At 62.1% G+C, this 111,418-nt stretch carries 117 protein-coding genes (2 of these 117 running past the window's edge); 64 read left to right on the top strand and 53 right to left on the bottom strand.

Going from position 1 to position 111,418, the window contains the following annotated elements; all coding sequences use genetic code 11:
- From gshB to AB4O22_RS28735, 7 genes are all read left to right on the top strand, one after another.
- Positions 1-500, top strand: the 3' portion of a protein-coding gene (gshB, locus tag AB4O22_RS28765; protein WP_223472137.1) for a glutathione synthase. It extends 454 nt beyond the left edge of the window; 500 of the gene's 954 nt are visible here — the last part of the coding sequence; its start codon lies beyond the left edge, outside the window; it ends in the stop codon at positions 498-500.
- A gap of 76 nt (positions 501-576) precedes the next feature.
- Positions 577-1,473: an energy transducer TonB gene (locus AB4O22_RS28760; protein WP_003206470.1), complete on the top strand. Its 897-nt coding sequence runs from the start codon at positions 577-579 to the stop codon at positions 1,471-1,473.
- A 208-nt stretch (positions 1,474-1,681) separates the two neighbouring features.
- Positions 1,682-2,251, top strand: a complete 570-nt coding sequence (locus tag AB4O22_RS28755) for a YqgE/AlgH family protein (RefSeq protein ID WP_123350591.1) — start codon at positions 1,682-1,684, stop codon at positions 2,249-2,251.
- Entirely contained in the window at positions 2,251-2,688 is a 438-nt protein-coding gene (gene ruvX, locus AB4O22_RS28750) for a Holliday junction resolvase RuvX (RefSeq protein WP_460097697.1), read from the top strand. The genes AB4O22_RS28755 and ruvX overlap by 1 nt, the downstream gene beginning before the upstream one ends.
- An 84-nt stretch (positions 2,689-2,772) precedes the next feature.
- Positions 2,773-3,279, top strand: coding sequence for a bifunctional pyr operon transcriptional regulator/uracil phosphoribosyltransferase PyrR (pyrR, locus tag AB4O22_RS28745; protein ID WP_003206474.1), 507 nt, complete (start codon positions 2,773-2,775; stop codon positions 3,277-3,279).
- A 24-nt stretch (positions 3,280-3,303) separates the two neighbouring features.
- Complete coding sequence (locus AB4O22_RS28740; protein WP_003177495.1) at positions 3,304-4,308, top strand: aspartate carbamoyltransferase catalytic subunit; 1,005 nt, start codon at positions 3,304-3,306, stop codon at positions 4,306-4,308.
- The gene (locus AB4O22_RS28735; RefSeq protein ID WP_460097695.1) at positions 4,305-5,576 is read left to right on the top strand and encodes a dihydroorotase; all 1,272 of its coding nucleotides are present in this window, start codon (positions 4,305-4,307) and stop codon (positions 5,574-5,576) included. The genes AB4O22_RS28740 and AB4O22_RS28735 overlap by 4 nt, the downstream gene beginning before the upstream one ends.
- Before the next feature lie 123 nt (positions 5,577-5,699).
- Here AB4O22_RS28735 and AB4O22_RS28730 read toward each other — a convergent pair whose 3' ends face one another.
- Positions 5,700-6,128, bottom strand: a complete 429-nt coding sequence (locus AB4O22_RS28730) for an NINE protein (protein ID WP_003206477.1) — start codon at positions 6,126-6,128, stop codon at positions 5,700-5,702.
- Positions 6,129-6,377: 249 nt separating this feature from the next.
- On the opposite strand from AB4O22_RS28730, the gene AB4O22_RS28725 reads away from it, so the two are divergent.
- The gene (locus AB4O22_RS28725; RefSeq protein WP_223472135.1) at positions 6,378-6,989 is read left to right on the top strand and encodes a C40 family peptidase; all 612 of its coding nucleotides are present in this window, start codon (positions 6,378-6,380) and stop codon (positions 6,987-6,989) included.
- A gap of 128 nt (positions 6,990-7,117) precedes the next feature.
- Here the strand turns inward: AB4O22_RS28725 and AB4O22_RS28720 are convergent, their stop codons facing one another.
- Positions 7,118-8,152 (bottom strand): type IV pilus twitching motility protein PilT, encoded by a 1,035-nt coding sequence (locus tag AB4O22_RS28720; RefSeq protein WP_003206482.1) that lies wholly within the window; start codon positions 8,150-8,152, stop codon positions 7,118-7,120.
- Positions 8,153-8,205: 53 nt separating this feature from the next.
- Between AB4O22_RS28720 and AB4O22_RS28715 the strand changes: the two genes are divergently transcribed.
- From AB4O22_RS28715 to AB4O22_RS28670, 10 genes are all read left to right on the top strand, one after another.
- Positions 8,206-8,892 carry a YggS family pyridoxal phosphate-dependent enzyme gene (locus tag AB4O22_RS28715; protein ID WP_003206483.1) on the top strand — a complete coding sequence of 229 codons (687 nt, stop codon included), beginning with the start codon at positions 8,206-8,208 and terminating at the stop codon, positions 8,890-8,892.
- A 35-nt stretch (positions 8,893-8,927) separates the two neighbouring features.
- A complete protein-coding gene (proC, locus tag AB4O22_RS28710) occupies positions 8,928-9,746 on the top strand; it encodes a pyrroline-5-carboxylate reductase (protein ID WP_013694466.1) in 819 nt (272 codons plus the stop codon).
- 10 nt (positions 9,747-9,756) lie between these two features.
- The gene (locus AB4O22_RS28705; RefSeq protein ID WP_223472134.1) at positions 9,757-10,347 is read left to right on the top strand and encodes a YggT family protein; all 591 of its coding nucleotides are present in this window, start codon (positions 9,757-9,759) and stop codon (positions 10,345-10,347) included.
- A gap of 5 nt (positions 10,348-10,352) precedes the next feature.
- The gene (locus AB4O22_RS28700) at positions 10,353-10,646 is read left to right on the top strand and encodes a DUF167 domain-containing protein (protein WP_223472133.1); all 294 of its coding nucleotides are present in this window, start codon (positions 10,353-10,355) and stop codon (positions 10,644-10,646) included.
- A 190-nt stretch (positions 10,647-10,836) separates the two neighbouring features.
- Positions 10,837-11,976, top strand: a complete 1,140-nt coding sequence (gene metX, locus AB4O22_RS28695; protein WP_003206490.1) for a homoserine O-succinyltransferase MetX — start codon at positions 10,837-10,839, stop codon at positions 11,974-11,976.
- Positions 11,977-11,983: 7 nt separating this feature from the next.
- Positions 11,984-12,604, top strand: coding sequence for a methionine biosynthesis protein MetW (metW, locus tag AB4O22_RS28690; protein WP_003206492.1), 621 nt, complete (start codon positions 11,984-11,986; stop codon positions 12,602-12,604).
- Positions 12,605-12,631: 27 nt separating this feature from the next.
- Positions 12,632-13,066: a DUF4426 domain-containing protein gene (locus tag AB4O22_RS28685; protein WP_053163545.1), complete on the top strand. Its 435-nt coding sequence runs from the start codon at positions 12,632-12,634 to the stop codon at positions 13,064-13,066.
- Positions 13,063-13,659: an RdgB/HAM1 family non-canonical purine NTP pyrophosphatase gene (gene rdgB / locus AB4O22_RS28680; protein WP_013694468.1), complete on the top strand. Its 597-nt coding sequence runs from the start codon at positions 13,063-13,065 to the stop codon at positions 13,657-13,659. Before AB4O22_RS28685 ends, rdgB begins: the two co-directional genes overlap by 4 nt.
- A complete protein-coding gene (gene hemW / locus AB4O22_RS28675; protein ID WP_460097693.1) occupies positions 13,656-14,855 on the top strand; it encodes a radical SAM family heme chaperone HemW in 1,200 nt (399 codons plus the stop codon). Before rdgB ends, hemW begins: the two co-directional genes overlap by 4 nt.
- A gap of 18 nt (positions 14,856-14,873) precedes the next feature.
- Positions 14,874-15,197 carry a DUF3392 domain-containing protein gene (locus AB4O22_RS28670; protein WP_003177482.1) on the top strand — a complete coding sequence of 108 codons (324 nt, stop codon included), beginning with the start codon at positions 14,874-14,876 and terminating at the stop codon, positions 15,195-15,197.
- 141 nt (positions 15,198-15,338) lie between these two features.
- Here the strand turns inward: AB4O22_RS28670 and trmB are convergent, their stop codons facing one another.
- The 4 genes from trmB to AB4O22_RS28650 all read right to left on the bottom strand — a co-directional run bounded on the left by trmB (position 15,339) and on the right by AB4O22_RS28650 (position 17,585).
- On the bottom strand, positions 15,339-16,064 hold the full coding sequence (gene trmB, locus AB4O22_RS28665) for a tRNA (guanosine(46)-N7)-methyltransferase TrmB (protein ID WP_223472132.1): 726 nt from the start codon (positions 16,062-16,064) through the stop codon (positions 15,339-15,341).
- A gap of 9 nt (positions 16,065-16,073) precedes the next feature.
- Entirely contained in the window at positions 16,074-16,868 is a 795-nt protein-coding gene (locus AB4O22_RS28660) for a thiazole synthase (RefSeq protein WP_003177480.1), read from the bottom strand.
- 54 nt (positions 16,869-16,922) lie between these two features.
- Positions 16,923-17,123, bottom strand: a complete 201-nt coding sequence (gene thiS, locus AB4O22_RS28655) for a sulfur carrier protein ThiS (RefSeq protein ID WP_018609493.1) — start codon at positions 17,121-17,123, stop codon at positions 16,923-16,925.
- A 90-nt stretch (positions 17,124-17,213) separates the two neighbouring features.
- On the bottom strand, positions 17,214-17,585 hold the full coding sequence (locus tag AB4O22_RS28650) for a DUF423 domain-containing protein (protein WP_460097691.1): 372 nt from the start codon (positions 17,583-17,585) through the stop codon (positions 17,214-17,216).
- A gap of 73 nt (positions 17,586-17,658) precedes the next feature.
- Between AB4O22_RS28650 and mtgA the strand changes: the two genes are divergently transcribed.
- Positions 17,659-18,381, top strand: a complete 723-nt coding sequence (gene mtgA, locus AB4O22_RS28645; protein WP_028237457.1) for a monofunctional biosynthetic peptidoglycan transglycosylase — start codon at positions 17,659-17,661, stop codon at positions 18,379-18,381.
- 182 nt (positions 18,382-18,563) lie between these two features.
- Here mtgA and rpoH read toward each other — a convergent pair whose 3' ends face one another.
- From rpoH to ftsY, 4 genes are all read right to left on the bottom strand, one after another.
- Positions 18,564-19,418 carry an RNA polymerase sigma factor RpoH gene (gene rpoH / locus AB4O22_RS28640; protein WP_003177476.1) on the bottom strand — a complete coding sequence of 285 codons (855 nt, stop codon included), beginning with the start codon at positions 19,416-19,418 and terminating at the stop codon, positions 18,564-18,566.
- Between the two features lie 115 nt (positions 19,419-19,533).
- Positions 19,534-20,556, bottom strand: coding sequence for a permease-like cell division protein FtsX (gene ftsX, locus AB4O22_RS28635; protein WP_003206508.1), 1,023 nt, complete (start codon positions 20,554-20,556; stop codon positions 19,534-19,536).
- Positions 20,553-21,224, bottom strand: a complete 672-nt coding sequence (gene ftsE / locus AB4O22_RS28630) for a cell division ATP-binding protein FtsE (RefSeq protein ID WP_003177474.1) — start codon at positions 21,222-21,224, stop codon at positions 20,553-20,555. The genes ftsX and ftsE overlap by 4 nt, the downstream gene beginning before the upstream one ends.
- Positions 21,221-22,654 (bottom strand): signal recognition particle-docking protein FtsY, encoded by a 1,434-nt coding sequence (gene ftsY / locus AB4O22_RS28625; RefSeq protein WP_460097690.1) that lies wholly within the window; start codon positions 22,652-22,654, stop codon positions 21,221-21,223. Before ftsY ends, ftsE begins: the two co-directional genes overlap by 4 nt.
- A gap of 344 nt (positions 22,655-22,998) precedes the next feature.
- On the opposite strand from ftsY, the gene AB4O22_RS28620 reads away from it, so the two are divergent.
- From AB4O22_RS28620 to AB4O22_RS28605, 4 genes are read left to right on the top strand one after another with little or no spacing between them, the layout of a single operon-like run.
- Positions 22,999-24,354, top strand: a complete 1,356-nt coding sequence (locus tag AB4O22_RS28620; RefSeq protein WP_460097689.1) for a M16 family metallopeptidase — start codon at positions 22,999-23,001, stop codon at positions 24,352-24,354.
- Positions 24,347-25,837 (top strand): M16 family metallopeptidase, encoded by a 1,491-nt coding sequence (locus AB4O22_RS28615; RefSeq protein WP_460097688.1) that lies wholly within the window; start codon positions 24,347-24,349, stop codon positions 25,835-25,837. The genes AB4O22_RS28620 and AB4O22_RS28615 overlap by 8 nt, the downstream gene beginning before the upstream one ends.
- Positions 25,837-26,448 (top strand): 16S rRNA (guanine(966)-N(2))-methyltransferase RsmD, encoded by a 612-nt coding sequence (rsmD, locus tag AB4O22_RS28610; RefSeq protein ID WP_460097687.1) that lies wholly within the window; start codon positions 25,837-25,839, stop codon positions 26,446-26,448. The genes AB4O22_RS28615 and rsmD overlap by 1 nt, the downstream gene beginning before the upstream one ends.
- Before the next feature lie 31 nt (positions 26,449-26,479).
- Positions 26,480-27,478 carry a hydrolase gene (locus AB4O22_RS28605; protein ID WP_460097686.1) on the top strand — a complete coding sequence of 333 codons (999 nt, stop codon included), beginning with the start codon at positions 26,480-26,482 and terminating at the stop codon, positions 27,476-27,478.
- Positions 27,479-27,615: 137 nt separating this feature from the next.
- On the opposite strand, the gene AB4O22_RS28600 is transcribed toward AB4O22_RS28605, so the two are convergent.
- Positions 27,616-28,470: a sulfurtransferase gene (locus AB4O22_RS28600; RefSeq protein ID WP_460097685.1), complete on the bottom strand. Its 855-nt coding sequence runs from the start codon at positions 28,468-28,470 to the stop codon at positions 27,616-27,618.
- Positions 28,471-28,503: 33 nt separating this feature from the next.
- Positions 28,504-29,175 carry a TetR/AcrR family transcriptional regulator gene (locus AB4O22_RS28595; RefSeq protein ID WP_003206524.1) on the bottom strand — a complete coding sequence of 224 codons (672 nt, stop codon included), beginning with the start codon at positions 29,173-29,175 and terminating at the stop codon, positions 28,504-28,506.
- Between the two features lie 148 nt (positions 29,176-29,323).
- Between AB4O22_RS28595 and AB4O22_RS28590 the strand changes: the two genes are divergently transcribed.
- From AB4O22_RS28590 to AB4O22_RS28570, 5 genes are all read left to right on the top strand, one after another.
- Positions 29,324-30,754 (top strand): coniferyl aldehyde dehydrogenase, encoded by a 1,431-nt coding sequence (locus AB4O22_RS28590; RefSeq protein ID WP_460097683.1) that lies wholly within the window; start codon positions 29,324-29,326, stop codon positions 30,752-30,754.
- A 27-nt stretch (positions 30,755-30,781) separates the two neighbouring features.
- Positions 30,782-31,327 (top strand): twin-arginine translocation pathway signal protein, encoded by a 546-nt coding sequence (locus AB4O22_RS28585; protein ID WP_460097681.1) that lies wholly within the window; start codon positions 30,782-30,784, stop codon positions 31,325-31,327.
- Between the two features lie 143 nt (positions 31,328-31,470).
- Positions 31,471-33,066, top strand: coding sequence for a GMC family oxidoreductase (locus AB4O22_RS28580; protein ID WP_460097679.1), 1,596 nt, complete (start codon positions 31,471-31,473; stop codon positions 33,064-33,066).
- A 115-nt stretch (positions 33,067-33,181) separates the two neighbouring features.
- Entirely contained in the window at positions 33,182-33,661 is a 480-nt protein-coding gene (gene coaD / locus AB4O22_RS28575; protein ID WP_003177462.1) for a pantetheine-phosphate adenylyltransferase, read from the top strand.
- Between the two features lie 137 nt (positions 33,662-33,798).
- Positions 33,799-34,050 carry a YfhL family 4Fe-4S dicluster ferredoxin gene (locus tag AB4O22_RS28570; RefSeq protein ID WP_003206534.1) on the top strand — a complete coding sequence of 84 codons (252 nt, stop codon included), beginning with the start codon at positions 33,799-33,801 and terminating at the stop codon, positions 34,048-34,050.
- A 150-nt stretch (positions 34,051-34,200) separates the two neighbouring features.
- Here AB4O22_RS28570 and AB4O22_RS28565 read toward each other — a convergent pair whose 3' ends face one another.
- The 3 genes from AB4O22_RS28565 to AB4O22_RS28555 form a co-directional block, all read right to left on the bottom strand.
- On the bottom strand, positions 34,201-34,521 hold the full coding sequence (locus AB4O22_RS28565) for a multidrug transporter (RefSeq protein ID WP_460097677.1): 321 nt from the start codon (positions 34,519-34,521) through the stop codon (positions 34,201-34,203).
- 130 nt (positions 34,522-34,651) lie between these two features.
- Positions 34,652-35,464: a bifunctional DNA-formamidopyrimidine glycosylase/DNA-(apurinic or apyrimidinic site) lyase gene (gene mutM / locus AB4O22_RS28560; protein WP_003206537.1), complete on the bottom strand. Its 813-nt coding sequence runs from the start codon at positions 35,462-35,464 to the stop codon at positions 34,652-34,654.
- 30 nt (positions 35,465-35,494) lie between these two features.
- Entirely contained in the window at positions 35,495-36,310 is an 816-nt protein-coding gene (locus AB4O22_RS28555; protein ID WP_460097767.1) for an HDOD domain-containing protein, read from the bottom strand.
- A 232-nt stretch (positions 36,311-36,542) separates the two neighbouring features.
- On the opposite strand from AB4O22_RS28555, the gene AB4O22_RS28550 reads away from it, so the two are divergent.
- The 4 genes from AB4O22_RS28550 to ilvD all read left to right on the top strand — a co-directional run bounded on the left by AB4O22_RS28550 (position 36,543) and on the right by ilvD (position 41,920).
- On the top strand, positions 36,543-37,082 hold the full coding sequence (locus AB4O22_RS28550) for a type 1 glutamine amidotransferase domain-containing protein (RefSeq protein ID WP_460097676.1): 540 nt from the start codon (positions 36,543-36,545) through the stop codon (positions 37,080-37,082).
- 110 nt (positions 37,083-37,192) lie between these two features.
- Positions 37,193-38,389 carry a class I SAM-dependent rRNA methyltransferase gene (locus AB4O22_RS28545; RefSeq protein ID WP_003206543.1) on the top strand — a complete coding sequence of 399 codons (1,197 nt, stop codon included), beginning with the start codon at positions 37,193-37,195 and terminating at the stop codon, positions 38,387-38,389.
- Positions 38,390-38,604: 215 nt separating this feature from the next.
- Positions 38,605-39,810, top strand: coding sequence for an MFS transporter (locus AB4O22_RS28540; RefSeq protein ID WP_460097674.1), 1,206 nt, complete (start codon positions 38,605-38,607; stop codon positions 39,808-39,810).
- Between the two features lie 268 nt (positions 39,811-40,078).
- Positions 40,079-41,920 (top strand): dihydroxy-acid dehydratase, encoded by a 1,842-nt coding sequence (gene ilvD, locus AB4O22_RS28535; RefSeq protein ID WP_460097672.1) that lies wholly within the window; start codon positions 40,079-40,081, stop codon positions 41,918-41,920.
- A 185-nt stretch (positions 41,921-42,105) separates the two neighbouring features.
- Here the strand turns inward: ilvD and AB4O22_RS28530 are convergent, their stop codons facing one another.
- Complete coding sequence (locus AB4O22_RS28530; protein WP_223472125.1) at positions 42,106-43,161, bottom strand: HAD family hydrolase; 1,056 nt, start codon at positions 43,159-43,161, stop codon at positions 42,106-42,108.
- A gap of 243 nt (positions 43,162-43,404) precedes the next feature.
- On the opposite strand from AB4O22_RS28530, the gene AB4O22_RS28525 reads away from it, so the two are divergent.
- The gene (locus AB4O22_RS28525) at positions 43,405-44,796 is read left to right on the top strand and encodes an L-cystine transporter (protein WP_003206553.1); all 1,392 of its coding nucleotides are present in this window, start codon (positions 43,405-43,407) and stop codon (positions 44,794-44,796) included.
- A gap of 58 nt (positions 44,797-44,854) precedes the next feature.
- On the opposite strand, the gene AB4O22_RS28520 is transcribed toward AB4O22_RS28525, so the two are convergent.
- Positions 44,855-45,367 (bottom strand): dihydrofolate reductase, encoded by a 513-nt coding sequence (locus AB4O22_RS28520; protein ID WP_460097670.1) that lies wholly within the window; start codon positions 45,365-45,367, stop codon positions 44,855-44,857.
- 86 nt (positions 45,368-45,453) lie between these two features.
- Between AB4O22_RS28520 and AB4O22_RS28515 the strand changes: the two genes are divergently transcribed.
- Positions 45,454-46,821: a DUF2868 domain-containing protein gene (locus AB4O22_RS28515; RefSeq protein ID WP_460097669.1), complete on the top strand. Its 1,368-nt coding sequence runs from the start codon at positions 45,454-45,456 to the stop codon at positions 46,819-46,821.
- On the top strand, positions 46,814-48,187 hold the full coding sequence (locus tag AB4O22_RS28510) for a GTPase/DUF3482 domain-containing protein (RefSeq protein WP_460097668.1): 1,374 nt from the start codon (positions 46,814-46,816) through the stop codon (positions 48,185-48,187). Before AB4O22_RS28515 ends, AB4O22_RS28510 begins: the two co-directional genes overlap by 8 nt.
- A gap of 142 nt (positions 48,188-48,329) precedes the next feature.
- On the opposite strand, the gene AB4O22_RS28505 is transcribed toward AB4O22_RS28510, so the two are convergent.
- Together AB4O22_RS28505 and AB4O22_RS28500 are read right to left on the bottom strand one after the other, a co-directional pair.
- The gene (locus tag AB4O22_RS28505) at positions 48,330-48,821 is read right to left on the bottom strand and encodes a 2-thiouracil desulfurase family protein (RefSeq protein ID WP_223472121.1); all 492 of its coding nucleotides are present in this window, start codon (positions 48,819-48,821) and stop codon (positions 48,330-48,332) included.
- Between the two features lies 1 nt (position 48,822).
- Entirely contained in the window at positions 48,823-49,455 is a 633-nt protein-coding gene (locus tag AB4O22_RS28500) for a 2OG-Fe(II) oxygenase (protein WP_460097667.1), read from the bottom strand.
- A 140-nt stretch (positions 49,456-49,595) separates the two neighbouring features.
- Here AB4O22_RS28500 and AB4O22_RS28495 point away from each other — a divergent pair, with 140 nt between their 5' ends.
- Positions 49,596-50,339, top strand: coding sequence for a hypothetical protein (locus tag AB4O22_RS28495; RefSeq protein WP_223472119.1), 744 nt, complete (start codon positions 49,596-49,598; stop codon positions 50,337-50,339).
- Between the two features lie 96 nt (positions 50,340-50,435).
- On the opposite strand, the gene bipL is transcribed toward AB4O22_RS28495, so the two are convergent.
- Positions 50,436-51,383: a phospholipase BipL gene (gene bipL, locus AB4O22_RS28490; protein WP_460097665.1), complete on the bottom strand. Its 948-nt coding sequence runs from the start codon at positions 51,381-51,383 to the stop codon at positions 50,436-50,438.
- Between the two features lie 108 nt (positions 51,384-51,491).
- On the opposite strand from bipL, the gene AB4O22_RS28485 reads away from it, so the two are divergent.
- From AB4O22_RS28485 to AB4O22_RS28420, 14 genes are all read left to right on the top strand, one after another.
- Positions 51,492-52,067 carry a DUF6436 domain-containing protein gene (locus tag AB4O22_RS28485; protein WP_223472117.1) on the top strand — a complete coding sequence of 192 codons (576 nt, stop codon included), beginning with the start codon at positions 51,492-51,494 and terminating at the stop codon, positions 52,065-52,067.
- Positions 52,068-52,471: 404 nt separating this feature from the next.
- On the top strand, positions 52,472-53,395 hold the full coding sequence (locus AB4O22_RS28480; RefSeq protein WP_223472116.1) for a sigma 54-interacting transcriptional regulator: 924 nt from the start codon (positions 52,472-52,474) through the stop codon (positions 53,393-53,395).
- A gap of 93 nt (positions 53,396-53,488) precedes the next feature.
- Positions 53,489-53,698 (top strand): type III secretion system major pilin HrpA, encoded by a 210-nt coding sequence (locus AB4O22_RS28475; RefSeq protein ID WP_003206573.1) that lies wholly within the window; start codon positions 53,489-53,491, stop codon positions 53,696-53,698.
- Positions 53,699-53,758: 60 nt separating this feature from the next.
- Positions 53,759-54,688: a type III secretion protein gene (locus AB4O22_RS28470; RefSeq protein WP_223472115.1), complete on the top strand. Its 930-nt coding sequence runs from the start codon at positions 53,759-53,761 to the stop codon at positions 54,686-54,688.
- 59 nt (positions 54,689-54,747) lie between these two features.
- On the top strand, positions 54,748-55,122 hold the full coding sequence (gene sctI / locus AB4O22_RS28465; protein WP_003206577.1) for a type III secretion system inner rod subunit SctI: 375 nt from the start codon (positions 54,748-54,750) through the stop codon (positions 55,120-55,122).
- A 14-nt stretch (positions 55,123-55,136) separates the two neighbouring features.
- Positions 55,137-56,024, top strand: a complete 888-nt coding sequence (gene sctJ, locus AB4O22_RS28460) for a type III secretion system inner membrane ring lipoprotein SctJ (protein WP_013694482.1) — start codon at positions 55,137-55,139, stop codon at positions 56,022-56,024.
- Positions 56,021-56,611: a hypothetical protein gene (locus AB4O22_RS28455; RefSeq protein WP_460097663.1), complete on the top strand. Its 591-nt coding sequence runs from the start codon at positions 56,021-56,023 to the stop codon at positions 56,609-56,611. Before sctJ ends, AB4O22_RS28455 begins: the two co-directional genes overlap by 4 nt.
- Complete coding sequence (sctL, locus tag AB4O22_RS28450) at positions 56,589-57,182, top strand: type III secretion system stator protein SctL (protein ID WP_003206583.1); 594 nt, start codon at positions 56,589-56,591, stop codon at positions 57,180-57,182. The genes AB4O22_RS28455 and sctL overlap by 23 nt, the downstream gene beginning before the upstream one ends.
- Before the next feature lie 565 nt (positions 57,183-57,747).
- On the top strand, positions 57,748-57,972 hold the full coding sequence (locus tag AB4O22_RS28445) for a type III secretion protein (protein ID WP_003206585.1): 225 nt from the start codon (positions 57,748-57,750) through the stop codon (positions 57,970-57,972).
- Positions 57,959-58,396, top strand: a complete 438-nt coding sequence (locus AB4O22_RS28440; RefSeq protein ID WP_223472113.1) for a type III secretion system chaperone — start codon at positions 57,959-57,961, stop codon at positions 58,394-58,396. The genes AB4O22_RS28445 and AB4O22_RS28440 overlap by 14 nt, the downstream gene beginning before the upstream one ends.
- Positions 58,389-60,539, top strand: coding sequence for a type III secretion system outer membrane ring subunit SctC (sctC, locus tag AB4O22_RS28435; RefSeq protein ID WP_223472112.1), 2,151 nt, complete (start codon positions 58,389-58,391; stop codon positions 60,537-60,539). Before AB4O22_RS28440 ends, sctC begins: the two co-directional genes overlap by 8 nt.
- Positions 60,536-60,745, top strand: a complete 210-nt coding sequence (hrpT, locus tag AB4O22_RS28430; protein ID WP_003206591.1) for an HrpT family type III secretion system protein — start codon at positions 60,536-60,538, stop codon at positions 60,743-60,745. The genes sctC and hrpT overlap by 4 nt, the downstream gene beginning before the upstream one ends.
- A gap of 6 nt (positions 60,746-60,751) precedes the next feature.
- Complete coding sequence (locus AB4O22_RS28425) at positions 60,752-61,129, top strand: hypothetical protein (protein ID WP_003206593.1); 378 nt, start codon at positions 60,752-60,754, stop codon at positions 61,127-61,129.
- Positions 61,130-61,174: 45 nt separating this feature from the next.
- Positions 61,175-61,624 carry a type III secretion system chaperone gene (locus tag AB4O22_RS28420; protein WP_367860757.1) on the top strand — a complete coding sequence of 150 codons (450 nt, stop codon included), beginning with the start codon at positions 61,175-61,177 and terminating at the stop codon, positions 61,622-61,624.
- 155 nt (positions 61,625-61,779) lie between these two features.
- Here AB4O22_RS28420 and AB4O22_RS28415 read toward each other — a convergent pair whose 3' ends face one another.
- The 12 genes from AB4O22_RS28415 to AB4O22_RS28360 all read right to left on the bottom strand — a co-directional run bounded on the left by AB4O22_RS28415 (position 61,780) and on the right by AB4O22_RS28360 (position 72,916).
- Positions 61,780-62,283 (bottom strand): type III effector, encoded by a 504-nt coding sequence (locus AB4O22_RS28415; protein ID WP_223472110.1) that lies wholly within the window; start codon positions 62,281-62,283, stop codon positions 61,780-61,782.
- 117 nt (positions 62,284-62,400) lie between these two features.
- Positions 62,401-63,501, bottom strand: coding sequence for a type III secretion system export apparatus subunit SctU (gene sctU / locus AB4O22_RS28410; RefSeq protein ID WP_027912905.1), 1,101 nt, complete (start codon positions 63,499-63,501; stop codon positions 62,401-62,403).
- Positions 63,502-63,516: 15 nt separating this feature from the next.
- A complete protein-coding gene (gene sctT / locus AB4O22_RS28405) occupies positions 63,517-64,314 on the bottom strand; it encodes a type III secretion system export apparatus subunit SctT (protein ID WP_460097661.1) in 798 nt (265 codons plus the stop codon).
- Positions 64,314-64,568 carry a type III secretion system export apparatus subunit SctS gene (sctS, locus tag AB4O22_RS28400; RefSeq protein ID WP_003206603.1) on the bottom strand — a complete coding sequence of 85 codons (255 nt, stop codon included), beginning with the start codon at positions 64,566-64,568 and terminating at the stop codon, positions 64,314-64,316. Before sctS ends, sctT begins: the two co-directional genes overlap by 1 nt.
- Positions 64,569-64,577: 9 nt before the next feature.
- Positions 64,578-65,231: a type III secretion system export apparatus subunit SctR gene (sctR, locus tag AB4O22_RS28395; protein WP_014340722.1), complete on the bottom strand. Its 654-nt coding sequence runs from the start codon at positions 65,229-65,231 to the stop codon at positions 64,578-64,580.
- The gene (gene sctQ / locus AB4O22_RS28390; protein WP_460097659.1) at positions 65,228-66,331 is read right to left on the bottom strand and encodes a type III secretion system cytoplasmic ring protein SctQ; all 1,104 of its coding nucleotides are present in this window, start codon (positions 66,329-66,331) and stop codon (positions 65,228-65,230) included. Before sctQ ends, sctR begins: the two co-directional genes overlap by 4 nt.
- Complete coding sequence (locus AB4O22_RS28385) at positions 66,328-66,897, bottom strand: type III secretion protein (protein ID WP_460097657.1); 570 nt, start codon at positions 66,895-66,897, stop codon at positions 66,328-66,330. The genes sctQ and AB4O22_RS28385 overlap by 4 nt, the downstream gene beginning before the upstream one ends.
- A complete protein-coding gene (locus AB4O22_RS28380) occupies positions 66,890-67,309 on the bottom strand; it encodes a hypothetical protein (RefSeq protein WP_460097655.1) in 420 nt (139 codons plus the stop codon). The genes AB4O22_RS28385 and AB4O22_RS28380 overlap by 8 nt, the downstream gene beginning before the upstream one ends.
- The gene (locus tag AB4O22_RS28375; protein ID WP_460097766.1) at positions 67,296-68,654 is read right to left on the bottom strand and encodes a FliI/YscN family ATPase; all 1,359 of its coding nucleotides are present in this window, start codon (positions 68,652-68,654) and stop codon (positions 67,296-67,298) included. Before AB4O22_RS28375 ends, AB4O22_RS28380 begins: the two co-directional genes overlap by 14 nt.
- On the bottom strand, positions 68,654-69,547 hold the full coding sequence (locus AB4O22_RS28370; protein ID WP_460097654.1) for an FHA domain-containing protein: 894 nt from the start codon (positions 69,545-69,547) through the stop codon (positions 68,654-68,656). Before AB4O22_RS28370 ends, AB4O22_RS28375 begins: the two co-directional genes overlap by 1 nt.
- 157 nt (positions 69,548-69,704) lie before the next feature.
- On the bottom strand, positions 69,705-71,792 hold the full coding sequence (gene sctV / locus AB4O22_RS28365; RefSeq protein ID WP_460097653.1) for a type III secretion system export apparatus subunit SctV: 2,088 nt from the start codon (positions 71,790-71,792) through the stop codon (positions 69,705-69,707).
- A complete protein-coding gene (locus AB4O22_RS28360; RefSeq protein ID WP_223472107.1) occupies positions 71,789-72,916 on the bottom strand; it encodes a TyeA family type III secretion system gatekeeper subunit in 1,128 nt (375 codons plus the stop codon). Before AB4O22_RS28360 ends, sctV begins: the two co-directional genes overlap by 4 nt.
- A 319-nt stretch (positions 72,917-73,235) precedes the next feature.
- On the opposite strand from AB4O22_RS28360, the gene AB4O22_RS28355 reads away from it, so the two are divergent.
- Together AB4O22_RS28355 and AB4O22_RS28350 are read left to right on the top strand one after the other, a co-directional pair.
- Positions 73,236-73,787: an RNA polymerase sigma factor gene (locus tag AB4O22_RS28355; protein WP_223472106.1), complete on the top strand. Its 552-nt coding sequence runs from the start codon at positions 73,236-73,238 to the stop codon at positions 73,785-73,787.
- Positions 73,784-74,380: a GNAT family N-acetyltransferase gene (locus AB4O22_RS28350; RefSeq protein ID WP_223472105.1), complete on the top strand. Its 597-nt coding sequence runs from the start codon at positions 73,784-73,786 to the stop codon at positions 74,378-74,380. The genes AB4O22_RS28355 and AB4O22_RS28350 overlap by 4 nt, the downstream gene beginning before the upstream one ends.
- Before the next feature lie 184 nt (positions 74,381-74,564).
- On the opposite strand, the gene AB4O22_RS28345 is transcribed toward AB4O22_RS28350, so the two are convergent.
- Positions 74,565-75,779, bottom strand: coding sequence for a cytochrome P450 family protein (locus AB4O22_RS28345; protein ID WP_223472104.1), 1,215 nt, complete (start codon positions 75,777-75,779; stop codon positions 74,565-74,567).
- Between the two features lie 227 nt (positions 75,780-76,006).
- Between AB4O22_RS28345 and AB4O22_RS28340 the strand changes: the two genes are divergently transcribed.
- Positions 76,007-77,164: a serine hydrolase domain-containing protein gene (locus tag AB4O22_RS28340; protein WP_223472103.1), complete on the top strand. Its 1,158-nt coding sequence runs from the start codon at positions 76,007-76,009 to the stop codon at positions 77,162-77,164.
- A 136-nt stretch (positions 77,165-77,300) separates the two neighbouring features.
- Here AB4O22_RS28340 and AB4O22_RS28335 read toward each other — a convergent pair whose 3' ends face one another.
- Entirely contained in the window at positions 77,301-78,428 is a 1,128-nt protein-coding gene (locus tag AB4O22_RS28335; protein WP_460097651.1) for a transglycosylase SLT domain-containing protein, read from the bottom strand.
- A 187-nt stretch (positions 78,429-78,615) separates the two neighbouring features.
- Between AB4O22_RS28335 and AB4O22_RS28330 the strand changes: the two genes are divergently transcribed.
- From AB4O22_RS28330 to AB4O22_RS28310, 5 genes are all read left to right on the top strand, one after another.
- A complete protein-coding gene (locus tag AB4O22_RS28330) occupies positions 78,616-79,104 on the top strand; it encodes a CesT family type III secretion system chaperone (RefSeq protein WP_223472101.1) in 489 nt (162 codons plus the stop codon).
- An 11-nt stretch (positions 79,105-79,115) separates the two neighbouring features.
- Entirely contained in the window at positions 79,116-81,236 is a 2,121-nt protein-coding gene (locus AB4O22_RS28325) for a type III effector (protein ID WP_460097649.1), read from the top strand.
- A gap of 355 nt (positions 81,237-81,591) precedes the next feature.
- The gene (locus AB4O22_RS28320) at positions 81,592-83,997 is read left to right on the top strand and encodes a penicillin acylase family protein (protein ID WP_460097648.1); all 2,406 of its coding nucleotides are present in this window, start codon (positions 81,592-81,594) and stop codon (positions 83,995-83,997) included.
- Between the two features lie 101 nt (positions 83,998-84,098).
- Positions 84,099-84,440, top strand: coding sequence for a carboxymuconolactone decarboxylase family protein (locus tag AB4O22_RS28315; protein WP_003206631.1), 342 nt, complete (start codon positions 84,099-84,101; stop codon positions 84,438-84,440).
- Positions 84,441-84,691: 251 nt separating this feature from the next.
- Positions 84,692-85,624: an IS110 family transposase gene (locus tag AB4O22_RS28310; RefSeq protein ID WP_460096585.1), complete on the top strand. Its 933-nt coding sequence runs from the start codon at positions 84,692-84,694 to the stop codon at positions 85,622-85,624.
- Between the two features lie 248 nt (positions 85,625-85,872).
- Here AB4O22_RS28310 and AB4O22_RS28305 read toward each other — a convergent pair whose 3' ends face one another.
- The 8 genes from AB4O22_RS28305 to AB4O22_RS28270 form a co-directional block, all read right to left on the bottom strand.
- A complete protein-coding gene (locus AB4O22_RS28305; RefSeq protein WP_214510032.1) occupies positions 85,873-86,760 on the bottom strand; it encodes an ABC transporter permease subunit in 888 nt (295 codons plus the stop codon).
- Positions 86,757-87,677, bottom strand: a complete 921-nt coding sequence (locus tag AB4O22_RS28300) for an ABC transporter permease subunit (protein WP_223472098.1) — start codon at positions 87,675-87,677, stop codon at positions 86,757-86,759. Before AB4O22_RS28300 ends, AB4O22_RS28305 begins: the two co-directional genes overlap by 4 nt.
- Entirely contained in the window at positions 87,674-88,816 is a 1,143-nt protein-coding gene (locus AB4O22_RS28295; protein WP_003177402.1) for an ABC transporter ATP-binding protein, read from the bottom strand. Before AB4O22_RS28295 ends, AB4O22_RS28300 begins: the two co-directional genes overlap by 4 nt.
- 61 nt (positions 88,817-88,877) lie before the next feature.
- Positions 88,878-89,975: a polyamine ABC transporter substrate-binding protein gene (locus AB4O22_RS28290; protein ID WP_223472097.1), complete on the bottom strand. Its 1,098-nt coding sequence runs from the start codon at positions 89,973-89,975 to the stop codon at positions 88,878-88,880.
- Positions 89,976-90,159: 184 nt separating this feature from the next.
- Positions 90,160-91,257: a polyamine ABC transporter substrate-binding protein gene (locus AB4O22_RS28285; protein ID WP_013694498.1), complete on the bottom strand. Its 1,098-nt coding sequence runs from the start codon at positions 91,255-91,257 to the stop codon at positions 90,160-90,162.
- Positions 91,258-91,439: 182 nt separating this feature from the next.
- Positions 91,440-92,804: an aspartate aminotransferase family protein gene (locus AB4O22_RS28280; protein ID WP_013694499.1), complete on the bottom strand. Its 1,365-nt coding sequence runs from the start codon at positions 92,802-92,804 to the stop codon at positions 91,440-91,442.
- A 58-nt stretch (positions 92,805-92,862) separates the two neighbouring features.
- The gene (locus AB4O22_RS28275; protein ID WP_003206640.1) at positions 92,863-94,221 is read right to left on the bottom strand and encodes a glutamine synthetase family protein; all 1,359 of its coding nucleotides are present in this window, start codon (positions 94,219-94,221) and stop codon (positions 92,863-92,865) included.
- Positions 94,222-94,261: 40 nt separating this feature from the next.
- Positions 94,262-95,038 carry a gamma-glutamyl-gamma-aminobutyrate hydrolase family protein gene (locus AB4O22_RS28270; RefSeq protein WP_223472096.1) on the bottom strand — a complete coding sequence of 259 codons (777 nt, stop codon included), beginning with the start codon at positions 95,036-95,038 and terminating at the stop codon, positions 94,262-94,264.
- A 278-nt stretch (positions 95,039-95,316) separates the two neighbouring features.
- Between AB4O22_RS28270 and AB4O22_RS28265 the strand changes: the two genes are divergently transcribed.
- Together AB4O22_RS28265 and AB4O22_RS28260 are read left to right on the top strand one after the other, a co-directional pair.
- A complete protein-coding gene (locus AB4O22_RS28265) occupies positions 95,317-96,693 on the top strand; it encodes a glutamine synthetase family protein (protein WP_003177396.1) in 1,377 nt (458 codons plus the stop codon).
- Positions 96,694-96,985: 292 nt separating this feature from the next.
- Entirely contained in the window at positions 96,986-97,618 is a 633-nt protein-coding gene (locus AB4O22_RS28260) for a TetR/AcrR family transcriptional regulator (protein WP_003206643.1), read from the top strand.
- A gap of 175 nt (positions 97,619-97,793) precedes the next feature.
- Here AB4O22_RS28260 and AB4O22_RS28255 read toward each other — a convergent pair whose 3' ends face one another.
- From AB4O22_RS28255 to AB4O22_RS28225, 7 genes are all read right to left on the bottom strand, one after another.
- Positions 97,794-98,009, bottom strand: coding sequence for a TOBE domain-containing protein (locus AB4O22_RS28255; protein WP_003177394.1), 216 nt, complete (start codon positions 98,007-98,009; stop codon positions 97,794-97,796).
- Positions 98,010-98,034: 25 nt separating this feature from the next.
- On the bottom strand, positions 98,035-98,841 hold the full coding sequence (ssuB, locus tag AB4O22_RS28250) for an aliphatic sulfonates ABC transporter ATP-binding protein (protein ID WP_460097645.1): 807 nt from the start codon (positions 98,839-98,841) through the stop codon (positions 98,035-98,037).
- Positions 98,838-99,620, bottom strand: coding sequence for an aliphatic sulfonate ABC transporter permease SsuC (ssuC, locus tag AB4O22_RS28245; protein ID WP_223472094.1), 783 nt, complete (start codon positions 99,618-99,620; stop codon positions 98,838-98,840). Before ssuC ends, ssuB begins: the two co-directional genes overlap by 4 nt.
- Positions 99,621-99,627: 7 nt before the next feature.
- Positions 99,628-100,776 carry an FMNH2-dependent alkanesulfonate monooxygenase gene (gene ssuD / locus AB4O22_RS28240; protein WP_223472093.1) on the bottom strand — a complete coding sequence of 383 codons (1,149 nt, stop codon included), beginning with the start codon at positions 100,774-100,776 and terminating at the stop codon, positions 99,628-99,630.
- A 24-nt stretch (positions 100,777-100,800) separates the two neighbouring features.
- Positions 100,801-101,766 carry a sulfonate ABC transporter substrate-binding protein gene (locus AB4O22_RS28235; RefSeq protein WP_057449497.1) on the bottom strand — a complete coding sequence of 322 codons (966 nt, stop codon included), beginning with the start codon at positions 101,764-101,766 and terminating at the stop codon, positions 100,801-100,803.
- 91 nt (positions 101,767-101,857) lie between these two features.
- A complete protein-coding gene (ssuE, locus tag AB4O22_RS28230; RefSeq protein WP_460097643.1) occupies positions 101,858-102,451 on the bottom strand; it encodes an NADPH-dependent FMN reductase in 594 nt (197 codons plus the stop codon).
- Positions 102,452-102,760: 309 nt separating this feature from the next.
- Positions 102,761-103,399 (bottom strand): peroxiredoxin, encoded by a 639-nt coding sequence (locus AB4O22_RS28225; protein ID WP_003206652.1) that lies wholly within the window; start codon positions 103,397-103,399, stop codon positions 102,761-102,763.
- 336 nt (positions 103,400-103,735) lie between these two features.
- Between AB4O22_RS28225 and mntA the strand changes: the two genes are divergently transcribed.
- Together mntA and hepT are read left to right on the top strand one after the other, a co-directional pair.
- Entirely contained in the window at positions 103,736-104,131 is a 396-nt protein-coding gene (gene mntA / locus AB4O22_RS28220) for a type VII toxin-antitoxin system MntA family adenylyltransferase antitoxin (protein ID WP_460097642.1), read from the top strand.
- On the top strand, positions 104,121-104,549 hold the full coding sequence (hepT, locus tag AB4O22_RS28215) for a type VII toxin-antitoxin system HepT family RNase toxin (protein WP_460097641.1): 429 nt from the start codon (positions 104,121-104,123) through the stop codon (positions 104,547-104,549). The genes mntA and hepT overlap by 11 nt, the downstream gene beginning before the upstream one ends.
- A gap of 102 nt (positions 104,550-104,651) precedes the next feature.
- Here hepT and AB4O22_RS28210 read toward each other — a convergent pair whose 3' ends face one another.
- The 3 genes from AB4O22_RS28210 to argE form a co-directional block, all read right to left on the bottom strand.
- Positions 104,652-105,974 (bottom strand): OprD family porin, encoded by a 1,323-nt coding sequence (locus AB4O22_RS28210; protein ID WP_460097639.1) that lies wholly within the window; start codon positions 105,972-105,974, stop codon positions 104,652-104,654.
- 473 nt (positions 105,975-106,447) lie between these two features.
- On the bottom strand, positions 106,448-107,746 hold the full coding sequence (gene argA, locus AB4O22_RS28205) for an amino-acid N-acetyltransferase (protein ID WP_028237445.1): 1,299 nt from the start codon (positions 107,744-107,746) through the stop codon (positions 106,448-106,450).
- A gap of 137 nt (positions 107,747-107,883) precedes the next feature.
- Entirely contained in the window at positions 107,884-109,041 is a 1,158-nt protein-coding gene (gene argE / locus AB4O22_RS28200; RefSeq protein ID WP_053163588.1) for an acetylornithine deacetylase, read from the bottom strand.
- A gap of 146 nt (positions 109,042-109,187) precedes the next feature.
- Between argE and AB4O22_RS28195 the strand changes: the two genes are divergently transcribed.
- The gene (locus AB4O22_RS28195; RefSeq protein ID WP_013694509.1) at positions 109,188-110,555 is read left to right on the top strand and encodes a CYTH domain-containing protein; all 1,368 of its coding nucleotides are present in this window, start codon (positions 109,188-109,190) and stop codon (positions 110,553-110,555) included.
- A 130-nt stretch (positions 110,556-110,685) separates the two neighbouring features.
- On the opposite strand, the gene AB4O22_RS28190 is transcribed toward AB4O22_RS28195, so the two are convergent.
- A complete protein-coding gene (locus AB4O22_RS28190) occupies positions 110,686-111,156 on the bottom strand; it encodes an Lrp/AsnC family transcriptional regulator (protein WP_223472088.1) in 471 nt (156 codons plus the stop codon).
- 126 nt (positions 111,157-111,282) lie between these two features.
- Here AB4O22_RS28190 and AB4O22_RS28185 point away from each other — a divergent pair, with 126 nt between their 5' ends.
- On the top strand, positions 111,283-111,418 hold the start of the coding sequence (locus AB4O22_RS28185; protein ID WP_460097637.1) for a hypothetical protein. Its footprint extends 203 nt past the window's final position; the window shows 136 of its 339 coding nt (coding positions 1-136); its start codon is at positions 111,283-111,285; its stop codon lies beyond the right edge, outside the window.

The following is a 111,418-nucleotide window of genomic DNA, read 5'->3' as shown; positions in this document are numbered from 1 at the left end:
CCGACCATCACGGCGACGTGATCCTCAAGCCTCTGGACGGCATGGGCGGCTCCTCGATCTTCCGGCACACCGCTGGCCACCCGAACCTCTCGGTGATCCTGGAAACCCTGACCTTGCACGGCAAGCAGCAGATCATGATCCAGGGTTACCTGCCGGCCATCGTCGATGGCGACAAACGCATCCTGATGATCGACGGCGAACCGGTGGACTATTGCCTGGCGCGCATCCCGGCAGCCGGCGAAACCCGCGGCAACCTGGCGGCTGGCGGGCGCGGCGAGGCGCGGCCGTTGACCGACAAGGATCGCTGGATCGCCGCCCAGGTCGGCCCGACCCTGCGCGAAAAAGGCCTGCTGTTCGTGGGCCTGGACGTAATCGGCGAGCACCTGACGGAGATCAACGTCACCAGCCCGACCTGCATCCGCGAAATCGACAATGCCTTTGGCACCGACATCGGTGGCATGCTGATGGATGCCATCGATCAGAAGCTCAAGGCTCGTTGATCCAGATCTGCTGAAGGAAACCCACATTGCGTTATCATGCCCGGCCTGAAAAAAACGCGATGTTGGTTTCCTTGTCATGACACTCCCGTCCGATCTGCCCCAAGAGCTCGCCCATCGTAGCGTGCGCCCGGCTGATCGCCTCGGTTTTACCCTGTTCCTGGCGGCGTTGATCCACCTGGCCCTGCTGCTGGGCGTCGGTTTTGCCACGGTCGAGCCCAAGCAGATCAGCCAGACCCTGGAAATCACCCTGGCCACCTTCAAGAGCGAGACCAAGCCCAAGAAGGCCGACTTCCTCGCCCAGGAAAACCAGCAAGGCAGCGGCACCCTGGAAAAAAAGGCGATCCCCAAGACCACCGAGATCGCGCCGTTCCAGGACAATACGGTGCAGAAAGTCACCCCGCCGCCAGCGGCCAAGCCCGAAGTGCAGGAGACGGCGCCCAAGGCAGCCGTGACCACCGTGGCGCCGAAGCCGAAAAAGGCCCCGGTCAAGGAAGAGGTCAAGCCTGATCCCAAACCCAAGGCCCCCGAACCCACCTTCGACAGCTCACAGTTGTCCAGCGACATCGCCAGCCTGGAAGCCGAACTGGCCCAGGAACAACAGCTCTACGCCAAGCGCCCGCGCATCCACCGCCTGAGCGCCGCCTCGACCATGCGCGACAAGGGCGCCTGGTACAAGGACGAGTGGCGCAAGAAGGTCGAGCGCATCGGCAACCTCAACTACCCCGACGAAGCCCGGCGCAAACAGATCTACGGCAACCTGCGGCTAATGGTCTCGATCAACCGTGACGGCTCGCTGTATGAAGTGCTGGTGCTCGAGTCTTCCGGCCAGCCGCTGCTGGACCAGGCGGCCCAACGGATCGTACGCCTGGCCGCACCGTTCGCGCCGTTTACCGGGGACTTGTCGGACATCGACCGGCTGGAAATCATCCGCACCTGGAAGTTCGCCCGCGGCGACAAGCTCTCCAGTAACTGAACCGCCGCCGAGCCCTGCAGGCTCACCCCAGATCGAATGTGGGAGCAAGGCTTGCCCGCGATGAAAACACCGCAGTCTCTTGAGGACCGCAGCGCCTGGATCGCGAGCAAGCTTTGCTCCCACACAGCTCGCTCCCACAGGGGATTGGTGACAGTCTCAGGCATTTCCCGGCTTGTCAGTTCGCCCCCGCCCCGCCACACTAGCGCCTATGAAAAACGTCAGCCCCACCTACCTCAAGCATCACTTCCTGATTGCCATGCCGCACATGGCCGATCCGAATTTTGCCCACACCTTGACCTACATCGTCGAGCACACGGCCAATGGGGCCATGGGGCTGGTAATCAATCGCCCGCAGGAGTTGAACCTGGCGGACATCCTGGAGCAGTTGCGCCCCGAAGTGGAACCGCCACTCTTGTGCCAGCATGTGCCGATTTTCATCGGCGGCCCGGTGCAGACCGACCGCGGTTTCGTGCTCCATCCGTCGGGCCCCAAATACCAGGCCACCGTGGATCTGGACGGGGTGTCGCTGTCCACCTCCCAGGACGTGCTGTTCGCCATCGCCGACGGCGTCGGCCCTGAGAAAAGCCTGATCGCCCTCGGCTATGCCGGTTGGGAACCCGGGCAACTGGAAGCCGAACTGGCCGACAACGCCTGGCTGACCTGCCCGTTCGACGCCGACATCCTGTTCAACACCAGCAGCGAATTGCGCCTGGAAGCGGCGGCCAGCCGGTTGGGGATCAACCTCAGCCTGCTCACCAGCCAGGCAGGACACGCCTGATGGCCCTGCGCTTGCTGCTGGGCTTCGATTACGGCACCAAACAGATCGGCGTAGCGGTCGGCCAGGTCATTACCGGCCAGGCCCGCGAGTTGTGCACCTTGAAGGCGCAGAATGGCGTTCCGGACTGGAACCAGGTCGAAGCGCTGATCAAGGAGTGGAAACCCGATGCCGTGGTGGTCGGCCTGCCGCTGAACATGGACGGCACGCCCAGTGACATGTGCCTGCGCGCCGAGAAATTCGCCCGCCGGCTCAATGGCCGCTACAACCTGCCCTTCTATACCCATGACGAGCGCCTGACCACCTTCGAGGCCAAGGGCGAGCGCCTGGTACGCGGCGGGCAGAAAGGCAGTTACCGCGACAACCCGGTGGACGCCATCGCCGCCGCCCTGTTGCTGCAAGGCTGGCTCGACGCCAACGCCTCCCTGTTCGAAACCTGATTTTTTGAAAGCGCCGCCAAGGCGCTTTCTCTTAGCGATAGACCGCGCCATTCACCACCGGCCCGGGAACCTGAAGGAGCCAGCATGAGCCTGCCCAATCCTGCCGAACTGATCAGCCAGATGGCGATTCGTCTCAAGGCACACCTGGAACACCGCGGCATCAGCGACCCGCGCTACATCGGTATTCGCACCGGTGGCGTCTGGGTCGCCCAGGCCTTGCTCGAAGCGCTGGGCAGCCAATCGCCATTGGGCACCCTGGACGTGTCCTTCTACCGCGACGACTTCAGCCAGAACGGCCTGCACCCACAAGTGCGCCCCTCAGCCCTGCCGTTCGAGATCGAAGGCCAGCATCTGGTGCTGATCGACGACGTGCTGATGAGTGGCCGGACCATCCGCGCCGCCATGAACGAACTGTTCGACTACGGCCGCCCGGCCAGCGTGACACTGGTGTGCCTGCTGGACCTGGACGCCGCCGAGCTGCCGATCCGGCCGAATGTGGTCGGTGCGACGCTGACGCTGGCCGCCCACGAGCGGGTCAAGCTCTCCGGCCCGTCGCCGCTGCAACTCGAACTGCAAGACCTTGCCCTTTAACTGCCCTTGTAAGAGTCCATCGCGATGACGCCTCTCGAAACCAAGCGCCCGCTGCAGCTCAACGATCAGGGCCAGCTGCGGCACTTCCTGTCCCTCGACGGCCTGCGCCGCGAGCTGCTGACGGAAATCCTCGACACTGCCGACTCGTTTCTCGAAGTCGGTGCCCGGGCGGTGAAGAAAGTCCCGTTGCTGCGCGGCAAGACCGTGTGCAACGTGTTCTTCGAAAACTCCACCCGCACCCGCACCACCTTCGAACTGGCAGCCCAGCGGCTGTCGGCGGACGTGATTACCCTCAACGTGTCCACGTCCTCGGCGAGCAAGGGTGAAACCCTGCTCGACACCCTGCGCAACCTCGAAGCCATGGCCGCCGATATGTTCGTCGTGCGCCACGGCGACTCCGGCGCGGCGCACTTCATTGCCGAACACGTCTGCCCGCAAGTGGCAATCATCAACGGCGGCGACGGCCGTCACGCCCACCCGACCCAGGGCATGCTGGACATGCTGACCATCCGTCGGCACAAGGGCAGCTTCGAAAACCTGTCGGTGGCCATCGTCGGTGACATCCTGCACTCGCGGGTGGCCCGTTCGAACATGTTGGCTCTCAAGACCCTCGGCTGCCCGGACATCCGCGTCATCGCGCCGAAGACCCTGCTGCCCATCGGCGTCGAGCAATACGGCGTGAAGGTCTACACCGACATGACCGAAGGCCTCAAGGATGTGGACGTGGTGATCATGCTGCGCCTGCAACGCGAGCGCATGACCGGCGGCCTGCTGCCCAGCGAAGGCGAGTTCTACCGCCTGTTCGGCCTGACCACCGCACGCCTGGCCGGGGCCAAGCCGGACGCTATCGTCATGCACCCGGGCCCGATCAACCGCGGCGTGGAGATCGAGTCGGCGGTGGCCGACGGGCCGCACTCGGTGATTCTCAACCAGGTGACTTACGGCATCGCCATCCGCATGGCCGTGCTGTCCATGGCCATGAGCGGGCAAACGGCCCAGCGCCAATTCGACCAGGAGAACGCCCAGTGAAGCTCAGCATTCTCGGCGCACGCGTGATCGATCCAGCCAGTGGCCTGGATCAAGTGACTGATATCCATATCGATGCCTGCAAGATCGTCGCCCTTGGCGCGGCACCGACCGGTTTCGTCGCGGTCGAGACCCTCGACGCCCAAGGCCTGGTGGCCGCTCCCGGCCTGGTGGACCTGAACGTCGCCCTGCGCGAACCGGGCTACAGCCGCAAAGGCAGTATCGTCAGCGAAACCCGGGCCGCCGCTGCCGGTGGCGTGACCAGCCTGTGCTGCCCGCCGCAGACCAAACCGGTGCTGGACACCTCGGCCGTGGCCGAACTGATCCTCGACCGTGCCCGCGAGGCCGGCAACACCAAGGTCTTCCCGATTGGCGCACTGAGCAAGGGCCTGGACGGCGAGCAACTGGCCGAACTCATCGCCCTGCGTGACGCCGGTTGCGTGGCGTTCGGCAACGGCCTGAACAGTTTCCGCAACACCCGTACCCTGTGCCGCGCCCTGGAATACGCGGCGACCTTTGGCCTGACGGTGATCTTCAACTCCCAGGACCACGACCTGGCCGAAGGTGGCCTGGCCCACGAAGGCCCGACCGCCAGCTTCCTCGGCCTGCCGGGCATCCCGGAAACCGCCGAGACCGTGGCCCTGGCCCGGGACCTGCTGTTGGTGGAACAAAGCGGCGTGCGCGCCCACTTCAGCCAGTTGACCAGTGCTCGCGGCGCGGCACTGATCGCCCAGGCCCAGGCCCGCGGCTTGCCGGTGACCGCCGATGTGGCGCTGTACCAGTTGATCCTGACCGACGAAGCGCTGATCGATTTCAACAGCGTCTACCACGTCCAGCCGCCACTGCGCACCCGCGCCGACCGCGATGGCCTGCGTGAGGCGGTGAAGTCCGGGGTGATTTCGGCCATCTCCAGCCATCACCAACCCCATGAACGCGATGCCAAGCTGGCACCGTTCGGCGCCACCGAGCCGGGAATCAGCAGCGTCGAACTGCTGCTGCCGCTGGCCTTGACGCTGGTGGAAGACGGTCTGCTGGACCTGCCGACCCTGCTGGCGCGCCTGAGCGCCGGCCCGGCCCAGGCGCTGCAACTGCCGGCGGGGAAACTCGCGGTTGGCGCCGCGGCGGACCTGGTGCTGTTCGACCCCGCCGCCACCACCGTGGCCGGTGAAGCCTGGCGTTCCAAGGGTGACAACTGCCCGTTCCTCGGCCATAGCCTGCCGGGGGTGGTGCGTTACACCCTGATGGATGGGCGGATCACCCACCAGGCCTGACAAACTGCGTCGCTCTCATCGCGAGCAAGTTCGCTCCCACAGGGATCTTTGGTGAACACATGCCTCGTGAACACCTCGATCCAGTGTGGGAGCGAACTTGCTCGCGATGCAGGCGACCCTGTCTTACTGAAAAGCCCCACGCTTCTGCGCATTACGAATCGACACCTGATCATTCAGCGTCCAGAAGTCATACAGAACCCCCAGGAAAAACACCCCGCCGGTCAGCAGGTAGAGAATCCCGCTGAGCCATTTGCCCTGGTACATGCGGTGTACGCCCAGCACCCCGAGAAACGTCAACAGAATCCACGCCACGCTGTATTCGATAGGCCCCGGGGTGAAACGCAGGTCCGCTTCGCGATCCATGGCCGGAATCAGGAACAAGTCGATCAGCCAGCCAATGCCCAGCAGGCCGAAGGTGAAGAACCAGATCGTGCCCGTGACCGGCTTGCCGTAATAGAAACGATGGGCACCGGTGAAACCGAAAATCCACAGCAGATACCCAATGACCTTGCTGTGAGTATCGCGGATTGCATCCTGCTGATAGCTGTTCATGAATGGCCTCTTTTGCCTCGATAGATAAATTTTTTCGGAGTTTTTGTGACTTTTTCGTGTCCAGCCGACAAGCGGTCCTCGGCGACTCGAGCCGGCGAAAGCCCCGTGGTATAGGGGTTCTGTCAGACAATCAGGTCAATTTGTCGCATTTTGCTGGGTTTTGCGCTGCGTTTCGAATCGACAAACGGCCTCGGAAACGCAAAAAAAGCTGTTATAAAGTTGCGCGCTAACCTTTAAGAGCCTTGCCTAATGCGTCCATTTTTCAAGACATGGCTAACCATTTGCCTATTATTGCCACTGGCCGCCCACGCCACCAATCGTGAGCAACGTCTTCCCAACGTCAACGGCTATACCCCGAAATCCCATGTTTCTGCTTCCTTGAGCAAGAACAAGCCAGGCGCCCAGCGCGTGAGCACAGCCAACAGCAAGCTGGTCCCGCCGATGGCGACCAAAGCGAGCAGCAATGTGTTGAGCCGCGCCGTGAATGTACTCGGCACACCTTATCGTTGGGGCGGCAGTAGCCCAAGTAAAGGTTTCGATTGCAGCGGACTGGTGAAATACGCCTTCAATGACGCCACCTTCGACCTTCCGCGCACCTCCAACGCCATGGCCGCCGGTCATGGCGAGAAAGTCGAGCGCAAGGACCTCAAGCCCGGCGACCTGATCTTCTTCAAGCTCAAGAGCCGCCGGGTCAACCACGTGGCCATCTACCTGGGCAACGACCGCTTCATCCACGCCCCGCGGCGTGGCAAGTCGGTGAGCATCGACACCTTGAACAAGCCGTACTGGGACACTCACTACGTGGTGGCCAAGCGCGTGCTGCCGAAAGAGCCGGGTGCGATGCGCGTGGTTCAGCGCTGATTCCGGCACTTTTGCTGTAGCTGATGACCTCATCGCTAGCAAGCTCGCTCCCACACTGGATTTCCATTCGCTGAAAGTCCTGTGGGAGCGAGCTTGCTCGCGATGAGGCCTGCAAAAGCAGCACCCCTCTAGAAGTTATCCGGCGTACGCGCCCGCTCCCGCGCATGTTCGCGGCTGATCAGCCCCTTGTTCACCAAGTCCTTCAGGCACATGTCCAGCGTCTGCATCCCCAGCGAACCGCCGGTCTGGATGGCCGAGTACATCTGCGCCACCTTGTCTTCGCGGATCAGGTTCCGGATGGCCGAGGTACCCAGCATGATTTCATGCGCCGCGATCCGGCCGCCGCCGATTTTCTTGACCAGCGTCTGGGAAATCACCGCCTGCAACGATTCCGACAACATCGAGCGAACCATGGACTTCTCGTCACCAGGGAACACGTCCACCACCCGGTCGATGGTCTTGGCCGCCGACGTGGTGTGCAGGGTGCCGAACACCAGGTGCCCGGTTTCCGCGGCGGTCAGCGCCAGGCGAATGGTTTCAAGGTCGCGCATCTCCCCCACCAGGATCACGTCCGGGTCCTCCCGCAGGGCCGAACGCAGGGCCGTGGAGAAACCCTGGGTGTCGCGGTGCACCTCACGCTGGTTGATCAGGCATTTGCGCGGTTCGTGAACGAATTCGATAGGGTCTTCGATGGTGAGGATGTGATGGTGCTTGTGGCTGTTCAAGTAATCGATCATGGCCGCCAGGGTGGTGGATTTGCCTGACCCGGTCGGCCCGGTCACCAACACCAGCCCACGAGGCGCCTCGGTCACTTTGCGAAACACCTCGCCCATCCCCAGGTCTTCCATGGTCAGGACTTTCGACGGAATGGTCCGAAACACCGCCCCCGCACCGCGATTCTGGTTGAAAGCGTTGACCCGGAACCGCGCGACGCCCGGTACCTCGAAAGAAAAGTCAGTCTCCAGAAACTTTTCGTAATCTACTCGTTGCCGGTCGTTCATGATGTCGTAGATCAGTTCATGGACCTGCTTGTGGTCCAGTGCCGGCAGGTTGATGCGCCTGACATCGCCATCGACGCGGATCATCGGAGGCAGCCCGGCGGACAGGTGCAGGTCCGACGCGCCCTGCTTGGCGCTGAACGCCAGTAACTCAGTGATATCCATAGCGCTCCTCAATTCCAGTAGAATGCCGCGAACCTCACCGCTGGCGCTTCTTTATGTCCACGATAGCAGACAACATCGCTCAGGTTAGTTCGCGCATCCGCGCTGCGGAGCAGGCCGCCCAGCGTGCCGAACACAGTGTCAAACTGCTGGCCGTGAGCAAGACCAAACCCGTCCAGGCCCTGCGCGAAGCCTATGCTGCCGGCCTGCGGGACTTCGGCGAGAACTACCTGCAAGAAGCCTTGGGCAAACAGCTCGAACTGACCGACCTGCCCTTGATCTGGCACTTCATCGGCCCCATTCAATCGAACAAGACGCGCGCTATCGCCGAACATTTCGACTGGGTGCATTCCGTGGATCGCTTGAAAATTGCACAGCGCCTGTCCGAGCAGCGCCCGGCCGACTTGCCACCGCTGAATATCTGCATTCAGGTCAACGTCAGCGGTGAAGCCAGCAAATCCGGCTGCACCCCGGCGGACCTGCCCGCCCTGGCCAACGCCATCAGCGCCCTGCCCCGCCTGAAACTGCGCGGGTTGATGGCGATTCCCGAACCCACCGAAGACCGCGCCGCCCAGGACGCCGCCTTCGCCGCCGTTGAACGCCTGCAAGCCAGCCTGGCGCTACCGCTGGACACCCTTTCCATGGGCATGAGCCACGACCTTGAGTCGGCCATTGCCCAGGGCGCCACCTGGGTGCGCATCGGTACTGCCCTGTTTGGTGCCCGCGACTACGGTCAATCCTGAAACATGGCCGACTCATCTCTTTATAAGGACCTGTCATGAGCAACACGCGTATTGCCTTCATCGGCGCCGGCAACATGGCCGCCAGCCTGATCGGCGGCCTGCGGGCCAAGGGCCTGGACGCTTCCCTGATCCGCGCCAGCGATCCGGGCGAAGAGACCCGTACCCGGGTGAGCGCCGAACACGGTATCGAAACCTTCGCCGACAACGCCCAGGCCATCGACGGCGCGGACGTCATCGTGCTGGCGGTCAAGCCGCAGGCGATGAAAACCGTCTGCGCGGCCCTGCGCCCAAGTCTCAAGCCTCATCAACTGGTGGTGTCGATTGCCGCCGGCATCACGTGCGCCAGCATGAACAACTGGCTCGGCGAGCAGCCGATCGTACGCTGCATGCCCAACACCCCGGCACTGCTGCGCCAGGGCGTCAGCGGCCTGTTCGCCACTTCCCAAGTGTCCGCTGCACAACGCCAGCAGGCCGAAGAACTGCTGTCGGCTGTCGGCCTGGCACTGTGGCTGGACACCGAACAGCAACTGGACGCCGTCACCGCCGTCTCCGGCTCGGGCCCGGCGTACTTCTTCCTGCTGATCGAAGCCATGACCGCCGCCGGCGAGAAACTCGGCCTGCCCCGGGAAACCGCCGCCAGGCTGACCTTGCAGACCGCCCTCGGTGCCGCACACATGGCGGTGTCCAGCGACGTCGATGCCGCCGAGCTGCGCCGCCGCGTGACCTCGCCGGCCGGCACCACCGAAGCGGCCATCAAATCGTTCCAGGCCGGGGGCTTCGAAGCCCTGGTGGAAAAAGCACTCGGCGCCGCCGCGCACCGCTCGGCCGAAATGGCCGAACAACTGGGCCAATAAGGAGCCATTCATGATTGGATTGAACACTGCAGCGGTCTACGTGCTGCAAACCCTCGGCAGCATGTACCTGCTGATCGTGCTGCTGCGCTTCGTGCTGCAACTGGTGCGCGCCAACTTCTACAACCCACTGTGCCAGTTCATCGTCAAGGCCACCCAGCCACTGCTCAAGCCGCTGCGTCGGATCATCCCGAGCCTGTTCGGCCTGGACATGTCGTCGCTGGTCCTGGCGATCCTCGTGCAACTGGCGCTGATGGCCCTGACCCTGCTGCTGACCTACGGCACCACCGGCAACCCGCTGCAACTGCTGATCTGGTCGCTCATTGGCGTGACCGCGCTGTTCCTGAAGATTTTCTTCTTCGCCATGATCATCAGCGTGATCCTGTCGTGGGTCGCACCGAGCAGCCATAACCCGGGCGCCGAACTGGTGAACCAGATCTGCGAGCCGGCCCTGGCGCCGTTCCGCCGCATCCTGCCGAACCTCGGCGGTCTGGATATCTCGCCGATCCTGGCGTTCATGGTGCTCAAGCTGATCGACATGCTAGTGATCAACAACCTGGCGGCGATAACCATGATGCCGGAAATCCTGCGCCTGCTGATCTGACTCACGTGAGCTACTTTCGCTGGGATGGCGACGACCTGATCCTGGAGTGTCACCTGCAACCGGCAGCCCGCAGCGATGATTTCGCCGGGCTGCACGGTGACCGCCTGAAGATCCGCCTCACTGCCCCACCGGTCGAGGGCAAGGCCAACGCGTACCTGATGGCGTTCCTGGCCAAGGCGTTTGGCGTGTCCAAGAGCCAGGTCAGCCTGGTCAGCGGCGAATTGAACCGGCAGAAACGGGTGCGCATCCATTTGCCGAAGAAACTGCCGGAGTTGCCGGGTCTCGTCCCCCGCCAATGAGCGTTCCCACGCTCCACGTGGAAATGCATCCTGTGACGCTCTGCGTCACACCCTGAGCGGAACGCGGAGCGTCCCTGGCAGCATTCCCACGCAAAGCGTGGGAATGATCGGTGCGGTCTATGATTTCCTTGGTTGCCGCCTGCCACAGCGGTCTTTAGACTTACGCCTCATTTCAACGCGAGCAGGGTCGATGCCAGCTGCCTTTCCCCCCGATTCCGTTGGTCTGGTGACGCCGCAAATGGCGCATTTCAGCGAGCCCCTGGCCCTGGCCTGCGGCCGTTCGTTGCCAGCCTATGACCTGATCTACGAAACCTACGGCACCCTCAATGCCACGGCGAGCAATGCCGTGCTGATTTGCCATGCCTTGTCGGGGCACCACCACGCCGCCGGCTACCACAGCATCGACGACCGCAAGCCCGGTTGGTGGGACAGCTGCATCGGCCCGGGCAAGCCCATCGATACCAGCAAGTTCTTCGTGGTCAGTCTGAACAACCTGGGCGGCTGCAACGGTTCCACCGGCCCCAGCAGCCTCAACCCGGACACCGGCAAACCTTTCGGCGCCGATTTTCCGGTGCTGACCGTGGAAGACTGGGTCCACAGCCAGGCGCGCCTGGCCGACCGCCTCGGGATCGGCCAGTGGGCAGCCGTGATCGGTGGCAGCCTGGGAGGCATGCAGGCCCTGCAATGGACCATCACCTACCCGGACCGCGTGCGCCACTGCCTGGCAATCGCCTCGGCGCCCAAGCTGTCGGCACAGAACATCGCCTTCAACGAAGTGGCGCGCCAGGCGATCCTCACCGACCCGGAGTTCCATGGCGGCTCGTTCCAGGAACACGGCGTGATCCCCAAGCGCGGGCTGATGCTGGCGCGGATGGTCGGGCACATCACCTACCTGTCCGACGACTCCATGGGCGAGAAATTCGGCCGTGGCCTCAAGAGCGAAAAGCTCAACTACGACTTCCACAGCGTCGAGTTCCAGGTCGAAAGCTACCTGCGTTATCAGGGTGAAGAGTTCTCCGGGCGTTTCGACGCCAACACGTACCTGTTGATGACCAAGGCACTGGACTACTTCGATCCGGCGGCGAACTTCGACGATAACCTGGCGAAAACCTTCGCCAACGCCACCGCCAAGTTCTGCGTGATGTCGTTCACCACCGACTGGCGCTTCTCCCCGGCGCGTTCGCGGGAGCTGGTGGACGCGCTGATGGCCGCGCGCAAGGACGTCTGCTACCTGGAAATCGACGCACCCCAGGGTCACGACGCCTTTTTGATCCCGATCCCGCGCTACCTGCAGGCGTTCGGCAACTACATGAACCGTATAACGCTGTGAGGACGCCATGAGAGCCGATCTGGAAATCATCCAGGAATGGATCCCCGCCGGCAGCCGCGTGCTCGACCTGGGCTGCGGCAACGGCGAACTGCTGACCTGGCTGCGGGACAACAAGCAAGTCAGCGGCTACGGCCTGGAAAACGACCCGGACAACATTGCCGAGTGCGTCGCCAAAGGCATCAACGTCATTGAGCAGGACCTGGACAAGGGCCTGGGCAACTTCGCCAGCAACAGCTTCGACATCGTGGTCATGACCCAGGCGTTGCAAGCGGTGCACTACCCGGACAAGATCCTCGACGAAATGCTGCGGGTCGGACGCCAGTGCATCATCACCTTCCCCAACTTCGGCCACTGGCGTTGCCGCTGGTACCTGGCGAGCAAGGGCCGCATGCCGGTTTCGGAGTTCCTGCCCTACACCTGGTACAACACGCCGAACATCCACTTCTGCACCTTCGAGGATTTCGAGGCGCTGTGCCGCGAGCGTGAAGCCAAGGTCATCGATCGCCTGGCCGTGGACCAACAGCACCGCCACGGGTGGGCCAGCAAGCTATGGCCTAATCTGTTAGGTGAGATAGGCATCTATCGGGTCAGCAGCCCAGGCCTTACCGATTACCAGGTCGCGGTGTAAGCCCCCCGGCCTTACCAGGAGCACGACATGAACCGTCTAGCGTTGTTTCTCATCACCGCTTGCCTGAGCGTTGGCGCCATGGCCGCCGACGTTATCAAGGGCGAGCGCAAGGAAGTGTTCGGTGATATCACCGTGCACTACAACACCTTCAACTCCACCTTCCTGACACCGGACATCGCCAAGGCCGCCGAGCTGATTCGCAGCAAGCAGCAAGGCGTGATCAACATCTCGGTGCTCAAGGATGGCAAGCCCTTGATGGCCCAGGTCAGCGGCACGGTGAAAGACCTCACCAGCCAGAGCGTCCCGCTGCAATTCAAGCAGGTGAGCGAGCCAGGCGCGATCTACTACATCGCCCAGTATCCGGTGGATCAACAGGAAGTCCGGACCTTCGAAATCAAGGTGCAAACCGGCGACAAGATCAACACCATCAACTTCAACCAGGAACTGTTCCCGGGCCAATGATCAACTTCACCCAACTCGTACTGGCCAGCCACAACGCCGGCAAACTCAAGGAACTGCAAGCCATGCTCGGCGGGTCGGTGCAGTTGCGCTCGATTGGCGAGTTCAGCCAGGTGGAACCGGAAGAGACCGGCCTGTCGTTCGTCGAGAACGCCATCCTCAAGGCCCGCAATGCCGCACGCATCTCGGGCCTGCCAGCGCTGGCCGACGATTCCGGGCTGGCCGTGGACTTCCTGGGCGGCGCGCCAGGCATTTACTCGGCCCGCTACGCCGATGGCAAAGGTGACGCGGCGAACAACGCCAAGCTGCTCGACGCCCTCAAGGACGTGCCCGAAGCCGAGCGCGGCGCTCAGTTCGTGTGTGTGCTGGCCCTGGTCCGCCATGCCGATGACCCATTGCCGATCCTCTGCGAAGGCCTGTGGCACGGGCGCATTCTCACCGAAGCCAGCGGCGAGCACGGTTTTGGCTATGACCCGTTGTTCTGGGTGCCGGAGCGCAATTGCTCCAGCGCCGAGCTGGGGCCGGTGGAAAAGAATCAACTGAGCCACCGCGCCCGCGCCATGGCCCTGCTGCGTCAACGCCTGGGCCTGCAATGATCGACGACACTCCCGCACCGCTGATCCATGGCGGTGTACAAACACCTCGGGCGCCACTGCCAGTGCTGCCGCCCCTGGCGTTGTACGTCCACATCCCGTGGTGCGTGCGCAAATGCCCGTATTGCGACTTCAACTCCCACACCGCCAGCCCGCAGTTGCCGGAAGAGGAATATGTCGACGCCTTGCTGGCCGACCTCGACCAGGATCTGCACGCGGTTCATGGTCGCCCGTTGAGCTCGATCTTTTTCGGTGGCGGCACCCCGAGCCTGTTCAGCGCCCAAGCCTTGGGGCGATTGCTCAAGGGTGTGGAAGCGCGGATACCGTTCGCCCAGGACATTGAAATCACCCTGGAAGCCAACCCCGGCACCTTCGAGCAGGAAAAATTCGTCGCTTACCGGGCCTTGGGCATCAATCGCCTGTCCATCGGTATCCAGAGTTTCCAGCAGGTCAAGCTCGAGGCCCTGGGCCGGATCCACAACGGCGACGAGGCGGTGCGCGCCGCCGACATGGCTCGCCAGGCCGGTTTCGATAATTTCAACCTGGACCTGATGCATGGGCTGCCCGACCAGTCCCTGGAAGACGCCTTGAGCGACCTGCGCCAGGCCATCGCCTTGAAGCCGACGCATTTGTCCTGGTACCAGCTGACGCTGGAGCCGAACACGGTGTTCTGGAACCAGCCGCCGACATTGCCCGAAGACGACACGCTGTGGGACATCCAGGAAGCCGGGCAAGCCTTGCTGGCCGAACACGGCTACGCCCAATACGAAGTCTCGGCCTACGCCCAACCCGGCCGGGCGGCGCGGCATAACCTCAACTACTGGAGCTTCGGCGACTTCATCGGCATTGGTGCCGGCGCCCACGGCAAGCTCAGCCATCCGGACGGGCGCATCGTGCGCACCTGGAAGACCCGCCTGCCCAAGGACTACCTCAACCCGGCCAAGAGCTTCCAGGCCGGCGAGAAAACCCTGGCCAACGAAGAGCTGCCGTTCGAGTTCCTGATGAACGCCCTGCGCCTGACCGCGGGCGTGGAAGCGCGGCTGTACCCGGAGCGCACCGGGCTGCCCCTGCAAAGCCTGGCCGAAGGCCGGCGCGAGGCCGAACAAAGCGGGTTGTTGCAGGTCGAACCGACACGTCTGGCGGCTACCGAGCGCGGACAGCTGTTTCTCAACGACTTGCTGCAGACATTTCTGAGCTGATCAAAACAAGGAAATCGAATGGATCTGGTACTCGACCTGCTGGCCACCGTGTCCCGCTGGAGCCGCAGCAACCTGTCGGAGATCTCCCTGGCATTGGTAGGTTGCCTGTTGGTGCTGTTTGGTGCCGACATCAAGGGCTGGGTCGAACAACGCCTGGGCAGCATCGCTGGCGCCTTGCGCGTCCCGCTGATCGCCCTGCTGTGCATGATCGGCAGCGGCGCGGCACTGATCTACGCCACGCCGTGGGTCGTTCGGGGCTTGAGCCAGTTCAACAACTACAGCCTGGCGCCGGTGTTGTTGGTGGTGCTGGTGTTGATAGGCGTAGTCGCGGATCGGCGCTGACCCGGTCACCTGAAACAACTGTGGGAGCGAGCTTGCTCGCGATGAGGCCATAACATCCAACATCAAGGTTGACTGTTATGCCGCTATCGCGAGCAAGCTCGCTCCCACAGGGGATCCCATTTCAGCAGGATCTTCGGGTGCTTACGCCACCTTCTCGAACTTCAAATCCCAAACCCCGTGCCCAAGGCGTTCGCCTCGGCGCTCGAACTTGGTGATCGGCCGTTCAGCCGGGCGTGGCACGCACTTGCCGTCTTCGGCCAGGTTGCGATAGCCCGGGGCGACGCTCATCACTTCCAGCATGTATTCGGCGTAGGGTTCCCAGTCGGTAGCCATGTGCAACACACCGCCGACCTTCAACTTGCTGCGCACCAGTTCAGCGAACGACGCCTGGACGATACGGCGCTTGTGGTGGCGGCTTTTGTGCCAAGGGTCCGGGAAGAACAGCATCAGCCGGTCGAGGCTGTTATCGGCCACGCAGCGACTGAGCACTTCGATGGCGTCGCAATCGTAGACCCGCAGGTTGGTCAGCCCTTGGGTCAGCACGCCATTGAGCAGTGCACCGACGCCCGGACGATGGACTTCCACCCCGATGAAATCCTGCTCCGGCGAGGCGGCGGCCATTTCCAGCAACGAATGACCCATGCCGAAGCCGATTTCCAGCGAGCGCGGGGCCGAGCGGCCGAAGACCTGGTCAAAATCCACCGGTGCATCGGCCAGCGGCAGGACAAACAGCGGCGCGCCCTGCTCCAGGCCGCGCTGCTGGCCTTCAGTCATGCGCCCGGCGCGCATCACGAAACTCTTGATGCGGCGGTGCTGGCGCTCTTCGCCTTCTTCCGGCAGGACCGGCGTGTCGTTCGATTCAGTCATCAATGGCTCTTACTTGATCAGACCATCCAGCGGCGAGGAGGCGCTGGCGTAAAGTTTTTTTGGCATGCGGCCGGCCAGGTACGCCAGGCGACCAGCGACGATGGCGTGCTTCATGGCTTCGGCCATGAGGATCGGCTGCTGGGCGTGGGCGATGGCCGAGTTCATCAGCACCGCTTCGCAACCCAGTTCCATGGCGATGGTGGCGTCGGAAGCGGTACCGACACCGGCATCCACCAACACCGGGATCTTGGCTTCTTCCAGGATGATCTGCAGGTTGTACGGGTTGCAGATCCCCAGGCCTGTGCCGATCAGGCCGGCCAGCGGCATGACCGCGATGCAGCCGATTTCCGCCAATTGACGGGCGATGATCGGGTCATCGCTGGTGTAGACCATCACGTCGAAGCCTTCCTTGACCAGGGTTTCAGCGGCCTTGAGGGTTTCGATCACGTTGGGGAACAAGGTTTTCTGGTCCGCCAGCACTTCCAGCTTCACCAGGTTGTGGCCGTCGAGCAGCTCACGGGCCAGGCGGCAGGTGCGCACGGCCTCGATAGCGTCGAAGCAACCGGCGGTGTTCGGCAGGATGGTGTAGCGGTCCGGCGGCAGGATATCCAGCAGGTTCGGTTCGCCCGGGTTCTGGCCGATGTTGGTCCGGCGCACAGCGACGGTCACGATTTCGGCGCCCGAGGCCTCGATGGCCAGGCGGGTTTCTTCCATGTCGCGATATTTGCCGGTGCCTACCAGCAAACGCGACTGGTAGGTACGACCGGCCAGGACGAAGGGCTTGTCGCTACGAACGATGCTCATGGGAAATCCTCTGTTGGGGTGAGGTTCTTGCGAAATGCTGCGAAACCGAGGCGACTAGCCGCCGCCAATGGCATGGACCACTTCGACGCTGTCGCCATCGTTCAACGTGGTTTCGGCGTGCTGGCTGCGCGGGACGATATCCAGATTGAGTTCCACCGCGACGCGGCGTCCGGTGAGTTCCAGACGGGTCAGCAGGGCCGCGACGGTTTCACCGTCGGGCAGATCAAGGGGTTCGCCGTTCAACTGAATGCGCATGCCGGATGCCGCCATCATTTTTAGGGGCTGGCATTCTAGCCCGATCAGTCTGGGCGACCCAAGCCATTCGTCATGAAATGGACCGCCCGGTCAGCCCAGCCGCCAGGCGGCAAGCCCCAGGCACACCCAGCCGATCAGGAACGCCACACCGCCCAACGGCGTGATGATGCCCAGCTTGCTGATGCCCGTGAGGGTCAGCAGATACAGGCTGCCGGAGAACAACAGGATGCCAACCACAAATGAAACCCCGGCCCAGGTGACGATGCGGCCGGGAATGTGCGTGGCCAGCAGCGCAACGCCCAGCAACGCCAGGGTGTGTACCAGTTGGTAGGTGACGCCGGTGTGGAAAATCGTCAGGTATTCGGCGCTCAGGCGGCTTTTCAGGGCATGGGCGGCAAATGCCCCCAGCGCCACGCCTGTGAAGCCGAAAAAAGCGGCCAGCATCAGAAAGCTACGCAGCATGAGAACTCCAGTCAGACTCGATGGACAGGGTCTGTATAATGGCCCGCTCGACGGGTTCGGCCAAGCCATCTCTATGCTGCGTTTATTATTTCGACGATTCCTTAAAGCCCTGCTCTGGTTCGCCGTTGGCAGCGTTGTGCTCGTGCTGTTGTTTCGGGTGGTACCGCCGCCGTTCACGGCGCTGATGATCGAGCGCAAGGTTGAATCCTGGTTCGGCGGCGAACCCATCGACCTGCAACGCACCTGGCAGCCTTGGGACCAGATCTCCGATAGCCTGAAAGTGGCGGTGATTGCTGGCGAAGACCAGAAATTCCCCGAGCACTGGGGCTTCGACATCGGCGCGATCCAGGCCGCGTTCGCCCACAATGGGCGTGGCGGTTCGATTCGCGGCGCCAGTACCCTCAGCCAGCAAGTGTCCAAGAACCTGTTCCTGTGGTCGGGCCGCAGCTGGCTGCGCAAGGGGCTGGAGGCCTGGTTCACCGCACTGATCGAAGTGTTCTGGCCCAAGCAGCGGATCCTTGAGGTGTACCTCAACAGTGTCGAGTGGGATGACGGCGTGTTCGGGGCCGAAGCCGCAGCGCGACATCATTTTCGCGTAGGCGCCGACGCCTTGTCCCGGCAACAGGCCAGCCTGCTGGCGGCGGTCTTGCCTAACCCGCGCAAATGGAGCGCCGGCCGGCCGAGCCCCTATGTGCTACGGCGGGCGGGCTGGATTCGTCAGCAGATGAGCCAGTTGGGGGGCGACAGTTATTTGCTGGAACTCAACAATTCGCGGCGAGCGCCTTGGGCCCAGTAGCTGCAACACTGAAGCCCCACCTGTGGGAGCGAGCTTGCTCGCGATAGCGGCGGGTCAGCCACATTGAAGTTGACTGATCTACCGCTATCGCGAGCAAGCTCGCTCCCACAGGGGATTGCAGCGCACAAACAAAAACGCCCCGATCATCACTGATCGGGGCGTTTTCATGACCGTTACCGCAGTCAGGCGGCGATCGACACCTTGAGCTTGTTCATCGCGCTCTTCTCAAGCTGACGAATCCGCTCGGCCGACACGTTGTACTTCTGCGCCAGGTCGTGCAGCGTGGCTTTTTCCTCAGCCAGCCAGCGCTGGTAGAGGATGTCGCGGCTGCGCTCGTCCAGCACTTCCAGGGCTTCGTGCAGGTTGGTGTTGGAGTTGTCGCTCCAGTCGGCGTCTTCCAGTTGACGCGCCGGGTCGTACCGGTGGTCTTCCAGGTAGTTGGCCGGCGATTGGAAAGCGCTGTCGTCGTCCGCTTCGGCGGCCGGGTCGAAGGCCATGTCATGGCCGGTCAGGCGACTTTCCATCTCGCGCACTTCCCGAGGCTCTACGCCCAGGCTTTCGGCGACACGGTGGACTTCTTCGTTGTTCAGCCAGGCCAGGCGCTTCTTCTGGCTGCGCAGGTTGAAGAACAGCTTGCGCTGGGCCTTGGTGGTCGCGACTTTCACGATGCGCCAGTTGCGCAGGATGAACTCGTGGATTTCCGCCTTGATCCAGTGCACCGCAAACGACACCAGGCGCACACCCATTTCCGGGTTGAAACGCTTGACCGCCTTCATCAGGCCGACGTTGCCTTCCTGGATCAGGTCGGCCTGGGCCAGCCCGTAGCCGGAATAGCTGCGAGCGATATGTACGACAAAACGCAGGTGGGCGAGCACCATCTGCCGAGCCGCCTCAAGATCCTGCTCATAATAGAGACTCTCGGCCAGTTCACGCTCCTGCTCGGGGGTCAGCAATGGAATGCTGTTGACCGTGTGCACATAGGCCTCCAGGTTCGCACCCGGGACCAGAGCATAAGCAGGTTGCAAAGAAGTGGTCATACGAAAAAACCTCCGACTCACATAACTCGTGCAGTTCAGCACTGCGAAAATTGACCGGGAACCCTAGGACAAGTTCCCACAAAGACTGAAAGGTCAATACACGCAAAAAAAACACTTATTTTGGCGCAAGCTCACGCAAGTGGCGTGCGACCGCAATCCATGCACCGATATAACCCAACAGCACCGCGCCAAGCAAGAGCGACAGACCGTCGGCGACTGGCACGCCGGCCAGCGAGAAATCACTGCCGTACAAACCGGCCAACCCTGTTACCGCATCGTTCAGCCAGTCCAGGCCGAACGCCAATACACCCCAGGACAGAATCCCGGCACCGAAGCCATACAGCGCGCCCATATAAAGGAAGGGCCTGCGTACATAACTGTCCGTACCGCCGACGAGTTTAATCACTTCTATCTCGGTGCGGCGGTTTTCAATATGAAGACGAATGGTATTGCCTATCACCAAAAGTAATGCAGAAACCAGCAGCACCGTCAGACCGAAGACAAACCGGTCGCCGAGCTTGAGGATCGCCGCAAGACGCTCGACCCAGACTAGATCAAGTTGCGCCTGTTGTACCTTCGGCAACTCGGAAAGTCTTTGTCTTAATGCTTCAAGGGTCGGTTTGTCGACTTCGTTTGGCGTCACCAGCACCACGCCCGGCAGCGGGTTCTCCGGCAGTTCCTTGAGGGCTTCGCCCAGGCCGGACTGCTGCTGGAATTCTTCCAGCGCCTGCTCGCGCCCGATGTATTCGGCATCGGCCACGCCCGGCATGGCCTTGATCTGCTCGCGCAACGCCTGGCCTTCGCCGGGGCTCGCGTCCATCTGCAGGTACAGCGAAATCTGCGCCGCGCGCTGCCAGGAGCCGCCCAGGCGCTCCACATTGCTTAGCAATAATGACAGGCCCATGGGCAGGCTCAGGGCAACCGCCATCACCATGCAGGTAAAGAAGCTGCCGATGGGTTGCTTGCCCAGGCGCCGCAGGCTGTCCAGCAGGCTGGCGCGATGGCTTTCGATCCAGGCGCGCAGCAGCGTGGAAAAGTCCGGGCCGTCATCATCGTCGCGTTTTTTCTTTTGCGGCTGCGGATCGGAGGCCTTCGGGGCCACGCGTTCGGCCACTTTCGGGCTGCGAGTAGCACTCATACACCCGCCTCCCCGTCACCAATCAGGCGTCCGCGCTGCAATGTGAGCATGCGGTGACGCATACGTGCGATCAATGCCAGGTCGTGACTGGCAATCAGCACACTGGTGCCCAGGCGGTTGATGTCTTCGAATACGCCCATGATCTCCGCAGCCAGGCGCGGGTCGAGGTTACCGGTAGGTTCGTCCGCCAGCAGCAAGGCCGGGCGATGGACGATGGCGCGGGCGATGCCGACGCGCTGCTGTTGACCGGTGGACAGGTCGCCCGGGTACAGGTCGGTCTTGTCCGACAGGGCCACGCGCTCCAGGGCCGAGTCCACGCGCTTGATGATCTCGGCCTTGGACAACCCGAGGATCTGCAACGGCAACGCCACGTTGTTGAACACCGTGCGATCGAACAGCAATTGGTGATTCTGGAACACCACGCCGATCTGCCGTCGCAGGTAGGGAATCTGGGCATTGCTGATGGTGCTCAGGTCCTGGCCGGCCAGCAGCAGTTTGCCGGTGGAGGGCCGCTCCATCGCCAGCAGCAGGCGCAGCAAGGTACTTTTACCGGCGCCGGAATGGCCGGTGACAAACAGAAACTCGCCCCGACGGACCCGAAAGCTCAGCTCATGCAAGCCGACGTGACCGTTCGGATAGCGTTTACCGACCTGCTCGAAACGAATCATGAATGCTCCCGTTCGGCAAACAGTGCCTGGACAAAGGGCTCGGCTTCAAAGGTGCGCAAGTCGTCGATGCCTTCACCCACGCCGATATAGCGAATGGGCAGGCCGAACTGCTTGGCCAGGGCGAAAATCACCCCGCCCTTGGCGGTGCCGTCGAGCTTGGTCAAGGCCAGCCCGGTCAGTTCGACGGTCTGGTTGAATTGCTTGGCCTGGTTGATGGCGTTCTGGCCGGTACCGGCGTCCAGCACCAGCAGCACTTCGTGGGGTGCGTCGGCGTCGAGCTTGCCGATCACCCGGCGCACCTTCTTCAACTCTTCCATCAGGTTGTCTTTGGTGTGCAGGCGACCGGCCGTGTCGGCGATCAACACATCGATGCCACGGGCCTTGGCGGCCTGCACGGCGTCGAATATCACCGAAGCGGAGTCGGCGCCGGTGTGCTGGGCAATCACCGGGATCTTGTTGCGCTCGCCCCACACTTGCAGCTGTTCGACCGCGGCGGCGCGGAAGGTGTCGCCCGCCGCCAGCATGACTTTCTTGCCTTCGAGCTGCAGCTTCTTGGCCAGCTTGCCGATGGTGGTGGTCTTGCCGGCACCGTTGACGCCGACGACCAGGATCACGAACGGTTTGTTCTGCGAGGCGATCACCAGCGGTTTTTCCACCGGCTTGAGCAGGCTGGTCAGCTCGCCTTGCAGGGATTTGTACAGTGCATCGGCGTCGGTCAGCTGCTTGCGCGCGACCTTCTGGGTCAGGCTCTGGATGATCACCGAGGTGGCCTCGACACCGACGTCGGCGGTCAGCAGGCGAGTCTCGATATCTTCCAGCAATTCGTCGTCGATGACTTTCTTGCCCAGGAACAGGCTGGCCATGCCTTCGCCGATGCTGGCGCTGGTCTTGGACAGGCCCTGCTTGAGGCGGGCGAAGAAGCCGACCTTGTTTTCCTCGGCGTTACGGACGGGCTCGACGGGGGCGATGGTTTCCAACAGGGCAGGTGCTGGCTCGGGCGCGGCTTGCGCAACCACGGGTGCAACGACGGCGACTGGCGGCTCAATGACAGCGTCGACGACTGGCGCCTCGACAACCTGCGTCGGCGCTGGAATCGGCGGGGTGATATGGGGCGTCGTTTCCTCGACCAGCGCGACCGGCTCTTCCGCCACCGGCAAGGTCAACCAGGGGGTTTGCTCGACGGGCGGGGTCAGCGGCGGCTCGGCCACCGGCTCAGCAACAGTCTCAGGCTCGACCGGTTGCAGCACCGGCTCGGCAATCGGCAGGACGATGGGCGCGGTTGCTTCGACCACTGCCTCGGCAGCGGGCTCAGGCAGCGGTTGTGGCTGTTCGACGACGGTTTCCTGCGGCTTCTTGCGCAGCCATCCGAACAGGCCTTTCTTCTCGCCAGCCGCAGCTGGGGTCTTCTTGTCGTCGTTGGAACCAAACATGGAGGACGGCTATCTCACGGTAGCGAAGCGCCACAAGGGCGCCTCGGTGATAAATATTCAATGCTGAACAGACTGCGTTTCATCCTGCTTGTTCACGCGCAACATTTTGTCGAGACGTCCCAAGGACACCTCAAAGTCGATTTTTTCGAAGGACTGGTACGGCATCATCGGCGAAAACGCCGGGATCAACGGGCAAACCCGACATTTCTCCGGGGAACCCAGACAACCCCGGGCCGATAAAAGGCCCGATAGGCGTGGCCGCCAGTAAAACGGACCGTTATCCTAGCACCCTCTCGCCCGCCGACGCTAAGACCTAGCGGGCAACCCAACAGGTTTAAACACGAATGAATGCTCTTGCCCGCCGCGCCGCAGGCCTGCTGCTCAGCACAGTTTGTCTGCCCTTTTCAGCCTTGGCTGCCGACCCACAACCCACCCACGAATTTACCCTCGACAACGGCTTGAAGGTCGTCGTGCGCGAAGACCATCGTGCGCCGGTGGTGGTCTCCCAGGTCTGGTACAAGGTTGGCTCCAGCTACGAAACGCCAGGCCAGACCGGTTTGTCCCACGCCCTTGAGCACATGATGTTCAAGGGCAGTGAAAAAGTCGGCCCCGGCGAAGCGTCGCTGATCCTGCGCGACCTCGGTGCCGAAGAGAACGCCTTCACCAGCGATGACTTCACCGCCTATTACCAGGTATTGGCCCGCGATCGCCTGGGCGTGGCTTTCGAACTGGAAGCCGACCGCATGGCCAGCCTGCGCCTGCCGCCGGAGGAGTTCAGCCGCGAGATCGAGGTGATCAAGGAAGAACGCCGCATGCGCACCGACGACAAGCCCATGTCCAAGGCCTATGAGCGCTTCAAGGCCATGGCTTACCCGGCCAGCGGCTACCACACGCCGACCATCGGCTGGATGGCCGACCTGGACCGGATGACCGTCGAGGAGCTGCGTCACTGGTACGAGTCCTGGTACACCCCGAACAACGCGACCCTGGTGGTGGTCGGCGACGTGACGCCGGACGAGGTCAAGTCCCTGGCCCAGCGCTATTTCGGCCCGATTGCACGGCGCGCGGTGCCGGTCGCGAAAATCCCCCTGGAGCTGGGCGAACCCGGCGAGCGCCAGATCACCTTGCATGTGCAGACCCAACTGCCCAGCGTGATGCTGGCCTTCAATGTGCCCAGCATCGCCACCGCGACGGACAAGGGCTCAGTCAACGCGCTGCGGCTGATCTCGGCCCTGTTGGACGGTGGCTACAGCGGGCGGATCCCGACGCAGCTGGAGCGCGGCGAAGAGCTGGTGTCCGGTGGTTCGTCGAGCTACGACGCCTACACCCGTGGCGACACGCTGTTCACGTTGTCGGCGACGCCCAACACGCAGAAAAACAAAACCGTCGCCCAAGCCGAAGCCGGCCTGTGGCGCTTGCTTGAACAGTTGAAAACCACCGCGCCGACCGCCGAGGAGCTGGAACGCGTGCGCGCCCAGGTCATCGCTGGCCTGGTCTATGAACGCGACTCGATCACCAGCCAGGCCACCGCCATCGGCCAGCTGGAGACCGTCGGTTTGTCCTGGAAGCTGATGGACACCGAACTCGCTGAACTGCAAAGCGTGACTCCGCAAGATATCCAGAAGGCAGCCCAGCTGTATTTCACCCGCTCGCGCCTGAGCGTTGCGCATGTCCTGCCCGAGGAGAAAGCTCATGAGTGAGCGCAAATCACGGCGCCCGGTATTGATCGGCCTGGCGCTCATCGTCTTGGCCGGCTCCCTGGCGTTCTATCTGTCGCCGACCACCGACGTCACCGCCAGCCAGGCGTTGGATAACGCCAAGTCCGGCAACAAGCTGCAATCGTTGGCGGAACTGGACGGTAAGGCCCCCAGCCACCGCCAGCTCGACGTGCAGACCTGGAAAACCGCCGACGGCGCCAAGGTGCTGTTCGTCGAAGCCCGCGAATTGCCAATGTTCGACCTGCGCCTGACCTTCGCCGCCGGCAGCAGCCAGGACGGCGACGCTCCCGGCCTCGCACTGCTGACCAACGCCATGCTCAACGAGGGCGTGGCCGGCAAGGACGTCAGTGCCATTGCCCAAGGCTTCGAAAGCCTCGGTGCAGACTTCGGCAACGGCGCCTACCGGGACATGGCCGTGGCGTCCCTGCGCAGCCTCAGCGCAGCCGACAAGCGTGAGCCGGCATTGAAGCTGTTCGCCGAGGTCGTCGGCAAACCGACCTTCCCTGCCGACTCCTTCGCCCGCATCAAGAACCAGATGCTCGCCGGTTTCGAATACCAGAAACAGAACCCAGGCAAACTGGCCGGCCTGGAACTGATGAAGCGCCTGTACGGCGATCATCCTTATGCCCACTCCAGCAACGGCACCGCCGACAGCATTCCACCGATCACCCTGGCCCAGGCCCGGGCTTTCCACGCCAAGGCCTACGCCGCCGGCAACGCAGTGATCGCGCTGGTGGGGGATTTGTCCCGCGCCGAAGCCGAAGCGGTTGCCAACCAGGTGTCTGCCGCGCTGCCCAAAGGCCCGGCCCTGGCGAAAACCCCGCCGCCGGTGGAGCCGAAGGCGAGTATCGGCCACATCGAATTCCCGTCCAAGCAGACCAACCTGATGCTCGCGCAACTGGGCATCGACCGCGACGATCCGGACTATGCCGCCGTGTCCCTGGGCAACCAGATCCTCGGCGGTGGCGGCTTCGGCACACGGCTGATGACCGAGGTGCGGGAAAAGCGCGGCCTGACCTACGGCGTGTACTCCGGTTTCACGGCGATGCAAGCCCGCGGCCCGTTCATGATCAATCTGCAAACCCGTGCGGAAATGAGCGAAGGCACCTTGAAACTGGTGCAGGACGTGTTCGCCGATTACCTCAAGAATGGTCCCACCCAGAAAGAACTCGATGATGCCAAGCGTGAGTTGGCCGGCAGTTTCCCGCTGTCCACCGCCAGCAATGCCGACATCGTCGGCCAGCTCGGCGCCATGGGTTTCTATGACTTGCCGCTGAGCTACCTGGAAGACTTCATGCGTCAGTCCCAGGAACTGACGGTCGAGCAGGTCAAGGCCGCGCTGAACAAGCACCTGAGCACCGACAAAATGGTCATCGTCACCGCCGGCCCGAGCGTGCCGCAAAAACCGCTGCCGCCCCCCACTGACAAACCTGCCGAGCAGCCGCTCGGGGTTCCGGAGCACTAATGGCCCGCCCATCGAATTCCAGCAAGAAACCCGTGCACAACGGTGTGAACCAGTTGCGCATCATCGGCGGCGAATGGCGTAGCCGGCGCTTGAGCTTCCCTGACGCCCCGGGCCTGCGCCCCACTCCCGACCGCGTGCGCGAAACCCTGTTCAACTGGCTCGCACCCTACGTGGCGGGTGCCCGGGTGCTCGATCCGTTCGCCGGCAGTGGCGCGCTGTTTCTCGAGGCCCTGTCCCGTGGCGCCGCCATGGGCCAGGCGCTGGACGCCAGCAACCTGGCGGTCTCCAGCCTGAAAGAACACCTGGGCACGCTTCGCTGCACCGTCGGCCAGGTGCAGACCGCCGACGCACTGCGCTACCTGGACAGCCAACCGGCGATACCTTTCGACCTGGTGTTCCTCGACCCACCTTTCAACCAGAACCTGTTGCCGACGGTCTGCGCCTTGCTCGAGGAACGTCAGTGGTTGTCCGAGGATGCCTGGGTCTACACTGAAAGCGAAACCGCCCCGTCCACCCTGGGCTTGCCGGGCAATTGGCGCTTGCATCGCGAGCAGAAATCCGGACGGGTGTATTACGCGTTGTGGCAGCGTTTGGCAAAGGACATTGACTGAACGGCTGACCAGTGCATCGAGAATAATAATGATGTCCGCCGCATCTGAGCGTTTCGTCCCTGCCCCGGGCCTTGGCAACCCGCACTTGCAAACCCTGTGGGGCCCGTTATGGCGCCAGACCACCCACATCGAGCGCCAACGCGAGCGCTTGTGGCTGGAGGACGGTGATTTCCTCGACCTTGACTGGCACGGCCCCCACAGCGCCGAGGCACCACTGGTGCTGGTGCTGCACGGGCTGACCGGTTCTTCCAACTCGCCTTACGTGGCCGGGCTGCAGCAAGCGCTCGGTCGCCAGGGCTGGGCCACTGCGGCCTTGAACTGGCGTGGCTGCTCGGGTGAGCCGAACCTTCTGCCCCGCAGCTACCACTCGGGCGTCAGCGAAGACCTGGCCGCCGCCATCGCTCACTTGCGCGCCCGCCGGCCCTTGGCGCCGCTGTTTGCGGTGGGTTATTCACTGGGCGGCAATGTGCTGCTCAAGCACTTGGGGGAAACCGGCCGCGACAGCCAGTTGCAAGGGGCAGTGGCAGTCTCGGTGCCGTTTCGCCTCGACCAGTGTGCCGATCGCATCGGCCAGGGATTCTCCAGGTTCTACCAGGCGCATTTCATGCGCCAGCTCGTGGCCTATGTGCGCAACAAGCAACGCCAGTTCCAGCACGACGGACGCCACGAAGGCCTGGCGACCCTGGCGGCGCTTGGCCCGTTGGAAAACATGCGCACCTTCTGGGACTTTGACGGCCGGGTGACCGCGCCGCTGCACGGGTTCTCCGATGCAGCGGATTACTACCGCCGTGCCTCCAGCCGTTATTTCATGGCCGGTATCAGCACGCCGACCCTGGTTATCCAGGCCGCCGACGATCCTTTTGTGTTTCCTCACAGCCTGCCAGAGCCGGGCGAATTATCCGCCTCGACCCGGATTGAACTGCACGCCCAGGGCGGGCATGTGGGGTTTGTCGACGGAACCCTGCGGCGCCCGGGATATTACCTGGAGCGGCGGATTCCCGATTGGCTGGCCAGCCTGGCGCACGACTGAGCGTGATGGTTCATGATCAATACACATCCCCTGTGGGAGCGAGCTTGCTCGCGATAGCGGTGGGTCAGCGACATTGAAGTTGATTGTCACACCGTCTTCGCGAGCAAGCCCGCTCCCACATTGGTTCCGGGTGTTTGTTATTCGCCCTTCGCCACGCCCCGCTGGGGATCATTGATCCACTCACTCCACGAGCCAGCATATAGCCGCCCCAACGGGTAGCCTGCCAGGCACAAGGCAAACAGGTTATGACACGCCGTCACGCCTGAGCCGCAATAGGCCACCAGGTCAGTGGGCGAGCGCTCGCCCAGTTTTTCGGCGAAGCGCTGCTTGAGCTGATCGGCCGGCAAGAAGCGGCCATCGGCGCCCAGGTTGTCGGTGAACGCCGCGCACTGGGCGCCCGGGATATGCCCGGCTATCGGGTCGATGGGCTCGACTTCACCTTTGAAACGCGGCAACGCCCGGGCATCCAGCAGGGTCATGTCCGCTTGGCCAAGGCGTTGGTGCAGCGCTTGGGCGCTGAGCACCAAGCTCGCATCCGGTGCCCCGCTGAAGGTCCCGCGACTGTTCTGCGGCGGATCCAGGCTCAAAGGCAAGCCAGCGGCGTGCCAGGCCTTGAGCCCGCCGTCGAGGATGTACACGCCATCGCGCTTGCCCAGCCAGGCCAGCAACCACCAGGCCCGCGCGGCATAGGCGCCGGGGCCGTCGTCGTACAGCACGACATCGCTATCGTTATCGATCCCCCAGGCCTTGAGGCGCTCGATCAATGCCCCCGACTCCGGCAGCGGATGACGTCCGGTCACACCTTTGGTCACCGGCCCGCTCAGGTCGCGCTCAAGGTCCGCGAACGCTGCACCGGCGATGTGGCCCTCGGCATAACTGCGCTGACCATAATCGGGGTCTTCCAGGGCAAAACGGCAATCGAGGATGACCAGCCCAGGCTGTGATCGCCGCTGTTCGAGGGCTTGAGGGCTGATGAGTTGCGCAATGGGCATGGTGAGCTCCTGTGGCTAAGTCGGGGATCGGTCCTACTGCCCTTCCTCCAGGGTCTGGGCCAGGGGGACGTAATACTCTTTGAACAGTGCATCCACCTCTTCGCGGGCCTGATCGGTCACGAAACCGGCCTCCAACACCAGCACCTGATACACGCCACGCTTGATGGCCTGCTCGCTCAGATGGCTGAAGTTTTCCCGCGTGGTGCACAGGAACCGCACCCAGGACGTGAGGATGATCCAGGCATTAAGGGTCAGGGACTCGATCTGCACCCGGTCCATCTTCAGGATGCCGGCGGCAACGAAGCCTTCATAAATAGCGGTGCCGTGGATCAGGCTGCGCTGGGAAAACCGTCGATAGCGCGCCGCAAGGTCCGGATCGCTGTCGAGCAGATGTTCCAGGTCCCGGTGCAGGAAACGGTAGCGCCACATGGCTGCCAGCAGCTCCTGCAAATAGAAGCGCTTGTCCTCCACCGTGGCCGCACGGCCCTGGGGCGGGCGCAAGAAGCTGTCCACCAGGTTCTCGTATTCACTGAACAACACGGCGATGATCGCCTGCTTGTTGGGGAAGTGGTAATAGAGGTTGCCTGGGGACATGTCCATGTGGGCGGCAATGTGGTTGGTGCTGACGCTGCGCTCGCCTTGCTGGTTGAACAGCTCGAGGCTGTTTTGCACGATGCGCTCGCTGGTTTTCATTCGTGGGGCCATGGTTTGGGCTTTAATTCGACGAAGGCATTGATCGGCATCTTACGACCTATCGGTCACAGGAAAAACCCATCGCCGTTACGGATGCCATTGACTTTCTAGAGTATAAGCTCTAGAAAACATCCACTCTAATAATATCCGGTACCCGACGATGCCTGCCGACGTTGCCTACCTGCACGAGTCTCAACAACAACTGGACGAGCTGCAGTCGCTCTTCGATGCCCAGCGCCAGGCCTACGCCGCCCACCCGATGCCACCGGCCGAACAGCGCCGACAATGGCTCAAGGCACTGCGCGAGGTATTGAGCAACGAACGACAAGCCTTGATCGACGCCATCAGCCAGGATTTCAGCCACCGCAGCGCCGACGAAACACTGCTGGCCGAGTTGATGCCGAGCCTGCACGGGATCCATTACGCCAGCCGACATCTCCAGGGTTGGATGAAACCCTCCCGGCGCAAGGTGGGCATGGCCTTCCAGCCGGCATCGGCCAAAGTGGTGTACCAACCGCTGGGCGTGGTCGGGGTCATCGTGCCGTGGAACTACCCGCTGTTCCTGGCCATCGGGCCGCTGACGGGAGCGCTGGCGGCGGGCAACCGGGTGATGCTCAAGCTCAGCGAATCGACACCGGCGACCGGCTTGCTGCTCAAGCAACTGCTGGCCCGGGTCTTTCCCCAGGACCTGGTCTGCGTGGTACTTGGCGAGGCTGAAGTCGGCATGGCGTTTTCCAAGCTGCCCTTCGATCACCTGCTGTTCACCGGCGCCACCAGCATCGGCAAGCATGTCATGCGTGCCGCTGCCGAAAACCTGACCCCGGTCACCCTCGAGCTGGGTGGAAAGTCGCCGGCCATCGTGTCGACCGATGTGCCGCTCAAGGACGCAGCCGAACGCATCGCTTTCGGCAAGACCCTGAACGCCGGGCAAACCTGTGTCGCCCCGGACTACGTGCTGGTGCCACAGAATCGCGTCGGCGAGTTCGTTGAGGCGTATCGCGAGGCGGTTCGCGGGTTTTATCCGACCCTGGCGAACAACCCGGACTACACCGCAATCATCAACGAACGACAGCTGGCGCGACTCAACGGCTACATCAGCGACGCCACCAGCAAGGGCGCGCTGCTGATCGAACTGTTCGACCAGAGCCAGGACCGCCGCATGGCCCACAGCCTGCTGCTCAACGTCAGCGATGAAATGACCGTCATGCAGGACGAGATCTTCGGCCCGTTGCTGCCCATCGTGCCCTACGAGCATCTGGACCAGGCGTTTGCCTACATCAATCAGCGACCCCGCCCGCTGGCGCTCTACTACTTCGGCTACAACAAGGCCGAACAGAATCGCGTGCTCCACGAAACCCATTCCGGCGGCGTCTGCTTGAACGACACACTGCTGCATGTCGCCCAGGACGACTTGCCGTTTGGCGGTATCGGTCCCTCGGGAATGGGGCATTACCACGGGCATGAGGGTTTCCTGACCTTCAGCAAGGCCAAGGGCGTGCTGACCAAACAGCGATTCAACGCCGCGAAGCTGATTTATCCGCCCTACGGCAAGCCTTTGCAGAAACTGATCCAGAAGCTGTTTGTTCGCTGACGCGTCTCTTCCCGGGTAATCATCATAATGAACCCATGCCTCACCGATACACCGGCGCTGTCACGGCGCGGCCTGCTGAAGTTCAGCCTCGGTGCCAGCGCCTTCCTGGCCACCGTCGGTGTGGGCGCCAGCCTGAGCGGTTGCTCACCAAGCCAACCGGCCAACGGCCTGGCGGCCCTGCGCGACAGCGACCTGCCATTTTTACGCAGCGTCATCCCCGTGATGCTGGATGGCGCAGTGGCCGTCGGACAGATCCCCGCCGCCACTGACGCGACCTTGCGAAGCCTGGACAGCAGCCTGGCCCACCTGTCCCCCGCCATGCTCAAACTCACGCGCCAGCTGTTCGACGTGCTCACGCTGGGCATTACCCGCGGACCACTGACGGGGGTCTGGGGCTCGTGGGAAAACGCCAGCGCCGGTGACATCCGCCAGTTCCTCGGGCGGTGGGAAAACAGCTCGCTGGACCTGCTGCGACAAGGCCATGGCTCGTTGCTGCAACTGGTGATGATGGCCTGGTACACCCAATCCGAAGCCTGGGCGCGTTGCGGATATCCAGGTCCGATCAAGATTTGAAAGCCAGTGAGATCCTGTGGGAGCGAGCTTGCTCGCGATTGCGGTGTGTCAGTCAATACAGTTGCTGCTGATCCGACGCCATCGCGAGCAAGCTCGCTCCCACAGGGGACATCGCAAACTCAAAACAATAAGAGACTCTCAACATGCCCGTACCCGATCCCTTCCGCGAAGGCCTGGCCCGTGGCTGGACAACCTACAACGGCGCGCAGCTGACCCAGGACCTGACCCTGGAAGCGGACGTGGCCATCGTCGGCAGCGGTGCTGGCGGCGGCACCACGGCAGAAATTCTCAGCGCCGCCGGCTACCGCGTGTTGCTGATCGAGGAAGGCCCGCTCAAGACCAGTCATGACTTCACGCTGCTCGAAGACCAGGCCTACAGCAGCCTGTATCAGGAAGGCCTCGGGCGCATGAGCAAGGACGGCGCCATCACCATTCTCCAGGGCCGGGCCGTCGGTGGCACGACGCTGATCAATTGGACCTCCAGCTTTCGCACGCCCGACCAGACCCTCGACCACTGGGCCGCAGAGCACAACGTAAAAGGCCACGGTCGCGATGAAATGGCGCCCTGGTTTGCGCAGATGGAACAACGCCTGGGCGTGGCGCCATGGCTGATTCCACCCAATGCCAACAACGACGTGATCCGCAAAGGTTGTGAACAATTGGGCTACGCCTGGCACGTCATCCCGCGCAACGTACGCGGCTGCTGGAACCTGGGCTATTGCGGCATGGGCTGCCCGACCAACGCCAAGCAGTCGATGCTGGTCACCACCATCCCGGCCACCCTGGACAAGGGCGGCGCGCTGCTTTACCTGGCGCGGGCCGAGCGTCTGACAATCAAAAACGATGCCGTCATAGGCCTCGAGTGCCAAGCCATGGACGAACGTTGCGTGACACCGACCGGGCGGCGCATCACCGTCAAGGCGCGGCATTACGTACTGGCGGGCGGCGGCATCAATACACCCGGGTTGCTGCTGCGCTCCGATGCGCCAGACCCGCACGAACGCGTGGGCAAGCGCACCTTCCTGCACTTGGTGAACATGTCCGCCGGGCAATTCGACGAGGTCATCAACCCGTTCTACGGCGCGCCGCAATCGATTTATTCGGATCATTTCCAATGGCAGGACGGCACCACCGGCAAAATGTCCTACAAGCTTGAAGTCCCGCCCTTGCACCCAGCCCTGGCCACCACGCTATTGGGCGGGTTCGGCCCCGAGAATGCCTTGCACATGTCCCGGCTGCCCCATACCCACGCCATGCTGGCGCTGTTGCGCGACGGTTTTCATCCAGACAGCCCCGGCGGCAGCGTCCAATTGCGCAGCGACGGCACGCCCGTGCTCGATTATCCCGTTACGCCGTATGCCTGGGATGGCTTGCGTCGGGCCTTCCACAGCATGGCCGAGATCCAGTTTGCCGGCGGCGCCAAGGCGGTCATGCCTTTGCACAACGATGCCCGCTACGTAAAGACCCTGGCTGAAGCCCGCACACTGATCGACGGACTCGACCTGGCCTTGTACCGCACACGCCTGGGCAGCGCCCACGTGATGGGCGGTTGCGCCATGGGTGAAGATCCGAAAACCGCCGTCACCGACAGCCTTGGCCGCCATCACCAACTGGGCAACCTGTCGATCCATGACGGCTCGCTGTTCCCCACCAGTATCGGCGCCAACCCGCAATTATCGGTGTACGGGCTGACCGCGCAATTGGCGACGGCCCTGGCCGAACGCCTGAAAAATCCATGAATATCCGGATTATTCGCACCGTCTATAGTGCTTTCTTACGCAACAGCCGACTTGGCCGACCGAGAAGGCTGCGATACCATCCGACTCCCCAACGGACTCCCGCCAGGACGACGCGATGAACCGAGTGTTGTACCCAGGTACCTTCGACCCTATTACCAAGGGCCATGGCGATCTGGTCGAACGCGCCGCGCGCCTGTTCGACCATGTGATCATTGCCGTCGCCGCCAGCCCGAAGAAAAACCCGCTGTTCCCGCTGGAGCAACGTGTGGAACTGGCCCGCGAGGTCACCAAACACCTGCCCAACGTGGAAGTGGTCGGCTTCTCGACGCTTTTGGCGCACTTTGCCAAGGAAAAGAACGCCAATGTGTTCCTGCGCGGCCTGCGGGCGGTTTCGGACTTCGAGTACGAGTTCCAACTGGCCAACATGAACCGTCAACTGGCACCGGACGTCGAGAGCCTGTTCCTGACGCCGTCGGAGCGCTATTCCTTCATTTCCTCGACCCTGGTCCGGGAAATCGCGGCGTTGGGCGGAGATATCACCAAGTTCGTTCACCCGGCCGTGGCCGATGCGCTGACCCTGCGCTTCAAGAAATAACCCGCGGGCTGCGACCCGCTTCGCAGCCCGGCACAGCGCAGTCCATCGCGCCCGCGTGCACTGCGCTCGCCAATGCGGCACAATTGCGCCCATACGTTTTTCATATGCCCGGGCCCAACGCCCCGGCAGGAGCCTGCATGTCCCTGATCATCACCGACGACTGCATCAATTGCGACGTCTGCGAACCTGAATGCCCGAACGAGGCCATTTCCCAAGGCGAAGAGATCTACGTCATCGACCCGAACTTGTGCACCCAGTGCGTCGGCCATTACGACGAACCCCAGTGCCAGCAGGTCTGTCCGGTGGATTGCATCCCTCTGGACGAGGCTCATCCGGAAACTGAAGAACAGTTGATGGCGAAGTATCGCAAGATTACTGGCAAGGCTTGAGCCAGGTAGTTCTTTAGCGTCTGTACCGGCCTTATCGCGAGCAGGCTCGCTCCCACAAGGGATTTGCGTCAGGCAAAAATGGTGTAGGCACCGCAGATCCCTGTGGGAGCGAGCTTGCTCGCGATGAAGCCATCAGCCGCACCGAACGCGTCACTCCTGCCGCTCAAACCCCTCCCCAATACACCCCAGGCACCGCACAAACGTGGCCTTCGCCGGGTCCACCACCAGCGCCTTGCCTGCATCGCCGACCCCGCCGCCCAGCGCGGTAAAGGGCAACGACACCACAAATGCCCCGGCGCCAATCACTGTGGCGGCGAGCAGAAGCGGACGGGCAATCAGCAGGTCGCCGATCATGGCGAAGGCCGGCGGGTTCTGGATGGTATAGCGCGGGTCGCCGCTGCCGTCGCTTGCCAAGGCAGGCAAACCGACACTCAGCAGCAGCGCGAGAACAGCAGGTCGAAACAGCTTCATCGGGCGATCCTTCGGCTAAATCAGTACGAAAGTGGCCTGTGTGGCTAGTTCTATTAGTCAACTTCGGATGCCAGAAGTTGAGCTAACGAACTAGCCACACAGGCCACTTGACTATAGACCGTAGGACAAATCAGCTCTGACAGCGTGGACACCAGACGCTCGCACGCTGGCCCAGGCGGATTTCCCGCAGCCCCGTGCCACAGACTTTGCACAGCTCCCCGCCCCGTCCGTAGACGAACAGTTCCTGCTGGAAATAACCGGGCTGGCCGTCCCCGCCGATAAAGTCCCGCAGCGTGGTGCCACCGCGCTCGATGGCATGGGCGAGGATGCGCTTGATCTCGATCGCCAGCTTCAGGTAACGCGCCCGGGAAATGCCTCCGGCGGCCCGGCGTGGGTCGATGCCGGCGGCGAACAGGGCCTCGGTCGCGTAGATATTGCCCACCCCCACCACCACCGCGTTGTCCATGATGAACGGCTTGACCGCCATGGAACGCCCTCGCGAGAGCTGGAACAACCGTTCGCCATCGAACAGGTCGGTCAACGGCTCGGGACCCAGGCGAATCAACAGCTCGTGATTGAACGGGTCGAGACTCCAGAGCATCGCGCCAAAGCGGCGCGGGTCGGTGTAGCGCAAGGCCAGGCCGGACTCCAGCTCGATGTCCACATGCTCATGCTTGGCGGCGGGCATGCCAACCTCCACCAAGCGCAGGTTGCCGGACATGCCCAAGTGACTGATCAACGTGCCGACCTCGGCATTGATCAACAGGTACTTGGCCCGCCGCTCCACCTGCACGATGCGCTGGCCCGAAAGTCGCACGTCGAGATCTTCCGGGATCGGCCAGCGCAGGCGGCGGTCACGGACCACCACGCGACTGACCCGCTGGCCTTCAAGATGGGGCGCGATTCCGCGACGGGTGGTTTCGACTTCCGGCAGTTCTGGCATGAGGCTCTCGAGTCAGGCGAAGCCCCGCACTCAACGAGTGGCGAGGTCGCGAATTTCCTGTTTCTGGGTCTGGAAGTCGTATTCCGACAATCCGATGTAATCGAGCACAAGGCTCCCGACGCAATCCCACTCGTGGTCTTCGGCCTGATTGCCGAGCACCCGGTGGGACGCACAGATGTTCTCGGACATCTTCAGGATCGCCAGCAGGTTCTTCAACTGGCTGTTGTTGCGTGAAGACTCGTCGCTGAAGATCGCCAGGGCATTGTGGTGGTTGGCGATGGCCTGGCTGACGTGATCCGGCAGGCGCCAGGATTTGGAGGTGTAGTAACCGACCACCGCATGGTTGGTGTTGAACTCACGATTCTCGGTGTCCACCACACGGCACTCGGCGCTGGCATTGGCGTAGGCCTCTTCCAGCACGCCCATGTAGTTGGGGAACTGCTTGAGCATCAACGGCACGCCGCAGTCGTGGAACAACCCCAGTGCATAGGCTTCGTCACCGTTCTCGAGGCCGACGCGCTTGGCCAGGGTCAGGCAAGTCATCGCCACATCCTGGGCGGTATCCCAGAAGCGGTTCAGGGTGACGATAGCGTCGTCGTGCAACTCGCCCTTGATCGACTGCGCATTGATCAGGTTGATGATCGAACGACTGCCCAACAGGTTCACCGCGCGCTGGATCGAGGTGATCTTGTTGCGCAGGCCGTAGTACGGCGAGTTGACGATCTTGAGCAAGGCCCCGGAAAGGCCCGGGTCGTGGGAAATCAGCTTGGCGATGGTCTCCAGGTCCGGGTCGGGCATGTACTGTTCCATCTGCAGATCCACCATGATCTGCGGTTGGGGCGGCACGCTGATGCCTTGCAAGGACTGTTGGATCTGTTCGGCGGAAAGTTCTTTGGACATGAGTACACGCTCCGGTGTCAGGCGGGGATTCTAACCCTTAAAGATGGATCCGATACACCGCCGGGTAGATCGGCGGAACTTTCCTTCAGGCATCGGCTTCGGACTTTACAGGGCCGACAACCAAGCCTGCATAAGGCTTGAGTCGGCAATCCAGCCACTCAGCTTGAGGAGATTTTTCATGCCTGGCTCCCTGAACAACAAACGTGTCGCCATCCTCGTGACCGACGGTTTTGAACAGGCCGAACTGACCGGCCCCCAACAGGCGCTCGAACAGGCCGGCGTCAAGGTTGACATCGTTTCGGCCCGCGAAGGCAAGGTAAAAGGTTGGAACCATGACCAGCCAGCCGACGACTTCCGGATCGACCTGACCTTCAAGGCCGCCAATGTCGAACAGTACGACGCCGTGGTGCTGCCCGGTGGCGTGCAGAACTCCGACACCATCCGTATCGACGTCGATGCCCAGAAACTGGTCAAGGGCTTCGAGGCGGCGGGCAAGCCCATCGCGGTGATTTGCCATGGCGGCTGGCTGCTGGTGTCGAGCGGGTTGGTCAAGGGCAAGACCATGACCAGCTACAAGACCCTCAAGGATGACCTAGTCAACGCCGGCGCGAACTGGGTCGATAAGGAAGTGGTCAAGGACGGCACGTTGATCAGCAGCCGTCAGCCCGATGACATTCCGGCGTTCAACCGCGAGCTGATCAGCGCGTTGTCCGCCTGAAGCCTGCCCGATACCGTGGTGAGGGAGCACGCTCCCCCACCACATGTCCACCACAAGCCCCGCCAAGGTTGCAACACGGTATACTCCCGCTCTTTTTCCGGAGCGACGTCATGTCCCTGCCTAGCCTGCGCCTCAAAGCCAACGCCGACCGTCGCCTGCGCGCCGGCCACCTGTGGGTCTACAGTAACGAAATCGATGTAGCCGCCACCCCGCTGCACGGCTTCAAGGCCGGCGACCAGGCCATCCTCGAAGCCGCCGGCGGCAAGCCGCTGGGCATCGTTGCGATGAGCCCCAACAACCTGATCTGCGCCCGGCTGCTGTCCCGTGACGTGAAGCTGCCGCTGGACAAATCCCTGCTGGTGCATCGCCTCAACGTGGCGTTGTCCCTGCGCGAGCGGCTGTTCGACAAGCCGTTCTATCGCCTGGTCTACGGTGATTCCGACCTGTTGCCAGGCCTGGTGGTCGACCGTTTCGGCGACATCCTGGTGGTGCAGATCGCCTCGGCCACCATGGAAGCCCACAAGGACGACGTGATCGCCGCCCTGACCCAGGTGCTCAAGCCCAGCGGCATCCTGTTCAAGAACGACTCCGCGGCCCGTGACGCCGAAGGCCTGAACCGCTACGTCGAGACCGTGTTCGGCCTGGTGCCGGAATGGGTCGCCCTGGAAGAGAACGGCGTGAAGTTCGAAGCGCCGGTCATGGAAGGCCAGAAAACCGGCTGGTTCTACGACCACCGCATGAACCGCGCACGCCTGGCCCCGTACGCCAAGGGCAAGCGCGTCCTGGACCTGTTCAGCTACATCGGCGGCTGGGGCGTGCAAGCCGCGGCGTTCGGCGCCAGTGAAGTATTCTGCGTCGATGCCTCGGCCTTTGCCCTCGACGGTGTCGAGCGCAACGCCGCGCTGAACGGCTTCGCCGAGAAGCTGACCTGCATCGAAGGCGACGTGTTCGAAGCCCTGAAGGAGCTCAAGGCCAGCGAAGAACGTTTCGACGTGATCGTGGCCGACCCACCCGCTTTCATCAAGCGCAAGAAAGACCTGAAAAACGGTGAAGGCGCCTATCGCCGCCTCAACGAACAAGCCATGCGCCTGCTCAGCAAGGACGGCATCCTGGTCAGCGCGTCGTGCTCGATGCACCTGCCCGAAGACGACCTGCAAAATATCCTGCTGACCAGCGCCCGCCACCTGGACCGCAACATTCAACTGCTCGAACGCGGCGGCCAGGGCCCAGACCATCCGGTACACCCGGCCATTGCCGAAACCCGCTACATCAAGAGCATCACCTGCCGGTTGTTGCCCAACAGCTGAGGCCGGACGGGGCCAGGGCCGTAGCGCTGTGCCCCGCAGACTCCAATTGCATCCTGATCGCAGCCTTGGCTGCGATTTTTTTTGCGCGTTTGAATAAGTCTGTAGGAGCCTCCCCACGCAATTACCAGAGCCTTCCTACTCAATCTCCCCCGCGCCTGGCCGGCATGACGCATTAGGATTGAAAGCGACCCTCAGGTACGTCTTGGAACTGTTCGATGACTGATCCGCAAAACCACCTGGCCGCCCGTAAACCTGCCACCGTCGGCCTATTGCTGACCCTGACATTGCTCGGCGTCTTTCCAATCGACGTCGTGCTGCCTTCGTTCCCCGCCCTGTCCGAGCAGTTTGAACGTCCATCGTCGGACATTGCCCTGTCTGTCAGCCTGTACGCAGTGGGCATCGCCTTTTCGCAACTGCTGGTTGGCCCACTCTCCGACACCATGGGGCGAAAAAACCTGCTGCTGATCGGGATCGCCGTCGCAGCCATCGGCGCAACAGGTTGCGTGCTCGCCGACGATTACTGGTCCTTTCTGTTATTCCGTATCGTTCAAGCCTTGGGATGCGGTTGCTTCGTGCTGTCTCAAGCGCTGATCCAGGATCTGTTCACTGGCCGGGAACAGCAGCGACTGCGGATATTCCTGGTCACCTGCGGAGGGGTTTTCATTTCCGTTTCGCCCCTGGCCGGCACCGGGCTGCAAAGCTGGATGGGCTGGCGTGGCAGCTTCCTGGTGTTCATTGCCCTGGCCATGGGTGTATTCGCAAGCGCCTGTCTTTTACTTGAACGCTCCACGGCAGGTAGCCAACCCAGGCGCCTGAACTTCATCGCAGCCTATCGAACGGTCTGCGCGGACTTCAGTTTCATGGCCTATTGGCTAACCTCGGCGCTGGCTTTTTCCTGCCACTTCTCGTTCATCGTCATTTCACCATTGGTCTTGATCGACCAGTTGCACCTCTCACCCGAGGCTTTTTCACTGGCGCTGCTGGGCTATGGGCTGGCCTACATTGGCGGGGGCGCGGTGGCGTCCGTGCTGAGCAATAGAATCGACTCGCAGACACAAATCATCACGGGCCTGGTCCTGATCCTCGCGGCTGGAGTGCTGATGTTGGTGCTCTCCAAGCCCCTTGGCTTGTCGGTCACGTCCCTGCTGCTGCCCATGATCGTGTGCACCGCCGGAACGACCATTGCCCGCGCAGCCGCCCACACCCAAGCCATGAATAGATTTCCCGAGCGGGCCGGCACATCGGCCTCGGCCGGTAGCGTGCTGATCTTTATCGTCGGCGGGCTGACCAGCGCCGCGATCAGCCTCACCCCGCTGGACTTGCAGCTCACCCTGGCCCTCTGCCTGGTCCTGCTCAGTCTGCTGGGGCTGGCACTCAATGCCCTGGTCCGGCATCGCTACCGCGGGTTGTTGACCGACTGAACCCTGCCAGTCGTCATCCCGCGCACGACATTGGCGTCCGATCAGCGCTTTGCGTCATTTCATCCTGGCGCCAGCGGTGTAGAATCGCGTCATTCATCGCCATTCATCCCCGGCGGGTTTATGAGCTCATGCTGAGGCGCGCAGCGATCCTGCAAAGTCATCAGCCACTTCCGGACACACGGCCAAACCCGGGTGTTCCAGACGTCGACAGAAGCTCACTTCCCCATTGATACCTGATAAGTACCTGATTAGCCGCCCGGAGTGCTCCATGCCTGATTACCGCTCGAAAACATCCACCCATGGCCGCAACATGGCCGGCGCTCGTGCCTTGTGGCGCGCCACGGGGATGAAGGATGACGACTTCAAGAAGCCGATCATCGCCATTGCCAACTCCTTCACCCAGTTCGTACCGGGTCACGTCCACCTCAAGGACCTCGGCCAGCTGGTTGCCCGGGAAATCGAGCGCGCCGGCGGCGTTGCCAAGGAATTCAACACCATCGCCGTGGACGACGGCATCGCCATGGGTCACGACGGCATGCTCTATTCGCTGCCGAGCCGCGAGATCATCGCCGACTCCGTCGAATACATGGTCAACGCCCACTGCGCCGACGCCATCGTGTGCATTTCCAACTGCGACAAGATCACCCCGGGCATGCTCATGGCCGCCCTGCGCCTGAACATCCCGGTGATCTTCGTCTCCGGCGGCCCGATGGAAGCCGGCAAGACCAAGCTCGCCAGCCACGGCCTCGACCTGGTCGACGCCATGGTCATCGCCGCCGACTCCAGCGCCTCTGACGAGAAGGTTGCCGAGTACGAGCGCAGCGCCTGCCCGACCTGCGGTTCGTGCTCCGGCATGTTCACCGCCAACTCGATGAACTGCCTGACCGAAGCCCTGGGCCTGGCCCTGCCGGGCAACGGTTCGACCCTCGCCACCCACAGCGATCGCGAACAGCTGTTCCTCCAGGCCGGCCGGACCATCGTCGAGCTGTGCAAGCGCTACTACGGTGAGAACGACGAGTCGGTGCTGCCGCGCAACATCGCCAACTTCAAGGCGTTCGAAAACGCCATGACCCTGGACATCGCCATGGGCGGTTCCACCAACACCATCCTGCACTTGCTGGCCGCTGCCCAGGAAGCCGAGATCGATTTCGACCTGCGCGACATCGACCGCCTGTCCCGTCACGTGCCGCAACTGTGCAAGGTCGCGCCGAACATCCAGAAGTACCACATGGAAGACGTGCACCGTGCCGGCGGGATCTTCAGCATCCTCGGCTCCCTGGCCCGTGGCGGCCTGTTGCACACCGACCTGCCGACCGTGCACAGCAAGACCATGGCCGAAGGCATCGCCAAGTGGGACATCACCCAGACCACCGACGAGGCCGTGCATCACTTCTTCAAGGCCGGCCCGGCGGGCATTCCGACGCAAACCGCGTTCAGCCAGTCGACCCGGTGGCAAACCCTGGACGACGACCGTGAAAACGGCTGCATCCGCAGCGTCGAACACGCGTATTCCAAGGAAGGTGGCCTGGCCGTGCTGTACGGCAACATCGCCCTGGATGGCTGCGTGGTGAAAACCGCCGGCGTCGACGAGTCGATCCATGTGTTCGAAGGCAACGCGAAGATTTTCGAAAGCCAGGACAGCGCCGTGCGCGGCATCCTCGCTGACGAAGTGAAGGCCGGCGACATCGTGATCATTCGCTACGAAGGTCCGAAAGGCGGCCCGGGCATGCAGGAAATGCTCTACCCAACCTCCTACCTGAAGTCCAAGGGCCTGGGCAAAGCCTGCGCCTTGCTGACCGATGGCCGGTTCTCCGGCGGCACCTCGGGCCTGTCCATCGGCCACGCTTCGCCGGAGGCAGCCGCTGGCGGCGCCATCGGTCTGGTGCGGGACGGCGACAAGGTCCTGATCGACATTCCGAACCGCTCGATCAACCTGTTGATCAGCGACGAAGAACTGGCCGGGCGCCGCGTCGAACAGGACAACAAGGGCTGGAAACCGGTGGAAGTTCGTCCACGCAAAGTCACCACGGCCCTCAAGGCCTACGCCCTGCTCGCCACCAGCGCCGACAAGGGCGCGGTGCGTAACAAGGCAATGCTCGACGGCTTGTAAGCGTCTACAGCGACAATAAAAATGCCCCGCCAAGTGCGGGGCATTTTTATTACGGGAAACACAGAACACCAACCACCACATGTGGGAGCGAGCTTGCTCGCGATGGCGGCGTATCAATCAACAGTGAGGTTGAATGTGACGCCCTCATCGCGAGCAAGCTCGCTCCCACAGGGGGGATGTGGGTCTTACTGGATGTCTTCGGGCTTGACGATCACCCAGTTCTTGTCCGCGGTCACCGGCAGTCCTTCCTTGGCTTGGGCCGCGGCGTGCTTGGCCATCATGCCGTTAATCTGGGTCATGTATTTGTCCTTGCGGTTGACCCACAGGTGGATGCCGCCCTTGGCTACGTCCACATCGTGGAACAGCATGTAACCATCGCTGCTGGGTGTGTCGCCGCCCACCAGTACCGGTTTTTTCCATTCGTCGATGTACGTCAGGATCGCTGCGTGCTTGCCGGCCATCCAGGTCGCCGGGGTCCACAGGTAAGGCGTGTACTCCAGATCGAGGTTGGCCTTCTCGTCATATTTGCCGGCAGTGATCTGCTTACGCGCGGTGGTCAGTTCGCCGGTCTTGCGGTCCTTGAGCAGGGTGGTCACGCCGATCACGTTCTGCGGCTTGAGGTTGTAGCCGTACTTCGAGTCGGAGGCGACCATGCGCACCAGTTCTTCGGAAGCGGCGGTCATGACATAGACCTCGATGCCGTTTTCCATCAGCTTGTTGTACAGCTCGGCCTGGCCGGTAAAGACTTTCGGCGGGTTGACGTTGTACTGGACCACCTTGTCGCCGTCGTAATAGGTGGTCGGCACTGGCTTGCCGGACGCCATCAACTCGTCGACATAGCCCTTGAGCTCCTTGAGGGTAAAGCCGGAAAACACCTGGGCCACCCATGGGTAGCAGACCATGTCATCGACTTCGCACAGGCGGTAGTAGTAGCTGAACAGGCTTTCCTTGTGGTCGGCGGTGTCCTTGAACGGCATCAGCTTCAAGGACGGGTCCAGGGTTTCCCGGGTGATGAGGCCCTTGTTTTCCATGAACGGCAGCAACGATTCCTCAAGGTCGTAGCGGTAACTGGTGTTGTCCATGTCGAACACCGCGTAGTTACCCTTGTTGGCGTTGGCCGCGATCATCGTCTCCAGGGCCTTGGCTTGTTCCGCCGGCCAGTGTTTGAGATCGGTGGCGAGTGCCTGGCCGGCGAGACCAAGGCTCAAGGCGACAGCGAGAAAACGAGGTGCGAGTTTCATCGGCATTTCTCCCGGGTTCAAAAGAACTCGACGCTAACAAATGCTTGTGACAGTCCTCGCCTACCCGCGACCGCTTGCGTCTTGATTGCGCCAGCGACATATCCGTAAACGTCGCTGCCTTATTCCATAAACGACAATCTACATGCGTTTTTAGTATTAATTCATTAGTTATCAGGCTGTTAGGCTTCCCGGCTCACAGTCGCGGCTTCGGGCGACTGGCACGTCTTATCGGAGTCTCTTTTGATGAATCTGCCTTTGATCCTCAATCTTCTGGTGTTCCTCGCCTTGCTGTTCGGCCTGGCACAAACCCGTCACCGCACCTGGAGCCTGGCAAAAAAAGTGCTGCTGGCACTGGTGCTGGGCGTGGTGTTCGGTCTCGCTCTGCACACGATTTATGGCGCCGGCAACCCGGTGCTCAAGGCCTCGATCGGTTGGTTCGACCTGGTGGGCAACGGCTACGTGCAGTTGCTGCAAATGATCGTGATCCCGCTGGTCTTTGCCTCGATCCTCAGCGCCGTGGCCCGCCTGCATAACGCCTCGTCCCTGGGCAAGATCAGCTTCCTGACCATCGGCACGCTGCTGTTCACCACCGCCATCGCCGCGCTGATCGGCATTGGCCTGACCAACCTGTTCGGCCTCACCGCCGAAGGCCTGGTGGCCGGCACCCAGGAACTGGCGCGCCTGCAAGTGATCCAGAGCGACTACGCCGGCAAGGTCGCCGACCTGAACATCCCGCAATTACTGCTTTCATTCATCCCACAGAACCCCTTTGCCGACCTGGCGCGGGCCAAGCCGACCTCGATCATCAGCGTGGTGATCTTCGCCGCGTTCCTCGGGGTCGCGGCGTTGCAGTTGCTCAAGGACGACGTGGAGAAAGGCCAGAAAGTGATCAACGCCATCGACACCCTGCAAAGCTGGGTGACGCGCCTGGTGCGCCTGGTGATGAAGCTGACGCCGTACGGTGTGCTGGCGCTGATGACCAAGGTGGTGGCCGGTTCCAACCTGCAGGACATCATCAAGCTCGGCAGTTTTGTCGTGGTGTCGTACCTGGGGCTGGGCCTGATGTTCGTGGTCCATGGCCTGCTGGTGTCCGCTGCCGGGATCAACCCGTTGCGCTTTTTCCGCAAGATCTGGCCGGTGCTGACCTTCGCCTTCACCAGCCGCTCCAGCGCAGCCACTATCCCGTTGAGCATCGAAGCCCAGACCAGCCGCCTCGGCATTCCACGGGCGATTGCCAGCTTCAGCGCCTCGTTCGGCGCCACCATCGGCCAGAACGGTTGTGCCGGCCTTTATCCGGCCATGCTGGCGGTGATGGTCGCGCCGACTGTGGGCATCAACCCGTTGGATCCGGTGTGGATCGCGACGCTGGTGGCGATCGTGACGTTGAGTTCGGCCGGGGTGGCCGGGGTCGGTGGCGGCGCGACATTCGCCGCACTGATCGTGCTGCCGGCCATGGGCTTGCCGGTCTCGCTGGTGGCATTGCTGATTTCCGTCGAACCGCTGATCGACATGGGCCGTACGGCGTTGAACGTCAGCGGCTCGATCACCGCCGGGGCGATTACCAGCCAGGTGATGCAGCAGACCGACAAGGCGTTGCTCGATGCCGAGGAGCATGGGGAGTTGGTGCACGCTTGATTGCCCTGATACCTGTGGGAGCAAAGCTTGTGGGAGCAAGGCATTGCTCACACAGGGCTTACAGCTTCTCCCACACCTCAAAGCTATAGGCCGGTTTGTCCCCTTCGGCCGGATTCGGCTGGTTCGAGACCAGCGTCCACTGGCTCGCATCAAATGCCGGAAACCACGCATCCCCTTCCGGGCTCAGCGCCACGCGGGTCAGGTACAGTCGATCCGCCTGTTCCAGGGCCTGGGCGTACAGTTGGGCGCCGCCGATCAGCATCAATTCGTCGACGCCCTGCTCCAGTGCCCACGCCTCGGCCCGCGTCACCGCAGCTTCCAGGGTGGAGAACACTTGCGCGCCCTCCAGCACCAGGCCCGACTGGCGGCTGACCACGATGTTCAGACGTCCCGGTAGCGGTCGACCGAGGGAATCCCAGGTCTTGCGCCCCATGATGATCGGCTTGCCCAGGGTGGTGGCCTTGAAGTATTTGAAATCCCCCGGCAGGTGCCAGGGCATGCTGTTGTCGACGCCGATCACACGGTTTTCACCGAGGGCTGCGATCAGGCTTAAGGGGAGAGTTTTGTTCATGGCCGCGAGGATACCAGAGGCTCAGCGTACCCCGACAGGCATCACAGCGGTTATGCTCAACCCTCATTCGAGCAACGGAAGCACTCGTGACAGTACTGCAGAACCTCTGGTTGACCGAGACGATACGCCTGCGTGAAGAACACGCCGGCCCGCTCGAGGACCAGGAAGCCAATCGCCTGGCCCGCGCGGCCGGCGGCGACTTAGCCACTCGCATCCGCCACCGTGCCCGCTGGCTGGCCGAGCGCGATGGCCTCACCGAGGCCCTGCGCCATTGGCTGCAAGGGGCGCGCCTGGCGCTGATCGCATTGGCGCTGCTCGCCGTCATCAGCGGCGCCGGCCTGGGCTTTGCCGCACTTGGCAACGGGCAGGCACCGGTCAATGTGTTCTGGGCCTTGGGCAGTCTGTTGGGGCTGAACCTGATCCTGCTCAGCGGTTGGGCCCTGGGCCTGATATTCGCTGGCGAGCAAGGTGCCACGCTGGGACGCCTGTGGTTGTGGCTCAGCGAAAAACTCGCCCGCGACGCCAAGGCCGCCCAACTGGCGCCGGCCCTGCTGCTGTTGCTGCAACGGCACAAACTCAATCGCTGGGCCCTCGGTTTGTTGGTCAATGGCCTGTGGCTGCTGGCGATGCTCAGCGCGCTGGTCATCGTCCTGCTGCTGATGGCGACCCGGCGCTATGGCTTCGTCTGGGAAACCACCATCCTCGGCGGCGAGACCTTCGTCGCCATGACCCAGGCCCTCGGCGCGCTGCCCGCCCTGCTGGGCTTCAGCGTGCCGACGGTGGAAATGATCCGCGCCAGTGGCGATGCCGCCCTGAACATCGAGAGCGCGCGCCAGGCCTGGGCTGCCTGGCTGGTCGGTGTGCTGCTGGTCTATGGCCTGTTGCCGCGCCTGGGCCTGGCACTGCTGTGCCTGTGGCGCTGGCGTCGCGGCCGCGCCACCCTACACCTGGACCTGAACCTGCCGGGCTACGCCCAATTGCGTGAACGGCTGATGCCCAGCAGCGAGCGACTGGGCGTCAACGACGCTGCCCCCGCGCAATTGAATCCCATTGAAAGTGCTGTCAGTGCCATGAACAGCGACGGCGCGCTGCTGGTGGCAATCGAGTTGGACGATCGGCCCTGGCCGCCCAAGCTGCCCGAAACCGTGAAAAGCGCCGGCATTCTCGACAGCCGCGAATCGCGCCACAAACTCCTCGAACAACTGTCACGCTTTCCGCCGGCACGCCTGGCAATTGCCTGCGACCCACGCCGTTCACCGGACCGCGGCAGCCTGGCGCTGATCGCCGAGCTGGCCCGCAGCGCCAGCGCCACCCGCGTCTGGCTGTTGCAGGCGCCGCCCGGCGAAGCGCTGGACGCCGAGCGCCTGGGCGACTGGCACACCGCACTGCAACAGTTGCAGTTGCCCTTCGCCGACTGCATGCCCTTGAACTGGCTGGAGACCGGCCATGACTGAGCCCATGAAGCCGCTGAAGCTGGCCGTGGTCGGCCACACCAATGTAGGCAAGACCTCGCTGCTGCGTACCTTGACCCGCGACGTCGGCTTCGGCGAAGTGTCCCATCGCCCGAGCACCACCCGGCATGTCGAAGGTGCGCGCCTGTCGGTGGACGGCGAAGCGCTGCTGGAGCTGTACGACACGCCGGGCCTGGAGGACGCCATCGCCCTGCTTGATTACCTCGAGCGCCTTGAGCGACCTGGCGAACGCCTCGACGGTCCGGCGCGCCTGGCCCGCTTCCTCGAGGGCAGCGAGGCGCGGCAACGCTTCGAACAGGAAGCCAAAGTGCTGCGGCAACTGCTCGCCAGCGACGCCGGGCTTTATGTGATCGACGCCCGGGAGCCGGTGCTGGCCAAGTACCGCGATGAATTGGAAGTCCTTGCCAGTTGTGGCAAGCCGCTGCTGCCGGTGTTGAATTTCGTCAGCAGCGCCCACCATCGCGAGCTCGACTGGCGCGAAGCCTTGGCACGACTGGGGCTGCACGCCCTGGTACGTTTTGACAGCGTCGCCCCGCCCGAGGACGGCGAGCGACGTCTGTATGAGAGCCTCGCGCTGTTGCTGGAAAGCGCCCGTGGGCAACTGGAACGCCTGGTCGCCGATCAACAGGCCCAACGCCTGGCCCGCCAGGAGAGCGCGGCGCGCTTGATCGCCGAACTGCTGATCGACTGCGCCGCCTGCCGACGCAGCGTCGCCAGCGACGCCGAACTGGAACGCGAGGCCATCAGTGAACTGCGCAACGCGGTGCGTCAGCGCGAGCAGCGCTGCGTCGAGGCCCTGCTCAAGCTTTACGCTTTTCGTCCCCAGGACGCCGCCGCCAGCGATCTGCCGCTGCTCGACGGGCGCTGGGGCGATGACCTGTTCAACCCCGAGACCCTCAAGCAACTGGGCGTACGCGTCGGTGGCGGGATCGCGGCGGGCGCAGCAACCGGGGCCGGCGTCGATTTGCTGGTGGGCGGCCTGACCCTTGGCGCCGCTGCCCTGGCCGGGGCCATTGTCGGCGGCACCCTGCAAACGGCCCGCAGCTATGGCAACCGGCTGATGGGCAAGCTCAAGGGGCAACGGGAATTGACGGTGGACGACAGCGTGCTGCGCCTGTTGGCTCTGCGCCAACGCCAACTGCTGCAAGCCCTCAACCAGCGCGGCCATGCGGCAATGGACAGCATCCGCATCGCCACGCCCCAGGACAAGACCTGGCGCGAGGGCAAGCTACCCGAAGCCTTGAACAAGGCGCGGGCGCATCCGCAATGGTCATCCCTGAATACTCAACCGCGATTGAGCCAGGCAGAACGCCAGGAGCTGATTGAGCAGTTGGCTGAGCAGCTATAACCCAGTAGCAAGCGATTATGTGGGAGCAAGGCTTGCCCGCGATGAAATCGATGCGGTCCTTCAGAGACCGAGGCGTCTGTATCGCGGGCAAGCCTTGCTCCCACAGAGAGTTCCTTGCCGCTGAGAACTGCGCGGCTCAAGGTTACTCGTTGCTCAGGGCCTTGAGGGCCGCCGCCGCTTCAGGCAACTCCAACTCACTGAACACCTTCACGCCATGCCGCTTGAGCAACGCCGCCGTCACGCCTTCGCCGCTGACCTTCACACCCCTGAACGTTCCGTCATAGGTCAACAGGTTGCCGCACGAAGGGCTGTTGGCCTTGAGCACGGCGATGCGGATGCCGTGTTCACGCACCCGCTCCAGCGCTTGATACGCGCCCGACAGGAACTGCGCACTCACATCCTCGCCGTCGGTGGTGATTACCGCCGCCTGACCGTCGAGCACTTGCCCGCCCTGCCCGCCAGGAATCTCCGCCGCCGCCCGAGGCGTGGGCAAGCCGCCGGCGACTTCCGGGCACAACGGCACGATCCGACCTTCGTCGAGCCACTGCTGAAGTTGATTGAACGGCCCGCTGGCACTGCCGTCGTAACGCACGCGATGCCCGAGCAGGCAGCGACTGACCAGGATCTTTTCCATCTCAGAACAACTCGTTGCCGCGACGGCGGAACCAACCGGTCAAGGACAGGCGATCGCGCGTGGCCGGCAGTACTTCATGGGGAATGTCCCCCGACAGGAACACCACCAGGCAACCGCCAATGGGCACCACGTCCTGTTCGAGGCTTTCGTCCAGGTACATGCGCAACTGGCCGCCGTATTCCGGCAACCATTCGTCATTGAGGTAGAGCACCGCCGACACCATGCGCCGGTCGTCATCGCGGAAGCGGTCGACGTGCCTGAGGTAGAACGCGCCGGGTGGGTAGAGGGCAAAGTGACTTTCGAAGTCTTCCAGGCCCAGGAACAACCCGCGATTCATCGCCTCGCGCAGGCTGTCCATCAGCGCCAGGTAATGGTCGCAGGCTTGCGCCTGGCCGGGTTCGATCCATTGGATGTGATCTCCCCGGATCCCTTCGCGGATCTCCGAGAACGGCCCGCGCCCGACCGCTGCCGGGGCCAGTTCGCCCTCGGCGGCCCGCTGGCGGCATTCGGCCGCCAGGGCGCGGGTCAGCGCATCCGGCAGGAAGAGGTTCTGCTGCGACCAGCCGTGCTCGGCCAGGTCGTCGACGATACGTAACAGCAGCGGGTGATCAGAAGGTATTTGCATGGCGCGCATAGTATGCCTGTGCCTGCAAAACCGACAGCGCCACGCAGCGGGTTCGCTGCGCCAAATAGCACCGCCGTACGAACTTGATACGAATTCTCGACAAGACCCCACACCCCACGGAGAATAGTCGGCTGCTGACAGGAGTCCCTATGCGCCGTTTGCTTTTCTCACTGTTGATGTTCTGCGTTTTGCCCGCCTGGGCAGACAGCTACGACCAGTTGTACAAGGTCGCCGGCTGGCCGGAACAGCGGGCGCATTTCAATGACGCCTTGAGCGCCGCCCAGCAGCGCTACCAGAGCAGCCTGCCGCCGGCGGTGTTCCAGGCCCTGGTGAACAACAGCAATCAACGTTTCGCCCCCCAGGCCATGGACCAGCGGGCCGAGACGCAGATGCGCAAGAATCTGCGTGACCCCAGCCCGGCCCTGAGCTTTTTCCAATCACCCCTGGGTCGCAAGGTCGTCGCGGCCGAGTTGCTGGCGACCCGGCGTGATCAATTGGCGAAAAACGCCAAGGGCCTGCCGAAGATGCCAGCCAGCGACAACCGCCTGTTGATCATCGGCCACCTGGCCCAGGCCCTGCCCGCCCGCGAGGCCGGCGCCGAAGTCAGCCTGGCGATCGCCGGCGTGGCGGCCGACAGCCTCAGTTCGATGATCCCGGGACTCTTGGGCGGTGGCCAGGCCCAGGGCATGCTCAACGGCCAGCGCCAGCGGTTAATGGAACAGATCGGCGCGGACCTGAACAACACGCTGCTGTACGTCTACCGTGACCTGACGGATACCGAGCTGGAAGAGTTCGCCACTTTCGCCGAATCGACCGAGGGCCAAGCTTATTATCAAGCAGCCCTGGCGGCGATTCGGGCGGGGTTGGCGGTGGGGCAGAATCTCGGACAGTAGTTCAGCGCCGCCATCGCGAGCAAGCTCGCTCCCACATTGGATCTAGCAGCTCAATACCCTGTGGGAGCGAGCTTGCTCGCGATAGCAATAACCCAGTCACCGCCGAACCCGGCTCATCCGCTTCGTCAGAAAACCAAACATCTCCTGCCGCAACGCCAGCGCCTCATTCGCCAAATGATGGCGTCCCTCGGGCAACATCAACACCTGCGGCCGATCGAACTTGCTGCGCAGCACTTGCAGGTTGTGCACCCAATCCACCGTCATGTCCGCCTGCCCCTGCACGATCAATGGCTGGCGCGGGCTGCTCGGGGCGGCTTCGATACGCTTGATCCATTGCCCCAATGCACCCACCCAGGCGGTGGGCAGGCGCAGGGGTTGCAGCGGGTCGGCTTGCAGGAAGGGCAGGAAGTCCGGGTCGGTGGAGTTCTCGCTGAAACGTCGGGCAATACCGCTCACGAAGGGCTTGAGCAGGTAATAACTCAGGCGCGACCAGCCCCAGGCACGCGGCCGCACCAGGGGCGACAGCAGGATGACCCGGCCCTGCGCCGGGCTCTGTGCGCCCTGGTTGAGCACGTGATCCACGACGATCGCCCCGCCGGTGCTTTGCCCGCACAGATGCCAGGGTTGCGGCAGGTCCAACGTACCGGCCTCGGCCAACAGGCCCTGCAAGGTGGCCTGGTACTCGGCAAAATCCCCGATGCTGGCGCGCTCGCCACTGGATAGCCCGTGGCCCGGCAGGTCGCAGGCGATCACCGCGAACTTCTGCTCCAGGGCCCACTCGATCAAATGGCGATACAGCCCCATGTGATCGTAGTAACCGTGGAACACAAACAAGGTCGCCACGGCCTTTTCCGGCCACCAGACCTGGCTGACCAGCTCATACCCAGCCACCTCGAAACGCCCCAACCCCTTGCGCACGCTGCGCTGGGGAAAGTCCAGGCCATAGAACCGCTGGTAGGCCTGGGCTTGCTCGGACAGGGCTTGCCACTGGGCCAGCGGTTGCAGGCTGGCACGCAGGAGATCGGGGTCGAAAGTGGCAGGCATCAAGATTTCCAGGCATAGGCGCATCGCGCGAAACAGACTTTGTAAGCCTGCGATATTCATCTGTCGCGGCAGGCATGGCAAGCTACGCGGCTTCAGAGGATCGACTCCATGCGCCCGTCCCACCGCACGACCTTGCTCGCCAGCCTGCTCGCCCTCGGATGCGCCGTCGTATTGTGGATGGCCTACGACTGGTTCCAGGGCCGTTTCCTGCGGGCTTTCAGCCAACACACCGCGGTGTTTTCCGGCGACCCTCTGCGCCTGCCTGCCGATCTGGCCGGACCCGGCGCAATACGCCTGGTGCATTTCTGGGACCCGGCGTGCCCGTGCAATGTCGGCAACCAGCAACACCTTGCCGAGCTGGTCGATAAATATGTACCGCAAGGCGTCGAGTTTTATGCGGTACAAAAAGCCGGCAGCCAAGGTCAACTGCCGGCCACATTGAGCCACTTGAAAAGCCTCCCGGCGCTCCCCGGTTCAAGCCAGATTCCTGCAAGCCCAGCCGTGGCGATCTGGGATCGCAGCGGCAAACTGGCGTACTTCGGCCCCTACAGCGAAGGCCTGACCTGCAACTCGAGCAACAGCTTCATCGAGCCGATTCTCGAGGCGTTGAGTGTCGGCAGGGAAGTTAGTGCGACTCACACGTTGGCGGTCGGCTGTTATTGCCCATGGTCGGTTTCAAACTGACGAATTAACTACAACACGTATTGTCAGCCGCCTCTAGGCTGACGCCACTAAGTTATGCCTAGTGTTTGTTTTTAGAGCTCTTGCTCAAAGTAAGGGCTTGGGCTGAACCGTTTGTCGGATCCAATTTTTCCAAACGGCGCCATTACCGATCCTTTTCGGCCTGTGCCCCATGCCAGACGGGTTGTGCAGGGCAATTGAGCTCCGTTGACCGTTTAGCTGAATCGATTAACAGCGGCCGTGCCAGCATGAACTTTTTTTTAATCTCTTCTCTAAACCTCGTGACCAGCAAAATGTTCATTACCAGTGCAGTCGCGCGGCGGCGCTAACTAGAGGAAGTTTCACACGCCTTTTCATCGTTCAACTTGTCGACCCTCCTAACCAAACAAGAAATGGAATCGTCAGTGATGCAAAAGCTGCTATGCGCTGCACTTTCCAATCCCTATAAAGAAGATGCCCTCAATCTTGAGGCGTTCGTCCAAAGCGTCGCTCCGCTCATGATCGACGTGTTGCTGCGCGGCGAGACGGGTACCGGTAAAGACACGCTGGCAGAAAAGATCCATCGCATGTCCGGCTGCTCCGGCAAGTTCGTTGCCATCAACTGCGCCGCCATTCCCGAAACCCTCGCCGAGAGCCAGCTTTTCGGGGCCAACACCGGCGCGTTTACCGGGGCCAACCAAAATCGCGCGGGGTTCGTCGAAGCCGCGCATAACGGCACGCTGTACCTGGACGAAATCGACAGCATGCCGTTGGGCCTGCAAGCCAAGCTGCTGCGAGTCCTGGAATCCAGGACGGTCCAGCGCCTGGGCTCGACCCAGAGCATCCCGGTGAACATGCGAGTGATCGCCTCCGCCCAATGCCCTCTGGGGGAAATGGTCGAACGTGGTGAGTTTCGCAGGGACCTTTATTTTCGCCTGAACATCATCAGCCTCAAGCTGCCTCCACTGCGCAGCCGCAAGGAGCGCATCGTGCCGCTGTTCCAGTCGCTGGTGCGCCGGGAGGCCCAGGTACTTGACCGGCCCTACGTCGCACCGTCGCCAGCGCTGTTGCGCCAACTGCTCGGCTACGCCTGGCCTGGCAACATCCGCGAGCTGCAATCCGCCGCCAAACGATACGTGCTCGGCTTGCCGGCACTGCCCCGCGCCGAGCAACTGGAACACAACAGCTCGACGCTCAAGTTGAAAGAGCACCTGCAGCAGTTCGAAAAAATCCTCATAGAGGACTGCATGCGCCGCCACCATCATTGCATCGACAAGGTCATCGCCGAACTGGGTATCGCCCGGCGCACGCTGTATTACCGGATGAAGTGCCTGCAAATATCGACGAGTTGAGTGGGATCGGTGGAACCGTTTACACAACGGTCGCCACTTAACCATCGAGACGTTCACGATCGTCTTGCCATTCCACAACCCGGAGATACGACTATGAGTTTTGGTGGAGCTTCTCTCGCCGCTTCCACGGCTGCCATGCAGCAGATGGATGCGACCTCGGCTGCGATGACAACCATGAAATCCCAATTCGACCAGAAAAAACTGGTCGCCGACACCATGAACGCAATCGCGGCAGGGTCGATGGACACCGCAACCAAAGCCATCACCGCCATGGGGGAGGCCTCGAAAAACATACGATTCTGACCCTCTCGCTTCAGCCCCGCTCCGGCGGGGTAACTTCAAGCGCGATGCGAGGAGGCCCCTATGCACATCGACTTGCCAGACAGCCTTCGTGCCCAGAGAGACCTGCCCCATGACGAGTCCACGCGGCGCCCCGCCCCGACCCCGCCGGGCCTGGCGAACGTGGTCGCCGAGCATCTGGCACTGCACGGGACCGGCGACCGATTGAGGGAGTCGCTCGTCCAGTGGGGCGCCGAACACGGTTCGACGGGCGGACAGTCGCGGTTCGGCTGGCCCAGCCCCCAGGACAGATTGGCCGCAGAGACCGACGACCCTTTGCGACTGGTCCTGGAAGACATCCTGGAGGAGATCAACGGTGGCACCGGTTCCAATCTCGACGTCGACATCGATGATGCCTATTCCAATGAAGACCTGTTCAACGATCTGGCGCAGATGTTCGCCCATCGCCGACAGCCCATCGGTGACAACGATGTCGACAGCCAAAGTGATTTCGGCAATGCCAACAACCCCTTCTGTGGCGCGCTGTTCGGCGCCTGGGAGATGGAGGGCGATCACGCCACGCGGCGCAGTCGTCATGACGCGAGCCTGTCGCTGCTGCTCAAGATCATCGCAGTCCTGGGCCGCAGGAAACTGCTGACGCTGCTGGACATCGAGGAAGGTGACGGCCAGGCGCGGTATGAACCAGACGACCAGGACCTGTTGTTCGAGATCGCCGCGTTCATGGACCAGCACCCGGCGCGCTATCCCCCACCGACGCCCCCCGACGCAGAACGCTGGACATGGACCGAACGCATTGCCCGCGGCACAGCGCTGGATGCTCGCGAAACCCGGTTGTTCCAGCTTGCCCTGGAAGAGCTGGACTTCGCCCTTGCCCGCCTGGCCGGCCAGCAGCCCCCGCTGCGCCAGCGTGCCCGGCGCAACCGGGAGGAAATCGAGTTTCACCTGAGCGTCACCGGTAGCGCTCGCAACGTCTTGAGGCTGATGTGCGCCTGAAGGCACCCGCCCTTTGAAACTGACACTTTGAAGCAAGCCTTTGAAACAGGAGAAACGCCATGGACGTACAAGCCATCGACCCCAGCAACCTCGCCTCCACCGCTGCCAAAACCAGCGCCAAGCCACACGCGAGCGCCGAGACCAGCGATGTCAGTTGGTTCAACGCGCAAATGCGCGACAAAGCCCCCGCCCCGGACAGTGAAAACAATGTCGCCGCAAGAATCATCGATTCGTTGTCGAGCCGCTCCGGCGAATTGCAGCGACTGGATGATCGCGCCAACCGGGACATGCTCAAGGCCATCCGCACCGCCGACCCGAAAGACATGCTGCAGTCGAACCGCTCGTTGTCATCCTTTCACCTGGAAAGCCTGATGACCGCGAAAATCGTCAGCAAGGGCTCCCAGGCAATCGAGAAGCTCACCAATCTTCAGTAAAGGGAAAGCCGGTCATGTCCATGCGCGCATTCTCAACACTGTTGCTGTGTCTGCTGCTCACCGGTTGCGATGAACGGACGGCGCTGCACAGCCATCTTTCCGAGCAGGATGCCAACGAAGTGATCGCCGAATTGGCGAACAAGAACGTGGAAGCGAGCAAGCAGGTCGATAAAGACGGGCTGACCGTACTGGTCGAGCCTGCCGACATGAACAGCGCCGTCCAGGTACTTGAAGCCGCCGGCCTGCCGCGTCGCTCACGCTCCAGCCTGGGGGAGATCTTCCGCAAGGAAGGGGTCATTTCCACGCCGATGGAAGAGCGTGCCCGCTACATCTATGCGCTGTCCCAGGAACTCGAGTCGACGCTTTCACAGATCGATGGCGTGGTGCTCGCCCGGGTCCATGTGGTCCTGCCGGAGCGGGTGGCCCCGGGTGAGCCGGTCCAACCCGCATCGGCCTCGGTGTTTATCAAGCACACCAATGCCCTGGACCCCGACAGCATTACCCCACGCGTGCGCAACCTGGTCGCCAGCGGGATCCCCGGCATGGCCGATGCTACCCAGAACCCGACCAAATTATCGGTGGTCTTCGTTCCCGCCGCACCGTATCAGGAGCGGCGCAAGATGGCGTATTTCGGCCCGTTCCTCATGCAGGCCGACGACATCGGCTATTGGCGGGCGGTGACCGTGACGGCAAGCATCACCTTGCTTGCCATCCTGATGGGCGTCTTGTATGGCCTCTACCGGCTATGGCGCCAAGGCGTGTTAGTGCTGCCACGACTTCTCGATCGCAAGTTCAGCAAACCAGCCAGGACGCCCGCCGCCCCCCAAAGCAGCGCGACACCTGGGCTGTTCGCCGTGAAAAACCCGGGGACCAAACCCGACAGTAACGGGACCGCCGCATGACGGCGGAAATTGCATGGGTTCGCTGGTGGAACCTCGCGTGGCGCGAAGCAGACCGGGGCTGGTATTCGCCGGCGCTTGGCCTGCTGACCGCGCCACAGATCGACGTCCTCGCCCGAGGGCAACATGCCGCGCTTGCCCACAGCTTCGGTATGACGCCATGCACGCCACCACCACCCAGCCCGGCGCTGCAATCGCTGTTCTGCGGCACGCCCCGGACCTTGGCCCTTGCCTGCGAATTGGTGGCGAGCACTTGCGCACCGTTAACGGCAACACAGGCACTTTCGGTGCAGGACCGGGCCTGGTGCGAGCGCACCGCCAAAGCCCTGCGCCCGGGGCACTGGCTCGAACAAGACCAGGATCCACTCGCCCTGCTGCGCGCATGGCTGGACGAACGGGCCTGGGAACGCGCGCGCCTGGCGTTCCCACGCGACAGAATCATCGCCATCGAATCGGCGCCAGCCCCTCAACCGCCAGCCGCCAAGCTGAACACGCTTTGGCAGTCCGCCTGCTGGAAAGCTGAGCAAAGCCTGGCACCCTCGGCCCCTATCCAAACGGAGAGACACGATGCTCGCTCGGCGTTCGCTTGAACTGCGCCCCGATGGCCAGGGCCTGTCGCAGCCCTACATCGCGCGCGAAACCCTGGTTGATTGTGCCCGCGCACAGGTCGTCCTCGAACAGGCCCAGGCGCAGGCGGGGCAATTGCTTGAACGCGCCAACGCAGAGGCGGACGCGACCGTGCTCGAGGCTCAAGCGCAATTCTGGGAAAAGGCCGAAACCTTGCTCGCCGCATGGGACACCCAGCGTCAAGCCATGTGGGAGCGGATCGAGAGCAGTGCTGCACATTTGGTCAACGAGGCCCTGGGGACGCTGTTGAACGAGGTCCCGCAGCAGGCACGCATCGATGCGCTCGTCCGCCAACTGGCGTCGCGTCAGGACGACCCGATCAGCGCCACCCTTCGCTGTCATCCTGAAGACCTGGCAAGCCTGACCCGGAGCCTGGGCACCGACAGCCGACGCCCCTGGACGCCAGTGGCCGATGCCGACATGGAACGACATCAACTGAAGCTGGAAACACCAGGCGGTACATACCAGCTCGACTGGCCCACCGCCGTCGAGGCCCTGCGCCTGCCCGAACCACAAAACATCACCGCAAGCTGACCCTCCGCCATCGCGAGCAAGCTCGCTCCCACAGGGGATTTGGGGTGACTGCGATGCCTGTGAACACCCCGGAAAAACTATGGGAGCGAGCTTGCTCGCTCCCACAAATGGATCGAAGTACGACCGGGAGAGCCAGGTCGGCTACTAGGCCGCCTCGCGGCGGACGTTGATCTCGGCGCCCCGTTAACCACGATGGCCGAACGCAGGCATTGCGTAGTGGGCACCTCGGCATGGATGCCGAGGTAGCCGCGGGCCATGGATGGCCCTTCGCGGCGGGCCCACGGAGCAATGCCTTCGTTCGGGCATGCCGAGCCTAGGCGAGGCACCGAGTGGTGGGGCAAAGCCTTTTTGGTTACTTTTTTGGCGTCTGAAAAAAGTGACCCGCCGTAAGGGCGGAACCCTAAGCAGCCGTTACCGCAGCAACGGATATGTACCCGGTCAAAGAAATCCTGTCCGGATACTAAGGCCACCATCACCCCGTCAGTTTTTTCCTCATCCGCGCGGAACCGCCAACGGCATACCCACCACTCACACCGTGAACATGCCCAGCCCAGAGGAACCGCCCATGTCTTCCGCCGATGCCGTCCAGCGCCGCCTCGATACCTACTTCCAACGCGCGACCGACAACGTCAACAACGCTGCGATGAACGCAGCAGAAAGTCAGTCACTCGACGACATGCACTCATTCGTGACCAGCATGAACGGCATGTCCGTCGCAGTGAACGCCGCCACTCAACAGACCACGGCCCATCACAACCTCGCCAAGGCGATCATCGATGCAATGCCATGAGCTGCGCACACAGCTCACCCGCTGGAGCGCCATCGTCGATGGCCCGGAGCACTTCACCGTTGTCATCGACGATGGCGACGCAACGTTCAGCAAGCTCGAAGAGGGCCTGCTGGTATCGGTCGAGCTGAGCGTCCCGGCGACACGCGAGGTGGCTCTGGAAGACCTGCTTCGGCTGGCGCACCCAAGCCTCTCGCGATTTCCCGGCGCGCTGGCCCGTTCGCCACAAGACGGCCGGTTGTGGCTACTGGCGCAACTGCCGCCGGACAGGCACATCGACGACTTGATCGAGGTGCTCGAAGCACTGCTCAACCAGCGTGACACCTGGCAATCGATTCTCAATAAAGACCAACGAGCCGTTGCCGCGCCAGTGGCGCGACGCCTCTCGCACTCTCACTTGCTCGGAACAGGAATCCGTCATGCCTAACAGGTGGCTTGCACCGTACCGCTTGATGACCGCAGGCAAAGTACACCTTCGCCAGTTGATCGCACACCGCTGGACGGGACCTTCGCTGATCGCACTGGCGCTGACCGGTGCCCTGGGTGCGAGCCTGCCGGCACAGGCGGCAGTCCCGACCGACTGGAAGAATACGCCTTACGCCTATGACGCCCAAAACACGCCGCTGGCCAAGGTACTCGGCGACTTCGCCAATACCTTCGCGGTGCAACTGGTGATCGATGGCGCCGTGAAGGGCACCGTCGACGGCCGGATGCGCGCCGAAAGTCCCCAGGCGTTCCTCGACAGGCTCGGCCTGGAAAATCGCTTCCAGTGGTTTATGTACGGCAACACCTTGTACGTCAGCCCCTTGCAGAACCAGGACTCCACGCGCCTGGAAGTATCCGCCGATGCCGTGCCGGACATGAAGCAGGCCTTGACCGACATCGGCCTGCTGGACCCGCGTTTCGGCTGGGGTGAATTGCCCGACGAAGGCGTGGTCCTGGTCTCTGGCCCGGAGCGCTACGTGCGCCTGGTGGCGCAGTTTGCCGAAGTGCGCAAGACACCCGAAGAGAAGCAGGAAGTGATCAGCTTCCCGCTGCGCTATGCCACCGCCGCCGACCGCAACGTCAAGTACCGCGGAGAAACGCTGGTCATTCCCGGGGTCGCCAGCATCCTGAAAGGTTTGCTGGAAAGTCGCAGCGCCGTGTCGGGGGGCATGCAGACAGCCTCGCCCCAGGCGTCGTTCCAGAACATGCAGAACCAGCAGTCCATGACCATGGGCAATATCGAACAGTTGGCAATGAACGGCATGGGTCGTCCAAACACCAGCCGCGTACCGTCCGGCGCGAACAGCGGTGGCGGCGGTCGGGGCAAGATCCGCGTCGAAGCCGACGTGCGCAACAACGCGGTGCTCATCTACGACGCGCCCAAGCGACGGGAAATCTACACGCCGCTGATTCGCGATGTGGACGTGCCGCGCAAGCTGGTGGAGATCGATGCGATCATCCTCGACATCGACCGCACCCAACTGGCCGAGCTGGCCTCGAACTGGAACGTCGAGAGCGGCGACCTGATCGGCGGCGCCTCGATGATTCGACCTGGCGCCAGCTCGACGGTGTTCATTCAGGACTACGGCGATTTTTCCGCGCAACTGCGGGCCCTGGAGGGCCGTGGCCTGGCCTCGGTGGTGGCGAACCCGTCGGTACTGACCCTGGAGAACCAGCCGGCGGTCATCGACTTCAGCCGGACCGAGTACATCTCGGCCATCGGCGAGCGTGTAGCCACTGTCGAACCCATCACGGCAGGCACCAGCTTGCAGGTCGTGCCCCATGCCATCGAGACCGGGGGCCGCAACCAGATCCAGATGTCCCTGGACATCGAGGACGGCCGTATCGAACCCTCGGAGGTCGGCCAGCAGACGCCCAGCGTGCGCCGGGGCGTAGTCAGCACTCAGGCTGTCATGGGGGAAAGCCGGTCATTGGTGGTAGGCGGTTTTCATACCGAAGAGACCGGCGACAACCTCGAACGGGTGCCATGGCTGGGTCGCATCCCGCTGATCGGGCCGCTGCTGTTTTCCTCGACCACCCGCGAAACCAGTCGCCGCGAGCGGGTGTTCATCCTGACGCCGCGCCTGATCGGTGACCAGGTCGACCCGGCCCGCTACATCTCCGCCCTTGACCGCGAACAGGTCGACAGCGCCATGGCCCGCCTGGAAGAGCGTCGCAACGGCACCCGCCCCGTCGGTCGTATCGAGGTCAGCGACGTGCTCGCCCAACTCGCCGACGGCAACATTCCGGCCACGTTCAAGCAAGCCCCATCGATTCCCTATTCGCCCGACACATTGTGCGCGTTGCAACCCGGGCTATCGCTGGACGCCGCCCGGGCCCAATGGTTCGCCGGCCCCGATTACGGCATCGCCGTGGGCGTGATACGCAACGACGATCAGCGGCGCTTGCGTTTCGACGAGGCAAGCTGCGGCAGTCGCTGGACCCTGGCCACCTCCGCCTGGCCGAAGGTGTGGCTTGAGCCCGGCGAGGAAACGGAAGTGTTCGTGGTCATGAAACAACCCACGCGCACGCCAGGCGGCGAGCGCCCTTCTCTTCTGCAAACCAGCGCGAGGACCCTGCCATGAGTCGCACGCCACTGCTGCTCGTTTTATTGCTGAGCCTGCCGGTGTTCGCCGGCTGCGCGAACCGCTCGGGTTGCCAGGGCGATGCCTGCAGCCGCGCCGAACCGGACAACGGTCGGCTGGTGATCTGGTGGTCACCCGGTATGCGCGGCGGCCTTGGCTCCCCCGAACACCCACTGGACCATTCGGTCGTCCCATTGGAGAACTGAAACGCTATGTCTTTTTCGGTACACAGCGTAAGCACTCGCCAGGCCTTCCAGAAGAACATCATCGCCGGCATCGCAACGTATTGGGAAATAGCCCCAGGCATTGAGTTCTGTCTGCGACGCGAGCCTCACAGCGTGGGGCTCGCCTTACAAATACAAAGCCAGGCGCTGCGTGCAAACCAGATCCAGCATGCCCTCGAACGGCGTTTCGCCCACCCGACCGACTACGCGCAGTTGTTCGTATTTCTTGATCCGCAGCGAGCACTCGTGGTCTGGCAGGCGCTGCCGGACTCGTCGATATCCATTGAACTGCTCGATGAAATCCAATCCCGGCAATTGTCACTGCTGGGCCTGGAAGACCTCGACGACTACTCAGCCACGTATTGAGGAAAACACAGTGATTCATACAGGCTTTATTCAGGGAGGTTTTCCATGACCGTCGCACCGCTTGCCCAGCGCTTGATCTCGGCCCTCGCGGAACATTTGCATGCGGACTTGCAGTTGGAAGGTGGCGTGTGCGCGCTGTATGACGCGAGCAACCGCGAAGCCGTGGTCATCGAGCTGCCCGATCACGGCGATGTCGCCATCCTCCATAGCTCGATCGATGTACCTGCCCACGCGCCCGGTTTGCACAAGCGCTTGCTGGAACTCAACTTTCGCTTGGATCTGCTCGGCGGCAGCTGGCTGGCCCTGGACGATAAGGGCAGCGTTCGCCTGTGTGCCCACTGTCCGCTGGCGATGCTTGACGAGGCGCGGTTCTGCCATTGGATCGTCGGCTTCATCGCCCAGGTCGGCGACGTTCGGGCGCGCTTGGCGGTGCCTGCAACGCCGGGCGGTCCGCGTCCGGCGTCGCTCAACATGAGCCGCACCCGATTGGGATAGGCACTCGTGGCCTGGAATTACTACCGCGGGACTCTGTAGGAGCTGGCGAAGCCTGCGATCTTTTGATCTTTCGCTTGAGATTCAAGTGTCTTTGAAAAGATCGCAGCCTCGTTGCACTCGACAGCTCCTACACAGGGTTATGCAGGCTCATCGCTTTATCGAAGCTTCATCGCCTCGCCACCCTCCTGCATGACTTTCCTTGCGCTGTCCATGAAGCCCTTGGTGACCTCCGTCACCGTATCGCTCATCAGCTTGGCCATGTCGGCGGAGCTTTTAACGAGCAACATGGCGCTCTGGCGTTCCTCCATGCCCATTTGCAGCTGGAACTGCTTTTCCATCAACTGCTTCTGACGGGTTTCCATCTCGCTCATGAAAGAGTCCGGTGTGCGGCTGGGCGTTTGCGCGTCATCCAGCGGTTGCGTGTCATTCGGTGCCGCCGTGTGGTTGGTGTCTCGCGTTCGGGTGCGGCCGCGCTGATGCACCGCCGGTGGTGTCGAGGAAGAACGTCCCCGATCATGCAGGCTCTGGGTGCCTTGGCGCTGCTGCGCCTCACGGGGTCGTTGGCTCAGCGAGGGTGAGCGCGATGGCGATAAGCTGTCGGTACCCCGCAGGGCACCTGTGCCCCCTAAGGGGCTCGTCAGGGGTCTGGGTTCGGGCATGGGAATCCTCCACGAGTCGATGTCTGTGTGGTGGGCACTGTCGGCAGGCCGGTATCCTCCGGACGAGCCTGGCTCATTCCCTGAGTGGCAAGCGCATGTGCATCGGTTCCATCGACCTCAACGCTGGTTCAACTCCGGAATCTCGATGACCTCGCCCTTGGCCTCGTCATCCAGTTCGCGCAACACCCGATAAATGTGGGCAACCGCCTGGAGCGTTTCCCGAGGGATATAAGCGCCGACGTCTTCACGGTAGATCGTGCGCGCCAGCCAGATGCACTGGATGACCGGAACCCGCGCCGCCTTGGCCCGCTCGATCAGCGCCCGGGCCTCGGCATCGACACCTTTGACGATCAACTGCGGCAGCGGCGTTTCCTCGGGGCGATACAACAGCGCGACGGCAAAGTGGGTGGGGTTGACCACCAGCATGTCGGCGTCTTCCACCGGTTTGGTCTCTTTGTTGACGGGCTGGTCGACCAATTGCCGGGCCAAGCTGCGGCGATGCATTTTTACGTGGGGGTCGCCTTCCATTTCCTTGAACTCCTTGCGCACCTCTTCCTCGCTCATGCGCAGGCGCTTGGCAAAGAAATATTTCTGCAGGCCGAAGTCGAGAAGCGCCAGCACCAGCAACACGCCCAGGCAGATGTGCATGATGTGCCGAAACAGGCTGGCCAGCCCGCGCCAATAGCTGTTCAGGTCGCCGTTGACCAGATTGATCAACGACCCGAGTGCAGGCAGGGTCACCAGATAAATCACGGTGCCGATAAACACGGCCTTGACCAGCCCCATGAACAGGTTGATCAGCGCCTGGCCGGAGAACATCTGCTTGGCCTGGTTCATCGGGTTCAAGCGGTTCGGGTCGGGCTGAAGGGCCTCGGGGGCAAACAGGAAACCGAACTGTATCCAACCGGCCACCAGGCGCGTGACGATCGCCAACCCCACGGTCATCAAGGTGAAATTGAGCAACACGCCACCGGCATGAGCCAAGGTCTCCTCGAAGGCACGCACGAAATCGACATCCAGCCGATGCAGCGGGAATGTCACCATGTCTCCCAAGGCCTGCATGCTGTCGTCGGCCTGGGTCAACGCCACTTCGGTGATCGCCGCAAGCACCAGCAGGCTGCTCAAGTCCTGGCTTTGGCCGACCTGGCCCTTGTTGCGCGCGTCGCGAATCTTCTTCGGCGTCGCCCGCTTGGTCTTTTCTCCACTGTCTTCGCTCATGCCCGAAGCCCTCCTTCAGGGTGACGGCAACAACAGGTGCAGCAGATGCCGGATTTCGCCATAGCGACCAAGACGGCCGGTCATCGCATCCCACAGCGTGGGCAGGTAGAACAGCAGGAAGCCCAGGCCGATCAGACTCTTGGCCGGCATGGCGAGGACGAACACCTGCAATTGCGGGCTGTACAGGCTGAGCAACGCCAGGCTGAACTCCACCAGCAACAGCAAGCCGATAAAGGGCGCCGCGTAGAGCATCATGTGCATGAACATTTCGCCGAGCAGCCCGAGAAACACGCCGAAGCCGTCCGCGCCAGGCAATGGAAACCAAACGGTGGGCGACCACACCAGGTAGCTGTCCCAGATCACCTGGGTCAACGTGCCAATGCCCAGGGTGGTGACCAGCAGCAAGATCGTCAGCTCCTTGAACAGCAGGCCCAGGGGCGTGGTGTCGCTGCCGAGCGCCGGGTTCAACTGGCCACCAATGAGCGCACCGCGCTGGTTGTCCAGCAAGGCACCCACCGACTCGTACAACCAGAACGGCATCGCCAGCAGCACCCCGAGCAAGAAGCCCAGCACCAGCTCCTTGAACATCAACCCGGCCAGCGACAGCCAATTGACCTGGGCGTCGATCAGCGCCTGGCGAATACCCGGTGCCGGCAACATGCCCAGGGCAAACACAACGGCATGGCGCGGCAAGCCTCGCAGGTGCTGGAAGCAAAATACCGGGACCAGGTATGCGACCGGGTAAATGCGCGCCATGCCAAGCGCGATCGACAGCAGCAAGTCGAAATACGGGCCGAAAGCCTGGGCCGTCATCAGGTGTTGGCCATCATTTCGAATGCCCGGCGCAGCAGTCCCAGCAACTCCACGCCGATCCAGCGCCCCGTGACCAGCAAGGTCAACCCGACCGCCACCAGCTTGATGCCGAAGGGCAAGGTCTGGTCCTGGATCTGCATCAAGGCCTGCACCAGGGAGGTCAGCACACCGACAATCACCGCCACGATCAAGGGCGGCGCGGAGAGCAGGACCACCAGCAACATGCCTTCCTTAAACAACGTCAGCGCGTCCATCGCACATCCTCAAAGATAGGAATAGAAGAGGCTGTCGAGCAATTGCGTCCAGCCCTGCACGAGGACAAAAATCAGCAGCTTGAGCGGCAACGAAATGGTCATGGGCGCGACCATCTGCATGCCGAGCGCCAGCAGCAGGTTGGACACGATCAGGTCGATGACAATGAACGGGATATAGATCAGGAATCCCATCTGGAAGCCGGCCTCGAGCTCCGACAGCATGAAGGCCGGGATGAGCAGCATCAGGTCATCGCGGCTGGCCTGCTCGGCGCGTTCCTTGGGCCACATCCGCTGGGTGTTCTCCAGCAAGTGGGCGAGGATGTCCGGGTTGGTATTGCGCGACATGAAGGCCTGCAACGGTTTTATCGCGTTCAAGGCAGAACCTTGCAACGCCTCGGTATTGCTGAAATCCAACGGCCGTTCTTTCAGCTGTTCGGCGATGTTGTGGCCCACCGGCGCCATGATGAACAGCGTCGCGGCCAGGGCAATGGCATACAAGGCCATATTGGGTGGCACCTGCTGCACGCCGATGGCGTTACGGGTGATGGTCAACACAATGGCTATCTTGAGAAAGGCGCTGCAGATGATCAGCAGCAAGGGGACCAGCGAAATCCCACCAATGAACAGCGCCAACAGAAAGGGGTCGACCCCCTGGAAGCTCATCCAGCCACATCCACGTGAGCGATTTGCAGGCCCAACCGGCCATCGATCTCGACCAGCTCGCCATGGGCCAGGGCACGTTCGCCATAGAACAGCGCCGCTGTCCCCGGTGCCACGCCTTGCACTTGCAGCACCGCGCCGGGTGCCAGATTGCGCAGCTCGCCCAAGGTCAGCTGCAAATGACCGCAGCGTATCGTCAGCGCCAGCGGCAGGTCGTCGAAGCGCTCGGGGACTTCGGCCGCGACCGGCTCCGTCATCGGCGCTTCCTCGGTGTCAGCGGCAGCATAGGCCGACTCCGGGTGCTCGGCCGCCTCGGCGGCTTGGGCGTCAGGTTCGTAGCCGGTGCTATCGTCCCAGTCCGGCGTCAGGATGTCGGTGTCGGCGGTGGTGCTCATAACGGTCTCCTCCAGAGCGAGCAAGGTCAGGCGCAACGGCGCGGCACGGCTGTGAACCCGCACCTGCAAACAATGCCGGCCCAGGCGAATCAGCCCTTGGCCGGATGAATCGAACAGAGCGGTTTGCGGCACCAACACATCACCGGGGCGCAACGTCGCCAACTGCCCGGCGGCCAGCGCCAGGTGTCCCAGTTCCAACGGAACATGCAGCACGAAGCCCGCGATCCCTGGCGCTGCCGGCCGCTGCCAAGGCGTAGCGCGAAGCAGCCCCAGCAGGGTCGCACCGGTCATTTCCAGATGGCTCGTGACGCGGGCCGCGCCCACCCTCACGTCGAGCCGGCAGGCAATGCCCTGCACCGCGGGCCCGGCCGCTGGTTTGATAAAACCGAATGCCTGGCGCAGGGGCTCGCCCAGGGTTTGCTGGAACAGCGACCAGAACCACGCGTCATCCGGTCCGGGTTCGGCAGGCAGGACCACCGGGCATTCACCGAACAGACTGAGCACCGCGCCGGGCTCGTCCAGGGTAAAGACACCATGGGCACACGCCAGCACACACGGCGTCCCCCCAGCGGTGCCACCCGGGGTCAGTTCCAGCAGGCCCGCCTCGCCCGCCACCTCGAAGGGCAACCGGACGCCAATTCCCAATAGTCGCCGGGCGGTGGCGTTCTCGCTGCCTACAGTCGGCAGCGCCAATGCATGGACTGTCATGTCGCGCTAACCTCTTCTTCCCGCGCCACACGCACGCTCACCGGCTGGCCCAGGCTTTGGGTCAGTGCCTCTTCGAGGCGCCCGGATCGACTCGACAGCCGCGCCTGTACGTCGGCACTTTCGCTGCTCAGGCCGATGTCCCACCCGCACGCCTCGCCTAGCCGCCGGGCGGATACCTTTATGCGGCCCAGGTTGGGAAGATGCAGCAACAGGTCCAATTGCTGGTCGAGCGTGGCACGCAAGCGTGGCGTGAGCTGGTCGACAAACGCCTCCTCTTCACCGCCCGGAAGATTCACCAGGCCCGACAGCGCACCGGTGCCGGCGCTGTCATCCTGCGTGCCGCCCCGTGGCGCATCGACCCATTGGCGGAACCAGTAACCGTCACTGCTTCCTGCCGTCATGTCGGGGTCACGCCCGGTGGCAGGGGCGGACTCGCGTGCCGCCGGACGGCTTGCCCGGCTCACCTGGGCAGGCGGTTGCTCATACGCCCGCGGCGGATGCCGGACGGGGGTCGCCGAGGGATTGCCGTGCGGTGTCGGCGCACCGCGCACGCTGCGTTCATTCATCGCTGGGGGTCTCCACCAGGCACTCCATCATTGCGCTGAGCTTTTCCAGATCTCGCCGGCGCCCTTGTAGCTGCTGCTGAGCAGCGGCCGTGTGCTGTGCCTGTTGCGCCTGTTCATCGTCCAGTGCCTGCACTGCCCGCGCTTGCTCGGCCAGCTCGCCGATCAAACGACGTTCCTGGGTAGTCCAGGCATTCAGTTCGCACACGCTCAACGCCCGGCCACGGTGCTCGCCGTACAACGCCTCGCGCTGCACCACCTGCTGCTCACGAGTCGCCTGCATCTGCGCGCGCGCGGCGGCAACCGCGGCTTCGCGCTCACGCAAAAGCTCACGCTGCTGGCGCCACGCCCGCTCGGCTTGCGCTTCGCGGTGGCGGCGTATCGGCGCCAGGGCGTCCAGATCAGCCCGGGACATAAGCGGTCAACTGCTGCAGGTGGGCGAGCGTGGACGCAAACGGCTCCGGCTCACGCAGGTCCTGGCGCAGAAAGGCGTCCAGGGCCCCTCGCGACTCCACCGCCAGGTCGGTCAAGGGGTCGGCGCCGGCCTGGTATTCGCCCAGGCGCAACATCAATTCGATTTGCTCATAGGCCGACAGCAATCGACGCAGATTGATGCCCGCCCGCAGGTGCTCCGCCTCGGCCACGTTGGCCAGGGTTCGCGACAGGCTGGCCAGCACATCGATTGCCGGGTAGTGGCCGCGTTCCGCGAGCTTGCGTGACAGCACGATGTGACCGTCGAGCAGCGAACGCACTTCATCCGCCACGGGATCGTTCATGGAGTCCTGCTCGATGAGCACCGTATAAAAAGCGGTGATAGCGCCCTCGTTGATCAGGCCGGCCCGCTCGACCAGACGCGGCAGCAAGCCGTAGACCGACGGCGGCAAGCCACCGCGCCCCAACGGCTCGCCAGCGGCCAGGCCGATCTCACGCTGGGCCCGGGCGAATCGGGTCAGCGAATCGATGAGCAGCAGCACGCGTTGGCCCCGGGCCCGGAAACCCTCGGCCAATGCCGTGGCGGTGAATGCCGCGCGGGCGCGTTCCATGCTGGAGCGGTCAGAGGTGGCGCACACCAGCACCGCGCGGGCCCGCAGTTCATCATCCAGCTCATGATCGAGAAATTCGCGCAGTTCGCGCCCACGCTCGCCGATCAGGCCGAACACGATGACATCGCAGTCAACGTTCCGGGCAATCTCCGCCAACAGCGTGGTCTTGCCACAACCGGCGCCGGCGAACAGCCCCACACGCTGGCCTTCACCGAGCGTCAGCGGGCCGTCGATGGCCCGTACGCCGGTCATCAAGGGCCGTTGGATACGCGGTCGTGCGGTGGGTGCAGGCGCCTCGCCAATCACTTCCGAGGCATGCAGTACATGCGGGCCGGCGAACGCCCCCGTCCCGCCGTCCAACAGGGGCCGGCCGAAGCCATCCAGCACCTGACCCAGCAGCTCCGGTCCCACGCACACCCGATGCGGCATGCCCAGCGGCTCCACCGCCGCACCGACCCGGATCCCCTCCAGGCCGCCCAGGGCGCTGAGCAGGGCATCGTGCTGGTCGAAGCCGACAATCTCGGCGAGCAGCGGCTCGCGTGTGTCGCGCTCGACCCGGCAGAGGTCGCCGATCTGCGCCCCCGGCAGTCGGCACTGCAGCAAGATGCCGCTGACCCGCTGCACCCGCCCGCGCACCATGACCGGCGCGAAGCGACGCAAGTGCGCCAATTGCCCGGCCTCCCAGGCCTCCAGTCGCGCGATGGCCGCCTGCATCATCACCAAGTGACCTCGTAGCGTTGGTCACCCTCGAAGGTGACTTTGCCGCTGTCGATGGCAGTCAAGCGCAGGCCATCGATCTGGTCACCCAGGAACAACCGACGTCCATCGGCCGTGACCACGTGACCATGCTTGCCGCCCACGATCTGGGCGATCTGGAACGGCAGCTTCGTCAGCCGCTCCTTGACGTTGGCCGTGATCCCGACCGGCGTTTCGTAACGGTCGTGGAAGCGCTCGATCAGCCGTTCGACCATCGCCAGGCGTTGGCGCGGCAACTCGCCCATCAGGACCAGCCGGTCGCCCTGGCTCTCGACCCGCACACCGGCGCCCAAATCACGTTCCTGGAGCATGCGATCAAGCTCCAGGCGGACCGCCTCGACATTGTCCAAGACCACCTTGCTCTGCTTGAGCTGCTGGGCCGGGCTGCGCGCCACGGTTTGCGCCGGCTGGCTGGTAAAGGCCCAGGCGCTGGAGGCAACGGTGATCACCGCTGCGGCAATGGCCAGGCGCTTGGGCCACGACGGCCGTGTCGCGGGCTTCAGGGTTTCCCGTTCCGCCGCCAAGTGCGCGGCGTCATCCAGCGCCGCCTCTTCGGGCCAAGGCTGATCGGCCGGGGCCAGGCACAGCCAGACGCCTGCCACGGCAAATGGGGCATTGCTCTGCAAGGGCTCGGCCGCAGCCCAGGGCTGGCCTTGTCCATCGCAAACCGTGCCCTCCAGCAGTTCCAGCAGCCACTGGCCCTGCACCTGCCGCAGGCCCACGTGACGCCCACAGATGCCCGGATCGTAAAGCGCCAGGTCGGCATCCTCGGCCGCCCCGACCACCCATTGCTCGCCAACCAGCGGCAACGCCGCACCTCGGTGCAGACCACTCAAGACTCGCAGTTCGAACATGGTCAATTCCTCAAGGGGCGACAGATGCTCGCCCACGGTCCGGTTGTACGACGGGGCACCGGCGGCCCCCGTCCTCTGTCACAGCCAGGCCATCGAACGCACCTGGATTTGCATCGTTACGTGGAGACACCGCTGCTGGCGTGCCAAGACAAGCCCCTCACGCGGCATCCTCCATCCGTAGTTTTTCCTGCTCGAGGTCAAAGCGCCCCAGCACGGTGACCTGGGCGTTGCTGTGCAACTCGCTGAAGGCGAGTACAGGCACGTGATTGAACTCGTCGCGCAACAGATCGCGCAGCGGCGCCCGCAAGTCTTGCGCCACCAACAGCACGGCCACGCGCTTGGCGCGCAACGGGAAACCTTCGCGCAACTGCATCACCAGGGCGCGGGTATGCAGGCTTTCCAGGGCAAAGAAGGTTTCCGTCTGGGTCTGGCGCAACGCGTCGCGCAGCAGGCCTTCGGTTTCCGGCGTCAACAACCACACGTGCAGGCCGTTTTCGTCGCGGTACTGGTGATAGATCTGCGACTTCAGGGCGATGCGCGCGTAGTCGGTCAGCGCACCGACGTCACGCTCATGCTGCCCATGCTCGATCAACGACTCGGCGATCAGGCGCACCGCACGCAGCGGGACGCCTTCGCCGGCCAGGCGCTGGAGCACGGCGGCAAACCGCGCCAGTGGCATGGTCCGCTGCAGCTCCTGCACCAGCTCTGGCTGACCTGCTTCGAGCCAACTGAGAATCGACTTGCTTTCCTGAAGCCCCAAGAATTGCGGGCCCGTGGCGAACATGGCACGGCTCATCCGCTCCACCAGCAACTCGGCGGCCGACACCGCCTCCACGCGTTCGTCCGCCAGCAGCGGATCGTCAGGCGTCAGCCATAGCCACTGCTGCTCGTCACGCACCTCGTCGCCGACCAGCCCGTCGCGCGGTTCGAACGGCAGCGGTCCGCGCGCCACGGCCACACGTTCGCCGAAAGTGGCCCGCAACATCGGCACCTCGTGCACACAGAAGCGGAACTCGTCGTCTTCCAGCAGCACGCTGTATTCGATCTCGAAGGGCGGCAAGGTCAGGCCAAAGCCGGCCACCAGCGCGTTACGCTTCTTGCGGATCGCCTGGATGACTTCCTCGGCGGCCGTGTTGCCTTCCATGGCTTTGGAAAACTGCAAAAGATAGGCGCGGGTCGGGTCGAAGCTGCGCAGGTCTTCAGCGCCGTTCTGTGCCGGGGCCACGACCTCCGCTGGCTGGTCGCCCTGGCGTGCCTGCCGGGCGAGCGAGTACAGCTGAACGATGCCGGCGGTGCCGGTGATCAACGCGATGACGATGAATACCAGCGTGGGCATGCCGGGCAAGGCCGCGAAACCGAGCATCCCCACCGAAGCGATCACCCAGGCCTTGGGTTCGGCGGTCAACTGCTGAGCGATTTCCTTGCCAACGCTACTGCCCGCTGGCTGCCCTTCCGGCGACACCCGGGTGATGATCATGCCCGCAGTGAGGGAAATCAGCAGTGCCGGAATCTGCGCGATCAGACCGTCACCGATGGTCAATACGGCATACAAGTGCATCGATTCGGACGCGCCCATATCGTGCTGCATCATGCCGACCGTAAAACCGCCGATGAGGTTGATCACCACGATCACCAAGCCCGCGATGGCATCGCCCTTGACGAATTTCATCGCCCCGTCCATCGCACCGAACAGCTGGCTTTCCTTGTTCAACTCCTCGCGGCGCCGCCGAGCTTCAGTGACATCGATCAGGTTGGCGCGCAGGTCGCTGTCGATGGACATCTGCTTGCCCGGCAGTGCGTCCAGCGTGAATCGCGCCGCCACTTCGGCGACCCGCTCCGAGCCCTTGGTGATCACCAGGAAGTTGACCACCGTCAGAATGAGGAAGATGACCAACCCAACCGCCAGGTTGCCTCCCACCACAAAATTACCGAACGCCTGGACGATATGACCGGCGTCGCCCTGGAGCAGGATCAATCGGGTGGTCGCCACCGACAATGCCAACCGGAACAGCGTGGTCAGCAGCAGCACCGCCGGAAATGAGGAAAATGCCAGCGGCCGCGGCAGGTACAGCGAGATCACGATCAGCAGGCAGGAGATGCAGATGTTGATCGCGATCAGCGCATCGACCACCGAGGTCGGCAAGGGCAGGATCAGCATGAACACGATGCCGAGCACCACGAACGCCCCGACCACCTCGATGCGCCGCACCGCTTCGTTGGCGACTTTGTTCAACAGGGCGATCATGAGCGCGCTCCAATCACCGGGGCAGCGGTCTGGCTTCGGGGCTCGCCACGGGAGCGCTCATCGAGCAGCACCAACAGGTTCTTCAGCGCGGTCTGGCGACTTTTGCTATCGCGCCAGAGGGGCAGCGGCAAACGCTTGAGCAAGGGGTACAGGCCATTCAGGGAGACCAGTTGGTCCCGCTCCTCTTCTCCACCCAATTCACGCCCGATACGCCGTACTTCCGCCGCCGACAGGCCACTGCTGACAAACCCCAGCATGCGCTGGAGCAACAGCACCGCCGTGAGCTGGCTGGCCGGGCAACTGTAGGCCAGTTGCTCGAGCAAACCGCGGCAGCTGTGCAGGACACTGCCCAGTTGCGTCGAGGCGGCCAGGCCGATCAACAACGTGCGCAACAAGGCGGTAGGACGTGATGGTGTGTGCGCAGCGATGTCGTCAGCCAGTGCCCGGCGCATCATGTCCAGCCCCGGCACGAACGCCGCCTCGCCGAACAGGCCAAGCAACGCCTGCATCATGGTGGGCAACGACTGCTTGAGCACCACGGTGTCGTAATAGAGTCGCCGTACCGCCTGGCGCAGTTCGGGATCGCCCCCCGCAGCGCGCAAGGCCTCGGCGATGTTCATGCCCGCCTGGATCTGCGCGCCATAACGCTCGCGCAACAGCTGCAGGTAGTCGCGAGCACGCTTGGCCTCGACAAGACGACCTTGCACTTCGGCCTCGCGCAACGCTTGCTGCAGGATCAGGTCGGTACGGGCCGGGTCACCACCGGTGGACTGCACCACCTCTTCAAGCACTGGCTCGCCACACAGCAACAAACCAGCCTGGGCGGCCATTGCCCCCAGGCTCTGCTTGCCTGGGTGGCCAAGTTGGTCGTACCACTCCTCCAATTGCTCACGCGTCTCGACCCGCGTCTGCCCCACCTCGCTACGAGCATTGCGGATGCGCCGCTGGCTCAGCGCCTTGGTATTGCGCTCCACGTGATGGCTGAAGGTCATGCCGACCTCCTCCATCGAATTGGACTGTACGGCCTGGAACGACTCGACAGGCGTGCCTATGCCCACGACGGCCGAAACGGCCTGGGCAAGGTTGGCGGCAATATGCGCATTTGTCGGGGCTTCTACTTTCATGATGGCCGTGAGCGTGGTTTCGGACGCTCAGTGGGTGGTGGCGATTCAGCATTCAGTTCCATCACGGTGATGACCTTTTCTGGCCGATTCCAGTGGGTTGGCCACAGGCCTCTTCCCGAGCGTTTGCTCGGTGCAATTTCATGCAGTGGGACTTGGGACGCCTGTGCATGACCTTGCACAAATAGAGCAAAAGCACTAGATAAAAATGCTTGTTTATCAACAAGATAACTCGTTAAACGGGCTTGGCACAGGTCCTGCTGATGGGAGGAACGTCGACATGTGGATCGACGCTATGGAACCTACCCAGAGGGATTTATTGATGAACAGCCTGAATCTCATGGCCCCACCGCAAACCTCCCCGGCACCCACCGGTGCGCCAGGCATCTGCTTCGGCGAGGAACGCAAGCTGCGTCTATTTGTGCAAAAACGTGTACTCAATCAAGACGACGCCGATGACATCATCCAGCTCACGTACCTGGAAGCCTGGCGCAACCAGCAGAAGTTCAAAGGGCTGGCAAAGCAGGACACCTGGTTGTGTGGCATCGCCCTGAACCTGATCCGCAACCACTTCCGCCGCTTCTATGCACAGCCGCCGCTGAGCACGTTCGATGAAAGCGAGTTCAGCGAGTCCAGTGACGACATTGACCTGAGTGAACTGTGCGACAACCGTCGGCTGTTGGACCGTACGCTGTTAGCCATGGACGCGCTGTCCAAGGACATGCGCGATACCCTGTGGACCGCCGTGGATACCGAGAGCAGCTACCGCGATGCCGCCGAACGTCTGGGCGTCCCCATTGGCACCGTGCGCTCAAGGTTGTTTCGCGCGCGTGAACAACTCAAACGAAGCGTCTATGGAGAAGCCCGGCCATGACCAATAATCGCTTGAACAGCCGGCCCGACCTGCCACGTGGCGTGCGCCGCTACACCCCCGACGACTTGCCGGTGATGACAGATATCTTCAACGAAAGCGCTCTGGGAGGTACCAGCTCCCCCGTGCTCAGAGCGTTTTCCCTGAAGGAAATGACGTTTTTCGTCGACTGTTTCGTCAAGGAGGGTGATCCGATCTACGTGCTCGAACGCGCTGGCGAAGTCGTTGCCTGGTTGATCGTCAACCGCTTCTGTTGGGGCGCCCAGGCCTGCCGATTGACCGGTGAAGTATCGATCTACGTACGCGGCGACCACATTGGCAGTGGCGTCGGCATCCGCCTTGGCCAAGCCGCGGTGGTGTTGGCCAGGCAGTATGGTTTCGAGACGCTGGTGGCCTGGATCATCGAGCACAACGAGGCCAGCAAACGCGGCGTACAAGGGCTTGGTGCGACCCAATGGGGACGCTTCCCAGGGATTGCCCGGTTCGCTGATAACCGGGCGGATGTCGTGCTCTATGGGCTGCACCTGACGCCAGGCGACACGGCATCCTCCACCCTTTCAGCGCCGGCGCAAAACGAGGAGGCCAGCCTGGCGTAACTCCACGGCTCGTCCGGCTGGACAGTCGGGCGAGCCGCCTTTTTTTTCGGCATGGGCCTGCGCTCATTCGAGCCGATGCCATTTTTTGCACAGCCCTCACAGCCCCTGCTGTTCAATCGATAAACCCGTGGCGAGGGAGCTTGCTCCCGCAGGGCTGCGCAGCAGCCCCTTTTTCATGAACACCTCAGCCCACCGACCAACACACCGGCAACGCCTCCGGCCCCCTGAAGTTGGGCACATAGCGCCAGCGTATCGCGCCGGGATCGACCGCCAATTGCAGCCCAGGGCAGCACCGAAGAAGTGTGTTCAATGCAATTTCCAATTCCTGCCGGGCCAACGAGGCGCCCAGGCAATAGTGCGTGCCTTTGCCGAACGACATGTGCGGGCAGGCCGGGCGGGTGATGTCGAGCGTGTCAGGATTAGCACACAGCGCTTCGTCACGATTGGCCGAACCCACCACCGCCATCAGCAGTTGCCCACGCAGCAAACGTTGTCCCGCCAGTTCGGTGTCCCGGGTAACGAAGCGAACCATGGCCCGCTCCACCGAGGAGTCATAGCGCAGAAACTCCTCGACCGCGCCAGGCATCAATGCCGGTTCGTCACGCAATCGCGCCAGCGCCTTCGGATGCTGCACGAGCATGTGCACCGCATTGCCGATCATCGATGCCGACGTTTCGTGCCCGGCGATGATCAGCAGCGCGATCATGCTGCACAGCTCACTTTGGCTGAGCATGCTGCCCTCTTCCTCGACCTGCGCCAGCGCCGAAACCAGGTCATCGCCCGGCTGTGCTCGACGCTGGTCGATCAATGCGAGCATGTAGCCCGCGAATTCGTTGTAGCAACGCTGCAACTCGCTCAGGTCGTGCCCCACCTGCTGGACGATCATGTGGGACCAACGGCGGAAATCGTCACGATCTTGTGCGGGGACGCCGAGCAGCTCAGCGATGACGGTGATCGATAAGGGGAATGCATATTGGCCCACCACGTCCATTTGCCCGCTCGACCGCACGGGCTCCAGCAACGTCTCGGCGATCTGTTCGATACGCGGCCGCAGGGCGTTCACCGCCTTCAACGTGAACGCCTTGTTGACCAGGCGACGCAAGCGGCGATGACTGTCGCCATCGCGGTTGAGCATGTGGTCGTTAAGAAACGCGATGGATTGCTCGCCGCCGAGCATCGCAGCGAACTGCGCATCGATCCGCGACGGGTCACGGGCGAAGCGCTCGTTGTCCAGCAGCACCTCCTCGACTTCCCGAGCGCCGGTGACGTACCACATCGGTAGCTGCCCTTCGGCCTGGCTGAAGAACACCGGAGACGCCTGGCGCAGCGCCGCATAATGCCGGTAAGCCTCGCCGCGAAACGCGTCGCTATTCAAATCAAGGGTACGTTCGTAAGCCATGAACACTCTCCAGGGGCATCAATCATTGCTCCTGAGTGGCAGGGCTCGCCAAAAAAGATCCCGTGGGAGCGAGCTTGCCCGCGATGGCGGGGTATCAGTCACTTCAATGTTGGCTGACGTACCGCTATCGCGAGCAAGCTCGCTCCCACATGGGGTCTACCTGTCGGTGAACCGTTTGCACGGCCACGGTCACTCAAAGGAAACACCAACCCGTATGTGGAGCTGACATGACGCGTGCACTTGCTATCCATGGCCAATGCGACACCCGTTTCGAACCGGTCAAAGCGGCGTTTATCCAGCTGATGCAAAGCCCCTTCGAACGCGGCGCCGCCCTTTGCATCCAGATTGACGGCGAAATCGTTATCGACCTGTGGGCCGGCATTGCCGGGCCGGAGCCGGACAGCCATTGGCAGCGCGACACGCTGCTCAATCTGTTTTCCTGCACCAAGCCCTTCACGGCGGTGGCGATCATGCAACTGGTCGGCGAAGGACGCCTGGACCTGGATGCGCCGGTCTGCCACTACTGGCCCGAATTCGCCAACGCCGGCAAAGCATCCATCACGGTGCGCCAGGTGCTTTGCCACCGCGCCGGACTGCCGGCGCTGCGCACGCCCCTGGCACCGGAAACCCTCTACGACTGGCACACCATGACCGACCTGATCGCCGAGGAAACCCCCTGGGCCGCGGCCGGAGAACAGCAGACCTATTCACCCTTGCTGTTCGGCTGGATTCTCGGCGAACTGCTTCGCCGGGTGGATGGCCTGACGCCGGCGCAAAGCATTCACCAGCGAGTGGCGGTGCCGCTCGGGCTGGACTTCCACCTCGGCCTGGACGACGCGACTATCGCGCGCTGCGCCTACATGGCACGGACCAAAGACGAGATCGACGACGAAGCGTTTGGCCGGGTACTGACGGACGTGCTCAACGAGCCGACCGCCATGAGCACACTGGCCTTCGCCAACCCACCCATGGTGCTGGGGCGCAGTAACGAGGCGGGCTGGAAACGCATGACCCAACCGGCGGCCAACGGACACGGCAATGCCCGCAGCCTGGCGGCGTTCTACGCCGGTCTGCTCGACGGGCAACTGCTGGAGTCGCCGCTGCTCAACGAAATGCTGCGCGAGCACAGCGCCGAATACGACCCGACCATCCAGACCCCAACACGTTTCGGCCTGGGCATCATGCTCAACCAGCCGGACGTGGCGAACGGCAGTTATGGCATGGGTAACGAGGCGTTCGGCCACATGGGCGCCGGTGGCACCATCGGCTTCGCCGACCCTGAACGCGGCGTGGCGTTCGGCTTCGCCTGCAACACCATTGGTTCCTACGTCTTGATGGACCCACGCGCACGCAGCCTGGCCAATGTCGCGATGGGCTGCCTGTAGGCCCTGGATGATCAGCTCAATGCTATTCACTTAAGCGAAAGATCAGGTTGTAGGGAGTTGTGGAAGATCGTTCCTCACGCTCCGCGTGGGAGTGCCGCCAGGGACGCTCCGCGTTCCGCTTCTGGAAGCAACCGGCTCACACCCCTGGCGGCACTACCACCTCCGCCACCTGCGGCTCGACCGTATCGGTATCGGGTGAGGCAACCACTTGTTCTTCGCTACCGGCCACGCGGGGCAGCGCGGCCTTGGCGATCATGTCCGGCTGGGCCAGCAACCTGTGCGACGCATCCAGGGGCATCAGCAAGCGTCCCCTGGCCCGGCCACGCACGGCAGGGTTGAGCATGCGCAACTCTCGCTCATGAACACCGGACAACTGTGCCAGGTGCGCCAGGTCCACGGGCTGCGCCAAGGCGACCATCTGGAAATACGGCTGGTCGGCGATGGGCGCCAGGCTCACGCCATAGTCGGCGGGCGTATTCACCAACTGCGACAGCGCCAGCAGCCGCGGCACATAGTTCTGGGTCTCGCCGGGCAACGACAGGTTCCAATAGTTGGTCGCCAGGCCGCGGGCGCGATTGCGCGTGATCGCGTCGCGTACGCGCCCCTCCCCGGCGTTGTAGGCGGCCAGCGCCAGCAGCCAGTCGCCGTCGAAGTAATCGTGCAGGTAGGACAAATAATCCAGGGCGGCCCGCGTCGATGACGGAATGTCCCGGCGCTCGTCATAGTCCCCCCGCTGCTGCAATTGATAACGGCGCCCCGTGGCGGGAATGAATTGCCAGAGGCCCAGGGCCTGGGCAGGCGATTGGGCGTTCGGATTGAACCCGCTCTCGATGGCTGGCAACAGCGCCAGTTCCAGCGGCATGTTGCGCTTGTTCAGTTCACCCACGATGAAGTGCAAGTAACGGCTGCCGGCGCGCCCGGTCTGGGTGAGAAAAGCCGGGCGATCCATCAGCCAGCGGCGCTGCTCATCGATGCGCGCCACACCCTGGGTCTTGGCCTGCAAGGAAAAACCCTGGCGCATGCGCGTCCACAGGCTGCCGCCACCGTTTTGCGGGGATGACTCGCTGATCTGGATGATCGTGTCCGTAGGCGCCGGTTCAAGCCAGCGCAGTTGCGAGCGGTAAGGCTCGTTGGCGAACGGATCGCCGATGGTCAACTGCGGTTCGAGGTGCTGGCAGCCATACAGCAAGGTCCCCATGGCCAGCATGGACAACCCTTTAGGGACGAATCGAAGGGCCGGCAAAGGTGCAAGTGATCGGGGCATGGGCGGTCAACCTTGAATGAGGTGGCGCCATTGGGTGGCAGATCACCGGACAGCGGTTCCACGCCGATCACCTCGATCATCGCCATCGGACGGCAGCGGCGTGCAGTTGGAACCGAAATGCCGCAGGTGTCACTCACCATGGGCAGCAGGCGCTCGTCGGCGCCTGGATGACAATGCGAGGTCACTCATGGCGTCACCCACCTATTGCAAGCTGATCGATCAGCTCTGCGAACTCACAATGATTCCTACCCCGTCAGCGTTCTACGAGCAGGCGAACCTGTCGGTCAAGGATGTGGACTTTTCCCTGAAGCACACCCCTGGCGTGGGTGAGGGAGACGTCTTTATCTACTGCAGCTTCGGGCCATTGCCGGTGGCGAATCGGGAAGCGGTCCTGCAACGGCTGCTGGAAACCAACCTGTACCTGCTGAGCGGCGCGTTCTGCCCTTCCCTGTCCTACAACCGCGACAGCGAACAGGTGATCCTGATCGGCCACGTCCCCCTGGAAACCCTCACGGCCGAGCGCCTGCTCGGGCTGATGGGCGGTGCCGCCGACATGGCGTTGATTTGGCGAGAGGGCTACTTCTTCGACGGCGCCAGCCCAAACGGCACCGCCAAGACCACCCAGCACAAACCCACCCCCCGCAGCACCGGGCTCAACAGTGCCCTGTCAATCTAGGAGAGCACGACATGCAAGATTTATCGGTAGGACGAAGCACCAGCGCGGCGGCGTTGCGTCAGCAACAGGACGATCAGATCACGCCGGTGGGAACCAGCCTCTCCGGGCAGGTCAGGCCCTCCACGAATCCCCTGGTGCCTTATCACTTCGAAGGAAAACCGACCGAGCAGACCCAGCAAACGCTCAAGACCAGGCAGCATCGCCTGACGGGACAGCTCAGAAACCTCAGTGACATAAACCCCAACAGCGATCCCATTGGCTACGCACGAGCGCATATGAGCCTGGAAGGTACAGTCTTGGACTTCGCGCCAGGCACAAGCTATCAAGACGTACAGAAGCACCTGACCGAACTCGGCGGCACGCCTCACCCGATGCTGTCGGGCCACGAAGAAACCGAAGCATTCGTCAAGGACTTCAACGAGTACCTGGGCAAGAACGAGGACGCCAGGAAAGAGGACGGCGGTTTCAAAGCCGTCTGGGACAAACACTGCGAGCGCATGGGTAATACCCTTGGCGCCTATCATTCGTTGTGCCAGGAAGTCATCGATAGCACCACGGAAGAGAAGGACCTTGCGCCTCTGCAAAACAGCCATGAAGCCTTCCGCGGTTATGCCAAAGGCATCATGCAAGCTATGACGCAAGACATGCCCACGCGCTTGAATACCTTCATGGAAAGCCGAATCGAGCATGCGCGCAGTGCAATGACCAATCAGAGCCTTTCCCAGCCCGAACGAGACCAGGCGACTGCTGAACTGAACCAACTGATCACGGTTCAGGAGGAGTTTGACGATTTCCAGGAACAGGAAGACAACAGCCCTAGCGAACTGGCAAAGGCGACGAAGAAAAACGACACTTTGGACACCGCGCTGAAGAACGTCGGACGCCAGGACTATGTCGCTGACCTCAAGACCCACAGTGGATTCCTGACGGGCCTGGCGGTATTTGCCGACGCAGGCATCCCGCAGGGCCTCGCTTCCTCGGCTCACTTCGGTGCCGCCACCGCGGCGATCGACGAGAAGCTGGCGGGTACGCACCTCGCCGGACATGCTGCAGGAACATCGGCGGTCCTGGGTGCAGCCCATAAGGTGGTCAGCGACAGCGCCCGTCCCATAATCCAGACCATCGTCGACAAAACCATCGGCAGTGGCCTGGAGAAGGTTGATCCGCTGTCGGTATACCCCAAGGCCCTGCAGGACATTACGGTGGGTGGACGTCGGGTCGCTAATCCTCAACGCGCGGCCATCGACAAGACGCAGGAAGACAAGCGCACCGGTTTCCTGCTTAAACAGAATGCCAATAACTTTGGCACCATCAGCGGCGACTTCACCGGTTACCTGGCTTTCGGCGCGGCTCACGCGGTACGAGAGACCCTGAATCAGTTCACGAGCGTGAGTGCCTCGGGCATCGGCGCTCGCAGCCTCGCCTCCGCCGTCGGTGGCGCCTTCATGGCCGGCGGCCAGGCAGTGGCCAAATACTCTCAAACCCACGGTGACGAGAAGATTCCAACCTATCGGGTCAAAAACGAAACACGCGAATGGAAGGAGCTGCTGCCCAAGGCGCTGGCCGAATCAAGCAAAGTGCTACCGACCAACATGACCAATATCAGTGACTATGCCAACCGGATCGTTGGCGTAAGCGCAGGTATTACCATGCGTACCGCAGTGGGAGACGCCGCCGCGGTAGGGGAAGATGCCGAGACGCTGGAAAAAATGCAGCAGATCATCACGACCTTCTTCTCCTCGGGCCTGACGCTGCTTCCGTTCTTCGCCAACAGCGTGGCGGCACCGCTGGAAAACAAAGCGCTGAACGACGGCAAGGACGACCTGACCGCACGCGCAAACGTACCGTGGCAGAACATCACCAATCCAAACCGGGACAGCCTGCCCCATACCCAACCCCCAGGTGTGGGACGCGCTGGCGAGAACCTCTATACCGCCGCTCGCGGCGCTAGCCAGCTGGCTACGCAAGCCACTGTCGCGGGGCTCAACGTAGGAGCCGAGTGGATTCAGAGCTTGGCCACGAGGCCTAAAGACCCAGGCGCTGGCGACAATATGGAGCTGGCGGAACGCGGCGAAGCGCGGCCCCAGGGCGGACCGTCCAACGAACCTGCACCCACTACCCGGCCAAGCTGACGAAACCACCGGGCCATCGTTCGATGGCTTGACGATCACCGGTTGAAACGCCCTCCTACGCCGGTCGCAGGAACCTCCTGTGGCCGGCCCTCGCGACACACGCCGACTCATATCCCTTTGCGCTTCGACGACGGCCGACGTGATTGCCGTGCCGATCGACGATAGCCTTCCGATTCAAGGCGCCGGCCTCCAAAGCCCAGCCACTGCCCGAGATCGTCCACCGCCTATACTCCCGCCCGCGAAGCGACTTGGAGAAAATCCCTCCGACGGACGATGCACCGGGAAGCAGCCATATGCTAAACAGGGAATCAGCAGCGGGACCATGGAGCCGCTGTCACCAGAATAAGGAATCACCATGAAACGCACCCTCATCGCCTTCCTGTCATTGATCGTCACCGCGATCATCGTCGCGGGCGGCTACCTCTACAGCAAGCAGCCCACCCGCCAGGGCACGGTGCAGCTGCAAGGGCTGCATGGCTCGGTGACGGTGCGCTACGACGAACGCGGTGTGCCGCATATCCGTGCCGAGAACGAAACCGACCTGTACCGCGCCCTCGGTTACGTCCATGCCCAGGATCGGCTATTCCAGATGGAGATCATGCGCCGCCTCGCCCGTGGTGAGCTGGCCGAGGTGCTGGGGCCGAAACTGCTCGACACCGACAAGCTGATGCGCAGCCTGCGCATCCGCGAGCGTGCCGCGGCCTATGTGACCGAGCAGGACCCACAATCCCCGGCCTGGATCGCCATGCAAGCCTACCTGGACGGCATCAACGCCTATCAGGACAGCCACACCCGGCCCGTGGAATTCGATGTGCTAGGCATTCCCAAGCGCCCCTTCACCGCCGAAGACACCGTGAGCATTACCGGCTACATGGCCTACAGCTTCGCCGCGGCCTTTCGCACCGAACCCCTGCTGACCTACGTGCGCGATGTCCTGGGTGCCAACTACCTGAACATTTTCGACCTCGACTGGCAGCCTCAGGGCGTGCTGGCCGAAGGTCGCAAGGGCGGCCTGCCGCTGGCGGCCGCCGACTGGAAAGACCTCAATGCCCTGGCCCGCCTGAGCGAGCAGGCCCTGGCTGATAACGGCCTGCCGCAGTTCGAGGGCAGCAATGCCTGGGCGGTTTCCGGCAGCCGCACCCACAGCGGCAAGCCGTTGCTGGCGGGTGACCCGCACATCCGTTTTTCCACACCTTCGGTGTGGTACGAGGCGCACTTGTCGGCCCCGGGGTTCGAACTCTACGGGCAGTACCAGGCGCTGCTGCCCTTCGCGACGCTGGGCATGAACCGGGATTTTGGCTGGAGCATCACCATGTTCCAGAACGACGACCTGGACCTGATCGCCGAGAAGGTCAACCCGGACAATCCCGAACAGGTCTGGTATCGCGACAAATGGGTGGACATGACCCGCAGCGAACAGCAGATCGCGGTCAAGGGCCAGGCGCCAGTGACGCTGGTGCTGCGCCAGTCGCCCCACGGTCCGATCGTCAACGACGCCCTCGGCGCGAATGCCGGCAAGACCCCGGTCGCCATGTGGTGGGGGTTCCTGGAAAGCCGCAACCCGATCCTCGAGGCTTTTTACCAACTCAACCGCGCGGACACCCTCGCCAAGGCCCGTGGCGCTTCGGCCAAGATCCACGCACCGGGGCTGAACGTAGTGTGGGCCAACGCCAAGGGGGACATCGGCTGGTGGGCCGCCGCGCAACTGCCCAAGCGGCTGGCCGGCGTGAAGCCCGGCTTTATTCTCGATGGCAGCAGCCCGGAGGCGGAAAAGGAAGGCTTCTATCCGTTCACCAGCAACCCGCAGGAAGAGAACCCGGCGCGGGGCTACATCGTCTCGGCCAATTTCCAGCCGGTGCCGGCCAGCGGCATCGAGATCCCGGGTTACTACAACCTCGCCGACCGCGGCCAGCAACTCAACCACCAACTCAGCGACAAGCAGGCGAAGTGGGACATCGAAACCACCCAGAAACTGCAACTGGGCACCACCACCGCCTACGGCCCTCGCCTGCTCGCGCCTTTGCTGCCGGTGCTGCGTGAAGTGGTCAGCGACCCACAGGAACAAAAATGGGTGGAACAACTGGCTCAATGGCCGGGCGATTACCCCCTGGAATCCACCAGTGCCACGCTGTTCAACCAGTTCCTGTTCAATCTGGCCGACGCGGCCCTGCACGATGAACTGGGCGATGGCCTCTTCGAAACCGCGCTGTCGACCCGGGTGATCGACGCAGCCCTTCCACGCCTGGCGGCTTCAAAGGATTCACCGTGGTGGGATGACCGCACAACCCTTGGCCCGGAGACCCGTGCCGATACCGTGAAAAAGGCCTGGGACAAGAGCCTGGCGCACCTGAAGGTCACCTTCGGCGACGATGCCACGCAATGGCAATGGGGCAAGGCCCACACCCTGACCCACGGCCACCCGCTGGGCCTGCAAAAGCCGCTGGACCGGATCTTCAACGTCGGCCCGTTCGCCGCACCGGGTACCCACGAGGTGCCCAACAACCTCTCCGCCAAAATCGGTCCGGCGCCCTGGCCGGTGACCTACGGGCCTTCGACGCGGCGCATCATCGACTTCGCCGACCCGACCCACAGCGTCACCATCAACCCCGTCGGCCAGAGCGGCGTGCCGTTCGACAAGCATTACGAGGACCAGGCCGAGGCGTACATAGAAGGGCTGTATCACCAGGCGCACCTGGCCGAGGAAGAAGTGACGGCCAATACCCATGGCACCTTGAAACTGTTGCCGGCCCGGGCGCCCTGAAGCGGGCGCAAGTCTTTTTTCATCGCCACACGGGCTTGATCGTCATTGATGGTCAAGACTACAAGGGCGCAATCCCGCCTTTCCCACTAGGAGTCAACGCTATGTTCAATAACTGGTCCGAGCTGCTGCCTACCATCAAGAGCGCCTTTGGCGCCCTGGGCAAAAGCAATCCGAAGATGGTCAAGGCCTACATGGCCCTGGACGAAGCCGCGGCTGAAAACGACGTGCTCGATGCCAAGACCCGTGAGCTGATCTCCATCGCCGTCGCCATCACCACGCGCTGTGACGGTTGCATCGGCGTACACACCGACGCCGCCATCAAGGCCGGCGCCACCCGCGAAGAAATCGCCGCCACCCTCGCCACCGCGGTGTCCCTGAACGCGGGCGCGGCCTACATCTACTCCCTGCGCGCGCTGGAGGCCCATGACGCGTTGAAGAAGTGAAGGGCCAATACCTGCCCACCGCTATCGCGAGCAAGCCCGCTTGTGTCTTGCGCTGCGATTAGACTGAAGGTGAGAGCGGTGGGCGGCAAGCTGAACGCCCGAAGTGCTTAAAGCACGTGTGGGAGCCCATGCTGCCACTCACCTCTCCACTCTGGTCATTGAGCCCGAACAGTTGAACGAGCCCACCTCGAACAGTTACAAGCGTGGGCCAAGCCAGAGCGCTCTCACCTTGAGTGTAAGAGGGTTTGGCTATGTTTTCCTATCCAGCAGGTATTGATGTTTCCAAAGACAGTCTTCAGGTTCAGGTTGATCTGTTAGATGTCGGGGTGAGTTGCCCTAACGCCGAGGGTGATTTTCCTGGATTAATTGGTTGGCTACTGCTCCATCAGGTCGGTCGCGTGTTGCTGGAAGCCACAGGCGGTTACGAACGAAACGTCATGAAAGCGCTTCAGGCTGCAGGCTTTGAGGTCATTCGGATCAACCCTTGCCGTGCCAAGAACTTTGCCAAAGCAATGGGACAACAAGCTAAAACCGACCCGATAGATGCGCGCCTCCTGGCACAATTTGCAGCGGTTATCAAATCTGCTAACAGCCGGGTCACAAGTGCCGAACAGGACGACTTACGCGCACTGGTCCAGCAACGGGAAAACTTTGTTCAGCAAAGAGATGACGACAAGCGCAGACTTAAAACGGCCTCGTCTGAGGCAGTCAAACCCGCGTTGCAGAGTCATATCGACTATCTATGTGAAGCCGTTAAGCTGATAGAAAAATTGATCCGTCAAAGCGCTGAAAGCCTGGACCGTGAAAAAGTTACTCGTCTGCGCTCGGTCAAGGGGATCGGTCTCGTTACGGCGGCTAGTGTAATGGCCTATCTTCCAGAGCTCGGCGAGGTTGGCCGGCATCAGATCGCTGCATTAGCAGGTATCGCCCCCTACAACGACGATAGCGGTACGCACAAAGGCAAACGCTACATCAGTGGCGGTAGGTTCGCCGCCAGACGCGCTCTGTATATGGCCTGCTGGTCTGTGATCAGGTTTCAGCCTGACTTCAATGCGCGGTATAAGGCGCTGCGCGAGAGAGGTAAATGCGCCAAGGTTGCGCTCATCGCATGTATGCGAGTCTTGTTGGTACGTCTAAACGCAATGATCCGGGATGGTTCTGAGTGGAAGGGCCGCATCGCCTGAATTGTGATTATGGGAATCCCCTTCAGACTTGCATAGCCCAGAGCTGTGGGAGCCTCGCTGTCCCTGGAAAAGATGGCTAAATAAATCATCCAAGACAGTTGCTCCCACAATGGGATTTGCATTCGGCGCGGATTTATAGGCAACCCAAAAACTCTGTGGGAGCAAAGCTTGCTCGCGATGGCGGCCTGACATTCAACATTTTCATTGACTGCCACACCGCTTTCGCGAGCAAGCCCGCTCCCACAGGTTTAGACCGGTGCGGTCTCTGCCCGGCGCACTTCCGGTTGCTTCCAGGAGTCGGCGGCGCTTTCTTCGATGGCTTGCTGGATCGCCCGCTTACGGCTTTCTTCGGCGCGGCGGCTGAAGAACCAGACCAGGAAAGTCACCAGCGACACCGCCAGCAGAATCAGGCTCGCCACGGCGTTGATTTCCGGTTTTACCCCCAGGCGCACCGCCGAGAACACTTCCATCGGCAAGGTCGTCGAGCCGGGGCCGGAGACGAAGCTCGCCAGCACCAGGTCATCCAGGGACAGCGCGAACGACATCATGCCCCCCGCTGCCAGTGACGGCGCGATCATTGGGATGGTGATCAAAAAGAACACCTTCCACGGCCGCGCACCGAGGTCCATCGCCGCTTCTTCGATGGACAGGTCCAGCTCACGCAAGCGCGCCGAGACCACCACCGCCACATAGGCCGCGCAGAACGTGGTGTGGGCGATCCAGATCGTGACGATGCCACGCTCCTGAGGCCAGCCAATCATCTGGGCCATGGCCACGAACAGCAGCAACAGCGACAGGCCAGTGATGACTTCCGGCATCACCAACGGCGCGGTGACCAGGCCGCCGAACAGCGTGCGCCCCTTGAAGTGGGTGATGCGGGTCAGCACGAAAGCCGCCAGCGTACCCAGGGCCACCGCGGCAATCGCCGTGTAGCAGGCGATTTCCAGCGAGCGCATCACCGAGCCCATCAACTGGCTGTTGTCCAGCAGGCCGACGTACCACTTGATCGACCAACCGCCCCACACCGTCACCAGTTTCGAGGCGTTGAACGAGTAGATCACCAGGATCAGCATCGGTGCGTAGATGAACAGCAAACCCAGCACCAGCATCAGGCTTGAAAAACTGAAGCGCTTCATTCCTTGCCCTCCATTTCTTTGGCCTGACTGCGGTTGAACAGGATGATGGGCACGATCAGGATCGCCAGCATCACCACCGCCAGGGCGGATGCCACCGGCCAGTCACGGTTGTTGAAGAATTCCTGCCACAGCACTTTGCCGATCATCAGGGTTTCCGGGCCACCCAGCAGTTCCGGGATCACGAACTCGCCCACCACGGGGATGAACACCAGCATGCAACCGGCGACGATGCCGTTCTTGGACAGCGGCACGGTGATTTTCCAGAAACTGTTGAAGGTGCTCGAACCCAGGTCCGACGCGGCTTCCAACAGGCTGGGGTCATGCTTCACCAGGTTGGCGTACAACGGCAGGATCATGAACGGCAGATAGGAGTAGACGACCCCGATATACACCGCCAGGTTGGTGTTGAGGATTTGCAGCGGCTCGTTGATCCAACCCATGCTCAGCAAAAAGCCGTTGAGCAAACCGTTGTTGCTGAGGATGCCCATCCACGCGTAGACGCGGATCAGAATCGCGGTCCAGGTCGGCATCATGATCAGCAGCACCAGCACTGTCTGCATCTCTTTGCGGGCATTGGCGATGCCATAGGCCATCGGATAACCGATCAGCAGGCACAAGACGGTGCTGATCAGCGCCATCTTCAGCGAGCCAAGGTAGGCGGCAATGTACAGCTCGTCCTCGCTCAGCATCGCGTAGTTGGCGAGGTTGAGCAGCACCTGCAGCTTCTGGTCGACGTAGCTGTAGATCTCGGTGTACGGCGGGATGGCCACGTCGGCTTCGGCGAAGCTGATCTTCAGGACAATGAAGAACGGCAACATGAAGAACAGGAACAGCCAGATGAAGGGCACCCCGATGACCAGTTGGCGGCCACCGGGCGTTATTCGATCGAGTCGGCGTTTGAGTTTGCGCAGGTTCATGAGCGAAGCACCACGCCGCTGTCGTCTTCCCACCAGACGAATACCTGGTCGCCCCAAGTCGGACGCTGGCCGCGGCGTTCGGCGTTGGCGACGAAGGACTGCACCAGCTTGCCGCTCGGCAACTCGACGTAGAACACCGAGTGGCCACCCAGGTACGCGATGTCATGGACCTTGCCGCTGGACCAGTTGTTCTCGCAGGTCGGTTGTTCGGCGGTGACCAGCAGTTTTTCCGGGCGGATGGCGTAGGTCACCGACTTGTCCTGCACCGAGGTGCTGATGCCGTGGCCCACGTAGATGTTGCGGTCCAGGTCCTTGCAGGTCAGCACCGCGTGGCCTTCGGCGTCGTCCACCACTTCAGTCTCGAAGATGTTGACGTTGCCGATGAACTCGCAGACCAGCCGGCTGGTCGGGGTTTCGTAGATGTCGATCGGGCTGCCGATCTGGGCGATCCAGCCCAGGTGCATGATCGCGATGCGCTCGGCCATGGTCATGGCCTCTTCCTGATCGTGGGTCACCATGACGCAAGTCACGCCAACCCGCTCGATGATCTCCACCAGCTCAAGTTGCATTTGCGAGCGCAGCTTCTTGTCCAGGGCCCCCATCGGCTCGTCGAGCAACAACAGCTTCGGCCGCTTGGCCAGGGAACGGGCCAGGGCCACGCGCTGGCGCTGGCCGCCGGAGAGCTGGTGTGGCTTGCGCTTGGCGTACTGGCTCATCTGCACCAGCTTGAGCATTTCAGCCACGCGGGCATCGACCTCGGCTTTCGGGATCTTGTCCTGCTGCAAGCCGAAGGCAATGTTCTGCGCCACGGTCATGTGGGGGAACAAGGCGTAGGACTGGAACATCATGTTGATCGGCCGCTCGTAGGGCGGCATGTCGGTGATGTCCACGCCATCGAGGAAAATCCGTCCCTCAGTGGGCCGCTCGAAACCGGCCAGCATGCGCAGCAAGGTGGATTTGCCCGATCCCGAACCGCCGAGCAAGGCGAAGATCTCGCCTTTCTTGATTTCCAGGGACACATCGTCCACGGCAATCGTCTCGTCGAACTTCTTCGTGACCCGGTCGATTTTGACCAACACCTGCTTGGGTGTCTGGTCGCCCTCGAGGGCTTTCTTATAGGCGCCGGAGGCAACTGCCATTTACGAAACTCCCACAGAATTTGCAGTTCGCCCCACGCGGACGAACCTAAGAGTGTTGACGTTATTTACCCGACTTGACCTTGGTCCAGCTGCGGGTCATGAGTCGTTGGATCTTGGGCGGCAACTCGGAGTTGACGTAGAGCTTGTCGACGACCGCTTGCGGTGGGTAAACCGCTTCGTCGGTGCGTACTTTCTGATCCATCAGCTCGCCAGCCTTGGGGTTCGGGTTGGCATAACCGACGGTGTCGCTGACCTGTGCGATGACTTCAGGCTTGAGCACATAGTTGATAAAAGCATGCGCTTGTTTGATGTTGGTGGCGTCGCGCGGGATCGCCAGCATGTCGAACCAGAGGTTGCCGCCTTCCTTGGGAATCACGTAGGCGATATTGACGCCCTTGCCGGCTTCACTGGCACGGGCGCGGGCCTGGAAGATGTCGCCGGAGAAACCGGCGGCCACGCAGATCTCGCCGTTGGCCAGATCGGAGATGTACTTGGAGGAGTTGAAGTAGGTCACGTAAGGCCGGATCTTGAGGAGCTGAGCCTCGGCCTTCTTGTAGTCTTCAGGGTCTTCGCTGTTGGGGTTCAGGCCCAGGTAATTGAGCATCGCCGGGATCATCTCGTCGCCCGAGTCGAGGAACGAAACACCGCAACTGGACAGCTTCTTGATGTTTTCCGGCTCGAACAGCATGGCCCACGAATCGATCTTCTCGACACCCAGGACCGCCTTGATCTTCTCGACGTTGTAGCCGATGCCGTTGGTGCCCCACAGGTAAGGCACGGCGTACTGGTTGCCTGGGTCGTTCTTTTCCAGGCGTTTGAGCAGCGCAGGGTCGAGGTTGGCGTAGTTGGGCAACTGCGCCTTGTCGAGCTTCTGGAACGCCCCGGCCTTGATCTGCTTGCCCAGGAAGTGGTTGGACGGCACCACCACGTCGTAACCGGTACGCCCGGCCAGCAACTTGCCTTCCAGGGTTTCGTTGGAATCGAACACGTCATACACCGGCTTGATGCCAGTGGCTTTTTCGAAATCCGCCAGGGTGGTCTCGCCGATGTAGTCCGACCAATTATAAATATGCACGGTGGAGGCGGCCTGGACGCTGACGGCGAGCGTCAGGCCGGCGCCGACCAGCAAGGCGTTACGTAACAAAGAAAAGACTGGCACGTGGAGGTCCTCTTAAATAGTTGGGCCCAAGTTGCCCCCGTTACTTGGCCAAGAGAGGCCCTGCAACAAAACCGGCGCGCAACTTACCCTCGATAAACCGATCCAGCAAAACTTTTAGTTATTTAATTGCTCCTGTTGCCGCCGCCGCGATGGCAGCGACAACAGGAAGACGCTTCAGGCCGGCTTATTTACCGGATTTGATCTTGGTCCAGCTGCGGGTCATGATCCGCTGGGTCGCGGCTGGCAGGTCGGCAATCGCGTAAAGCTTGGCTTGCACGTCTGCCGGCGGGTAGATGCCCGGGTCGCTGGTGATTTCCTTGTTGACCAGCGGCGTAGAGGCCGCGTTGCCGTTCGGGAAGCTCACGGTATCGGTGATTTCAGCCATGATTTCCGGTTTCTGCAGGAAGGTCATGAACTTGTAGGCACCCTCGACGTTCTCGGCATCCTTGGGGATGGCGACCATGTCGAAGAAGCTGCCAGCACCTTCCTTCGGAATGTTGTAGCTGACTTTAACCTTGCCGCCGGCTTCGGCCGCACGGGACTTGGCCTGGTAGATGTCGCCCGAGTAGCCGACCGCTACGCAGATGTTGCCGTTGGCCAGGTCGGAGATGTACTTGGAGGAGTGGAAGTAGCCGATCGAAGGACGGATCTTGAGGAACAGCGCCTCGGCTTCAGCCAGTTGTTTCTTGTCCTGGCTGTCGGTCGGGTAGCCCAGGTAGTGCAGTGCCACCGGGATCATCTCGGTCGGCGAGTCGAGGAAGCTGATACCGCAGGATTTCAGCTTGGCCGCGTTTTCCGGCTTGAACAGCAGGTCCCACGAGTTGGTCGGCGCGTCGGCACCCAGGGCCGCCTTGACCTTCTCGGCGTTGAAACCAATGCCGATCGAACCCCACATGTACGGGAAGGCGTGCTCGTTGCCCGGGTCGCTCACGGAAACGGCCTTGAGCAGGTCGGTGTTCAGGTTTTTCCAGTTGGGCAACTTGGACTTGTCGAGTTTCTGGTAGACCCCGGCCTTGATCTGCTTGGCCAGGAAGTTGTTCGACGGCACCACGATGTCATAACCGGACTTGCCGGCCAGCAACTTGGCTTCCAGGGTTTCGTTGCTGTCGAACACGTCGTAGACGACTTTGATCCCCGATTCTTTCTCGAACTTGGCGACGGTATCCGGCGCAATGTAGTCGGACCAGTTATAGACGTGCAGCACTTTGTCGTCCGCCTGAACAGCGCCCGCCATCACGCCCATCAGGGACATGGCGAGGAGGGTCTTGCCAGCTATCTTCATACCTAATGCCTTCATGAAAAAATGCTCCAGTTATTCTTCTTAGCCACAGTTCAGTAGCCGGCTCGCGGGCAACTTGAACAGCCGGTAGTCTGGCAAGTTACAGGCCAGGCTTTCAACACAAGCCCAGCCTTTTATTCTCGCTGGGCGAGGCCCTTGCAGGCACCTCGCTCAGAGCCTAGCACTTAGCCTTGCAACGCACTGAGCGTCAGGTCCAGGCACTGCCGCGCCTTGGTCACCAATTCATCGATCTCGGCCTTGCTGATCACCAGCGGCGGCGCAATGATCATTGTGTCGCCCACCGCGCGCATGATCAGCCCGTTATCGAAGCAGAACTGCCGGCAGATCATGCCCACACCCTTGCCTTCGTAGCGCTTGCGCGTGGCCTTGTCCTGAACCAGCTCGATCGCCCCCAGCAAACCGACACCGCGCACTTCACCCACCAGCGGATGATCGTTCAGTTCCCGCAAACGTTTCTGCAAATAGGGTGCCGTTTCAGCATGGACGCGCTCGATGATCTTTTCGTCGCGCAGGATGCGGATGTTTTCCAGGGCCACTGCCGCGGCTACCGGATGACCGGAATAGGTAAACCCGTGGTTGAAGTCGCCGCCTTCGTTGAGCACCGCGACCACGTCGTCACGCACGATCAGCCCGCCCATGGGGATGTAGCCGGAGGTCAGGCCCTTGGCGATGGTCATCATGTGCGGTTTCAACCCGTAATAGTCGGTACCGAACCACTCACCGGTACGACCGAAGCCACAGATCACTTCGTCGGCCACGAACAGGATGTCGTACTTGGCGAGGATTTCCTTCATGCGCGGCCAGTAGCTGTCCGGCGGCACGATCACACCACCGGCGCCCTGGATCGGCTCGGCGATGAAGGCGCCGACGTTGTCCACGCCGAGCTCCAGGATCTTTTCTTCCAACTGGTTGGCCGCCCACACACCGAACTCTTCGGGGCTCATGTCGCCGCCTTCACCGAACCAATAAGGTTGGGCGATGTGGACAATGCCCGGGATCGGCAGGTCGCCTTGCTCGTGCATATAGGTCATGCCGCCCAGGCTCGCGCCGGCCACGGTCGAACCGTGATAACCGTTCTTGCGGCTGATGATGACTTTCTTGTTCGGCTGGCCCTTGATCGCCCAATAGTGGCGGACCATCCGCAGCATGGTGTCGTTGCCCTCGGAGCCGGAACCGGTGAAGAACACGTGGTTCATGCCTTCAGGGGCGATGTCGGCGATGGCTTTGGACAATTCCAGCACCGGCGGGTGGGCGGTCTGGAAGAACAGGTTGTAGTACGGCAGCTCGCGCATCTGTTGGCTGGCGGCATCGGCCAGTTCCTCGCGGCCATAACCGACGGCCACACACCAGAGGCCGGCCATGCCGTCGAGGATCTTGTTGCCTTCACTGTCCCAGAGGTAGACACCCTTGGCGTGGGTGATGATGCGCGGGCCTTTCTCTTTGAGCTGCTTGAAGTCACTGAACGGCGCCAGGTGGTGATCGTTGCTCAGGGCCTGCCATTCACGGGTTTGCGGGTTGTTGCGGGTCATGCCAATTCTCCTTTTATCGGTGAGGGCGAAGCTGCCTGAAGCAGCCTCGCCCGGCGCTTCAGACGGCAAAGAGCAGGAATTCCCGCTCCCACGAACTGATGACGCGCTTGAAGTTTTCATGCTCGGCCCGCTTGACCGCGACGTAGCCTGTGATGAATTTCTTGCCCAGGTATTTCTCGATGGTGGTGCTGTTTTCCATGCGTTCCAGGGCGTCTTCGATGGTCAGCGGCAAACGCAGGTTGCGGCGTTCGTAGCCTCGGCCCACCACCGGCGCGCTCGGGTTGATGCCTTCGACCATGCCGATGAAGCCACACAGCAGGCTGGCGGCAATCGCCAGGTACGGGTTGGCATCGGCGCCCGGCAAGCGGTTTTCCACCCGCCGGTTCTGCGGCCCGGCATCCGGCACGCGCAGGCCCACGGTGCGGTTCTCTTCGCCCCACTCCACGTTCACCGGCGCCGACGTGTCCGGCAGGAAGCGACGGAACGAGTTGACGTTGGGGGCGAACAGCGGCAACAGCTCGGGGATGAATTTCTGCAGGCCACCGATGTGATGCAGGAACAGATCGCTCATGGTCCCGTCTTCATTGGAGAAGACGTTCTTGCCAGTTTCCTTGTCGATGATGCTCTGGTGCAGGTGCATCGCACTGCCCGGCTCGCCGGTCATGGGCTTGGCCATGAAGGTGGCAGCCACGTCGTGCTTGAGTGCCGCTTCGCGCATGGTGCGCTTGAATACCAGGATCTGGTCGGCCAGGGACAGGGCATCGCCATGACGGAAATTGATTTCCATCTGCGCCGTGCCGTCCTCGTGGATCAGGGTATCGAGGTCCAGTTCCTGCAGTTCGCACCAGTCGTAGACGTCTTCGAACAGCGGATCGAATTCGTTGGCCGCTTCGATCGAGAATGACTGGCGGCCGGTTTCCGGGCGTCCGGAGCGGCCAATAGGCGGTTGCAGCGGAAAGTCCGGGTCGTCGCTGCGCTTGGTCAGGTAGAACTCCATTTCCGGCGCGACGATCGGCTGCCAACCCTTGTCGGCGTAGAGCTTGAGTACTTTCTTGAGCACGTTGCGCGGCGACAGCTCGATGGGGTTGCCCTGCTTGTCGTAGGCGTCGTGGATGACCTGGGCAGTGGGCTCGATGGCCCAGGGCACAAGGAAGACTGCGTTCTCGTCCGGGCGACAGATCATGTCGATGTCGGCGGGGTCGAGCAGTTCGTAATAGATGTCGTCTTCGACATAGTCGCCCGTAACGGTCTGGAGCAGAACGCTCTCGGGCAGGCGCATGCCTTTCTCGGCAATGAACTTGTTGGTCGGCGAGATCTTGCCCCGGGTGATACCGGTGAGGTCGCCAATCATGCATTCGACTTCTGTGATCTTGTGGTCTTTCAACCAATCGGTGAGCTGGTCGAGGTTGTTACTCATAAATGCCTCTAGGCGTGAGTTTCCTGACTGCTATTAGTCGTCAGGCGTTGTTTGACGCATCGGCGTCGCGTTGTATTGCCCTTGCTCGGCAGGCATCGCCAAATGCCTGGAAAATCGCAAGGTAGTGCGGGTTAGAGCTTACCTCCCATTCGGGGTGCCATTGCACACCTAAAGCAAAAGCCTTGCCTTCTGGCACCGAAATAGCCTCGATCAGGCCATCGGGGGCCACCGCTTCGGCCCGCAACCCAGGTGCCAGGCGCTCGATGCCCTGGCTGTGGATCGAGTTGACCTCTATTAGCTGGGGCAGCCCCAGCCCTGCCAGTACACCGCCAGGCTGGATATGCACGGCGTGGGCAGGGCCGTATTGAACATCCACCGCTTGAGTATCGTCTTCACGATGATCAATGAACGTTCCGACTTCATGAACTTTCTGATGCAGGCTGCCGCCAAAGGCTACGTTCATCTCCTGGAAACCACGGCAAATGCCCAGCACCGGGATGCCCGCCTCGACAGCGGCGCGGATCAGCGGCAAGGTGGTGGCGTCCCGTGCAGGATCATGAGCAGTGCCTGGCGCACTGGGCGGGCCCTGGTAATGAAAAGGTTCTACATTGGAAGGAGAGCCGGTAAAGAGAATGCCGTCCAGAGCGTCCAGAATATCGGACGGTGGGAGCAGATCCGCCAGGGACGGGAGCAGCACGGGCAGGCCCTTGGCGGCTGTCGCGACAGCCCGGGAATATTTATCGCCACTGATGTGATAAGCATGCAGACCAATCTGCCTGGAGCAGGTGGTGACGCCGATTAACGGCAGGCGAGACATGAAGCACCCCGGTATTATTGCTGTTATGGGTTTGAATCGAGCTTAGCCTTGTTCATTTTTTTACACAACACCCCCGTAAAAAATACAACACGGCCCGCTCAAGCCCGCGGGCGCCAAGACCCTTAAAGGGAAAAAAACGCCCTAAATTGCCTCAAAAAAGCCCTGAAGGTGCTTTTTTAGGGCAAAAAAGGCCCTGCTTGACTTCGGCATGCCGTTCGGGTTGACTGGCTTTCGAAGAGATCAATGATTGATATTTTTAACAACAAAGGTGTTGCATCATGTCGGTACCCCCGCGTGCCGTTCAGCTTAACGAAGCGAACGCGTTCCTTAAGGAACATCCTGAGGTTCTGTACGTTGACCTTCTGATTGCGGATATGAATGGTGTGGTGCGCGGCAAGCGCATAGAACGCACCAGCCTCCACAAGGTTTACGAGAAAGGCATCAACCTGCCGGCCTCTTTATTTGCCCTGGATATCAACGGCTCTACGGTGGAAAGCACCGGCCTGGGTCTGGACATCGGCGATGCCGACCGGATCTGCTATCCAATCCCTGACACCCTGTGCAACGAACCTTGGCAGAAGCGTCCCACTGCGCAACTGTTGATGACCATGCACGAACTCGAAGGCGAGCCTTTCTTCGCCGACCCGCGTGAAGTCCTGCGCCAAGTCGTGACCAAGTTCGATGAACTGGGCCTGACCATCTGCGCCGCATTCGAGCTGGAGTTCTACCTGATCGACCAGGAGAACGTGAATGGACGCCCACAACCGCCCCGCTCGCCGATCTCCGGCAAACGCCCGCATTCGACCCAGGTCTACCTGATCGATGACCTCGACGAATACGTCGATTGCCTCCAGGACATTCTGGAAGGGGCCAAGGAGCAAGGCATTCCCGCCGACGCCATCGTCAAGGAAAGTGCCCCGGCGCAGTTCGAAGTGAACCTGCACCACGTGGCCGACCCGATCAAGGCCTGCGACTATGCGGTCCTGCTCAAGCGTCTGATCAAGAACATCGCCTACGACCATGAAATGGACACCACCTTCATGGCCAAGCCTTATCCGGGCCAGGCGGGTAATGGTCTGCACGTCCACATCTCGATTCTTGATAAAGATGGCAAGAATATTTTTGCCAGCGAGGATCCCGAGCAGAACGCCGCACTGCGTCACGCGATCGGCGGTGTGCTCGAGACCCTGCCCGCGCAGATGGCTTTCCTCTGCCCGAACGTCAACTCCTACCGTCGTTTCGGCGCACAGTTCTACGTGCCGAACTCGCCGACCTGGGGCCTGGACAACCGCACCGTGGCCTTGCGCGTCCCTACCGGTTCGGCCGATGCCGTGCGCCTGGAACACCGCGTCGCCGGCGCCGATGCCAACCCCTATCTGCTGATGGCCGCCGTGCTGGCGGGCGTACACCATGGCCTGACCAACAAGATCGAGCCCGGTGCGCCGGTGGAAGGCAACAGCTACGAGCAGAACGAGCAAAGCCTGCCGAACAACTTGCGCGATGCCCTGCGCGAGCTGGACGACAGCGAAGTCATGGCCAAGTACATCGACCCGAAATACATCGATATCTTCGTAGCCTGCAAGGAGAGCGAGCTGGAAGAGTTCGAACACTCCATCTCCGACCTCGAGTACAACTGGTACCTGCATACCGTGTAAGCGGGTTGCAGTAAAAAAATAACGCCGCGGCCCTTAAAGGGGTGCGGCGTTTTTTATGGATGCTGGTTGGATGGCCGCCTTCGGCGGATCGCGAGCAAGCTCAGCTCCCACATTGGATCTGTGGTAACCACCTGAGCCAGGTTCATCACAGTTCCTGTGGGAGTTTTGGTGAACCACCTGAGCCAGATTTATCACAGTTCCCTGTGGGAGCAAGGCTTGCCCGCGATGACGACCTGGCAGACAACACAGGACCCGACTCGTACAATGCCCGGCAGCCCCGCAGGAGACGTCCATGACGCGCATCGCCACCCCCCGCAAACCCCGCGCACGCAGCCAGGCCCGGATCGACACCATTCTTGATGCCGCCCGTACACTGCTTGCCGCCGAAGGCGTGGCCAGCCTGTCGATCTACAGCGTCGCCGAACGTGCCGGGATCCCGCCTTCTTCCGTGTACCACTTCTTCGCCAGTGTCCCGGCCCTGCTCGAAGCCCTGACCGCCGACGTCCACGCCGCCTTTCGCGCCTGCCTGCAAGCACCGATCGATCATGCGGCGTTGAACCACTGGCACGATCTGTCACGGCTGGTGGAACAGCGCATGCTCACCATCTATAGCCAGGACGCCGCCGCCCGCCAACTGATCCTGGCCCAGCACGGCCTGACCGAAGTCACCCAGGCCGACCGCCAGCACGACCTCGAGCTGGGCGACCTGATGCATAAGGTGTTCAACCACCATTTCGAACTGCCGACCTTGCCCAGCGACGTCGACGTGTTCGCCCTGGCCATGGAACTGGGCGACCGCGTCTACGCCCGCTCGGTACAACAACACGGCCAGATCACCCCGCGCATGGCCGAGGAAGGCATGCGGGTGTTCGATGCGTACCTGGGGCTGTATCTGCCACCGTATCTGCCCAAGCGCTCCGCTTGATCGTTCCCACGCCTAGTGTTGATCGTTCCCACGCTCTGCGTGGGCATGCAGCCAGGGACGCTCCGCGTCCCCAAGAGCCGAACGCGGTGTGTCCGTAGAGGCATTCCCACGCAGAGCGTGGGAACGATAAGCCCCGAAGGGCTCACGCCGTCCGGGGCTGTGGGTCAAGCATCGCTCACAACTTGGCGATAGACACCTCGGTGGATTTGACGAAGGCGATCACTTCGCTGCCGATCGCCAGTTCCAGCTCCTTGACCGAGCGGGTGGTGATGACCGAAGTGACGATGCCCGACGCGGTCTGCACGTCGATTTCCGACAACACGTCGCCTTCGACGATTTCCTTGATGGTGCCTTTGAACTGGTTGCGTACGTTGATGGCTTTGATAGTCATGGTGTCGATTCCTGTCTGGATGAGGTTATTGCGCCCAACGCAATTGCGTGGGCAAGGGTGAAACGGGTTCCGGTTCCGGCGGTTGGCCGGGCAAGGACAGCACACGGTTGAGGACTTCGGTTTCCAGGCTCGCCAGGCGATGAGAGCCGCGAGCCCGTGGGCGTGGCAGGTCGATGGACAGGTCAAGGCCGATCTGGCCGTCCTCGATCAGGATCACCCGATCGGCAATCGCTACCGCCTCGCTGACGTCGTGGGTCACCAGCAACACCGTGAAGCCGTGCTGCTGCCAGAGGTTTTCGATCAGTTGCTGCATCTCGATGCGGGTCAGTGCGTCCAGCGCCCCCAAGGGTTCGTCGAGCAGCAGCAGGCGTGGCTGATGAATCAGCGCGCGGGCCAGGGCCACTCGTTGTTTCTGCCCGCCGGACAGCGCCGCCGGCCACTCATGGGCACGGTCGGCCAAGCCGACGGCTTCCAGTGCCTGCAGCGCCTGCGGGCACCAGTTGCCCTTTAGTCCAAGGCCGACGTTGTCGATGACTTTTTTCCAGGGCAGCAAACGCGCTTCCTGGAACATCAACCGCGTGTCCTGTTGCGCGGCACTCAACGCTGCCGAGCCCGCCAACAGTTGCCCATCGGTAGGCTGATCGAGACCGGCCAGCAACCGCAGCAACGTACTTTTTCCACAGCCACTGCGACCGACCACGGCTACGAACTGCCCGGCCGGGATATGCAGGTCGATGTCGCGCAACACCTGGCGCGTGCCGAAGGTTTTTTGCAGCTTGCGCACTGCCAGCGGGATGCCACGCAGCAGGCGCGGAGGTTGTTGGGCGGTCATGCGGCACCTCCCTTGTTCACTTGGTAGGCCGGGTGCCAGCGCAGCCAGACCCGCTCAAGCCCACGGGCGGCAAGGTCGGCCAATTTGCCCAGCACGGCGTACAGGAGAATCGCCAGCACCACCACATCGGTCTGCAGGAACTCCCGGGCATTCATTGCCAGATAACCGATGCCGGAGCTGGCCGAGATAGTTTCCGCCACGATCAGCGTCAGCCACATGAACCCCAGGGCAAAGCGCACGCCCACCAGGATCGAAGGCAAGGCGCCCGGCAGGATCACCTGGCGAAACAGGCGCAAGCCAGATAAACCGTAGCTGCGGGACATTTCCACCAGCGCCGGATCGACGTTGCGAATGCCGTGGTAGGTGTTGAGGTAGATCGGGAACAACGTGCCCAGCGCCACCAGGAAAATCTTCGCCGACTCATCGATGCCAAACCACAGGATCACCAACGGAATCAGCGCCAGGTGCGGGATGTTCCGGAGCATTTGCACGGAACTGTCCAACAGGCGTTCGCCCCACTTCGACAAGCCGGTGATGAAGCCCAGGGCCAGGCCGATGCCACCGCCGATCAGAAAGCCCACCGCTGCGCGCCAACCGCTGATCGCCAGGTGCGTCCAGATCTCGCCGCTGCGCACCAGATTGACCCCGGCCTCGATCACGGCCACGGGTGCCGGCAGGATCCGCGTGGATAACCAACCGGCCGATACCGACAGTTGCCATACCGCCAGCAACAGCAGCGGCACCGCCCAGGGCGTGAGGTTGTGGATGATTTTCTTCATGGCCGCCTCAACTCTGGGACGCGGCTTTGGGAAGAATATCGTTGGCGACCATTTCACCGAACGGGCTCACATAGCCCTGGCTCCTGGGCAACTCCGGACGCTCCACGTCCAGGTGGGGGAACAACAGTTCCGCCACGCGATAGGACTCTTCCAGGTGTGGATAACCGGAGAAGATAAAGGTGTCGATGCCAAGATCGGCGTACTCCTTGACCCGCGCCGCCACGGTCGGGCCATCGCCCACCAGCGCCGTACCGGCACCGCCGCGAACCAGGCCGACGCCGGCCCAGAGGTTGGGGCTGACTTCCAGCTTGTCGCGACGGCCACCGTGCAGGGCGGCCATGCGTTGCTGACCCACCGAGTCGAAGCGCGCCAGGGACGCCTGGGCACGGGCAATGGTGTCGTCGTCCAGGTGGGAAATCAGCCGGTCGGCCGCTTGCCAGGCTTCGGCGTTGGTTTCCCGCACGATCACATGCAGGCGGATGCCGAAACGTACCGTGCGCCCCAATTTCGCAGCCTTGGCCCGTACTTGTTCGATCTTTTCCGCCACGGCTGCGGGCGGCTCGCCCCAGGTCAGCACCATTTCCACCTGCTCGGCTGCCAAGTCCTGGGCGGCTTGCGACGAGCCACCGAAATACAGCGGCGGACGCGGTTGCTGGATCGGTGGATAGAGCAGCTTGGCGCCCTTCACACTGATGTGCTCACCGTCGTAATCCACGGTTTCGCCTTCCAGCACCCGGCGCCAGATGCGGGTGAATTCCACTGACGCCTGGTAGCGTTGCTCGTGGTCGAGGAACAGGCCATCGCCGGCCAACTCATCCGGGTCGCCACCGGTCACCAGGTTGAACAGCGCACGTCCGCCGGACAACCGATCGAGGGTCGCGGCCTGACGCGCAGCCACCGTCGGGGAAATGATCCCGGGGCGCAGGGCAACGAGAAATTTCAGGCGCTGGGTCACCGGAATCAACGAAGCGGCCACCAGCCAGGAGTCTTCGCAGGAACGCCCGGTGGGGATCAGCACACCGCCGAAACCCAGTCGATCCGCCGCCTGGGCGACTTGTTGCAGGTAACCGTGATCGACGGCGCGGGCGCCTTCGGCAGTGCCAAGGTAATGGCCGTCGCCGTGGGTAGGCAGGAACCAGAAAATATTGAGGCTCATGGAGTGGTCTCCTAAGGGATCGAATTACTGCGCGTTCGCAACGGCCGCTGGCGGCGTCCAGATCACGTCCTTGATGCTCAAGGGTTTGGGGATCAATTTGAGCTGATAGAAGCTGTCGGCGATTTTCTGCTGCGCCGCCACCACCTCCGGCGTGAGGAACAACGCCCCGTAGCCTTGGCGCTTCACCGCCGTCAGGGTGATATCCGCCGGTAGGCCAAGCAGCGGCGAGACTTGCTTGGTCACGTCGTCAGGATTGGCCTTGGACCACTCCCCCACTGCGCGCACTTCTTCCACCAGCGTCGTGATGACCTGGGGATTTTTTTGCGCATAGGGTTTGGTGGCGAGGTAGAACTGGTGGTTGTCGACGATGCCTTTGCCGTCACGCAGGGTGCGCGCCTGCAACTGCTGTTCGGCGGCAGCCTGGTACGGATCCCAGATCACCCAGGCGTCGACGCTGCCCCGCTCGAACGCGGCGCGGGCGTCGGCCGGCGGCAGGAAGACGGTCTGGATATCGGAATACTTCAGGCCGGCATCTTCCAGCGCCCGTACCAACAGGTAGTGGACATTGGAGCCTTTGTTCAGCACGACTTTCTTGCCCTTGAGGTCTTGCACCGACTGGATCGCCGAGCCTTTGGGCACCAGGATCGCCTCGCTGGTGGGCGCCGGCGGTTCGTAGGCGACATAAAGCAGGTCGGCGCCTGCAGCCTGGGCAAACACCGGCGGGGTTTCACCGGTCACGCCAAAGTCGATGGAGCCGACGTTCAAGCCTTCAAGCAGCTGCGGGCCGCCGGGGAACTCGGTCCATTGCACGTCCACGCCTTGGGCGGCGAGGCGTTTTTCCAATGTTCCCTTGGCCTTGAGCAGCACCAGGGTGCCGTATTTCTGATAACCGATCCGCAAGGTCTCGGCTTGAGCTTGAGTAATGACGCCGAGGGACACAGCCGCAGCAAACAGAGCGACCAGCCCGCGACGCAAAATGACAGTGCGCATGGCGCCTCTCCTTTTTGCTGTGGGGTTTTGGCTGCACCTGCTGGGCCGTTGGCGGCTGAGTAAGGTGAGTTGAATCAGGGTGTTCGGGGGGTCAAATGCTCCAGCGAGCACTCAACAAACGTTCGTTCAATACACTGGGGTCCAGCGGCCTGGGCCGACGGGCCATGGCGCTGAAAAACTGTTCCAGCGCCTCGTCCAGGCGCTGTTGCAGGGCCGGTGCCAATTGCGCCTGGGCGCTGCCTTCGCCATAAGCGATCTGGCTGTCTTCGGCAAAGATCCCGTGGAGCATTTCCTGGGCCTTGAGCGCCGACAACACTGGTTTGAGGGCGTAATCCACCGCCAGCATGTGGGCGATGCTGCCGCCGGTTGCCATCGGCAACACCACTTTATGGGCCAGGGCGCGTTCAGGCAGCAGGTCCAGCACGGTCTTCAGCGCACCGGAAAAAGACGCCTTGTACACCGGCGTGGCGATCAACAGGCCGTCGGCATTTTCGATCTGCTGGAGCAGGTCGATCACCTTCGGGCTGTCGAAACGGGCATGGAGCAGATCTTCGGCCGGAAAATCGCGCACCTGATAGCTCACCACTTCCACACCTTGCTGCTGCAACCAGCGTTGCGACCGCTCCAGCAGCACCCCGGAGCGGGAGCGTTGGCTGGGACTGCCACCGAGTGAGACGACCAACATGCCTGCTATTCCTTAACTGTCACGTGCGATTCGCGGTGGGCGATCTCGCTGTATGGGTCAAACCATAACAGGGGATCAATATATCTTTAAATCATATTTATTCATTTGGTTATGCAATTAAGAGATATGTAATTCGCTTTCCTTAAGCAATAAAAAAAGGCCGTCGAAACGGCCAAAACCCTTGGTGCGCAGAAATCCCCTGTGGGAGCGAGCTTGCTCGCGATAGCGGTGTATCAGTCGACATCGACGTTGGCAGATCCGACGCCATCGCGAGCAAGCTCGCTCCCACAGGTTCAGGTCGGGTGTGCGTCAGCGGTTGGGCTGCGGGGTCAGGCGCAGGTAAGGTTTCACAGCGCGATAGCCCTTGGGAAAGCGCTGTTTGAGTTCCTCTTCATCCTTGAGCGACGGCACGATCACCACTTCATCACCGTCCTGCCAGTTCGCCGGGGTGGCGACTTTGTAGTTGTCGGTCAATTGGAGGGAGTCGATCACCCGCAGGATCTCATTGAAATTGCGCCCGGTGCTGGCTGGGTAGGTGATGGTCAGGCGGATCTTCTTGTTCGGGTCGATCACGAACAAGGAACGCACAGTCAAAGTGTCGCTGGCGTTGGGATGGATCAGGTCGTACAGATCCGACACCTTACGATCGGCATCAGCCAGGATCGGAAAATTGACCACGGCGTTCTGGGTCTCGTTGATGTCCTCGATCCACTTGTGGTGCGAGTCCACCGGGTCGACCGAGAGGGCAATGGCCTTGACGCCGCGCTTTGCGAACTCGTCCTTGAGCTTGGCGGTCAGGCCCAACTCGGTGGTGCACACCGGGGTGAAGTCCGCCGGGTGGGAAAACAGCACGCCCCAGCTGTCGCCGAGCCATTCGTGGAAGCGAATCTTGCCGGCGCTGGAATCCTGTTCGAAGTCGGGGGCGATGTCGCCGAGTCTGAGGCTCATGGTGCGGCTCCTGGATGAGGTTGTTGTGAGCCCAACTTTGCACCGGTTTCGTTTGCTTTAAAAAGAATAAATATCCATTTATCTAGATCGATAGTGAATATAAAAAACTGTTCACTGGCGCGATTCCGCATACCGGCACAAGATCGCCAGCGAGGTTCGAGAAGGCCTCGAGTTGCTGAAAAGAGGAGAAGTTTCGAGGAGGGCTACAGGGGTGGGCCTGACTCGAAAACGCAAAAGCCCCACCCGGCGTGTAGCCGGGTGGGGCTTTTTTTGTTTTGTGTTCACATTACGGAAATTATTGACGCGATTTCAGGACGAGCGGCTAGGATAGGCAACATGAACACTCAAGCCTTGTTGACTCATCTGCAAAACCACCTCCCTGGACTGCTGGCGGTTTACCTGTTCGGTAGCCATGCACAGGGAACCGCCGGGCCTGACAGCGATGTCGATCTGGCTGTGCTTTTGTCCGGCGAAGTCGATCCTGTGTCGTTATGGCAGCTTTCAGGTGATTTGGCGGATATCGCGGGCAGTCCGGTGGATCTGATCGATCTACGCGCGACAACCACCATCATGCAATACCAGATCGTGACCCGAGGTCAGAGGCTCTGGGCCAGAGACGTACAGGCGGGGTTGTTCGAGTGTTTTATTCTCAGCGAAAAAACCGCTCTCGATGAAGCCCGAGCGGGATTGCTCAAGGATATTCAGGAAGAAGGCAGCGTGTATGGCCGATGACGTACTGATCAATAAAGCAGCGAGTATCGAGCGTTGCGTCGCCAGGGTGCGGGAGGAATACGAGAAAGATCCCGCTACGTTTGCCACCGATTTCACTCGCCAGGATTCGGCCGTCCTGAACATCCAGCGTGCGTGCGAAGCGGCACTGGACATGGGACAGCATTTGATTCGACGTGAGCGATTGGGGGTCCCGCAAAGTGCCCGCGATACATTCGAGTTGCTTTTTCAAGGTGGCTGGGTGGAAGAAGACCTGGTGAAAAACCTGAAGAACATGGTGGGCTTCAGGAATATCGCTGTGCATGACTACCAAGCCCTGCAGTTGCCGATCATGGTTGCGATCATTACCGGACATCTGGATGATTTTCTTGCATTCAGCACATTCATCCTGCGTAAGGACGCGGCGGAGTCTGCACCATAGCGGCGGGAACGCTAAAAGAACCCTCTCGCGTCCCCAAAAACGCAAAAGCCCCGCCCGGTGTGCTGCCGGGCGGGGCTTTTTTTCGTTACGCGAGCGCGTTGCTTACAGCAGCGGGATCGAGTAGCTGACGATCAGGCGGTTTTCATCCTGGTCGCGCTGACCTGGGATGTCATTGCGCCAGGTAGCGTTTTTCCACATGACGCCAACGTTCTTCAGGGCACCTTCCGGTACGACGTAGCCAACAGTGATGTCACGTTCCCACTCGGTCTTATCACCGGTGGCGTGATCAATGTTGTCACCGCGCAGGTAGATGACGCCAGCGGTCAGGCCAGGTACACCGAGCTTGGCGAAGTCGTACGAGTAGCGACCCTGCCAGGTGCGTTCACCGGCACGGGCGAACTTGGCGATCTGCATGTCGGTGGTCAGGTAAGCCGACGAACCGTCACCCTGGTTCAGCCAAGGGAAATCGCTGTCGCCGTTGCTCGCCTGGTAACCACCACCAAAGGTGTGACCAGCAACGGTGTACAGGAACAGACCGCTGTACAGGTTGTTGTCGACCTTGCCCTTGGTGACGCTGCCGCCATAGTAGCCAGTGGTGTAGTAGGTGGAGTCATGGCCATTGGCGCCGTCGCTGCGGCTGTTGAAATAACGCAGGTCGGACTTCAGTACGCCCGGGCCGATGGCCCAGTTGTGGATCAGGCCCAGGAAGTGTTGCTTGTAGAAGTCTTCCAGGTTGCCGTAGTAGTACTGGGCAGTCAGGTCCTTGGTGATTTTATAGTCACCGCCGCCGTAGATGAACTTGTTGCTGTCGCGACCGCTGGCAGTACGACCGTTAGCACCGGCAATGGACAACTCCTCGTTGTTGCTGGAGTTACGACCTTTGGCGTGCTCGATCTGGCCGCCAACGAGCGTCAGGTCCTTGATTTCGTTCGAGGTGATCTGGCCGCCCTGGAAGGTTTGCGGCAGCAGACGACCATCGTTGGTCACGATGACCGGCAGTTTTGGCTGCAGGGTGCCCAGCTTCAGCTCGGTCTGGGAGATCTTCGCCTTGGCGGTCAGGCCCAGGCTGGAGAAGTTATCCACCGCTTCGCCGTTGGACTTGCTCGGGAAGACAGTGCCGCCGTAGCTGTTATTGGAGGCGCCGTTGGTACCGCCGCCCGAATCCAACTTGATACCCAGCAGGCCAATGGCATCGATACCGAAGCCGACAGTGCCTTGGGTGTAGCCGGAAGTGAAGCGCAGGTCAAAACCCTGGCCCCATTCTTCAGCTTTGTTAGTGGTCGCCGCCGAATCACGGTTGTCATTGTTGATATAGAAGTTACGTAGACCCAAGGTAGCCTTGCTGTCTTCGATAAAACCGGCGGCGCCTGCCTGCTGCGCCAAAACCCCAACAGCCACGGCCAGGGCCAAGGTGGATTTGTTCATGCTTCGCTCCTCTCGTTTTCTAATTCTTGTGTGTCTTTGGTTCCGGATCGAACGCCCGGATCCCGCGGATGCGCGATTAGCGCCAGACCGTGACTGACAAGTCAATCGTAACCATTTATGACTACGACTATGGTCTAACCCCTCTGCACCGGCCCGCAGGATAATGGATTCTTTATAATTCCAAAAAGAATTGTTTCAACAGTTTTCAGCTCGTTTCGACATATGAGTGCCATCACAGCACCATCAGGCCGTGACATGACTTATCGGCGACGCAGGAAATTACTGAACGATGATTCGTCGGGGATTTACGAGACCCGCGAATTCTTGGCGACGAGCTGTGTTTGCGCGCCTCCTGCGCCTTCGATTCCTGTTCTCGACCGCTCGCGCATGCCGCGATCTTGACGCGTTCCAGACTAGCTGCTCATTGTCTGAAATCAAGAAGATCGCGGCAGGGCAAGTTTTCCGACGGACGCTTACAAGGATTTTTCGAAGATCTTCGAATTGCGCTGGTAGTTGTAGAGCGAAGCCCGCGCCGCCGGCAGGCGCTCGACACTGCTGGGTTCAAAGCCACGTTCACGGAACCAGTGGGCAGTCCGGGTCGTCAGCACGAACAGCGTCTTGAGCCCCTGGGCGCGGGCCCGGGTTTCGATCCGCTCCAGCAGTTCATCGCCACGGCCACCGTGGCGGTACTCCGGGTTCACGGCCAGGCAGGCCAGCTCCCCGGCGTCCGAATCGGCAATCTGGTACAACGCCGCGCAGGCGATGATCATGCCCTCGCGCTCGACCACGCTGAACTGCTCGATCTCGCGCTCCAGCACTTCGCGGGAGCGACGCACCAGGATCCCCTGCTCTTCCAGCGGACTGATCAGGTCCAGCAGGCCGCCAACATCCTCAATGGCCGCTTCGCGTACCACCTCGAATTGCTCCTGGGCCACCAACGTACCGCTGCCATCGCGGGTGAACAGTTCGGTCAGCAGCGCACCGTTCTCGGCATAGCTGACGATATGGCTGCGCGCCACCCCGCCACGACAGGCCTGGGCCGCCGCGTCCAGCAGTTCGGCCTGATAGTCGCTGCCCAGGCGTTGCATATGGCCCGGAACCTGTTGCGGGCGCAATTCGCGAACCAGCCGCCCGTCCTCACCGATAAGCCCCTGCTCGGCACCGAACAACAGCAGCTTGTCGGCTGCCAGGTCGATGGCTGCCCGGGTGGCAACGTCTTCACAGGCGAGGTTGAAGATCTCGCCGGTGGGCGAATAACCCAACGGCGACAGCAGCACGATGGAGCGTTCGTCCAGCAGGCGATTGATACCCTTGCGATCGACCCGGCGCACTTCACCGGTGTGGTGATAATCCACGCCCTCGAGCACACCGATGGGACGCGCGGTGACCAGGTTGCCGCTGGCGACCCGCAGCCGCGAGCCCTGCATGGGCGAGGACGCCATGTCCATGGACAGGCGGGCCTCGATGGCGATGCGCAACTGGCCGACCGCATCGATCACACACTCCAGGGTCGCGGCATCGGTGATGCGCATGCCGTGGTGGTAATGGGGAGTGAGGCCCCGTGCAGCGAGGCGGGTCTCGATCTGCGGACGCGAACCATGGACCAGCACCAGGCGCACGCCGAGGCTGTGCAACAGCACCAGATCGTGGACGATGTTGCCGAAATTAGGGTGTTCCACCCCGTCGCCGGGCAGCATGACGATGAAGGTGCAATCGCGGTGGGCGTTGATGTAGGGCGAAGCGTGACGAAGCCAATTGACGTACTCGGGCATGAACCTGGACCTGTAATAAATAACAGCCAAAAAAAGACGAAACAGAACGCACAACGGGCTGGTGGTTATCGTCGGAACAGGCTTGGCGACACGCGCGCTCTCCTCATGTGATGAATACGGCCCCGCAAGGGGGCAATTTAACCGACCGTGGCCGGTGTCAGGCAGTAATGACCAATCAATTGTTGCAACAGCTGTACGGTAGGTTGCAAACGTGACATTTCAAGGTACTCGCCCGGCTGGTGAGCGCAGGCGATATCGCCAGGGCCGAGCACCAGGGTTTCACAGCCAAGGCGCTGAAGATAAGGCGCTTCGGTGCCAAACGCCACTGCTTCGGCACGATGGCCGGTGAGTCGCTCGGCCACCCGTACCAGCTCGCAGTCTTCGGCCTGCTCGAAGGGTGGCACTTCGGGGAACAGCGGTGCGTAGTCGATCTTGACTTTATGGCGTTCGGCGATGGGGTTCAGCTTCTGTTGGATCGCCGCCCGCAGCACTTGTGGGTCCATTCCCGGCAAGGGGCGCAGGTCGAATTCCATGGAGCATTGGCCGCAGATGCGGTTGGGATTGTCGCCGCCATGGATGCAGCCGAAGTTCAGGGTCGGTTGTGGCACGGTGAACTGCGGGTTACGGAACTCACGTTGCCATTGCAGGCGCAGCCCGCGCAATTCGCCCATGGCATCGTGCATGGCTTCCAGCGCGCTGTGGCCCAGGCTCGGATCGGAGGAATGGCCGCTGCGCCCGAGAATGTCGATGCGCTCCATCATCACGCCCTTGTGCAGGCGAATCGGCCGCAGGCCGGTCGGCTCACCGATCACCGCCGCACGCCCCAGTGGTCGCCCGGCATCGGCCAGGGCCCGGGCGCCGGCCATGGAGCTTTCCTCGTCGCAGGTCGCGAGGATCAGCAGCGGTTGCTTGAACGGTTGGTCCAGCAACGGCTTGACCGCTTCAATGACCAGGGCGAAAAAACCCTTCATGTCACAGCTGCCCAAGCCCACCCAACGGCCATCGACCTCGGTGAGCTTCAGCGGATCGGTCTGCCACAACGCGCCGTCGAACGGCACCGTGTCGCTATGACCAGCCAGCACCAGGCCGCCGGGGCCGCTGCCAAAACTGGCCAGCAGGTTGAATTTGCCAGGGCTGACCTGCTGGATATCACAGCAGAACCCCAGCTCAGAGAGCCAGCCTGCCAGCAGCTCGATCACGGCACTGTTGGACTGGTCCAGCCCAGGCTGGGTACAACTGACCGAAGGTGCGGCGATCAGGGCAGCGAATTGATCTTTCATGGACGGCAAAGGCATCGCTGACTCCGGGCTTACAGATTGACGTTTATCATAGAACCATCTGGACCCAGGAATAAACCTAGGGCGAGTGAGTCCTGTACACTGCACGGCCTTGGCAGCCACACCTTCCCCGGCTGCACACCCGATCCCTGGATTTTCCGGCCATGCAGAAAGAAACCGAAATCAAACTCCGCGTCAGCCGCGAGACCCTGGCAGCCTTGCGCGAGCATCCGCTGCTGAAAAAACGCAACAAGAGTGGCTGGGAACGCCACGAACTGATGAACCAGTATTTCGACACGCCGGAGCGTGACCTGGCCCAGGCCAAGGTCGCCCTGCGCCTGCGTCGCGACGGCGAAGAGGTGATCCAGACCCTCAAGACCCGCGGCCAGAGCGTCGCCGGCCTGTCCGAGCGCAACGAGTACGATTGGCACCTGCCCAAGGCCAAGCTCGACCTGAAGAAGCTCGACGGCGAGTGCTGGCCCGAGGCCTTGGCCGAACTGGACAAGAAAACCCTCAAGGCCATCTTCACCACCGACTTCGTTCGCGAACGCGCTGAAATCGCCTGGGGCCGTGGCAAAAGCAAGGTGGTCATCGAAGCCGCCCTGGACCTGGGCCATGTGGTGGTGGGCAAGCAGAAGGAAGAAATCTGCGAACTGGAGCTGGAACTGCGCGAAGGCGAACCCGCCGCCCTGCTGGAACTGGCCGCCGAGCTGGCCGCAACCCTGCCCTTGATGCCTTGCGACATCAGCAAGGCCGAACGTGGCTATCGCCTGTATGACGCGGGCAGCTACGCCCTGAGCCTGCCGGCCCCGCAACTGACCGCCGAAACGCCGCTGGATGACGCCTTCGCCGCGCTGAGCTGGCATCTGCTCGGCAGCAGCCAACGCCTGGCCGAGCAATACCGTTTCAACGGCCACTGGCGCTTGCTGCAGGACTGGGTGGAAAACCTCGCCGAACTGCGCGCCCTGCTCAGCAGCCTCGGCCAGGCCGCGCCGCGCCAATCGACCCACGACTTGCGCCTGGCCCTGGACGCGTTGCTGGAAGACTGGCGCCCACTGGTCCAGGCCGGCCTGGATGACGAAGACGTGCGCAAGGCGGCACCGGAACAGTTCCTTGAAGAGCTGCAAGACCCGCGCTGGGGCCTGTTTTCCCTCAACACTTCCCGCTGGCTGCTGGCACGCAGCTGGGCCGCCGAGCGCAACACCCGTGGCAATCGCCAGGGCGCGGCGCAACTGGGCAGCTGGCTGCCGCGCCTGCTGGGCGAAGAATCCTCGTCCCTGCAATTGCAACGCTATCAGCAACAGCCGGAAGACCTGGCCGAGCAACTGCCGCGCATCGAACGCATCCAGGCCTGGCTGCACCACGCCCGCCATGTACTGGAGATCCCGGAAATGGATCGCCTCTATGGTGAACTGAACAAACTGGCGCAACTGGCCAACCAACCGATCACCGACGAAACGCTGGATGCGCGCAAGCAGCAGGCGATTGCGGTTTACCAGAATCGGGCCTGGAAGACTTTACTGCGTCTGTGATGCCGCCATCGCGAGCAAGCTCGCTCCCACAGAGGTTCAGTGTTGTACACACATGTTGTGGCCACTGAAGATCAACTGTGGGAGCGAGCTCGCTCGCGATGAGGCCAGCAAAAACACCGCAGAAACAAGCTCAACGCACCACAGGCAAACTCGTCGTCGACTTGATCTCCGACAGCGCCACGATCGAGTTCACTTCCTGGATCCCCGGCACCATCGACAGCTTTTCGAAAAAGAATCGCTCATACGCCTCGATATCGGCGGTGACGATGCGCAGCAGAAAATCCACCGCCCCCATCAGCACGTAACACTCCAGCACTTCGGGGAAGCCGCGGATCGCCTCGGTGAATTCGGTGAAGTTCGAACGACCGTGGGCGTTGAGTTTGATTTCGGCGAAGATCTGCGTGTTAAGGCCGATTTTCTTGCGATCCAGCAGAGTCACCTGGCCGCGAATGATGCCCTCCTCCTTCATCCGCTGGATCCGCCGCCAGCATGGCGATTGAGACAAGCCGACCTGTTCGGCGATCTGCGCACTGGACAGCGAGGCATCCTCCTGCAACAGCGCCAGTATCCTGCGGTCGTAGCTATCCAATTCGCTGTGCATGATCAAACCCGAAATGATTGATTTAGAGAATCAAGCGATTCAAAACATCGCCATAATCACTCATCTTAGATAAGAAATACCCCAGCTCGCATGTAAATATTTCTCCCGCCACCAAGGAGACCGAACATGCCCCCACTCGAAGCCGTTGCCATAGCCCCGACCCGCGCCGACGTCTGGCACGCCGCCAATACCCATTGCCGGGTGCAGTACCAGATATTGGCCGAAGCCGAGCCGGACTTGCTGTGTCGGGCGTTGAACCTGT

Source organism: Pseudomonas sp. S3_B11 (assembly GCF_054667715.1).
Note: the sequence above shows the minus strand (reverse complement) of the source record. Positions and strands in the feature narration are given on the sequence as shown.

Coding starts and splice junctions, on each gene's coding strand:
- AB4O22_RS28660 (WP_003177480.1), bottom strand. CDS start 16,868: ATGAGCATCGTTCGTAGCGACAAGCCCTTCGTCCTGGCCGGTCGTACC.
- AB4O22_RS28545 (WP_003206543.1), top strand. CDS start 37,193: ATGTCCCTGCCTAGCCTGCGCCTCAAAGCCAACGCCGACCGTCGCCTG.
- sctC (WP_223472112.1), top strand. CDS start 58,389: ATGCCTAACAGGTGGCTTGCACCGTACCGCTTGATGACCGCAGGCAAA.
- AB4O22_RS28280 (WP_013694499.1), bottom strand. CDS start 92,804: ATGACCCGCAACAACCCGCAAACCCGTGAATGGCAGGCCCTGAGCAAC.
- rpoH (WP_003177476.1), bottom strand. CDS start 19,418: ATGACCACTTCTTTGCAACCTGCTTATGCTCTGGTCCCGGGTGCGAAC.
- AB4O22_RS28195 (WP_013694509.1), top strand. CDS start 109,188: ATGCAGAAAGAAACCGAAATCAAACTCCGCGTCAGCCGCGAGACCCTG.
- AB4O22_RS28590 (WP_460097683.1), top strand. CDS start 29,324: ATGCCTGCCGACGTTGCCTACCTGCACGAGTCTCAACAACAACTGGAC.
- ilvD (WP_460097672.1), top strand. CDS start 40,079: ATGCCTGATTACCGCTCGAAAACATCCACCCATGGCCGCAACATGGCC.
- AB4O22_RS28375 (WP_460097766.1), bottom strand. CDS start 68,654: ATGATGCAGGCGGCCATCGCGCGACTGGAGGCCTGGGAGGCCGGGCAA.
- AB4O22_RS28485 (WP_223472117.1), top strand. CDS start 51,492: ATGCGCCCGTCCCACCGCACGACCTTGCTCGCCAGCCTGCTCGCCCTC.
- AB4O22_RS28360 (WP_223472107.1), bottom strand. CDS start 72,916: ATGAAAGTAGAAGCCCCGACAAATGCGCATATTGCCGCCAACCTTGCC.
- AB4O22_RS28415 (WP_223472110.1), bottom strand. CDS start 62,283: ATGCCCGAACCCAGACCCCTGACGAGCCCCTTAGGGGGCACAGGTGCC.
- AB4O22_RS28455 (WP_460097663.1), top strand. CDS start 56,021: ATGACGGCGGAAATTGCATGGGTTCGCTGGTGGAACCTCGCGTGGCGC.
- AB4O22_RS28650 (WP_460097691.1), bottom strand. CDS start 17,585: ATGCTGCGTAGCTTTCTGATGCTGGCCGCTTTTTTCGGCTTCACAGGC.
- sctR (WP_014340722.1), bottom strand. CDS start 65,231: ATGAGCTTCCAGGGGGTCGACCCCTTTCTGTTGGCGCTGTTCATTGGT.
- ftsE (WP_003177474.1), bottom strand. CDS start 21,224: ATGATTCGTTTCGAGCAGGTCGGTAAACGCTATCCGAACGGTCACGTC.
- AB4O22_RS28620 (WP_460097689.1), top strand. CDS start 22,999: ATGAATGCTCTTGCCCGCCGCGCCGCAGGCCTGCTGCTCAGCACAGTT.
- AB4O22_RS28565 (WP_460097677.1), bottom strand. CDS start 34,521: ATGAAGCTGTTTCGACCTGCTGTTCTCGCGCTGCTGCTGAGTGTCGGT.
- AB4O22_RS28440 (WP_223472113.1), top strand. CDS start 57,959: ATGCAATGCCATGAGCTGCGCACACAGCTCACCCGCTGGAGCGCCATC.
- AB4O22_RS28730 (WP_003206477.1), bottom strand. CDS start 6,128: ATGAACAGCTATCAGCAGGATGCAATCCGCGATACTCACAGCAAGGTC.
- AB4O22_RS28475 (WP_003206573.1), top strand. CDS start 53,489: ATGAGTTTTGGTGGAGCTTCTCTCGCCGCTTCCACGGCTGCCATGCAG.
- AB4O22_RS28300 (WP_223472098.1), bottom strand. CDS start 87,677: ATGAACCTGCGCAAACTCAAACGCCGACTCGATCGAATAACGCCCGGT.
- AB4O22_RS28520 (WP_460097670.1), bottom strand. CDS start 45,367: ATGAACAAAACTCTCCCCTTAAGCCTGATCGCAGCCCTCGGTGAAAAC.
- AB4O22_RS28210 (WP_460097639.1), bottom strand. CDS start 105,974: ATGAACAAATCCACCTTGGCCCTGGCCGTGGCTGTTGGGGTTTTGGCG.
- AB4O22_RS28670 (WP_003177482.1), top strand. CDS start 14,874: ATGGATCTGGTACTCGACCTGCTGGCCACCGTGTCCCGCTGGAGCCGC.
- AB4O22_RS28705 (WP_223472134.1), top strand. CDS start 9,757: ATGATTGGATTGAACACTGCAGCGGTCTACGTGCTGCAAACCCTCGGC.
- AB4O22_RS28305 (WP_214510032.1), bottom strand. CDS start 86,760: ATGAAGCGCTTCAGTTTTTCAAGCCTGATGCTGGTGCTGGGTTTGCTG.
- AB4O22_RS28380 (WP_460097655.1), bottom strand. CDS start 67,309: ATGTCCCGGGCTGATCTGGACGCCCTGGCGCCGATACGCCGCCACCGC.
- AB4O22_RS28265 (WP_003177396.1), top strand. CDS start 95,317: ATGTCGGTACCCCCGCGTGCCGTTCAGCTTAACGAAGCGAACGCGTTC.
- AB4O22_RS28495 (WP_223472119.1), top strand. CDS start 49,596: ATGCGCCGTTTGCTTTTCTCACTGTTGATGTTCTGCGTTTTGCCCGCC.
- AB4O22_RS28340 (WP_223472103.1), top strand. CDS start 76,007: ATGACGCGTGCACTTGCTATCCATGGCCAATGCGACACCCGTTTCGAA.
- AB4O22_RS28585 (WP_460097681.1), top strand. CDS start 30,782: ATGAACCCATGCCTCACCGATACACCGGCGCTGTCACGGCGCGGCCTG.
- AB4O22_RS28425 (WP_003206593.1), top strand. CDS start 60,752: ATGTCTTTTTCGGTACACAGCGTAAGCACTCGCCAGGCCTTCCAGAAG.
- AB4O22_RS28385 (WP_460097657.1), bottom strand. CDS start 66,897: ATGAATGAACGCAGCGTGCGCGGTGCGCCGACACCGCACGGCAATCCC.
- hemW (WP_460097693.1), top strand. CDS start 13,656: ATGATCGACGACACTCCCGCACCGCTGATCCATGGCGGTGTACAAACA.
- AB4O22_RS28725 (WP_223472135.1), top strand. CDS start 6,378: ATGCGTCCATTTTTCAAGACATGGCTAACCATTTGCCTATTATTGCCA.
- AB4O22_RS28420 (WP_367860757.1), top strand. CDS start 61,175: ATGACCGTCGCACCGCTTGCCCAGCGCTTGATCTCGGCCCTCGCGGAA.
- AB4O22_RS28315 (WP_003206631.1), top strand. CDS start 84,099: ATGTTCAATAACTGGTCCGAGCTGCTGCCTACCATCAAGAGCGCCTTT.
- AB4O22_RS28530 (WP_223472125.1), bottom strand. CDS start 43,161: ATGAAACTCGCACCTCGTTTTCTCGCTGTCGCCTTGAGCCTTGGTCTC.
- rdgB (WP_013694468.1), top strand. CDS start 13,063: ATGATCAACTTCACCCAACTCGTACTGGCCAGCCACAACGCCGGCAAA.
- sctQ (WP_460097659.1), bottom strand. CDS start 66,331: ATGACAGTCCATGCATTGGCGCTGCCGACTGTAGGCAGCGAGAACGCC.
- AB4O22_RS28345 (WP_223472104.1), bottom strand. CDS start 75,779: ATGGCTTACGAACGTACCCTTGATTTGAATAGCGACGCGTTTCGCGGC.
- AB4O22_RS28225 (WP_003206652.1), bottom strand. CDS start 103,399: ATGAGCCTCAGACTCGGCGACATCGCCCCCGACTTCGAACAGGATTCC.
- AB4O22_RS28260 (WP_003206643.1), top strand. CDS start 96,986: ATGACGCGCATCGCCACCCCCCGCAAACCCCGCGCACGCAGCCAGGCC.
- AB4O22_RS28190 (WP_223472088.1), bottom strand. CDS start 111,156: ATGCACAGCGAATTGGATAGCTACGACCGCAGGATACTGGCGCTGTTG.
- mntA (WP_460097642.1), top strand. CDS start 103,736: ATGAACACTCAAGCCTTGTTGACTCATCTGCAAAACCACCTCCCTGGA.
- AB4O22_RS28540 (WP_460097674.1), top strand. CDS start 38,605: ATGACTGATCCGCAAAACCACCTGGCCGCCCGTAAACCTGCCACCGTC.
- ssuE (WP_460097643.1), bottom strand. CDS start 102,451: ATGTTGGTCGTCTCACTCGGTGGCAGTCCCAGCCAACGCTCCCGCTCC.
- AB4O22_RS28445 (WP_003206585.1), top strand. CDS start 57,748: ATGTCTTCCGCCGATGCCGTCCAGCGCCGCCTCGATACCTACTTCCAA.
- AB4O22_RS28755 (WP_123350591.1), top strand. CDS start 1,682: ATGAAAAACGTCAGCCCCACCTACCTCAAGCATCACTTCCTGATTGCC.
- bipL (WP_460097665.1), bottom strand. CDS start 51,383: ATGCCTGCCACTTTCGACCCCGATCTCCTGCGTGCCAGCCTGCAACCG.
- rsmD (WP_460097687.1), top strand. CDS start 25,837: ATGGCCCGCCCATCGAATTCCAGCAAGAAACCCGTGCACAACGGTGTG.
- sctT (WP_460097661.1), bottom strand. CDS start 64,314: ATGACGGCCCAGGCTTTCGGCCCGTATTTCGACTTGCTGCTGTCGATC.
- AB4O22_RS28580 (WP_460097679.1), top strand. CDS start 31,471: ATGCCCGTACCCGATCCCTTCCGCGAAGGCCTGGCCCGTGGCTGGACA.
- hrpT (WP_003206591.1), top strand. CDS start 60,536: ATGAGTCGCACGCCACTGCTGCTCGTTTTATTGCTGAGCCTGCCGGTG.
- AB4O22_RS28595 (WP_003206524.1), bottom strand. CDS start 29,175: ATGGCCCCACGAATGAAAACCAGCGAGCGCATCGTGCAAAACAGCCTC.
- sctV (WP_460097653.1), bottom strand. CDS start 71,792: ATGATCGCCCTGTTGAACAAAGTCGCCAACGAAGCGGTGCGGCGCATC.
- thiS (WP_018609493.1), bottom strand. CDS start 17,123: ATGCGCATTCAGTTGAACGGCGAACCCCTTGATCTGCCCGACGGTGAA.
- ftsY (WP_460097690.1), bottom strand. CDS start 22,654: ATGTTTGGTTCCAACGACGACAAGAAGACCCCAGCTGCGGCTGGCGAG.
- AB4O22_RS28270 (WP_223472096.1), bottom strand. CDS start 95,038: ATGTCTCGCCTGCCGTTAATCGGCGTCACCACCTGCTCCAGGCAGATT.
- AB4O22_RS28685 (WP_053163545.1), top strand. CDS start 12,632: ATGAACCGTCTAGCGTTGTTTCTCATCACCGCTTGCCTGAGCGTTGGC.
- ssuD (WP_223472093.1), bottom strand. CDS start 100,776: ATGAGCCTCAATATTTTCTGGTTCCTGCCTACCCACGGCGACGGCCAT.
- AB4O22_RS28715 (WP_003206483.1), top strand. CDS start 8,206: ATGTCCACGATAGCAGACAACATCGCTCAGGTTAGTTCGCGCATCCGC.
- mutM (WP_003206537.1), bottom strand. CDS start 35,464: ATGCCAGAACTGCCGGAAGTCGAAACCACCCGTCGCGGAATCGCGCCC.
- hepT (WP_460097641.1), top strand. CDS start 104,121: ATGGCCGATGACGTACTGATCAATAAAGCAGCGAGTATCGAGCGTTGC.
- AB4O22_RS28505 (WP_223472121.1), bottom strand. CDS start 48,821: ATGGAAAAGATCCTGGTCAGTCGCTGCCTGCTCGGGCATCGCGTGCGT.
- AB4O22_RS28550 (WP_460097676.1), top strand. CDS start 36,543: ATGCCTGGCTCCCTGAACAACAAACGTGTCGCCATCCTCGTGACCGAC.
- ssuB (WP_460097645.1), bottom strand. CDS start 98,841: ATGACCGCCCAACAACCTCCGCGCCTGCTGCGTGGCATCCCGCTGGCA.
- AB4O22_RS28500 (WP_460097667.1), bottom strand. CDS start 49,455: ATGCGCGCCATGCAAATACCTTCTGATCACCCGCTGCTGTTACGTATC.
- ruvX (WP_460097697.1), top strand. CDS start 2,251: ATGGCCCTGCGCTTGCTGCTGGGCTTCGATTACGGCACCAAACAGATC.
- AB4O22_RS28480 (WP_223472116.1), top strand. CDS start 52,472: ATGCAAAAGCTGCTATGCGCTGCACTTTCCAATCCCTATAAAGAAGAT.
- AB4O22_RS28285 (WP_013694498.1), bottom strand. CDS start 91,257: ATGAAGATAGCTGGCAAGACCCTCCTCGCCATGTCCCTGATGGGCGTG.
- sctL (WP_003206583.1), top strand. CDS start 56,589: ATGCTCGCTCGGCGTTCGCTTGAACTGCGCCCCGATGGCCAGGGCCTG.
- AB4O22_RS28470 (WP_223472115.1), top strand. CDS start 53,759: ATGCACATCGACTTGCCAGACAGCCTTCGTGCCCAGAGAGACCTGCCC.
- proC (WP_013694466.1), top strand. CDS start 8,928: ATGAGCAACACGCGTATTGCCTTCATCGGCGCCGGCAACATGGCCGCC.
- AB4O22_RS28295 (WP_003177402.1), bottom strand. CDS start 88,816: ATGGCAGTTGCCTCCGGCGCCTATAAGAAAGCCCTCGAGGGCGACCAG.
- trmB (WP_223472132.1), bottom strand. CDS start 16,064: ATGACTGAATCGAACGACACGCCGGTCCTGCCGGAAGAAGGCGAAGAG.
- AB4O22_RS28330 (WP_223472101.1), top strand. CDS start 78,616: ATGGCGTCACCCACCTATTGCAAGCTGATCGATCAGCTCTGCGAACTC.
- AB4O22_RS28325 (WP_460097649.1), top strand. CDS start 79,116: ATGCAAGATTTATCGGTAGGACGAAGCACCAGCGCGGCGGCGTTGCGT.
- AB4O22_RS28255 (WP_003177394.1), bottom strand. CDS start 98,009: ATGACTATCAAAGCCATCAACGTACGCAACCAGTTCAAAGGCACCATC.
- argA (WP_028237445.1), bottom strand. CDS start 107,746: ATGCCCGAGTACGTCAATTGGCTTCGTCACGCTTCGCCCTACATCAAC.
- mtgA (WP_028237457.1), top strand. CDS start 17,659: ATGCTGCGTTTATTATTTCGACGATTCCTTAAAGCCCTGCTCTGGTTC.
- sctJ (WP_013694482.1), top strand. CDS start 55,137: ATGTCCATGCGCGCATTCTCAACACTGTTGCTGTGTCTGCTGCTCACC.
- AB4O22_RS28760 (WP_003206470.1), top strand. CDS start 577: ATGACACTCCCGTCCGATCTGCCCCAAGAGCTCGCCCATCGTAGCGTG.
- AB4O22_RS28355 (WP_223472106.1), top strand. CDS start 73,236: ATGAACAGCCTGAATCTCATGGCCCCACCGCAAACCTCCCCGGCACCC.
- AB4O22_RS28510 (WP_460097668.1), top strand. CDS start 46,814: ATGACTGAGCCCATGAAGCCGCTGAAGCTGGCCGTGGTCGGCCACACC.
- AB4O22_RS28600 (WP_460097685.1), bottom strand. CDS start 28,470: ATGCCCATTGCGCAACTCATCAGCCCTCAAGCCCTCGAACAGCGGCGA.
- AB4O22_RS28615 (WP_460097688.1), top strand. CDS start 24,347: ATGAGTGAGCGCAAATCACGGCGCCCGGTATTGATCGGCCTGGCGCTC.
- ftsX (WP_003206508.1), bottom strand. CDS start 20,556: ATGAGTGCTACTCGCAGCCCGAAAGTGGCCGAACGCGTGGCCCCGAAG.
- AB4O22_RS28275 (WP_003206640.1), bottom strand. CDS start 94,221: ATGAGTAACAACCTCGACCAGCTCACCGATTGGTTGAAAGACCACAAG.
- sctS (WP_003206603.1), bottom strand. CDS start 64,568: ATGGACGCGCTGACGTTGTTTAAGGAAGGCATGTTGCTGGTGGTCCTG.
- sctI (WP_003206577.1), top strand. CDS start 54,748: ATGGACGTACAAGCCATCGACCCCAGCAACCTCGCCTCCACCGCTGCC.
- AB4O22_RS28235 (WP_057449497.1), bottom strand. CDS start 101,766: ATGCGCACTGTCATTTTGCGTCGCGGGCTGGTCGCTCTGTTTGCTGCG.
- metW (WP_003206492.1), top strand. CDS start 11,984: ATGAGAGCCGATCTGGAAATCATCCAGGAATGGATCCCCGCCGGCAGC.
- AB4O22_RS28740 (WP_003177495.1), top strand. CDS start 3,304: ATGACGCCTCTCGAAACCAAGCGCCCGCTGCAGCTCAACGATCAGGGC.
- AB4O22_RS28320 (WP_460097648.1), top strand. CDS start 81,592: ATGAAACGCACCCTCATCGCCTTCCTGTCATTGATCGTCACCGCGATC.
- coaD (WP_003177462.1), top strand. CDS start 33,182: ATGAACCGAGTGTTGTACCCAGGTACCTTCGACCCTATTACCAAGGGC.
- pyrR (WP_003206474.1), top strand. CDS start 2,773: ATGAGCCTGCCCAATCCTGCCGAACTGATCAGCCAGATGGCGATTCGT.
- AB4O22_RS28310 (WP_460096585.1), top strand. CDS start 84,692: ATGTTTTCCTATCCAGCAGGTATTGATGTTTCCAAAGACAGTCTTCAG.
- AB4O22_RS28335 (WP_460097651.1), bottom strand. CDS start 78,428: ATGCCCCGATCACTTGCACCTTTGCCGGCCCTTCGATTCGTCCCTAAA.
- sctU (WP_027912905.1), bottom strand. CDS start 63,501: ATGAGCGAAGACAGTGGAGAAAAGACCAAGCGGGCGACGCCGAAGAAG.
- metX (WP_003206490.1), top strand. CDS start 10,837: ATGCCAGCTGCCTTTCCCCCCGATTCCGTTGGTCTGGTGACGCCGCAA.
- AB4O22_RS28525 (WP_003206553.1), top strand. CDS start 43,405: ATGAATCTGCCTTTGATCCTCAATCTTCTGGTGTTCCTCGCCTTGCTG.
- AB4O22_RS28570 (WP_003206534.1), top strand. CDS start 33,799: ATGTCCCTGATCATCACCGACGACTGCATCAATTGCGACGTCTGCGAA.
- AB4O22_RS28720 (WP_003206482.1), bottom strand. CDS start 8,152: ATGGATATCACTGAGTTACTGGCGTTCAGCGCCAAGCAGGGCGCGTCG.
- AB4O22_RS28370 (WP_460097654.1), bottom strand. CDS start 69,547: ATGTTCGAACTGCGAGTCTTGAGTGGTCTGCACCGAGGTGCGGCGTTG.
- ssuC (WP_223472094.1), bottom strand. CDS start 99,620: ATGAAGAAAATCATCCACAACCTCACGCCCTGGGCGGTGCCGCTGCTG.
- AB4O22_RS28605 (WP_460097686.1), top strand. CDS start 26,480: ATGTCCGCCGCATCTGAGCGTTTCGTCCCTGCCCCGGGCCTTGGCAAC.
- AB4O22_RS28350 (WP_223472105.1), top strand. CDS start 73,784: ATGACCAATAATCGCTTGAACAGCCGGCCCGACCTGCCACGTGGCGTG.
- argE (WP_053163588.1), bottom strand. CDS start 109,041: ATGCCTTTGCCGTCCATGAAAGATCAATTCGCTGCCCTGATCGCCGCA.